The organism is Thioalkalivibrio sp. ALE16, from assembly GCF_000381305.1.
In the GTDB taxonomy this organism is placed as follows: Bacteria; Pseudomonadota; Gammaproteobacteria; order Ectothiorhodospirales; family Ectothiorhodospiraceae; genus Thioalkalivibrio.
In genome coordinates this window covers 57,672-170,395 of sequence record NZ_KB906355.1, presented here as the reverse complement: position 1 = coordinate 170,395, position 112,724 = coordinate 57,672, and the positions used below count along the sequence as shown (strand labels likewise).

102 protein-coding genes, 1 other RNA gene and 3 pseudogenes (2 of these 106 cut by a window edge) are annotated in these 112,724 nt (G+C 67.8%); 50 read left to right on the top strand and 56 right to left on the bottom strand.

Going from position 1 to position 112,724, the window contains the following annotated elements; translation table 11 throughout:
• The 4 genes from F627_RS0102730 to F627_RS0102715 form a co-directional block, all read right to left on the bottom strand.
• Positions 1–382, bottom strand: partial view of a DsrE family protein gene (locus F627_RS0102730; RefSeq protein WP_026329802.1) — the 5' portion only. 119 nt of this gene lie to the left of the window's left edge; the window shows 382 of its 501 coding nt (coding positions 1–382); the start codon lies at positions 380–382; the stop codon falls past the left edge of the window.
• 72 nt (positions 383–454) lie between these two features.
• Entirely contained in the window at positions 455–946 is a 492-nt protein-coding gene (locus F627_RS0102725; RefSeq protein WP_019583205.1) for a DsrE family protein, read from the bottom strand.
• Positions 947–975: 29 nt separating this feature from the next.
• Entirely contained in the window at positions 976–1,587 is a 612-nt protein-coding gene (locus F627_RS0102720; protein WP_019583204.1) for a TetR/AcrR family transcriptional regulator, read from the bottom strand.
• A gap of 370 nt (positions 1,588–1,957) precedes the next feature.
• A complete protein-coding gene (locus F627_RS0102715) occupies positions 1,958–3,277 on the bottom strand; it encodes a rhodanese-like domain-containing protein (protein ID WP_019583203.1) in 1,320 nt (439 codons plus the stop codon).
• A 138-nt stretch (positions 3,278–3,415) separates the two neighbouring features.
• On the opposite strand from F627_RS0102715, the gene F627_RS0102710 reads away from it, so the two are divergent.
• From F627_RS0102710 to F627_RS0102700, 3 genes are all read left to right on the top strand, one after another.
• On the top strand, positions 3,416–3,649 hold the full coding sequence (locus F627_RS0102710) for a hypothetical protein (RefSeq protein WP_019583202.1): 234 nt from the start codon (positions 3,416–3,418) through the stop codon (positions 3,647–3,649).
• A 358-nt stretch (positions 3,650–4,007) separates the two neighbouring features.
• A complete protein-coding gene (locus F627_RS0102705) occupies positions 4,008–5,543 on the top strand; it encodes a GGDEF domain-containing protein (protein WP_019583201.1) in 1,536 nt (511 codons plus the stop codon).
• The gene (locus tag F627_RS0102700) at positions 5,540–6,841 is read left to right on the top strand and encodes an NRAMP family divalent metal transporter (protein WP_019583200.1); all 1,302 of its coding nucleotides are present in this window, start codon (positions 5,540–5,542) and stop codon (positions 6,839–6,841) included. Before F627_RS0102705 ends, F627_RS0102700 begins: the two co-directional genes overlap by 4 nt.
• A 3-nt stretch (positions 6,842–6,844) precedes the next feature.
• Here the strand turns inward: F627_RS0102700 and F627_RS0102695 are convergent, their stop codons facing one another.
• Positions 6,845–7,753, bottom strand: coding sequence for an NAD(P)-dependent oxidoreductase (locus F627_RS0102695; protein WP_019583199.1), 909 nt, complete (start codon positions 7,751–7,753; stop codon positions 6,845–6,847).
• 76 nt (positions 7,754–7,829) lie between these two features.
• Here F627_RS0102695 and F627_RS15515 point away from each other — a divergent pair.
• The 7 genes and pseudogenes from F627_RS15515 to rlmKL form a co-directional block, all read left to right on the top strand.
• A pseudogene (locus F627_RS15515) lies at positions 7,830–8,360 on the top strand (EamA family transporter); the annotation flags it as partial.
• A gap of 284 nt (positions 8,361–8,644) precedes the next feature.
• Positions 8,645–8,974: pseudogene (locus F627_RS15510) on the top strand (EamA/RhaT family transporter); the annotation flags it as partial.
• 197 nt (positions 8,975–9,171) lie between these two features.
• Positions 9,172–9,618, top strand: a complete 447-nt coding sequence (locus F627_RS0102685; RefSeq protein WP_018876192.1) for a DsrE family protein — start codon at positions 9,172–9,174, stop codon at positions 9,616–9,618.
• Positions 9,619–9,849: 231 nt separating this feature from the next.
• Positions 9,850–10,296 carry a DsrE family protein gene (locus F627_RS0102680; protein ID WP_019583198.1) on the top strand — a complete coding sequence of 149 codons (447 nt, stop codon included), beginning with the start codon at positions 9,850–9,852 and terminating at the stop codon, positions 10,294–10,296.
• Between the two features lie 132 nt (positions 10,297–10,428).
• Positions 10,429–11,334 (top strand): ABC transporter ATP-binding protein, encoded by a 906-nt coding sequence (locus tag F627_RS0102675; RefSeq protein WP_019583197.1) that lies wholly within the window; start codon positions 10,429–10,431, stop codon positions 11,332–11,334.
• On the top strand, positions 11,334–12,122 hold the full coding sequence (locus F627_RS0102670; RefSeq protein ID WP_019583196.1) for an ABC transporter permease: 789 nt from the start codon (positions 11,334–11,336) through the stop codon (positions 12,120–12,122). The genes F627_RS0102675 and F627_RS0102670 overlap by 1 nt, the downstream gene beginning before the upstream one ends.
• A gap of 67 nt (positions 12,123–12,189) precedes the next feature.
• Complete coding sequence (gene rlmKL, locus F627_RS0102665) at positions 12,190–14,412, top strand: bifunctional 23S rRNA (guanine(2069)-N(7))-methyltransferase RlmK/23S rRNA (guanine(2445)-N(2))-methyltransferase RlmL (RefSeq protein ID WP_019583195.1); 2,223 nt, start codon at positions 12,190–12,192, stop codon at positions 14,410–14,412.
• A 112-nt stretch (positions 14,413–14,524) separates the two neighbouring features.
• On the opposite strand, the gene F627_RS0102660 is transcribed toward rlmKL, so the two are convergent.
• Both F627_RS0102660 and F627_RS0102655 read right to left on the bottom strand, forming a co-directional pair.
• Positions 14,525–14,851 (bottom strand): hypothetical protein, encoded by a 327-nt coding sequence (locus F627_RS0102660; RefSeq protein ID WP_019583194.1) that lies wholly within the window; start codon positions 14,849–14,851, stop codon positions 14,525–14,527.
• 9 nt (positions 14,852–14,860) lie between these two features.
• Positions 14,861–16,192: a sulfite oxidase gene (locus F627_RS0102655; protein ID WP_019583193.1), complete on the bottom strand. Its 1,332-nt coding sequence runs from the start codon at positions 16,190–16,192 to the stop codon at positions 14,861–14,863.
• 299 nt (positions 16,193–16,491) lie between these two features.
• On the opposite strand from F627_RS0102655, the gene F627_RS0102650 reads away from it, so the two are divergent.
• Entirely contained in the window at positions 16,492–17,259 is a 768-nt protein-coding gene (locus F627_RS0102650; protein ID WP_019583192.1) for an FKBP-type peptidyl-prolyl cis-trans isomerase, read from the top strand.
• Here the strand turns inward: F627_RS0102650 and scpB are convergent.
• Genes scpB through F627_RS0102625 form a run of 5 tightly spaced genes read right to left on the bottom strand, consistent with a single transcriptional unit; the run spans position 17,256 to position 22,164 of the window.
• The gene (gene scpB, locus F627_RS0102645) at positions 17,256–17,969 is read right to left on the bottom strand and encodes an SMC-Scp complex subunit ScpB (RefSeq protein WP_019592967.1); all 714 of its coding nucleotides are present in this window, start codon (positions 17,967–17,969) and stop codon (positions 17,256–17,258) included. The two genes, F627_RS0102650 and scpB, sit on opposite strands and share 4 nt — an antisense overlap.
• Before the next feature lie 8 nt (positions 17,970–17,977).
• Positions 17,978–18,847 (bottom strand): ScpA family protein, encoded by an 870-nt coding sequence (locus tag F627_RS0102640; protein ID WP_019583191.1) that lies wholly within the window; start codon positions 18,845–18,847, stop codon positions 17,978–17,980.
• Positions 18,848–18,856: 9 nt separating this feature from the next.
• The gene (locus F627_RS0102635; RefSeq protein WP_018879490.1) at positions 18,857–20,077 is read right to left on the bottom strand and encodes a tryptophan--tRNA ligase; all 1,221 of its coding nucleotides are present in this window, start codon (positions 20,075–20,077) and stop codon (positions 18,857–18,859) included.
• 54 nt (positions 20,078–20,131) lie between these two features.
• Positions 20,132–21,499 (bottom strand): DUF945 family protein, encoded by a 1,368-nt coding sequence (locus F627_RS0102630; RefSeq protein ID WP_019583190.1) that lies wholly within the window; start codon positions 21,497–21,499, stop codon positions 20,132–20,134.
• 50 nt (positions 21,500–21,549) lie between these two features.
• The gene (locus F627_RS0102625) at positions 21,550–22,164 is read right to left on the bottom strand and encodes an L-threonylcarbamoyladenylate synthase (protein WP_018876183.1); all 615 of its coding nucleotides are present in this window, start codon (positions 22,162–22,164) and stop codon (positions 21,550–21,552) included.
• A 431-nt stretch (positions 22,165–22,595) separates the two neighbouring features.
• On the opposite strand from F627_RS0102625, the gene F627_RS0102620 reads away from it, so the two are divergent.
• On the top strand, positions 22,596–22,892 hold the full coding sequence (locus tag F627_RS0102620) for a YciI family protein (RefSeq protein ID WP_018866495.1): 297 nt from the start codon (positions 22,596–22,598) through the stop codon (positions 22,890–22,892).
• Positions 22,892–23,749, top strand: a complete 858-nt coding sequence (locus F627_RS0102615) for a peptidylprolyl isomerase (RefSeq protein ID WP_019583189.1) — start codon at positions 22,892–22,894, stop codon at positions 23,747–23,749. Before F627_RS0102620 ends, F627_RS0102615 begins: the two co-directional genes overlap by 1 nt.
• Positions 23,750–23,767: 18 nt before the next feature.
• On the opposite strand, the gene F627_RS0102610 is transcribed toward F627_RS0102615, so the two are convergent.
• Positions 23,768–24,322 carry a copper chaperone PCu(A)C gene (locus F627_RS0102610; RefSeq protein WP_038028427.1) on the bottom strand — a complete coding sequence of 185 codons (555 nt, stop codon included), beginning with the start codon at positions 24,320–24,322 and terminating at the stop codon, positions 23,768–23,770.
• Between the two features lie 456 nt (positions 24,323–24,778).
• On the opposite strand from F627_RS0102610, the gene F627_RS0102605 reads away from it, so the two are divergent.
• Both F627_RS0102605 and F627_RS0102600 read left to right on the top strand, forming a co-directional pair.
• The gene (locus F627_RS0102605; protein WP_019583187.1) at positions 24,779–26,035 is read left to right on the top strand and encodes an efflux RND transporter periplasmic adaptor subunit; all 1,257 of its coding nucleotides are present in this window, start codon (positions 24,779–24,781) and stop codon (positions 26,033–26,035) included.
• Complete coding sequence (locus F627_RS0102600) at positions 26,032–29,220, top strand: efflux RND transporter permease subunit (protein ID WP_019583186.1); 3,189 nt, start codon at positions 26,032–26,034, stop codon at positions 29,218–29,220. The genes F627_RS0102605 and F627_RS0102600 overlap by 4 nt, the downstream gene beginning before the upstream one ends.
• Before the next feature lie 314 nt (positions 29,221–29,534).
• Here F627_RS0102600 and F627_RS0102595 read toward each other — a convergent pair whose 3' ends face one another.
• Together F627_RS0102595 and F627_RS0102590 are read right to left on the bottom strand one after the other, a co-directional pair.
• Positions 29,535–30,866: an MFS transporter gene (locus F627_RS0102595; RefSeq protein ID WP_019583185.1), complete on the bottom strand. Its 1,332-nt coding sequence runs from the start codon at positions 30,864–30,866 to the stop codon at positions 29,535–29,537.
• Between the two features lie 70 nt (positions 30,867–30,936).
• Positions 30,937–31,605, bottom strand: coding sequence for a TIGR02281 family clan AA aspartic protease (locus F627_RS0102590; RefSeq protein WP_019583184.1), 669 nt, complete (start codon positions 31,603–31,605; stop codon positions 30,937–30,939).
• Between the two features lie 201 nt (positions 31,606–31,806).
• Between F627_RS0102590 and F627_RS0102585 the strand changes: the two genes are divergently transcribed.
• The 3 genes from F627_RS0102585 to ispG all read left to right on the top strand — a co-directional run bounded on the left by F627_RS0102585 (position 31,807) and on the right by ispG (position 35,491).
• Positions 31,807–32,604: a hypothetical protein gene (locus F627_RS0102585; protein WP_369771474.1), complete on the top strand. Its 798-nt coding sequence runs from the start codon at positions 31,807–31,809 to the stop codon at positions 32,602–32,604.
• Between the two features lie 22 nt (positions 32,605–32,626).
• Positions 32,627–33,778, top strand: coding sequence for a hypothetical protein (locus F627_RS0102580; RefSeq protein ID WP_019583182.1), 1,152 nt, complete (start codon positions 32,627–32,629; stop codon positions 33,776–33,778).
• 495 nt (positions 33,779–34,273) lie between these two features.
• The gene (gene ispG / locus F627_RS0102570; RefSeq protein ID WP_019583180.1) at positions 34,274–35,491 is read left to right on the top strand and encodes a flavodoxin-dependent (E)-4-hydroxy-3-methylbut-2-enyl-diphosphate synthase; all 1,218 of its coding nucleotides are present in this window, start codon (positions 34,274–34,276) and stop codon (positions 35,489–35,491) included.
• Positions 35,492–35,751: 260 nt separating this feature from the next.
• Here ispG and F627_RS0102565 read toward each other — a convergent pair whose 3' ends face one another.
• From F627_RS0102565 to F627_RS0102550, 4 genes are all read right to left on the bottom strand, one after another.
• A complete protein-coding gene (locus tag F627_RS0102565) occupies positions 35,752–36,408 on the bottom strand; it encodes a TorF family putative porin (RefSeq protein ID WP_018876175.1) in 657 nt (218 codons plus the stop codon).
• An 83-nt stretch (positions 36,409–36,491) separates the two neighbouring features.
• On the bottom strand, positions 36,492–37,877 hold the full coding sequence (gene mgtE / locus F627_RS0102560; RefSeq protein WP_019583179.1) for a magnesium transporter: 1,386 nt from the start codon (positions 37,875–37,877) through the stop codon (positions 36,492–36,494).
• Positions 37,878–38,487: 610 nt separating this feature from the next.
• Entirely contained in the window at positions 38,488–40,059 is a 1,572-nt protein-coding gene (locus F627_RS0102555) for a PAS domain-containing methyl-accepting chemotaxis protein (RefSeq protein WP_019583178.1), read from the bottom strand.
• Between the two features lie 169 nt (positions 40,060–40,228).
• The gene (locus tag F627_RS0102550; protein WP_018876172.1) at positions 40,229–41,620 is read right to left on the bottom strand and encodes an HDOD domain-containing protein; all 1,392 of its coding nucleotides are present in this window, start codon (positions 41,618–41,620) and stop codon (positions 40,229–40,231) included.
• 110 nt (positions 41,621–41,730) lie between these two features.
• Here F627_RS0102550 and motA point away from each other — a divergent pair, with 110 nt between their 5' ends.
• From motA to F627_RS0102535, 3 genes are read left to right on the top strand one after another with little or no spacing between them, the layout of a single operon-like run.
• A complete protein-coding gene (gene motA / locus F627_RS0102545; RefSeq protein WP_018876171.1) occupies positions 41,731–42,582 on the top strand; it encodes a flagellar motor stator protein MotA in 852 nt (283 codons plus the stop codon).
• A 19-nt stretch (positions 42,583–42,601) separates the two neighbouring features.
• A complete protein-coding gene (motB, locus tag F627_RS0102540; RefSeq protein ID WP_019583177.1) occupies positions 42,602–43,552 on the top strand; it encodes a flagellar motor protein MotB in 951 nt (316 codons plus the stop codon).
• Between the two features lies 1 nt (position 43,553).
• Positions 43,554–44,630: a GTP-binding protein gene (locus F627_RS0102535; RefSeq protein WP_019583176.1), complete on the top strand. Its 1,077-nt coding sequence runs from the start codon at positions 43,554–43,556 to the stop codon at positions 44,628–44,630.
• Positions 44,631–44,781: 151 nt separating this feature from the next.
• Here the strand turns inward: F627_RS0102535 and F627_RS0102530 are convergent, their stop codons facing one another.
• The 5 genes from F627_RS0102530 to F627_RS0102510 form a co-directional block, all read right to left on the bottom strand.
• Entirely contained in the window at positions 44,782–45,570 is a 789-nt protein-coding gene (locus tag F627_RS0102530) for a sulfite exporter TauE/SafE family protein (protein ID WP_019583175.1), read from the bottom strand.
• 28 nt (positions 45,571–45,598) lie between these two features.
• Entirely contained in the window at positions 45,599–46,579 is a 981-nt protein-coding gene (locus F627_RS0102525) for a M14 family metallopeptidase (RefSeq protein ID WP_019583174.1), read from the bottom strand.
• 79 nt (positions 46,580–46,658) lie between these two features.
• Positions 46,659–50,564 carry an EAL domain-containing protein gene (locus F627_RS0102520; protein ID WP_019583173.1) on the bottom strand — a complete coding sequence of 1,302 codons (3,906 nt, stop codon included), beginning with the start codon at positions 50,562–50,564 and terminating at the stop codon, positions 46,659–46,661.
• A 28-nt stretch (positions 50,565–50,592) separates the two neighbouring features.
• Positions 50,593–51,027 (bottom strand): response regulator, encoded by a 435-nt coding sequence (locus F627_RS0102515; protein WP_017941524.1) that lies wholly within the window; start codon positions 51,025–51,027, stop codon positions 50,593–50,595.
• On the bottom strand, positions 51,024–53,111 hold the full coding sequence (locus F627_RS0102510) for a PAS domain S-box protein (protein WP_026332004.1): 2,088 nt from the start codon (positions 53,109–53,111) through the stop codon (positions 51,024–51,026). Before F627_RS0102510 ends, F627_RS0102515 begins: the two co-directional genes overlap by 4 nt.
• A gap of 275 nt (positions 53,112–53,386) precedes the next feature.
• Between F627_RS0102510 and hisI the strand changes: the two genes are divergently transcribed.
• The 5 genes from hisI to F627_RS0102485 all read left to right on the top strand — a co-directional run bounded on the left by hisI (position 53,387) and on the right by F627_RS0102485 (position 58,944).
• Complete coding sequence (gene hisI / locus F627_RS0102505) at positions 53,387–53,827, top strand: phosphoribosyl-AMP cyclohydrolase (RefSeq protein ID WP_019583171.1); 441 nt, start codon at positions 53,387–53,389, stop codon at positions 53,825–53,827.
• The gene (cysS, locus tag F627_RS0102500) at positions 53,824–55,233 is read left to right on the top strand and encodes a cysteine--tRNA ligase (protein WP_019583170.1); all 1,410 of its coding nucleotides are present in this window, start codon (positions 53,824–53,826) and stop codon (positions 55,231–55,233) included. Before hisI ends, cysS begins: the two co-directional genes overlap by 4 nt.
• Positions 55,234–55,238: 5 nt before the next feature.
• Positions 55,239–55,877: a DUF1007 family protein gene (locus F627_RS0102495; RefSeq protein WP_017941520.1), complete on the top strand. Its 639-nt coding sequence runs from the start codon at positions 55,239–55,241 to the stop codon at positions 55,875–55,877.
• A gap of 69 nt (positions 55,878–55,946) precedes the next feature.
• Entirely contained in the window at positions 55,947–57,068 is a 1,122-nt protein-coding gene (locus F627_RS0102490) for a nickel/cobalt transporter (RefSeq protein ID WP_042835151.1), read from the top strand.
• A gap of 73 nt (positions 57,069–57,141) precedes the next feature.
• The gene (locus F627_RS0102485) at positions 57,142–58,944 is read left to right on the top strand and encodes a long-chain fatty acid--CoA ligase (RefSeq protein WP_019583168.1); all 1,803 of its coding nucleotides are present in this window, start codon (positions 57,142–57,144) and stop codon (positions 58,942–58,944) included.
• A gap of 397 nt (positions 58,945–59,341) precedes the next feature.
• On the opposite strand, the gene F627_RS0102480 is transcribed toward F627_RS0102485, so the two are convergent.
• The 10 genes from F627_RS0102480 to F627_RS0102435 form a co-directional block, all read right to left on the bottom strand.
• On the bottom strand, positions 59,342–59,812 hold the full coding sequence (locus tag F627_RS0102480; RefSeq protein ID WP_017941517.1) for a DsrE/DsrF/DrsH-like family protein: 471 nt from the start codon (positions 59,810–59,812) through the stop codon (positions 59,342–59,344).
• A 95-nt stretch (positions 59,813–59,907) separates the two neighbouring features.
• Positions 59,908–60,054, bottom strand: a complete 147-nt coding sequence (locus F627_RS17105; RefSeq protein ID WP_018866467.1) for a hypothetical protein — start codon at positions 60,052–60,054, stop codon at positions 59,908–59,910.
• 99 nt (positions 60,055–60,153) lie between these two features.
• On the bottom strand, positions 60,154–61,725 hold the full coding sequence (locus F627_RS0102470) for a dynamin family protein (protein ID WP_019583167.1): 1,572 nt from the start codon (positions 61,723–61,725) through the stop codon (positions 60,154–60,156).
• 27 nt (positions 61,726–61,752) lie between these two features.
• Positions 61,753–62,274 carry a hypothetical protein gene (locus F627_RS0102465; RefSeq protein WP_019558284.1) on the bottom strand — a complete coding sequence of 174 codons (522 nt, stop codon included), beginning with the start codon at positions 62,272–62,274 and terminating at the stop codon, positions 61,753–61,755.
• 42 nt (positions 62,275–62,316) lie between these two features.
• Positions 62,317–62,904, bottom strand: a complete 588-nt coding sequence (locus F627_RS0102460) for a DUF302 domain-containing protein (protein ID WP_018866464.1) — start codon at positions 62,902–62,904, stop codon at positions 62,317–62,319.
• Between the two features lie 54 nt (positions 62,905–62,958).
• The gene (locus F627_RS0102455; RefSeq protein WP_018877915.1) at positions 62,959–63,603 is read right to left on the bottom strand and encodes an AAA family ATPase; all 645 of its coding nucleotides are present in this window, start codon (positions 63,601–63,603) and stop codon (positions 62,959–62,961) included.
• A gap of 109 nt (positions 63,604–63,712) precedes the next feature.
• Positions 63,713–64,165 (bottom strand): sulfur globule family protein, encoded by a 453-nt coding sequence (locus F627_RS0102450; protein WP_018876155.1) that lies wholly within the window; start codon positions 64,163–64,165, stop codon positions 63,713–63,715.
• Positions 64,166–64,767: 602 nt separating this feature from the next.
• Positions 64,768–65,499: a hypothetical protein gene (locus tag F627_RS0102445; protein WP_019583166.1), complete on the bottom strand. Its 732-nt coding sequence runs from the start codon at positions 65,497–65,499 to the stop codon at positions 64,768–64,770.
• A gap of 31 nt (positions 65,500–65,530) precedes the next feature.
• Positions 65,531–69,802, bottom strand: a complete 4,272-nt coding sequence (locus F627_RS0102440) for an efflux RND transporter permease subunit (RefSeq protein WP_019583165.1) — start codon at positions 69,800–69,802, stop codon at positions 65,531–65,533.
• A 128-nt stretch (positions 69,803–69,930) separates the two neighbouring features.
• On the bottom strand, positions 69,931–71,139 hold the full coding sequence (locus F627_RS0102435; protein WP_019583164.1) for an efflux RND transporter periplasmic adaptor subunit: 1,209 nt from the start codon (positions 71,137–71,139) through the stop codon (positions 69,931–69,933).
• A 430-nt stretch (positions 71,140–71,569) separates the two neighbouring features.
• On the opposite strand from F627_RS0102435, the gene F627_RS0102430 reads away from it, so the two are divergent.
• The gene (locus F627_RS0102430; RefSeq protein WP_018876151.1) at positions 71,570–72,961 is read left to right on the top strand and encodes a sigma-54-dependent Fis family transcriptional regulator; all 1,392 of its coding nucleotides are present in this window, start codon (positions 71,570–71,572) and stop codon (positions 72,959–72,961) included.
• Positions 72,962–73,064: 103 nt separating this feature from the next.
• On the opposite strand, the gene F627_RS0102425 is transcribed toward F627_RS0102430, so the two are convergent.
• The 5 genes from F627_RS0102425 to F627_RS0102405 all read right to left on the bottom strand — a co-directional run bounded on the left by F627_RS0102425 (position 73,065) and on the right by F627_RS0102405 (position 77,419).
• Positions 73,065–73,733, bottom strand: coding sequence for a hypothetical protein (locus tag F627_RS0102425; protein WP_018866457.1), 669 nt, complete (start codon positions 73,731–73,733; stop codon positions 73,065–73,067).
• A 96-nt stretch (positions 73,734–73,829) separates the two neighbouring features.
• Positions 73,830–74,651, bottom strand: coding sequence for a hypothetical protein (locus F627_RS0102420; protein WP_018876150.1), 822 nt, complete (start codon positions 74,649–74,651; stop codon positions 73,830–73,832).
• Positions 74,648–75,682: a glycosyltransferase gene (locus F627_RS0102415; RefSeq protein ID WP_018877909.1), complete on the bottom strand. Its 1,035-nt coding sequence runs from the start codon at positions 75,680–75,682 to the stop codon at positions 74,648–74,650. Before F627_RS0102415 ends, F627_RS0102420 begins: the two co-directional genes overlap by 4 nt.
• Positions 75,683–75,989: 307 nt before the next feature.
• Entirely contained in the window at positions 75,990–76,388 is a 399-nt protein-coding gene (locus tag F627_RS0102410; RefSeq protein ID WP_018876148.1) for a 6-carboxytetrahydropterin synthase, read from the bottom strand.
• Positions 76,389–76,417: 29 nt separating this feature from the next.
• A complete protein-coding gene (locus tag F627_RS0102405; RefSeq protein WP_026332003.1) occupies positions 76,418–77,419 on the bottom strand; it encodes a zinc-binding alcohol dehydrogenase in 1,002 nt (333 codons plus the stop codon).
• Positions 77,420–77,583: 164 nt separating this feature from the next.
• Between F627_RS0102405 and F627_RS0102400 the strand changes: the two genes are divergently transcribed.
• The 3 genes from F627_RS0102400 to F627_RS0102390 all read left to right on the top strand — a co-directional run bounded on the left by F627_RS0102400 (position 77,584) and on the right by F627_RS0102390 (position 79,762).
• Positions 77,584–78,360, top strand: coding sequence for a CDP-alcohol phosphatidyltransferase family protein (locus F627_RS0102400; protein ID WP_026332002.1), 777 nt, complete (start codon positions 77,584–77,586; stop codon positions 78,358–78,360).
• The gene (locus F627_RS0102395) at positions 78,353–78,991 is read left to right on the top strand and encodes a YceI family protein (RefSeq protein ID WP_019583161.1); all 639 of its coding nucleotides are present in this window, start codon (positions 78,353–78,355) and stop codon (positions 78,989–78,991) included. The genes F627_RS0102400 and F627_RS0102395 overlap by 8 nt, the downstream gene beginning before the upstream one ends.
• Positions 78,992–79,549: 558 nt before the next feature.
• The gene (locus tag F627_RS0102390) at positions 79,550–79,762 is read left to right on the top strand and encodes a YjfB family protein (protein ID WP_019583160.1); all 213 of its coding nucleotides are present in this window, start codon (positions 79,550–79,552) and stop codon (positions 79,760–79,762) included.
• 192 nt (positions 79,763–79,954) lie between these two features.
• On the opposite strand, the gene F627_RS0102385 is transcribed toward F627_RS0102390, so the two are convergent.
• From F627_RS0102385 to F627_RS0102375, 3 genes are all read right to left on the bottom strand, one after another.
• On the bottom strand, positions 79,955–80,584 hold the full coding sequence (locus F627_RS0102385; RefSeq protein WP_019583159.1) for a class I SAM-dependent methyltransferase: 630 nt from the start codon (positions 80,582–80,584) through the stop codon (positions 79,955–79,957).
• A 248-nt stretch (positions 80,585–80,832) separates the two neighbouring features.
• A complete protein-coding gene (gene folE / locus F627_RS0102380) occupies positions 80,833–81,486 on the bottom strand; it encodes a GTP cyclohydrolase I FolE (protein WP_018866448.1) in 654 nt (217 codons plus the stop codon).
• 28 nt (positions 81,487–81,514) lie between these two features.
• The gene (locus tag F627_RS0102375; RefSeq protein WP_018866447.1) at positions 81,515–82,300 is read right to left on the bottom strand and encodes a DUF3429 domain-containing protein; all 786 of its coding nucleotides are present in this window, start codon (positions 82,298–82,300) and stop codon (positions 81,515–81,517) included.
• A gap of 145 nt (positions 82,301–82,445) precedes the next feature.
• Between F627_RS0102375 and F627_RS0102370 the strand changes: the two genes are divergently transcribed.
• From F627_RS0102370 to F627_RS0102325, 10 genes are all read left to right on the top strand, one after another.
• Positions 82,446–83,819 (top strand): NAD(P)/FAD-dependent oxidoreductase, encoded by a 1,374-nt coding sequence (locus F627_RS0102370; protein ID WP_019583158.1) that lies wholly within the window; start codon positions 82,446–82,448, stop codon positions 83,817–83,819.
• Positions 83,820–84,590 carry a DUF1365 domain-containing protein gene (locus tag F627_RS0102365; RefSeq protein ID WP_019583157.1) on the top strand — a complete coding sequence of 257 codons (771 nt, stop codon included), beginning with the start codon at positions 83,820–83,822 and terminating at the stop codon, positions 84,588–84,590.
• Positions 84,590–85,849, top strand: coding sequence for a cyclopropane-fatty-acyl-phospholipid synthase family protein (locus tag F627_RS0102360; RefSeq protein WP_018877902.1), 1,260 nt, complete (start codon positions 84,590–84,592; stop codon positions 85,847–85,849). The genes F627_RS0102365 and F627_RS0102360 overlap by 1 nt, the downstream gene beginning before the upstream one ends.
• Positions 85,809–87,194: an MFS transporter gene (locus tag F627_RS0102355; protein ID WP_196801063.1), complete on the top strand. Its 1,386-nt coding sequence runs from the start codon at positions 85,809–85,811 to the stop codon at positions 87,192–87,194. Before F627_RS0102360 ends, F627_RS0102355 begins: the two co-directional genes overlap by 41 nt.
• Positions 87,191–87,784, top strand: coding sequence for a chalcone isomerase family protein (locus F627_RS0102350; protein WP_019583156.1), 594 nt, complete (start codon positions 87,191–87,193; stop codon positions 87,782–87,784). The genes F627_RS0102355 and F627_RS0102350 overlap by 4 nt, the downstream gene beginning before the upstream one ends.
• A gap of 368 nt (positions 87,785–88,152) precedes the next feature.
• Entirely contained in the window at positions 88,153–88,650 is a 498-nt protein-coding gene (locus F627_RS0102345) for a GNAT family N-acetyltransferase (protein ID WP_019583155.1), read from the top strand.
• A gap of 272 nt (positions 88,651–88,922) precedes the next feature.
• Positions 88,923–89,405, top strand: a complete 483-nt coding sequence (locus F627_RS0102340; protein WP_018866440.1) for a hypothetical protein — start codon at positions 88,923–88,925, stop codon at positions 89,403–89,405.
• Positions 89,371–90,222: a secretin N-terminal domain-containing protein gene (locus F627_RS0102335; RefSeq protein WP_019583154.1), complete on the top strand. Its 852-nt coding sequence runs from the start codon at positions 89,371–89,373 to the stop codon at positions 90,220–90,222. The genes F627_RS0102340 and F627_RS0102335 overlap by 35 nt, the downstream gene beginning before the upstream one ends.
• Positions 90,223–90,505: 283 nt before the next feature.
• The gene (locus F627_RS0102330) at positions 90,506–90,757 is read left to right on the top strand and encodes an AbrB/MazE/SpoVT family DNA-binding domain-containing protein (protein ID WP_018877875.1); all 252 of its coding nucleotides are present in this window, start codon (positions 90,506–90,508) and stop codon (positions 90,755–90,757) included.
• Positions 90,751–91,137 (top strand): type II toxin-antitoxin system PemK/MazF family toxin, encoded by a 387-nt coding sequence (locus F627_RS0102325; protein ID WP_255349357.1) that lies wholly within the window; start codon positions 90,751–90,753, stop codon positions 91,135–91,137. Before F627_RS0102330 ends, F627_RS0102325 begins: the two co-directional genes overlap by 7 nt.
• 154 nt (positions 91,138–91,291) lie before the next feature.
• Here the strand turns inward: F627_RS0102325 and F627_RS0102320 are convergent, their stop codons facing one another.
• Positions 91,292–92,137, bottom strand: a complete 846-nt coding sequence (locus F627_RS0102320; protein WP_026332001.1) for a transposase — start codon at positions 92,135–92,137, stop codon at positions 91,292–91,294.
• Between the two features lie 441 nt (positions 92,138–92,578).
• Between F627_RS0102320 and F627_RS17100 the strand changes: the two are divergent.
• A pseudogene (locus F627_RS17100) lies at positions 92,579–92,794 on the top strand (hypothetical protein); the annotation flags it as partial.
• Between the two features lie 176 nt (positions 92,795–92,970).
• On the opposite strand, the gene F627_RS0102310 reads toward F627_RS17100, so the two are convergent.
• The 6 genes from F627_RS0102310 to F627_RS0102285 form a co-directional block, all read right to left on the bottom strand.
• Positions 92,971–94,047, bottom strand: a complete 1,077-nt coding sequence (locus F627_RS0102310; RefSeq protein ID WP_019583151.1) for a porin — start codon at positions 94,045–94,047, stop codon at positions 92,971–92,973.
• Positions 94,048–94,942: 895 nt separating this feature from the next.
• Positions 94,943–96,130 carry an FAD-dependent monooxygenase gene (locus F627_RS0102305; RefSeq protein WP_019583150.1) on the bottom strand — a complete coding sequence of 396 codons (1,188 nt, stop codon included), beginning with the start codon at positions 96,128–96,130 and terminating at the stop codon, positions 94,943–94,945.
• On the bottom strand, positions 96,127–97,389 hold the full coding sequence (locus F627_RS0102300) for an FAD-dependent monooxygenase (RefSeq protein ID WP_019583149.1): 1,263 nt from the start codon (positions 97,387–97,389) through the stop codon (positions 96,127–96,129). The genes F627_RS0102305 and F627_RS0102300 overlap by 4 nt, the downstream gene beginning before the upstream one ends.
• Before the next feature lie 556 nt (positions 97,390–97,945).
• Positions 97,946–99,274, bottom strand: a complete 1,329-nt coding sequence (pepP, locus tag F627_RS0102295) for a Xaa-Pro aminopeptidase (RefSeq protein WP_019583148.1) — start codon at positions 99,272–99,274, stop codon at positions 97,946–97,948.
• Positions 99,275–99,306: 32 nt separating this feature from the next.
• A complete protein-coding gene (locus tag F627_RS0102290) occupies positions 99,307–99,912 on the bottom strand; it encodes a UPF0149 family protein (protein ID WP_019583147.1) in 606 nt (201 codons plus the stop codon).
• Positions 99,912–100,199 carry a hypothetical protein gene (locus F627_RS0102285; RefSeq protein ID WP_018877865.1) on the bottom strand — a complete coding sequence of 96 codons (288 nt, stop codon included), beginning with the start codon at positions 100,197–100,199 and terminating at the stop codon, positions 99,912–99,914. Before F627_RS0102285 ends, F627_RS0102290 begins: the two co-directional genes overlap by 1 nt.
• A 216-nt stretch (positions 100,200–100,415) precedes the next feature.
• Between F627_RS0102285 and F627_RS0102280 the strand changes: the two genes are divergently transcribed.
• The 3 genes from F627_RS0102280 to F627_RS17300 all read left to right on the top strand — a co-directional run bounded on the left by F627_RS0102280 (position 100,416) and on the right by F627_RS17300 (position 101,668).
• Positions 100,416–100,643, top strand: coding sequence for a cell division protein ZapB (locus tag F627_RS0102280; RefSeq protein WP_024326430.1), 228 nt, complete (start codon positions 100,416–100,418; stop codon positions 100,641–100,643).
• Complete coding sequence (locus F627_RS0102275) at positions 100,640–100,942, top strand: cell division protein ZapA (protein ID WP_018866426.1); 303 nt, start codon at positions 100,640–100,642, stop codon at positions 100,940–100,942. The genes F627_RS0102280 and F627_RS0102275 overlap by 4 nt, the downstream gene beginning before the upstream one ends.
• Before the next feature lie 519 nt (positions 100,943–101,461).
• Positions 101,462–101,668, top strand: a complete 207-nt coding sequence (locus tag F627_RS17300) for a hypothetical protein (protein ID WP_081602014.1) — start codon at positions 101,462–101,464, stop codon at positions 101,666–101,668.
• A 289-nt stretch (positions 101,669–101,957) separates the two neighbouring features.
• On the opposite strand, the gene dapB is transcribed toward F627_RS17300, so the two are convergent.
• From dapB to aroC, 3 genes are all read right to left on the bottom strand, one after another.
• Positions 101,958–102,752: a 4-hydroxy-tetrahydrodipicolinate reductase gene (gene dapB, locus F627_RS0102270; RefSeq protein WP_019583145.1), complete on the bottom strand. Its 795-nt coding sequence runs from the start codon at positions 102,750–102,752 to the stop codon at positions 101,958–101,960.
• A 95-nt stretch (positions 102,753–102,847) separates the two neighbouring features.
• Positions 102,848–104,011: an MFS transporter gene (locus F627_RS0102265; protein ID WP_019583144.1), complete on the bottom strand. Its 1,164-nt coding sequence runs from the start codon at positions 104,009–104,011 to the stop codon at positions 102,848–102,850.
• Between the two features lie 45 nt (positions 104,012–104,056).
• On the bottom strand, positions 104,057–105,160 hold the full coding sequence (aroC, locus tag F627_RS0102260; protein WP_018866423.1) for a chorismate synthase: 1,104 nt from the start codon (positions 105,158–105,160) through the stop codon (positions 104,057–104,059).
• Between the two features lie 149 nt (positions 105,161–105,309).
• Here aroC and F627_RS0102250 point away from each other — a divergent pair, with 149 nt between their 5' ends.
• The 6 genes from F627_RS0102250 to F627_RS0102230 all read left to right on the top strand — a co-directional run bounded on the left by F627_RS0102250 (position 105,310) and on the right by F627_RS0102230 (position 108,440).
• On the top strand, positions 105,310–105,819 hold the full coding sequence (locus tag F627_RS0102250) for a heme-binding protein (protein WP_018876950.1): 510 nt from the start codon (positions 105,310–105,312) through the stop codon (positions 105,817–105,819).
• A 50-nt stretch (positions 105,820–105,869) separates the two neighbouring features.
• Positions 105,870–106,307: a rhodanese-like domain-containing protein gene (locus tag F627_RS0102245; RefSeq protein WP_019583143.1), complete on the top strand. Its 438-nt coding sequence runs from the start codon at positions 105,870–105,872 to the stop codon at positions 106,305–106,307.
• 81 nt (positions 106,308–106,388) lie between these two features.
• Positions 106,389–106,574: non-coding RNA, 6S RNA (ssrS, locus tag F627_RS16145), on the top strand.
• 41 nt (positions 106,575–106,615) lie between these two features.
• Positions 106,616–107,263 carry a 5-formyltetrahydrofolate cyclo-ligase gene (locus F627_RS0102240; RefSeq protein WP_019583142.1) on the top strand — a complete coding sequence of 216 codons (648 nt, stop codon included), beginning with the start codon at positions 106,616–106,618 and terminating at the stop codon, positions 107,261–107,263.
• Between the two features lie 30 nt (positions 107,264–107,293).
• Positions 107,294–107,758: an EVE domain-containing protein gene (locus F627_RS0102235; RefSeq protein WP_017941841.1), complete on the top strand. Its 465-nt coding sequence runs from the start codon at positions 107,294–107,296 to the stop codon at positions 107,756–107,758.
• Between the two features lie 4 nt (positions 107,759–107,762).
• Positions 107,763–108,440, top strand: coding sequence for a glutathione S-transferase family protein (locus F627_RS0102230; protein ID WP_018877993.1), 678 nt, complete (start codon positions 107,763–107,765; stop codon positions 108,438–108,440).
• Positions 108,441–108,561: 121 nt separating this feature from the next.
• On the opposite strand, the gene F627_RS0102225 is transcribed toward F627_RS0102230, so the two are convergent.
• The 4 genes from F627_RS0102225 to F627_RS0102210 all read right to left on the bottom strand — a co-directional run.
• Positions 108,562–108,876, bottom strand: a complete 315-nt coding sequence (locus F627_RS0102225) for a HigA family addiction module antitoxin (protein ID WP_051081474.1) — start codon at positions 108,874–108,876, stop codon at positions 108,562–108,564.
• Positions 108,877–108,939: 63 nt separating this feature from the next.
• Positions 108,940–110,565, bottom strand: coding sequence for a type I restriction-modification system subunit M (locus F627_RS0102220; RefSeq protein WP_019583140.1), 1,626 nt, complete (start codon positions 110,563–110,565; stop codon positions 108,940–108,942).
• On the bottom strand, positions 110,562–111,701 hold the full coding sequence (locus F627_RS0102215; protein ID WP_019583139.1) for an AAA family ATPase: 1,140 nt from the start codon (positions 111,699–111,701) through the stop codon (positions 110,562–110,564). The genes F627_RS0102220 and F627_RS0102215 overlap by 4 nt, the downstream gene beginning before the upstream one ends.
• On the bottom strand, positions 111,698–112,724 hold the 3' portion of the coding sequence (locus F627_RS0102210; RefSeq protein WP_019583138.1) for a restriction endonuclease subunit S. 263 nt of this gene lie beyond the right edge of the window; the window shows 1,027 of its 1,290 coding nt (coding positions 264–1,290); the start codon falls outside the window, past its right edge; it ends in the stop codon at positions 111,698–111,700. Before F627_RS0102210 ends, F627_RS0102215 begins: the two co-directional genes overlap by 4 nt.

Below are 112,724 nucleotides of genomic sequence, written 5' to 3'. Positions count from 1 at the left end.
TCGCGGCGGCGCAGACCTCCATCTTCACGCCCAGCTCGTCCAGGCGGTCCACCGCCTTCGCGATCGCCTCCAGGGTGTCGGCGTGATCGATCGCGACCTCGGGCTCGGGGTCGGTGTTGATGAACTTGACCGCCTCGGCGATAAAGACCATGCGCAGATCGGGCTCCACGCCCTCCTTGAGCAGGTTCTCGTGGTTGGTGGCGATGCCGCGCAGGTAGGCCAGCATCACGTTGGGGTCGGACTTGCGCATGTCGTAGACCGCGCGCATCGTCTCGATGCCCTGGGTCGCCTCGCGATTGTCCAGGCCCTCGGCGCTCGCCGTGGAGGCCAGGCCAAACGGCAACAGCAGGGCCAGCAACAGGATCAGCATTCGATTTCGCATGGTGGTTCTCCTCCTTTTATGGTGAAGGCCCGGGTGTTGCGTCCCCGGGCTCGATACCCGAACCCTTCAGGCTCAATAGATCGGGATGACCGCGTAGCCCTGGGCCTGGTAACCGGTCAGGGACACGAAGGTGTTGCGCACCGGCTCGATGCCGGGCAGCAGCTCGCCGTGCTCGACGCCGAACAGGCGGGTGGCCACGGCGCAGGATTCCATGCGCACGCCCTTCTCCTTCAGTGCCGCCACGTGCTCCTCGATCGCGTCCAGGTGGTCGAAGTCGGTCAGCTCGAAGCGCTCGCGATCCTCGGAGACCATGGTCACGGCCCGCCCGCGAAAGGCGAGGATCATGTCCGGGTCCACGCCCTGATCGGTCAGGTCTTCAAAGGTCTCGCGGATCACCATCAGATACAGCGCGAGCAGCTCCGGGTCGTTGTTGTTCAGGTCGAACACGACGCGGCCCTGCTCGACGCCGTCCAGGGCGCGGGCGTCGGTGGGGGTTTCGGCCTGGACGCTCAGGGTGGTCAGCGACAGGGTCAGCAGCAGGAACAGGGATGCAATGATCTTCATCGGGGATTCTCCTTCGGTAGAAAAACGGGTTACGGGCAGTTAGCCGAGGGCATCGCGATGGCGCGCCAGGCGGCCTCCTGGGTCTCGGGCAGGTAGTGCGCCAGGGGTTTCTCGAGCACGCCGTCGAGGTACAGGTGCAGCAGGCGGATGGCGCCACCGAACGCGGCGGTGGCCGCCACCGGGATCTCCATGGGCCGGACCTCGCCGGCGGCGATGCCCTGTTCGATGCACTCGCGCATGCGCTGGAACGGCTGCGAGGAGCACACCGGCGGCTCGTCCGGGAGAAACTCGCGGTGCCGCGCCTCGAGCACGAAACGCATCGTCTGCGGGGCCTCGGTGGCGGCCCGGAACATAAACGCGATGATCCCGTCGCAGCGCGCGCGGCAACCGCTCTCGCGCTCCATCACCTCGGCCAGGCCCGCATCCATGCGTTGCAGCAGCTCGTCGTACAGCGCCTTGGCCAGCGCCTCCTTGTTGCCGAAGTGGTGATAGATCGAGCCGATGGAGACACCGGCCTGACGCCGGATGTCATGGATGGAGGTATTGAAATAGCCATCCTGACTGAACCGCTCGAGCGCGGTATCCAGTACCAGTTTGCGCAGCGCGGCGCCGCGCACGGATTGCTTCGGGTTCTCTGTCATCGCGAATACCGAACCGAACGTTCGTTCTAATTTAGCGCGAAGATATGGGAAATGCCACATGCGACCCGGCACTGCCTTCTCGCCAGGACCCATTCTCCGCACAACCGACCTTCACGTACGCGGTGTACTTCCCGCGCTGTACTTCCCAGGGAAATGCTGATCCACGTACACCCTCGCCCTTAAAAGAGCCCGGGTTTCCGGCCGATTGCGGTTTTGCAAGCGCCCCATCGGCCAGGGGGCTGGCCTCCTGCAAATGCTGACTCCAGACCAGTAGGAGCCGAGCCCTCTCGGCGATTGAGGCCTTACCCACGCCCTGCCGGCAGGGGCTGGCTTCCCACAGGCGAGGGACCCGGACGCTCCGCATTGGGATTCAGAAGTCCTCGAACTCCATGGCGCGGAACACGCGGCCGGCGTTCTGGCGATGCAGCTCGCCGTAGGTGTCCAGGTGGCGGTAGGCGGTCTGGTCGATGTTGTAGGCATCGTTCAGCGTGCCGCCCTCGTCGAGGATGCGCTGGACCTCCTCGCGCAGGTACACGAGATAATCGTGGGTGTAGCGGCGGAGCACCTCGAAATCGTTCACCGGGTCGCCGTGGCCGGGGATGATGTACTCGGCCTCCAGGGCCTCCAGTTCGTGCCAGGTCTCGATCCAGCCGGCGGTATCGGTGTATTCGAAGATCGGCAGCATGCGCTGATGGAACGCCAGGTCCCCGGTGATCAGGACCTTGCGCTCCGGCGCCCAGAGGGCGATATCGCCCGGCGCGTGGCCCGGCCCGAGGTAGAGGATCTGAATGGTTTCACCGCCCATCTCCAGGTCCAGGCGGGTGGCGAAGGTGACGTCCGGCGTGCCCAGCTCGGTCATGAACGCCTTGTCGCGGGTGCGGGTGGCGGCCGCTTCCAGGCTCGCCTGACCATTGGCCTCGATCTCGCGCCAGGCATCGTTGTGCGCGATCACCGTGGCGCCCTGCTCCTGCCAGTAGGTCATGCCCAGCATCGCGTGGCCCTGGGCATTCTCCAGCACCACGTATTTCACCGGTTGATCGGTAAGCTTCTTGATCTCCTGATGCAGCGACTTGGCCAGCAGGTAGTTGTCGCCGGCGTTCATCACCACCACGCCGTCGTCGGTGATGATGAACGACAGGTTGTTGTTGTGGCCGGAGTTCTCGTAGGTGGAGGGCTGGGTCGCGCCGATCGCGGACCAAACGCCGTCGGTCACCTCCTGCGGGCGGTCGTAGAGGAACGAGTCGCGGGCCTTGTCCAGCACATACAGCGGCAGCCCGGCGTCTTTCCACTCGAAGAAACCGCCGGGGTAGTTGTACACATTGGTGTAGCCCATCTGCTGCAGGGTCTGCGCGGCGGCCACACTGCGCAGGTTCTGGCCGCAGTAGACGACGATCGGCGTGTCCTTGTCCGGGATCTCGCCCGGCACCTCGAACTCGATCCAGCCGCGCGGGATATTCAGCGTCTCGCTGGAGCGGATCTGCCCGCCGGTGTGATCAATCTCGGTACGCGTGCGCACATCAATCACCACGTGGTCGGGCTCGCTGGCGATCAGGTCCTGCAGGCCCTCCTGGTCGATGTTGGTGATCTCCGCGTTCGCCGCCTCCAGCAGCGTGTCGCCCGTCAACACATCGGCCTGCGCGGCACTGCTGCCCACCGCGACAAGGGCCAGTCCCAGCCAGATCGCTCGCATGGTGATTCTCCGGTTCGTATCCATCCCTTCACCATAGCCCTCCGCGGCGGCGGCAGCCAGGCGCGGTGCTTGAGCCCCCTCCGGCAGCGTCTATATTCATGTTGTAGGCACACGGCCCCGCGGCCGAAGGAGCCCGCAATGAGCAGTCATATGGCGGATGTCACCATCCACATCGACGAGGACACCGACCACGCGGCCCGCGAACGCATCCAGGATGCCCTGCGCGAACTCCCGGGCGTGATGGCCGCGTCCAGCCACGACGAACGCCCGCACCTGATGGTGGTGGAGTACGACCCGCAACGCATCAACAGCCGCAAGCTGCTGGACACGGTCACAGCCTCCGGTGTGCACGCCGAACTGATCGGCCTTTAAGGAGACGCTGATTGAATCGCACGTCCGCGTTGGCGCCCCCTGTTTTCCGAGACAAGGCGCGTCGTGCAGCGGGTAGTGGTTCTACCCGCAAGCGGCGCAACGCAGGATCGGGGAACAGGGGGCACCAACCCCACAAGCCAGTGAAAGCAGGGGCTCGGCCGCTTTTGCGCGCGCACAGCGTTGCGGTTCCCTTGTGCAGAATGACTGCACGGCAGTCACCGCGCCTTGTTCGCGCGCAAAAGCGACTCGAGCGCGGACGTGCGATTCAATCAGCGTCTCCTTAAGGCCCCCCTGCGGAGGGAGCCGCGCGCCGCGCGGAGACGGGACAATCCCGCATCGGTCTGTCACCATACGGCCGATGGGGGAATCGGCCGACATCCAGCGTGGCAGCACGCATGCCGCAAGCAGGGACGCCCGCCGCACCGCGCGACGGCCGCGCCCGGAGGGCTGGGGCGTACTGCTGGGCATCGGCCTGGTGCTGGCCATGGCCTATGTCGCCCTGCCCCATGGCCCGCTGGCCAGCGCCCTCTACGTCATCACGACCGCCGGCGCCGCGGTGGCAGTTGCCCTCGCCACCCTGCGCCCTCAACGCCCGTTCGCCGCCTCGTCCTGGGCCCTGATCGCCGCCGCGCTGGCACTGGCCGCCACGGGGCACGGCATCTGGTACTGGCTGGACCTGCAGGGCCTGGAGCCCTTCCCTTCGGCCGCGGATGTCTTCTACCTCGCCGTGTACCCGCTGTTCGCGGTGGCGTTGTGGCGGCTGGGGGCCCAGGCCGCGCGGGACGACGGCGCCTTCGTGGATGCGCTGATCGTGGGGATCTCGGCCGCGGTCCTCGGCTGGGCCCTGCTGATCGCCCCCTACACCTACGACCCCGGACTCGGCTGGCTGCAACTGCTGGTCTCCACGGGCTACCCCGTTGCCGATCTCATCCTGCTGGTGCTGGTGCTACGCCTGGTGTTCCTGCAGCGTACGGGCATCACTGCCCACAGCTTCCTGCTATTGGGGATGCTGGCCTATCTGGCCGCCGACCTGCTGTATGCCCATGGCAACTCCGCGGGCTGGTACCGGGCAGGCGGGCTGACCGACGCCCTCTGGCTCGTGGCCTATGCGCTGATCGCGGCGGCCGCATGGCACCCGTCCGCGAGGGTGGAGCCGCGAACCCATACCTCGCCTGCCGAGCTTTCCGGGCGGCGGCTGCTGATCCTGGGGGCGGCCTCGGTGCTGGTCCCCATGGTGATCCTGGCCACCGCCGGCGGCGAGACGGAAACCATCCGCGTGGCCGCGATTGCCTCCATCCTGCTGTTCCTGCTGGTGATGTACCGCATGGCGGGCCTGCTCCGCGAAACCCATGTACTGGCGCAGCGACTGGAACACCTCTCCCGCAGCGATGCACTGACCGGGGTCGGCAATCGTCGCCACCTGGAGGAACAACTGGACCGCGAAATCGCGCGGGCCGAGCGTAATGCCGGACCACTGACCCTGGCCTTCCTGGATATCGATCACTTCAAGCGCTACAACGACACCCACGGCCATGCCGCCGGCGACGCCCTGCTCCGCGACATGGTCCGCGCCTGGCGCCCGAGCCTGCGCCCCACGGACCTGCTGGTGCGCTTCGGCGGCGAGGAGTTCGTGATCGTGTTTCCGCATACGGATGCCCGGCAGACGCGCCATATCCTGGAGCGCCTGCGCGCGGCGATGCCCAGCGGCCAGACCTGCTCCGGCGGCCTTGCCAGCTTCCGCCCGGGGGATACGGCGGATTCGCTGCTGGGCCGCGCCGACCAGGCCCTGTACGCCGCCAAGAACAGCGGACGCGACCGCATTATCATCGCCAGCACCGACGCCCTGCCCCAGTCGGACACGGCAGCAACCGATCAAGGAAACATCGATTCATGACCGCATCCACCCGCGCCACGCTGCGCGCTGCGATCGGCCCCGGCCTGCTGATGGCCGGGGCGGCGGTGGGCGTCTCGCATCTGGTCCAGGCCACCCGTGGCGGCGCCGAATACGGGCTGCTGCTGATCCCGATCGTGCTCATGGCCTGCCTGTTCAAGTACCCCTTTCTGGAATTCGGGCCACGCTACGCGGCCGCCACCGGGCACAACCTGCTGACCGGCTATCACCGGCTCGGCAACTGGGCCCTGGGCCTGTATATCGCGGTGACGCTGGGCACGCTGTTCATCATCCAGGCCGTGGTGACGCTGACCACCGCGGGGCTGTTCGCTCTGGTCTTCGGGCTGGACCTATCGATGGTCGTACTCTCCGCACTGATCCTGGCCGCCTGCATCGCCTTCCTGATGGTCGAGGCCTACAAGGGGCTCGACCTGGGCATGAAGATCATCATGGCCGCGCTGAGTGTCTCCACCGTGGTCGCGGTGGCCCTGGCCTTCCAGGAGGCCCCGGACTGGCAGACCCTCTCCGGCGCGCCGGAGTGGTCGAGCCTGTGGACCCTGGCCGGCTTCGCCTTCGTGCTGGCCCTGCTCGGCTGGATGCCGATCCCGCTGGACGTCGCGGCCTGGCACTCGGTCTGGACCCAAGAACGCGCCCGCCTGACCGGCCACCACCCGAGCGTGCGCGAGGCCGTGTTCGATTTCCGCCTGGGCTACCTCGGGGCCACCCTGCTGGCGCTCGCGTTTATGCTGCTGGGGGCGCTCTTGATGTACGGCACGGGTATCGGCTTTGCACCAGGGGCGGCCGCGTTCTCGGCCCAACTGGTGGATCTCTATGCCCAGAGCCTGGGCGAGTGGAGCCGGACGCTCATCGCCATCGCGGCACTGACGACCATGTTCTCCACAACGCTGGCCGTGACCGACGCCTACCCCCGGGTGATCATGGCCATCATCCGCGCCCTGCGGGAGAACGGCCACTCGATGCAGGACATGGAGGCCCCCGCCAGGGCCGAGCGCGGACTGGACTGGTGGGGCTATCGCATCGCCCTGCTGATCGTCGCCACCGGGGCGTTGGCCCTGATCTGGCTCGCCGGCGAGCAGTTCACACGCTTCGTCGATATCGCGACCACCCTTTCCTTCCTCTCGGCCCCGATCCTCGCCTGGATCACCTTTCGCGCGGTGATGTCACCGGATATGCCGGCGGATGCCCGACCCGGGCCCGGCCTGCGCGCGCTGGCCTGGGCCGGCATCATCTTCCTCGCCGGGTTTTCGCTGGCCTGGCTGGTCTGGCGCTTCGGACTCTGACGTTCAGGCCCCCGGCTCGCCGGCGCGCACGCAGAAGCGGGCGAGGATCGACACATCATGCCGGGCCTGCCCGGCCTCAAGCGCTGCATCCACGGCCTCGCGCACCGGCTTGAGCCCATCGGTCGCCAGCCCAAGGTCCCGGCTCAGATCGGCGATGATACCCAGGTCCTTGTGATACAGCCCGACCTGGAACCCCGGCTCGAAATCCCCGTCCAGCAGGCGCTGGCCATGCACCTCCAGGATGCGCGAGCTGGCAAAGCCGCCCATCAGCGCCTCGCGGACCCGGGCCGGATCCACGCCCGACTGCTCCGCCAGCGCGAAGGCCTCGCCCATCGCGACCAGCGTCTCGCCCACCACCAGCTGGTTGCAGGCCTTGGCGATCTGCCCCGCGCCGCTGTCACCCACGTGGGTCAGGGTGGACCCCACGACCTCGAAGATCGGGCGCAGCGACTCGACCACCGCGGCGGGGCCGCCTACCATCAGGCTCAGAGAACCGGCCCGGGCACCGGGTTCGCCCCCCGAGACCGGGGCATCCACGAAGGTCACTTCGCGTTCGGCGGCCGCGCGGGCGATGGCACGCGTCCGCATCGGGTCGATGGTGCTGTGGTCGATCACGATCAGGCCGGGACGGGCGTGCTCCAGGATGCCGTCCGGGCCCAGCATCAGCGCCTCGACATCCGGCGTATCAGACACATTCAGCACCAGCACCCGCACGCCGCGAACCAGCTCCGGGAGGCTCGCGCACGACTGCGCCCCCTCCTGCGCGAGTGCTTCCGCCGTCTCCGGCCGGCGTGCCCAGACACGAACTTCGGCCCCGGCGGCCAGGAGGTTGCGGTTCATGGGCGCGCCCATGATGCCGAGGCCAATGGCCCCGATCGGCTGCAGTTCGGGCGGGATGGGGGATGCGGACATAGGGCACTCCGAAAACGGTACCCACGCACTGTAACAACCCCGCTGGAAAAGCGGCACATGGAGGGTGACCCGAATCATGCGACGTGAACACCTGCACGGCTCGCTGCTCGCCTTCATCGGAGTGATGGCGCTCAGCTTCGACGGGCTGCTGGTGCGCCTGGCCGACACTCAGGGCATGAACATCGTCTTCTGGCGCGGGCTGCTGATGGCGCTTGCCCTGACCCTGTTGCTGCGTGTCCTCGACGGGCGCTGGGCCTGGACCCACCTGCGCCTGAGCGGCACGGATGCCGGCTGGGTCTCGGCGGGCTTTGCCGCCACCACCATCCTCTTCGTGCTAGCCATCCTGCACACCACGGTGGCCAACGTGGTGGTGATCCTGGCCGCCTCGCCGCTGTTCGCCGCCGTGTTTTCCGGGGTACTGCTGCGCGAGTGGGTGCCCCCGCGGACGTGGGTCGCGATGCTGGTCTGCCTCGGCGGGATCATCGGCGTGTTTGCCGGGTCGCTGGAGGCCGGGGGCTGGCTGGGGGACGGGCTTGCGCTGATGGCCGCGCTCGTGGTCGGCATCAACCTGACGTTGCTGCGGCGTTCGCCGCGGGTGGATCGCCTAGGGAAACACTGATCAATGTGCACGCTCGCGCTCGAGTCGCTTTTGCGTGCGAACAAGGCGCGGTGACTGCCGTGCAGTCATTCTGCACAAGGGAGCCGCAACGCTGTGCGCGCACAAAAGCGGCCGAGCCCCTGCATTGAATGATTTGTGGGGTTGGCACCCCAGGTTCCCCGATCCTGCGTTGCGCCACTTGCGGGTAGAACCACTACCCGCTGCGCACCGCGCCTTGTCTCGGAAAACCTGGGGTGCCAACGCGAGCGTGAACATTGATCAGTGTTTCCCTAGCCGTGATCGCGGCGGGAGGGTTGCTGGCGGCCGTCATCGCGTGGCCGCTGGCGGCACCCCTCGCGATCGGCCTCGACAGCTTCGCGGTGCTCGCCGTGATGGGCCTGGTGCAGCTCCCGCTGGCACTCGCGCTGATCGCCCTGTCGACCCGTTTCCTGCCGGCCGGCGAGGTCGCGCTGTTCCTGGTCCTGGAGGCGGTGTTCGGCACCCTCTGGGTCTGGCTGTTCCTGGCCGAGGCCCCGAGCAGCTTCACGCTGCTGGCCGGCGGCCTGGTACTCCTGACCCTGGCCCTGCACGCCGCCTGGGGTATGCGAAGAACCACTCTCTAATGTTCTAATTTTCTACATATGATCAGGCAGTTATCTAAATTCGGATCGGAATAATCCCGGATAGTTCCCGTCCTACCTGTAACCGGAAACGAAAGGCACGGACCTTCGCCACCGGATCCGGTCAGCTGCTTGCAGCGCGACATACGCCCCGGGCGTATCGACAACGAACACACGGGAACACAAGCAGGAGCCTGAACATGAAAAAGAGCATTATTCTTCCGCTGGCAATGGCCGCCGCCTTTGCCCTCCCGGGCGCGGCATCCGCGAGTGATTTCGACTATGGCACCCACAAGGTCGTTTATCACGTGAACTACGACAACGAGAACCGCCAGAGCGGCATGCTGCGCAACATCCAGAACCATATCAACGCGGTCGGTGCAGACAACATGGACGTCAAAGTCGTCATGCACGGCAATGGTCTGTCGCTGCTGGCCCACGCGCTGGAGAACGAGAACCTGAAGGGGTCGATCGACAACCTGAAGATGCAGAACGTCGACTTCCAGGTCTGTGCCAACACGGTTCGTGGCCGCGGCTATGACATCGAGAACGACCTCTACGATGCCACCGAGGCCGACATCATCCCGAGCGGCGTGGCACACATCTCTTACCTGCAGCAGCAGGGCTACACCTACAGCAAGCCGTAAACCACCCCTTCCTCCTTTGGTGGTCTTTTTGGGCCCGGGTTTTCCCGGGCCTTTTTCTTTTTGTTGTTCCGCCCGAACGGGAATAGGCGCATGCCCCGTGCGTCTTATAAACAGCCGCCGACCGCCTTCCCAGTGAAGCCCCCGGTCGCGGCGCGCCAACCCCGGCGCAAGGCCCCGTGGCGTACCCAAGACCCGCCCGGGTTCGTGATTGTTTCAGGAGGAACCTGTGCAATGAACGCAATGAAACTGATCCTTCCCGCCCTGCTCGCGATGGTGCTGAGCCTCCCCGGCCTGGCCGCCGCGGGCGACTTCGACTATGGCTATCACAAGGTCGTCTACCACGTGAACTACGATGACGAACGGCGCTACATGGCGGCGATGGGCAACATCCAGAACCACATCAACGCGGTCGGCGCCGAGAACATGGACATCAAGGTCGTCATGCATGGCGATGGCCTCGGCCTGCTCCAGACCGCGATGACCAACGAGAACCTGCGCGGGCGCATCGAGAACCTGAAGATGCAGGACGTGGAGTTCCAGGTCTGCGCGAACACCCTGCGCGGGCGCAACATCGCACTGGACGAGCTGTTCGATGCCTCCGAGGACGACGTGATCCCCAGCGGCGTGGCCCATATTTCCTGGTTGCAGCACCAGGGTTATACCTACAGCCGTCCGTAACGCCGACAGCGGTATCAGAACGACCGGCCCGGATCGAACGATCCGGGCCTTTTTCATGGCGCGGCCCCGGGCCATTGGGAGCAGGCCCCCGAACCGGTATGGTATGCGCACCCCTTCGCCGCGAGTCCCGCCGTGTCCGCGATCCGTATCGACCAGCTCCGCAAGACCTACGACGGCGTCCACGTGGTCGACGGCGTGGACCTCGAGATCGCTCCGGGCGAATTCTTCGGGCTGCTGGGTCCCAACGGGGCCGGCAAGACCACCACCCTGCGCATGCTGCTCGGCATGACCCCGATCGACGGGGGCCGGGTCGAGGTCCTGGGCCTGCCGATGCCCGAGGGCGAACGCGCCGTGCGCGAACGCCTGGGCATCGTCCCGCAGTTCGACACCCTCGATCCCGACTTCACGGTGATCGAGAACATGCGCACCTACGCCGCCTACTTCGGCCTGGCCGGGCCGAGCGTCGAGGCGCGCATCGACCGTCTGCTGGAACAGGTCAACCTGAACGACAAGCGCGGCGCCCGCATCGACGCCCTGTCCGGCGGCATGAAGCGGCGCCTGACCCTGGCCCGCGCCCTGATCAACGAGCCGGAAGTCGTCGTCCTCGACGAACCCACCACCGGCCTCGACCCGCAGGCCCGCCATCACCTGTGGCGCCAGCTACGGGCGCTGCGCGCCTCCGGGGTCACCCTGGTGCTGACCACGCATTACATGGAGGAGGCCGAGGAGCTGTGCGACCGGATCGCGATCATCGACCACGGCCGCATCATTGCCTGTGACGCCCCCAGCCGCCTGATCGCCGAGCACATCGAACCCTGGGTGCTGACGGTGGGCGGGGCCGGAGCCGGCGATGTACTGCAGCGCGAACTGGGCGGGAAGGACCGCGCCCACCAGGTGGCCGATACCTGGCTGGTCTACACCAGCGAGCCGGACCGCCTGCGCGAACGCCTGCGCGCGCTCGGCCACGAACCCACCCTGCGCGAGGCCGATCTGGAAGACGTCTTCCTGAAACTCACCGGACACGAGCTGCGCGACTGATGGCCCATCCCGCGATGCCCCTGCTGCCCCGTCCCAGCCTGCGCTTCGTCGCCGTCTGGCGGCGCAACGCGCTGGTCTGGCGCAAGCTGATCGTGCCGTCGATGCTCGGCAACTTCGGCGAACCGATCCTGTACCTGCTGGCGTTCGGCTACGGCTTTGGCAGCCTGGTCGGCGACCTCGACGGCATGCGCTACATGGTGTTCATCGCCTCCGGCATCATCTGTTCCTCCGCGATGTTCACCGCCAGCTTCGAGGGCATGTATTCCGCCTACACCCGCATGGCGGAGCAGAACACCTGGCTGGGCATGCTCGCCACGCCGCTCACGCTTGACGACATCGTCTTCGCCGAGGCCGTCTGGGCGGCGACCAAGGGCCTGGTCAGCGCCATCACCATCCTGGTCGTCGCCAGCCTGCTGGGGCTGGTCAGCGATGCCCGCGCGCTGCTGGCGCTGCCGGTGATCTTCCTCGCCGCGTTCACCTTCGGCGCGCTGGCGCTGGTGATCACCGCGCTGGCGCGCAGCTACGACTTCTTCCTCTACTACTTCACTCTGGCGGTAACCCCCATGCTCCTGCTCTCCGGTGTGTTCTTCCCGCTCACCGAGCTGCCCGGCTGGGTGCAGGGCCTGGCGCTGGCCCTGCCGCTGGCGCATGTGCTCGAGATCGTCCGCCCGCTGATGACCGGCGCCTGGCCGGACGCCTGGCTGCCGCATCTGACGGTGATCGCCGCCTACGGCGGCGGCGCCATCGTCCTCGCGACCTTCCTGATCCGCCGCCGCCTGCTGCGCTGAGGGGCCGAACGCGCCGCCGGGTGTGCCAGAATAAGCGGCCTTCCCGCCCTGCCTGTCCGAGCCCGCAATGACCGACACCCCTGCCGACGACACGATCCTGCCCTACGACCCGGCGGCCACCACCCGCGTGTATCTCGCGACCGCCGCCGGCGGGCTCGCCCCGCTGGTCGCACGCGAGCTCGAAGGCTTCGGCGCGACGGATCTGCGCGAGGACCGCGCCGGCATCCACTTCCGGGCGGACCTTGCCACGCTGTACCGCTGCCTGCTCGGCAGCCGGGTGGCCAGCCGCATCCTGCTGCCCCTGGCTCGCTTCGATGAACCGGACGGCGATGCCTGCCACGCCACCAGCCGGGCCCTGGACTGGCCCGCCCTGTTCGGCCTCGGCGCCACCTTCGCGGTGGCCGTCACCGGCAAGAGCTCGCACATCGGGCATACCCACTTCGCCGGGGTGCGGGTCAAAGACGGCATCGTCGACGCCTTCCGCGCCGCCACCGGCGAACGCCCCAATGTCGATGCCGCCGACCCGGACGTACGCGTGCTGCTGCAACTGCAGGGCCGGCAGGCGCAGATCAGCCTGGATATCGGCAACGGCGGCCTGCACCGGCGCGGCTACCGCGGCACCGGCGGCCAGGCCCCGCTGCGCGAAAATCTGGCCGCCGCGCTGCTGATGCGCGCCGGCTGGCCGGAGCACCTGGAGGCCCATCCCGACGCGCCATTCCTCGACCCGTTCTGCGGCGGCGGGACACTGGTGATCGAAGCGGCCCTGATGGCGACCCGTACCGCACCGGGGCTGCTGCGCGCGGGATTCCGGGCCCGGGGCTGGTCCGGCCATGATGCGGAGCTCTGGGACCGCTGCCTGGCCGAGGCCCGCGATACCGTGCGCCCCTGGCAGGGCCCGCCACTGCTGGGCAGCGACCGCGACCGGGGCGCGGTGGCCGCCGCGCGCAAGGCCGCCCGGGCCGCAGGGGTGCAGGAGTGCACACGCTTCGACCAGGCCGATGCCCTGACCCTGGAGCCCCCGGCCGACCACGGCATGCTGGTCAGCAACCCGCCCTACGGCGAGCGCATCGGCAACACCCCGGAACTGATCAAGCTCTACAGCCTGCTGGGCGAGCGCCTGCGTAGCGCGTTTGGCGGCTGGCACGTGGCCCTGCTGGTGGCGGACACCACCGACTCGCAGCGCCTGGGCCTGCGGGCCAGCCACAAGCACCGCTTCTACAACGGCACCCTCGCCTGCCACCTGCTCCAGTTCGAGATCCATCGCCGCGAGGAAGCGCCGGCCGCCCCGGCGCCGGACTTCGCCAACCGCCTGCAGAAGAACCTGCGTCACCTGACCCGCTGGGCGCGGCGCCAGGGCATCACCTGCTACCGCATCTACGATTCCGACCTGGCCGAATATCCCCTGCAGATTGACCGCTACGAGGCGGAAGACGGGACGCTGCATCTGCATGTGCAGGAGTTCGCCGCCCCCGCCAGCGTCGAGCCCGCCCGAGCCGAGGCCCGCCTGCGTGGCGCACTGGCCGCCACCCTGGAGGTCACCGGCGTCGAACCCGCGCACCTGCACTACAAGCAACGCCGGGCCCAGAAGGGACGCTCGCAGTACCAGCGCGCCGAGGCCGCCGAGGCCGCGCCCTTCACGGTGGTCGAACACGGCTGCCGCCTGCGGGTGGACCTGGATGCCTACCTGGATTCCGGACTGTTCCTGGACCACCGCCCGATGCGCCTGCGACTGCAGCAGGAATGCCGCGACCTGCGCCTGCTGAACCTGTTCTGCTACACCGCCGCGGTCAGCGTGCATGCCGCGGTGGGGGGCGCACGCCAGACCGTGTCCGTGGACCTGTCCAATACCTACCTGGAATGGGCCGAGGCGAACTTCCGCGCCAATGGCCTGGAGGCCGAGATCCGCGATGGCCGCAGCCGTCGCCTTCCGGGCACCCACACGCTACTGCGCGAGGACGTGGTGCGCTGGCTGGAGGGCGCCACCGACATGCCCGGCATGGTCTTCGAGCGGATCTTTCTGGACCCGCCCACCTTCTCCAACTCCAAGCGCACCGAGGATGACTTCGAGGTCCAGCGCGATCATGTGCCGCTGATCCTTGCGGCGGCGCGCCTGCTCACCCCGGATGGCGTGCTGTACTTCTCCACCAACCGCCGCCGCTTCGAGCTGGACCACGCGGCGCTGACCGGGCTCCAGGCCCGCGACATCACCCGCGAGACCCTGGACGAGGATTTCCGCCGTCCGCCGCCTCCCCATCGCTGCTGGGCAATCACACCCGCCAACGCCGGATAGCCGGATCGCCGAGGCGCTTACGCCGACCCGCGCGACGCCCTGCCAACATGCAGTGAGCCCCCAAAAAAACGCCCCGGACCAGCCGGGGCGTTTCGTCATCACCGTGTCAGGATCAACGCGGTGGGTAGTAGGTTTCCAGGTAGTCCAGGATCTCTTCCTCCACTTCGGGAGAAAACTCCCAGAGCCCTTGGGTGTCCTGCATCCAGCGGATCTGTTCCAGCCAGATCTTGCGGGTGTACCCGCGGCTCGTGAACAACCGGGCCGAGTGGCAGACCGTGCAATTATTTTTGACGGTATCGAACCCCGGGGCCTTGATGAGGCTGGTTTCCGGATCGGTTTCGTACTCCTGAGCCGCCTCGACGTGGTCGCCCGCGATCGCGGGCGCCACCCAGAAGAGGCCTAGGATGGCCGCCACCGGCAGGACCATCTTCGACTTCATTCGAACTCCTTACGCTTCTACGTGGACATCAATGTGGTGGGCCCGGTTGTTGCCGTAACCACGCGGGTTCCAGCCCGGGACACGCATCGGCTGAGTCTCGCCACGGCTGTTGGTTGCCACCGCCCAGACCTGGTAGAACCCGTCGGACGGGAACTCGATGTCCGCCTCCCAGGTTTGCCAGGCAAACTTGTTACGCGGCGCATTCAGCTTGGCCTTCTGCCAGGTGGCACCGTAGTCGATGGAGACGTGCAATTCCGCGACATCCCCATACCCATCCCAGGCCTTGCCGGAGATGGTCAGGCCGTCGGAGAGTTTCGCACGAGCGCCGGTTTCGTGGGACGTAATGAGCGATTTGACCGGCATCTCTTCCAGGATGCACATGTCCTCCGCCGGCACATCGGCGCCTGCGGCCACCGGCTTGCACGGCACACGGTAGCTGTGCCCGGTCATCTTCTCGCCGTCGTGTTCGCGGTCGCGGATCATGATGCCCTGCAGCCACTTGCCGCTGGCGGAACCCGGGAAGCCCGGCACGATCAGGCGCAGCGGATACCCGTGCTGCTCGGGGATGTCCTCGCCGTTCATCGCGAAGGCGATGATAGTCTCGTCCTCGACCGCCTTGCGCATCGGGCAGCCACGGGAGATCGCGTCCAGATCGGCGCGGCCGCTGAGGTGGGCGTCGCCGGCGTCGTAGCCAATGTAGACGGCCTTGTCCTTGTCGTAGCCGACGTCCTCCAGAACATCACGCAGGCGCACGCCCGTCCAGGTCGGGCAGCCGATCGCGCCCAGATCCCACTGGTTACCGCGCGGCGACGGTTCGAACGCGGCGCGGCCGTTGCCGCCGCACTCGATCCAGATCTGCAGTTCAACGTTCTCGAACTTGTTCTTCAGATCGTCGATCGAGTAGGTCACCTCGCGGTTGGCGGCCTCACCGTTCACGGTCAGCGTCCACTGCGTCGGATCGATGGAATCCTTCGCCGGCGGCACCCCATTGTTGCGGATGAACATGTTGGGGAACGGGGTGACCTCGTCGTGCAGCAGGTGCGGCGGCAGCTCGCCGTTGATCGGACGATCATTGAGATAGATGAAGCCATCCACCTTGCCCGGAACGCTGAAGCCCTCGATGCCGGCGGCGACGGCGCTGGACAGGGTGCTGCGGTTGAACATGGTCTGCATGGCGGTTTCCGCCCCCATGCCGAATACGGCCAGGGCGGCACCGCCCTTGCCCAGTTTGCCCAGGAAGCTACGGCGGGCCGCGCCCGTCTCGGTCAGCTCCCCGGCTTCGTTGATCTCTTCGTCGGACTTGTTTTGCAGTTCGGTGTGGTCATTCTTGTGGTCTGTCATTTGCCAGCCTCCGGCTTGTACTCGGATCGAAATCGCATGTGCTGACCCTCTCTCCCTGGGACAGCCGAGTGCAGTTTTAGTACATCCTCTAAAAACCTGCAACAAAAGATCGGGATTTTTTACCGATTCCAGAATACCGCTTCTAACACCTGTATTCGGGGCCGGGAATACGATGTAGAATGCCGACCACAACGCCACTGCAAGTCACTGACAATAAAGTCCGATCACAAAGTTTTAATATTAGCGAGATCTACATAATGAACAACACAATTCATCAGTTCGCATATACACCTATTGTTATGTTTTCGGCCGCGCTGGTTGCGGCCCTGATGGTCACGGCAACCGCCAGTGCGGAATCCGAGCCCTCCATCGAGATCCACGAGGTGGAACGCGGGGAGGGTCCGGAGATTGTTCGCCACGACACGGCGATCCTGCATTACACCGGCACCCTCGAAGACGACGGCAGCGTGTTCGACTCCAGTCGCGAGTCCGGTACACCGTTCGCGCTGACCCTCGGCCGGGGCCAGGTCATCCCCGGCTTCGAACAGGGGGTGATGGGCATGCGCGAGGGTGGCAAGCGCGAGATCGTGATCCCGCCGGAGCTTGGCTACGGCGAACGCGGCGCGGGCAACATCATCCCGTCCAACGCCACGCTGCGCTTCGAGGTCGAGGTGCTGGAGGTCGAGCGGGCGCCCTTCAGTGGCCTGGACAACGAGGGACTGGCGGAGAAGATCGAGGAAGGCGCGACAATCGTCGACATCCGCCGGCCGGACGAGTGGGCGGAGACCGGCGTGATCGAGGGCAGCCATCGCATTACCGCTTTCGACGAGAACGGCGACCTGCATCCGGAGTTCGGGCAACGCTTCACCGACCTGGTGGACCCAGACGAAGAGGTCGTGCTGATCTGCCGCGTGGGCAACCGGACGAGCGCCCTCGCCCGCGCGCTGGCGGACGGTCTCGGCTACGACAACCTCTACAACGTGACCGACGGCATCATGGAGTGGTTGGCCGAGAACCGTCTGGTGCAGCACGACTGCCCCGAGGCGGCCGAAACGGCCCAGTGCTAACTATGGGCTGAGCCGGACCGGGAGTCCGGTTCCGGCTCGGCGTCTGCGACGTCGAAATCCAGCCGCTGGTTCGTGCCCGGGCCAGTGTCTTCTTCCGCTTCCGGCGGTGCCAGGCTCAGCCCCGCGTCCGACGCCACGTCGGCCAGATCGCGGATCTGGTCCAGCGGCGGCAGCTCCTCCAGGCGCTTGAGCCCCAGGTCGTCCAGAAAGCCGCGCGTGGTCGCATACAGCGCCGGGCGTCCGGGGACCTCCTTGTGACCCACCACGCGCACCCATTCGCGCTCCTGCAGCGTGCGCATGATGCCCGAGCTGACCGCCACCCCGCGCACGGCCTCGATCTCCGCGCGCGTGACCGGCTGGCGGTAGGCGATGATCGCCAGCGTCTCCAGCAGCGCCCGCGACAGGCGCGCCGGGCGTTCGGGCTGAGCCGCCTGTACGGTGGCGGAGAAACGCGAGCGCACGCGGAAGCGATAGCCCCCGGCGGACCGAACCAGTTCAATGGCGCGGTCCCGGTAGCGCTCCTCAAGACGGCCCAGCGCCTGTTCAAGCAACGCCTGATCGATCTCGCCGAGGTCCTCGCAGGCCGCCTTGAGGTCGCGGGGGGCGACGGGCTCGGCGGCCGCGAACAGCACCGCCTCCACCGCCAGCTCGACGGCCCGCAGCTGATCGTCATCCGCGGCCGCCACGGGTGCGTGGATCGTTGAATCCATCGTGTCGCTCACGCCGGCACTCCCCCCTCATCGTCTACGGCCGCCCCGCGCCGGCGCAGCCGGATGGGGCTGTAGGGCTCGCTCTGGCCCCATTCGACCAGGCCCGCCTTGGTCAGCTCCAGCACCGCCAGAAACGATACCACCACGCCCTGGCGCCCCTCGGCAGCCAGCAGCAGGGCCACGAAATCGGTGAAGCGCTCGGGGTGCAGGCTGTCGAGGATGCTGGACATACGCTCGCGCACCGACAACTGTTCGGTGGAGACATGGTGGTGCGCCATCAGACTGGCGCGGTGCATCACCGCGGCCAGGGCCTCCATCAGCTCGTCCATGCTCGGGGCCGGGGGCGGCGGGCCCTCCAGTGCCTCGACGCTGGCGCCCGCGGCGAACACGTCACGGTCCATGCGCGGCAGGGCATCCAGGCGCTCGGCCGCGGTCTTGAACTGTTCGTACTCCTGCAACTGACGGATCAGGGCCATGCGCGGGTCGGCGTCCTCGTCCGCCTCGGCCTCCTTCGGCCGCGGCAGCAGCATGCGCGACTTGATCTCGGCCAGCAGCGCGGCCATCACCAGGTATTCGCCGGCCAGCTCCAGACGCAGCGCCCGCATCACCTCGATGTAGGCCATGTACTGGCGGGTGATCTCGGCGATCGGGATCGCCAGGATGTCGAGGTTCTGCCGCCGGATCAGATACAGCAGCAGATCCAGCGGCCCCTCGAAGGAGTCAAGAAAGACCTCCAGGGCATCGGGCGGGATGTAGAGATCGGCCGGCAGCTCGGCCACCGGCTCGCCATGCACGCGATAAAGCACCTCGCCGTCCGCGCCGGTCTCGACCGTCGCGGGGCGCTCGAGGCCGTCGTTCGCGTCAGCGTGCGGATCCATGCCCCGGGCTCATCGCAGGTAGTCCAGCCCCATGGCCCGGCGCACCTCTTCCAGGGTCTCGCGGGCCTCCTCGCGGGCCGCCTCGGAGCCCTCGACGATGATGGACCGGACCAGCGCCGGGTCCTCGGCGTATTCCTTCGCGCGCTGCTGGATCGGCTCCAGCTCCGCCTGCACCGCCTCGATCAGGGGCCGTTTGCAGTCCAGACAGCCGATGCCGGCCGTGGTGCAGCCGGCGTAGAGTTCCTCGCGCTGGCTCTCGCTGGTGTAGACCTTGTGCAGATCCCATACCGGGCACTTGGCCGGATCGCCGGGGTCCGTGCGCCGCACCCGCGCGGGGTCGGTGGGCATGGTGCGGATCAGGCTCTCCACCTCGGCCGGCTCGGTGCGCAGGCTGATGGTGTTGCCGTAGCTCTTGGACATCTTGCGCCCGTCCAGCCCCGGCATCTTCGAGGCCGGGGTCAGGCGCGCCTGCGGTTCCGGCAGGATGATCTTGCCGCCCCCCTCGAGGTAGCCGAACAGGCGCTCGCGGTCGCCCAGCGAGATGTTCTGCTGCGACTCGAGCATCGCCCGCGCCACCTCCAGGGCCTCGTCCTCGCCCTGCTCCTGGTAGCGCTTGCGCAGGTCGCGGTAACGCTTGGCGGCCTTCTTGCCCATCTTGTCGGCAGCGGCCTCCGCCTTCTCGGCGAAGCCCGGCTCGCGGCCGTAGAGGTGGTTGAAGCGGCGCGCGATCTCGCGCGTGACTTCCAGGTGCGACACCTGGTCCTCGCCCACCGGGACCATGCCGGCGCGATAGGCCAGCACGTCCGCGCTTTGCAGCACCGGGTAGCCGAGGAAGCCGTAGGTCGCCAGATCCTTCTCGCGCAGCTGCTCCTGCTGGTCTTTCCAGGTCGGTACGCGTTCCAGCCAGCCCAGTGGCGTGATCATCGACAGCAGCAGATGCAACTCGGCATGCTCGGGCACGCGCGACTGCACGAACAGCGTCGCGGACCCCGGGCTTACACCCGCCGCCAGCCAGTCGATGACCATCTCGGTCACATGCTGCTGCAGGTCGCCCGGGTCCTCGTAGTGGGTGGTCAGCGCATGCCAGTCGGCGACGAAGAAGAAGCACTCGTAGTTGTGCTGCAACTCGATCCAGTTCTTCAGCACACCGTGATAATGGCCCAGATGCAGGCGCCCGGTGGGGCGCATGCCGGAGAGCACACGCTGGTTGCTACCCTGATTGCTGCTCACGGAATCAATCCCTTCCTGTCAGGAAACGGGCGCATCCACGCCCGGTCAGTCGTCTCAGAACATGCCGCCGGAAAAGGCGAACAGCATCGCCAGCAGCATGGCCGTGCGATCCACGTCGTTGATATGCACCCGGCCGTCCGCCATGGCCAGCGTGCTGTGCCAGTACCCGGCCTCGGCATCGCGGCGGAGCCAGCCGTCAGCCGCCAGGGCGTGCAGCTGTGCATCCAGGTCGATATCGGGATAGGCGGCGTCGAATTCGGCCACCCATTCCAGCCCGAGACGCAGTTCGCTGTCCAGCCGCAGCGTCTCCAGCGGACGGGTGGCAAAGGTCTGTTGCGTGCCGTACAGCCCCAGTTCGGTATCCAGCGCGACCTGGCGCGGCGGCTCCTCGTTCAGCGATGCCTTGAGCTCGATCACCGGGCGGTGCTCGATCATCCCGCCGAGGGCGTCGATCATCGCCGCGCCGATCAGGGCATTGCGCTGCTCGCCCTCGATGCCACGCGCCTCGATCGATTCCAGTTCGCCAAGCAACTGCAGCAGACTGGGACGATCCCAGCGCAGGATGCCCGCCTGCAAGTCCAGGGCGCTCAGCGTCAGCGCATCGCCGGCGCCATCGTCCATGCGCGCCTGCTCGACCTGCAGGCGCAGGCGCGAGTCCATGCGGTCGTTGTTGGTCTGCTGGAAGGCATCCAGACGCGGGCGCTCGATCCGCAGCCGACTCACCTCACCCTCGCGCAGCTCCACCACGGACGCCGCCAGGCCGCCCTCGTAGTCCGGCAGGCGCCCGAAGACCCCGTCGGCGTCGGCCTCGAACACCGTGGCGTAGCGGGCGTCCTGCGCCTCCCAGACGAAGGTGTCGTCCGACAGCCTCAGCTCCGGCAGATCCAGACTCACCAGGATCTGCTCGGCCGACCAGGCGAACCGACCCTGGCCGGCCGCCAGATCCAGCCACAGCGGGCCACCCACCGTGGCGGCATGCTCGGCCACCTCGGGCACGCTCATCAGGTCCATGCGCAGGTCGTCGAACGCAACGCGCGTCGTCACGCCACCGCCGATCCCCGAGCGCGAATGCACCTGCAGATCCAGCGAGCGCAGCAGATGGCCGAGCAGGGAATCGTCCGGCGCCGCCAGGGTGTCGAGATCCACGAACGAATCGCCGCGCGCCCCGAGCAGACCGTGACGGATATCGTGCACCAGCGGGATCTCGAAGCGCCCGTCGGGGTCTTCCAGGATCAGCTGGCTGCGGCCGCTGGCGCCCAGGTAGCCGCGTTCGTATTCAAGCATCTCGTGGCGCAACTGCACCTCGCCCAGCTGGGCCTCATGCGTTCCGGCAACGGTACCCTCCACCTGCTTGCCGACCACGACCGGCCACACAGCGGCCACCGCCAGCACGACCACGGCCAGAACCACCCACTTACGCATTGCGCCTCCCTGCGGCCGTGCCGCGCCGTAGCCTCGGTATGCGGCCGGGGCTATTCATCCAGAAATCCCACATCGCCCATCCCGTGACGGATCACCTCGGGGGCATCACCGGTCAGGTCCAGCACACTGGTCGCCTCCAGGGTCCCGGCCCCGCCATCGACCACCAGGTCCACCACCTTGCCCAGCCGATCCTCGATCTCCCAGGGTTCGCTCAGCGGGTTCTCGTCCCCGGGGAGCTGCAGGGTCGCCGACATCAGCGGTGATCCGAGCTCCGCCAGCAACGCCGACAGGATCGGACTAGCCGGCACACGCAGCCCGATGGTGCGCCGCTTGGGGTGTTGCAGGCGCCGCGGCACCTCGCGGGTGGCAGGCAGGATAAAGGTGTAGGGCCCCGGCGTAAGTGCCTTCATCAGGCGAAACGCGGTGTTGTCCACCTTCGCGTACACGCCCAGCTCGGAGAGATCGCGGCACAGCAGGGTCAGATGATGGGTCTCGTCCACCTGGCGGATACGGCGGATCCGGTCCGCCCCGGTCTTGTCCCCCGGCAGGCAGGCCAGGGCATAGCAGGCATCCGTCGGCAGGGCAATCACGGCCCCGTCCTGGAGCCGGTCCAGGACCTGCCGGATCAGCCGGGGCTGGGGGTTTTCGGGGTGGATCGAGATCATGGATCGATTCGACGCGTGGATCGGCTGCGCAGTGTAGCGCATCCGCCGCCACGCCCATAAGAACGCGCACGGGCCGGCCCTGAGGAAACACTGATTCATGTACACGCCCGCGCTCGAGTCGCTTTTGCGTGCGAACAAGGCGCGGTGACTGCCGTGCAGTCACTCTGCACAAGGGAACCGCAACGCAGTGCGCACGCAAAAGCGGCCGAGCCCCTTCGGGGTTGGCACCCCAGGTTCCCCGATCCTGCGTTGCGCCGCTTGCGGGTAGAACCACTACCCGCTGCACGACGCGCCTTGTCTCGGAAAACCTGGGGTGCCAACGCGGGTGTGTACATGAATCAGTGTTTCCTTAGCGGGAAAACTGCGAACCCGGAGCGCGAGGCGCGGCCAGTGATCGGTTACGATGCACCCAAAATCAAGGAGAACACCCCATGCTGTACATGATCCAGGGCCAGGACGCCCCCGACTCGCTGGATGCCCGTCTCGCCGCGCGGCCCGAACACGTCGCCCGGCTGCAGGCCCTGCGCGACGACGGCCGGCTGGTCCTGGCCGGCCCGTTTCCCGCCATCGACAGCAACGACCCCGGCCCGGCCGGCTTCACCGGCAGCCTGATCGTCGCGGAATTCCCGTCCCTGGAAGCCGCCCGCACGTGGGCCGACGCCGATCCCTACGTCGCGGCCGGCGTGTACACCGCGGTCGACGTACGCCCCTTCAAGCAGGTGTTCTGATGCGACTTCGTCCCCTTGCCACCGCGCTCGCCACCCTGGCCTTCGCCGGTGTGCTGGTCGCCTGCGACGCACAGGAGGCGCCCGCACCGGATGCCGAAACGGACGCGATCACCACCGATACCGACGACGTCGACACCGTCGCCCTCGTCAACGGCGAGCCCATCACCCGGGCCGACCTGTTTACCTACTCCGGCATGGACGAGGACCCGGGCCTGGCCGAGGGTGATGGCACGCTGGAAGAGCTGATCAGCCTGGAGCTGTTGCGCCAGGAGGCGGTCAACCGCGGCCTGGATACCGATGCCGAGACCCGGCGGATCCTGCGCATGGTGGAGACCAACCTGCTGGCCTCGCTTTTGATGGAACGCATCACCGCAGAGCTGGAGATCACCCGCGACGACCTCGAGGCGGAGTACGAACGCCAGGTTGAGCAGATACGCGGCACCGAGTACCGCGCCCGCCATATCCTGGTCGAAGAGGAACAGCAGGCCCGCGAACTCCTCGCGGAGCTGGACGACGGCGCGGACTTCGGCGAACTGGCCGAGGCCCATTCCATCGACCCCGGCTCGGCCGCCCGCGGCGGCGAGCTGGGCTGGTTCTCTCCGGAACAGATGGTCCCCGCGTTCAGCGACGCCACCGTGGCCCTGGAGCCGGGTGAAACCACCGCGGAGCCGGTCGAAAGCCGGTTCGGCTGGCACATCATCCGTCTGGAGGAGACCCGCGAAATCGAGGTGCCGGAACTGAATGCCGTGCGCGCCGAACTGGTCGAGATCCTCGAAAGCCGCGCCATCCAGGAATTCCTGGAGACGCTGCGCGCGGATGCCGACATCCAGATCCCGAACCGGCCCGCCAATCAGTAGTCGGGCAAGCCCCGGGCCTCAGTGCCCGTGGTGTCCGCCTTCGGCACCCATGCCGGGGGCGTCACCCTCCATCATGTGGCCACCCGAATGGCCGCCACTGGCACCCTCGCCACGCTGGACGCGGGCATGGATCTCCATGGTCTCGCCATCCGCGAACTCCAGGGTCACCGGGATCCAGTCGCCGGCCGTCAGCGGCTCGTGCAGCCCGATGAACATCAGGTGCAGGCCACCGGGCTCCAGCACCAGGGTCTCGCCCGCCGGGAGGTCCAGCCCCTCGACCTGGCGCATGCGCATCACCCCGTCCACGTGGGCATGCTCGTGCAGTTCCACCACCTCGGAGATCGGCGCCTGCGCGGCGACGATCCGGAGGTCCTGTTCGCCATGGTTGCGCAGGACGAAGTAGCCGCCGGTCATGTCACCCGGCATCAGCCGAATCCAGGGCGTCCCCTCCATCTCGAGGCCCGCCCGGCACTCGCAGACCTCGGGCGCGTCGGCCAGCGCCGGTGCGACCGCGCCGCCCGCCAGAAGGGTGGTCGTCAGCAACACTGCCGGAAACAGCCTGGATCCTTTCATAACCTTTCACCTCATTTAAGCAAAACGTAATATTGACACACAAGGGAAACACTGATGAATGTGCACGCTCGCGTTGGCACCCCAGGTTTTCCGAGACCAGGCGCGTCGTGCAGCGGGTAGTGGTTCTACCTGCTAGCGGCGCAACGCAGGATCGGGGAACCTGGGGCGCCAACCCCGGAGGGGCTCGGCCTCTTTTGCGTGGGAACGGCGTTGCGGCTCCCTTGTGCAGAATGACTGCACGGCAGTCACCGCGCCTTGTTCGCACGCAAAAGCGACTCGAGCGCGAGCGTGTACATTCATCAGTGTTTCCCTGGGGACCGACCGCAACCGCGGGGGTTCCCCCAAAAACCGCGGTGGTACGATAACGCCCGCGAAGGGAACCTCCGGCCCGCAGGCGCCTCCAAGCGACGGGCCGCACCCGCCCCACCGAACTGCCAAGCCACAAACGAGACGCCCATGCCGCGCGCCCTCCGCCGAGCCCTTCTTCCCGTCCTGATCCTCGCCGTCGCCGTGGTGGGCTTCATGGTCCTGCGCGCGACCGGGCCCGAGGCGCCGCCGCCGGAGGCCAGCGAGCGCACCTGGCCGGTACAGGGCGTGACCGCCGAGCCCGGGACGCACCGGCCGGGGGTGATCCTCAACGGGCGCAGCCGCTCCGCCCGCGATGCCCAGCTGCGCGCCGCGGTGGAGGGCGAGATCGAATCCGTGCCGGCGCGCGCCGGCCAGCGCGTGGCCGCCGGCGACACGCTGGTGCAGATCGACCCGCGCGAGGCCCGCCTGCTGCTGGACCAGCGCGAGGCCGAGCGGCGCGAGCTGGAGGGCGCGGTCGAAAGCGAGGAGCTGCGCGCCCGCTTCGACCGCGAGGCCCTGCAGCGCGAGCGCGAACTCCTGGCGATCGCCGAACGCGGCCTGGAGCGCGCCCGCGACCTGCGCGAGCGCAACCTTGGCTCGGAATCGGATCTCGATGCCGCCCGCGAGCGGCTGCAGCAGGCCAGCATCACCGTGGACAACCGCGAGCAGGCCGTGGCCGACGCCCCGATGCGCAGGGCCCAGGCCGAGGCCCGCCTGGCACGTGCCCGCGCCGCCGAGTCCCAGGCCGAGATCGACCTGGAACGCACGATCATTCGCGCGCCCTTCGACGCACGTATCGTGGAGGTCGACGTCGCCGCGGGCGAGCGCGCCCGACCAGGAGACCCGTTGCTGCGACTGTTCGCGGTGGATGACCTGGAGATCCGCGCCAGCCTCCCGGAACACCTGATCGCCCGGGTCGAACGCCTGCTGCAGGGGGACACACCCCTGCCCGCCCGCGCACAGGTCGCCGGCCACACGGTCGAGACCGAACTGGTACGCCTGGAGGGCGAGACCCGTGCCGGCGACGCCGGGATGCGCGGGGTGTTCGAGGTGCGCTCCGGCGGCGAACAACTCCCGCTGAACCGTTTTGTCGAACTGCGCCTGCAACTGCCGGAGGAACCCGACAGTCTTGCGGTGCCATTCGAGTCCCTGTTCGGGCGTGACCGCGTGTTCCGAGTGGTGGACGGGCGCCTGGAGTCGCTGCAGGTCGAGCGCCTGGGCGATTTCATCGATGCGGACGGCAATACCCTCGCGCTGATCCGCAGTGACGCCATCGCCGCCGGCGACACCCTGATCGCCACGCGCCTGCCGAATGCCGTCGATGGCCTGCGGGTCGAGGTGGAACAGCAGGATTCCGGTCGATGAGCGAAGCGGAACCCGGCAACTCGCCGGCACCCGGGCAGCCGATGCCCGGGGGCGGCGCGCAGGACCCTGACCGGCCCCCGCGCGGGCCGATCCAGCTGTTCCTGGAACACCGCCTCGCGGCCAATCTGCTGATCGCGCTGATGCTGCTGGCCGGGGCCTTTGCCCTGACCAAGCTCAACACCCAGTTCTTCCCCAACTTCGAGCTCGACTTCATCACCGTGGAGGTGCCCTGGACCGGGGCCAGCGCGGAGGATGTCGAGCGCGCCATCGTCGACCCGCTGGAGCAGGACCTGCGCACGGTGGACGGCCTGCGCAACATGACCTCCACTTCGGCATTGGGCGTCGGCGTGGTGACCATGGAGTTCGAGGCCGGAACCGACATGACCCTGGCGCTGGAGCAGGTCAACGACCGCGTGAACCAGCAGCGCAACCTGCCGGAAGCGGCCGAGACCCCGGTGGTCACCCGTGTAATCCGCTACGAGCCGGTGGCACGGCTGCTGCTGACCGGCCCCGAAGACCCCCAGCAGCTACGCATCCTCGCGCGTCAGTTCGAGCGCGAGCTGCTGGATGCGGGCATCGCGCGCATCGAGTTCACCGGCCTGACCGAAGACGAGATGGCCGTCCAGGTGCCCTCGGCGACACTCTATCGCCTGGACATGACGCTGGCGGACATCGCCGAGCAGATCCGCGCGATGGCTCAGGACCTGCCGGCCGGCTCGGTGGGCCGCGACGACACCGCGCGCCAGATCCGCAGCCTGGAACAGGCCCGCGACATCGTCAGCTTCGAGCGGCTGGTCCTGCGCGGCGACGGCGAACTGGGACGCCTGACCCTGGGCGACATCGCCACCCTCGACCTGCGCCACCGCGACGGCCAGGTGCGCGCCCGCGCCAACGGCCAGCGCGCGATCGAGATGCAGCTGCTGCGCTCGGAGACCGGCGACTCACTGGAGGCCGCGCAGGTCCTGGAGGACTGGCTGGAAGAAACACGCCCCGCCCTGCCTCCGGGTGTCGATCTGCAGGTGACCGACGCCTTCTGGGAGCTGCTCTCCGAGCGCATCACCCTGCTGCTGAAGAACGGCCTGGGCGGCCTGCTGCTGGTGCTCGGGATCCTGTTCCTCTTCCTCAACCGGCATATCGCCCTGCGCGTGGCGCTGGGCATCCCAATCGCCTTTACCGCCGCGTTCGTGGTGCTGTGGGTGGTCGGCGGCTCCATCAACATGATCTCGCTGTTCGGCTTCATCATGTCGCTGGGGATCATCGTCGACAACGCGATCGTGGTCTCCGAGCACGCCTACAGCCTGCACCAGCGCGGGCTCTCGGCCAGCCGTGCCGCGCGCGACGGCGCCCGGCGCATGGTCGGGCCGGTGATCGCCGCCTCGCTGACCACGGTGGCGGCCTTCCTGCCGCTGATGCTGATCGGCGGCATCATCGGCAACATCCTGTTCGACATCCCGCTGGTGGTGATCTGCGTGATCGTCGCCACGCTCCTGATCGCCTTCCTGATCCTGCCCGCGCACCTGAAAGGCGTGATGCACCGACTCCAGCCGCCGCGCGCCGGCAGCCTGCGCGAGCGCTTCGACAACGGCTTCGAGACCTTCCGCAACGGCGCCTTCCGCCGCGCGGTCACCGTGTCGGTTAACCACTCGGGCACCACCCTGGCGCTGGCGGTCGGCGCGCTGATCCTCGCCATCGGCCTGGCGGCCAGCGGACGCATCGGCTTCACCTTCTTCCCGTCGCCCGAGGGCACCATCGTCAACGCCGGGGTCAACTTTGTCGCCGGCACACCGCCGGAGCGGGTCGAGGCCTTCCTGATCCACGTCGAGGAGGCCCTGGCCGAGACCGAGGAGGCCCTGGGCGGCGACCTGGTGCGCGCCTCCGTCACCCGGCTCGGCCGCGGCATCGATCCCGGCGACGGCAACGCCCCGCGCGGCGACCAGTTCGGCAACATCCAGGTGGAGCTGGTCTCTCCCGAACAGCGCGAAGTGCGTAACCGCGAGTTCATCCAGGCCTGGGAGGACCGCGTGCGCCAGGCCCCCGGGATCGAGAACTTCAGCATCGACGAACGCCAGACCGGGCCGCCCGGACGCGACCTGGAGGTGCGCCTGACCGGCGATGACCCGCACGTCCTGAAGAACGCCGCCCTGGATCTGGCGGAGATTTTCGATGACTTTGCGGGCACCTTCGCCACCAACGACGACACGCCATTCGGTCGCGAACAACTGGTGTTCCAGGTCAAGCCGGAGGGTCGCGCCCTGGGCCTGACCACCGAATCGGTCGGCGCCCAGCTGCGCGATGCCTATGATGGCCACCTCGCCCAGCTCTACCAGGACGGGCTGGAAGAGGTGGAGGTGCGCGTGCGCCTGCCGGATGCCGAGCGCCATTCCAGCGAGAGCCTGGAGCGCCTGAATCTGCGCCTGCCCAGCGGCGAGTTCGTGCCGTTGGGCAGCGTGGTGGACCTGCGCTCGCGTCAGGGCTTCGAGACCCTGCGCCATGCCGACACCCGTCTGGCGATCCAGGTCTCCACCGAGGTCGACCGCAGCGTGAACAACGCCGCACGCATCCGTGCGGCGCTGGAAGACGGCCCGCTAGACGACCTCGCGGCGCGCTACGGCATCGAATACTCGTTCGAGGGGCGCGCGGCCGACCAGGCCGAGACCTTCGCCGACATGCGCACGGGCCTGGTCCTGGCGCTGGGGCTGATGTACATCACCCTGGCCTGGGTGTTCGGGTCCTGGGGCTGGCCGTTGATCGTGATGGCGATCATCCCGTTCGGCATCCTCGGCGCCCTGCTGGGCCACTGGATCCTTAACGTGGAGCTGACCATCCTTTCGCTGTTCGGCCTGTTCGGCCTGACCGGGATCGTGGTCAACAACTCGATCATCCTGGTCAGCTTCTATCAGGGCCTGCGCGAGGCCGGCCTGGCCCTGCAGGAGGCGATCGTCGAGGCCGCCTGCCAGCGCCTGCGCGCGGTGATCCTGACCTCGGTCACCACCATCGCCGGCCTGACCCCGCTGCTGTTCGAGCGCTCGGTCCAGGCCCAGTTCCTGATCCCGATGGCCATCTCCATCGTGTTCGGCCTGGCCATCGCCACCGTGCTGGTACTGTTCGTAATCCCTGCCCTGCTGCGCCTCTACGAAGGCCGCTTCGACCGCGGCGCCACCCTTACCCACCACGCCACCGACTAACACGCTTCCGGCCCAATATTTTCACCACGAAGCACACGAAGGCACGAAGAAGGGCCAGGTCAAGGTCAAAGGCGGGTTGCACCACAGAGGACACGGAGGACACGGAGAAATGCGAGGGCGATCAAGAGAGGTTGCCAAACGCTGGTGCGAGAAGGACGGTGAGTGATCCAGTCTGGCCAGTGGCAGGGCATTCGTGCGTTTCTCTTGCCAACGGTTTCCTGCCGGGCCGAAGCCTTCTTTGATTTTCTCTGTGCTCTCAGTGTCCTCCGTGGTCCAATCGCCCTTCTTCGTGCCTTCGTGTGCTTCGTGGTGAATCAAACGGGCCTGGCGCGGCGGCGGTCGGCGAGGTGGACGGGGATGGAGGCGAGCAGCGCGGCGAGGAACAGGAACAGGCAGAACAGGATGGCATTGGCGAGCCCCAGCCAGACCTGCAGCAGCCCGATCCCGGCCAGCCCGAAGATCGCGGCGGCGCGCGCCGACAGGGCCCAGAACCCGAACCAGCGCCCGGCCTCGCGCACCGGCACCATCATCCCGACCAGCGCGCGCCCGGCCGACTGCGCCGACCCCAGGCACAGCCCGGCGACAATCCCCACGCCGAGGAACACGATCTGCGCCTCCACCGGCCGGCCCAGCAGTGCGCTCAGCCACTGCGCGATGGTCGTGGTGCCGAAGATCGCCAGCACCGCCAGCGCCCATAGCGCCAGGGTCAGCCGATAGATCCGCACCGGCCCGGCACGGTCCTGCAGGAAGCCGAAACCGATCGCCCCGATGATCGCGGTCACCTGGGTGATCACGAACATCGCGATGCGCACCGGCTCGTCCCACTGGATCACCTGCGAGCCGTAGATGAAGGTGAAGGAGATGATGATGTAGATCCCGGCCATCATGAAGAAGATGGACACATACAGCGCGCGCAGCTCACGGCGCTGCCCCAGCGTGACCAGCGCCTCGCGCACCCGCCGCCAGCCCAGGCCCAGCTGCAGCCGCCGGCGCATCCGCCGACGCGTGCCGCGCTCCTTCAGGAACAGGAAGGTCGGGATCGCCGAGATCAGGAAAAACACCGCGGCGAACGGCCCCACCCAGCGAATACGCTCGAAGTTCTCGGCGCTGACCTCGCCCAGCAGGCCCAGGGCAAAGGCGGTGGCGATCAGCCCGCCGATATAGCCCATGCCCCAGCCCAGCCCCGAGATCCAGCCGAGCTTCTCCGGCGGCCCGAGGCTCGGCAGGAAGCTGGCGATGAAGGATTCGCCGATCGCATAGCCGAAGTTGGACGCAATGATCAGCGCCATGCCGAACAGCACCAGCCCCGGCTCGACGAAATACAAAAGCCCCGTCGTCACCACCGTCAGGATCCACGAGGCCATCAGGAAGCGCTTGCGCGAGGCCGTTGCATCCATCACCGCCCCGGCGAACGGGGCCGCGATCACCACCATGGCGTAGCTGATCGCCAGCGCCAGGCTCCACAGCAGGTTGCCCAGGCGATAGTCCGGGGCATCCCCGACGATGATGCGGGTGAACAGATCGCCGAAGATCACCGTGATGATCAGCAGCGTGTAGGCCTGGTTGGCGAAGTCGAACATCGCCCAGCCGAAGATCTCGCGGCGCGGGGCGGGGGCGTCCTCGGGGTGGCGCCGAATCAGCGGCATGCAGGCATCCTGGTGGGCGTGACGGCCGCCATGCTAACGCAGCTCGGGGAAACACTGATCCATGCTGCCCTCAGCGATCCCGGATCACCAGCGCGTCGCCATCGCGCTCGACCGCGAAGTGTTCGAGGAAGCTGCGCCCCAGACGCGAGCGCGGCAGGTCGCCGTCCGGCAGCACGATCGCGCTGACCCCCGCACGCCGCAGCCCCCCCACCTGGAGCTGGTCGATGCGCACCCGCTGGCCATGCCGTGTGCCGCGCTCGTCACGAAAGCGCACCGAGCGCCCCTGGTCGGGATCAATCCCGACGCGCCCGGCATCCGAAGCGCGCAGCAGCACGGAGTCGGCCTGCGGGTCGACCACCAGGGTCACCGCCGTGCCGTTCAGGCCAGCAGTAACGGCGTGATCCCCCCGCGAATCGCGGTGCACCCGAACCGCTGCAGCCTCCCCCGCCGAGGGATCCGGGCGGGCCGGCGCGGGCCGCGGCTGTACCCGCAGCTCGCGCTGCTCGCCGCGATACTCCACCAGGGCCATCCCGGGGCCGGTGCGCAGGACCCGGACACCGCCCAGCCCGGTCTCGCCGGCGGCCACCACCGCCCGCTCGTCGCCCACGGACACCACGGCACGTTCGCCGAACACCGCGTGCAGCCGAAGCTCCTCCGCGGCAACCCCCAGAGGCAGCCAGAGGGCCAGGAGCCCGACGAGCCAGAACCGGCGCCCCGTCAAAGCCCAGGCCGAAACCATTGCATGCGCTGTACGATCCATGGGCCGGTTATACCGGGTTCGGCTGAACGAAGCCCGAACGTCCGCAATGGCACCACGGACACACCACGGCCCGGGCCCGCGCGCCTGCTACCATCGTGGCATTCCCCTTCGCGTGGAGCTGCCGTGTCCCGCCAACCGTCTGACGATTCCGCCCGCCCCGGCCCGACCACCCATGTCGCGCTGCGGCATGCCTTTACCGTAACCGTACTGGTGATCGGGCTGTGGCTGATGCACATGAACCTGCGGGTCCTGCCGGAGGCCGGCGTGGTGGCGCTGTGGATCGCCGTGACCCTGCTGATCGCCCATGGTGGCTTCCGCCGTCATCGGGTACGGCGCGCGGCGTTCCTGCGCGGCTACCTGGAACCCACCAGCCAGTGGCCCCGACGGTTGCGCGGCGGTCCGCTGATGGCCCTGCGCCACCTGGTCATCGGTGCCCTGCTGGGCGGCCTGCTGCTGATCACCCTCGCGCGCATCCCGACACAGGAGGTCTGGGCCGCCCTCCTCGTCGCCGGCTTCGTGCTGGTATTCGGCGAGGCCCTGTTCGTCCGACTGCTGCGGGGACATGCCCATCCACAGTTCGCCCCGGAGCTGGCCCGCTGCGGGGCCCTGCGCCTCACCGGGCTCCTGCTGATCGTCGCCCTGCTGATCCTGGCCCTGCAGGCGCGCTATCCCGACCTGACCGGCGCCACACTGGAACAGGCGGTGTGGTTCCTGGTGCATCACGAGGCCGCGCGCAGTCACCTGCTGGAGGCCGGGCTGCAGCTCGCCGCGGCGCAGGACGGCCTGCGCCTGTGGCTGGGACAGCAGTGGTTCCCGCAGGGAGTGGAGTCCCTGCCGGCCCTGCTCGGCTGGCTGCTGGTGCTTGCCGAACAGGCCTTCCTCGCGGCCGGGTTCCTGCTGCTGGCCAACGGCCTGCTGCCGCTGCGACCGGCAACCGACACCCTGGGCGATCCGCGCAACGCGCCCGTGATCGAGTAGTCGGGTCCGGAGCCACCGACCCATGACCACGCCGGCAGCGCACACCACCTCCAGCAAGGCCCGCGCCGGCCTGTGGCTCTGCATGACCCTGCTGGCCAGTCTCGCCCTGCTCTGGCTCGCCAGTCAGCACGAGCCGCGCAGCTGGGACGGGGACGGCGCGCTGACCCTGCAACTCGGCGAGCAGCGCTACCAGCTCGACCACCAGCGCCTCACCGCGCTCGAGCGCTACACGCTGGAGTGGCTGGAGGCCGGCGACACCGCCGCCCGCGAGCACTGGCAGACCCGCGTGGACGCGGAACTCGAGGCCCGCTTCGCCGCCCTCCATGACCGTGTCCCCGAGGTCGTGGACGGGTACTACTCCCTCGGCGCGGAATACACCCGGCTGTGGCGGCGCGGCGTACAGTGGCTGGGCGACGCCGACCCGGATGCCGGGGCCCGCATGCTGCGCGAACAGCTGCTACCGGACGCCCTCTGGGACGAACCCCTGGGGGAACTCGCGACCCGCGTCGAGTGGGGACTGGACGAACAGCAGCGCCAGGTCCGCGATGCCTGGCGCCTGGAACTGATCGACCGCCTGGCGGATGCCCGTATCCCCAACCCGCCACCCCGCGCCACGGCCACCTCGGCCGCCGAGATCGAACGCGGCCACGCCCTGCATACGGCCCTGGACATCGACCTGGAGCGCTTCGATCAACGCACCGGCCTGGCCGCGACGGCCGCCGCCGGCAGCGGCCTGGCCACGCCCCTGATCGCCCGCGCCGTGCAGGCCCGTCTGGCCGCCCGCACCACCCAGGCGGGGCTGGCCCGCAGCCTGGGGCGCGCCGGACGCGCCGGGGCCCTGGGCGCCGGGGTCTGCGCCTGGAGCGGACCGTTCTCGCTGGGCTGCGGCATCACGGCGGCCGGGGCCACCATCATCGGTGTCGACTGGCTGCTGCTGCGACTCGACGAGGCCCGCCATCGCGAGGACCTGGAACAGGCCCTGCACGAGGCCCTGGACGCACTGGAGACCGAGACCCGCCAGGCGCTGCAGCAGGCGATCGCCGAGCGCGTGGAGGCCCGCCACGCGGCCAGTCGTGCCTCCGTCGAGAACACCTTCCGACCCTGGCGCCGACCAGAACCAGCGTCGGGGGTTGCGTCCGGAGATGGCCACGGCCCCTCCGGGGCCTCGCCATGACGGGAAAACGAGCACCGTCATCGCGAGGAGCGCAGCGACGTGGCGATCTCCGCGGGTGGCCCCGGCGTCGGCCTGGGCAGACGTCGGGGGTTTCGTCCGGAGGTTACTCGCTGCGCTCGCCCTTCGGGCCGGCCTGCGGCCGTTCAACGCGCTTCGCGCTTTTGTGCCACGGCCCCTGGCGGGGCCTCGCAATGACGGGGGCAAGGAGCACCGTCATCGCGAGGCGCATCGCGCCGTGGCGATCTCCCGGGGCAGGCCCGGCGCCGGCCTGGGCGGACGTCGGGGGTTTCGTCCGGAGATGGCCACGGCCCCTGCGGGGCCTCGCCATGACGCGAAAACGAGCACCGTCATCGCGAGCGCCGCAGGCGCGTGGCGACCTCCGTGGACACCCCGACGCCGTCCAGCGGGGACATTACGGGGCCTGCAGCTTCTCGGCAGTCGCGCACGCCTGCGTTACACTCCGCGCACCGTTTTCCCGCGCCCGCGTAGGTCAACATGAACACGATCCCCACCCGCCACAAGACCGTCCCTGTCCGCGTCGGCAACGTCACCGTCGGTGGCAATTCCCCGGTGATGGTGCAGTCGATGACCAACACCGACACCGCCGATGCCCTGCGCACCGCCGTGCAGGTGGCGGAGCTGGCGCGCGCCGGCTCCGAGGTCGTGCGCATCACCGTCAATTCGGAGGACGCAGCCAGGGCCGTGCCGGAGATCCGCGAACGCCTGGATGCGATGGGACTGGAGGTGCCGCTGGTCGGGGACTTCCACTTCAACGGCCACAAGCTGCTGACCAAATACCCCGAGTGTGCCGAGGCGCTGGCCAAGCTGCGCATCAATCCCGGGAATGTCGGCCGCGGCTCGAAGCGCGACGCCCAGTACGCCGCGATGATCGAGACCGCGATCCGCTTTGAGAAGCCGGTGCGCATTGGCGTGAACTGGGGCAGCCTGGACCAGGCCCTGCTCGCGCGGATGATGGACGAGAACAGCCAGCGCGCCGAGCCGGCCGCGCCCGAGGCGGTGATGCAGGAGGCGCTGATCGCCTCGGCGCTGGAGAGCGCCGCCGAGGCCGAACGCATCGGCCTGCCGCATGACCGCATCATCCTCTCGGCCAAGGTCAGTGGTGTGCAGCCGCTGATCAGCGTCTACCAGGACCTGGCCGCGCGCTGCGACTACCCGCTGCACCTCGGGCTGACCGAGGCCGGCATGGGTGCGAAGGGCATCGTCGCCTCCACCGCCGCCCTGGCCGTGCTGCTGCAGCAGGGCATCGGCGACACCATCCGCATCTCGCTCACGCCGGAGCCCGGCGGCGACCGCACCCAGGAGGTCCTGGTCGCCCAGGAGATCCTGCAGAGCATGGGGCTGCGCAGCTTCCTGCCGTCGGTGGTCGCCTGCCCCGGCTGCGGTCGCACCTCCAGCGAGTACTTCCAGCACCTGGCGCAGGACATCCAGTCCTACATCCGCCAGCAGATGCCCAGCTGGAAGCAGCAGTACCCGGGTGTGGAGAAGATGACCGTCGCGGTGATGGGCTGTGTCGTCAACGGCCCCGGCGAGAGCAAGCACGCCAATATCGGCATCTCCCTGCCCGGCACCGGCGAACAGCCGGTGGCCCCGGTGTACGAGGACGGCGAGAAGACCGTGACGCTCAAGGGCGAGCATATTGCCGAAGAATTCCAGGCCCGCGTCGAGGCCTACATCGAACGCCGCTACGGCTAGAAAAATCCATAATCACCACGAAGCACACGAAGGCACGAAGAAAAGCGATCGCACCACAGAGGGCACGGAGAACACAGAGAAATCCAAAGAAGGTTTGGATGGGGCTCAAACCCGCCGAGCACAGCGAAACGGTTCAACCCCCCTATCGACCTTTCTCCGTGCACTCTGTGGTGCAAAAGCCCTTGACCTTGATCTCCTTCGTGCCTTCGTGTGCTTCGTGGTGAAAAACCAACCCGCGCCGGACCGACGCGGGCGGTGGGTCAGAAGTTGTAGGTGTAGCCGCCGACCAGCAGGTCCTGAGCGCCGCTCTCGTCGCGCGAGCCGTAGGTCAGCGAGAAGGTGCCAAAGTCGGTCGCGTGGGCCGCGCCCAGTTCCCAGAACACGGCATTGTCGTCATCGGCGGGACGATCCTGGCCCACCTCGGCGAAAAGCTCGGTACGCGGGGCCACCTCGAATGCCGTACCCGCGAAGAATTCCCGGCTGCCCCGGGCGTCGCGATCATGGGCATGGGCCAGGTAGTTCACCCCCGTGTACACCGGCCCCCAGTCCACCACCACAAAGGTCTCGCCCTCGTAGCGCTCGTCGAGCTCGGTGTAGTGAAAGTGCTCGTAGCCGAACTCGATACCCACCGAACCGACGTCGAAGCCGTAGCCAACGAACGGCACGATCTCGCTGCCGCGACCACTGCCAAGAGTGGAGGCCTGCACGCCGGTAAACACGCCGGTGGGGAAGCCCAGCTCGAAGCCGCCCTGCACCACCGGGTCGTTGTCGGACTTGGACGCACCGTCATCGATGTAGTCGGTGAACACGCCGATGTTGAATTCGGCCTCGGCGGCCTGGATGGCCGGGATGCCGAAGGCGAAGACCCCTGCCACGGTGGCGGCCAGCACGCCGCGATGGAAGTTGCGATGGTTCATGTCGATTCCTCTTCTATCAAACGTTCTTTGCAGGCGTGTTGCCGGATTCTGTCTCCGGCAACACGGTTCGGGTTCCCCGGCATTCAGGCCGGCATGTGCGCGCTCAGCAGCCAGGCGGCCATGCCGAAGTACACAGCCAGGCCGGTAAAATCCTTGATGGTGGTGATGAACGGGTCCGCCCCCGGCGCATGGTCCACCCCGATCTTCAGCAGCACCCACGGCAGCAGGAAGCCCAGGATCGAGGCGGTGAACACCGAGAAGAACAGCGCCGTGCCAACCACGAAACCCAGCTGCGGGATGTCATTCGGCGCACCCTGCCAGAAGTAGGCGAGCGTCCCGGCGAGCACCGCCATGATTACCCCCATGGCCAGGCCCACGCCCCCCTCGCGCACCAGATGGTTGCGGAAGAAGCGACCCAGGTTGATATGCCCCAGGGCAAGCCCGCGGGCGAAGATCGTGGTCGACTGCGTGCCGACGTTGCCGCCCATGTCCATCACCAGCGGGATGAAGATGGCCAGCGCGACCACCGCCGCCAGGGTGTCCTCGAAGAAGTCGATCACCCCGCCCACGGCCAAGCCGCCGGCCAGCGTCACCATCAGGAAGGCCATGCGCACCTTGACCGCATAGCCGATCCCGCCGGAGGTCAACTTCTCCGAGCGCACGACATCCCTGTGGTGCAGCAGGTCACCAATCCCCGCCTTCTTGTAGAAGTCCTCCGAGGTGTCCTCCTCGAGTACGTCCATCGCGTCGTCGATGCGCAGCACGCCCACCAGGACCCCGTCGGCATCCACCACCGGCAGGTACGGCAGATCCGTGCGCTGCAGCAGGCGAGCGGCCTCCACCTTGTCACCGTCGGGCGTGGTGCAGAAGTCCTCCAGCTCGATCAGCTCGCCGACCGCCTGGCCAGGCTCCGCGCGGAACATGCGGCCCAGGCGCACCAGCCCCTGATAGTGGTGGTCACGATCGGTAATCAGCAGCGCCGCCCCGACATCGTCCGGCATATTGCGATCCCCGCGCAGGCGGGCAGTGACCTCGCCGACGGACTCTTCCGGGGTCACCCAGAACACCGGGCGACGCATCACCCGGGCCACGGTGTCCTCGTCCTGCCGCCACAGCGCACGCACCTTGTCGCGCTTGGCGCCCGGCAGAGCACTCAGCAGATCGGCCGCGAGCGGCTTGCCCACCAGGGTCAGAGCGCGCGCCAGGGTATAGGCCGGCAGGCCCTGAACCAGCTCACGCGCCTCCGGCTCGGGCATGTGCTCGAACAGGATCGCCTGCTCTTCGTCGTCCATCGCCAGGAAGATGGCGCGGCGCTCGTTGGTATCCACGCCCTCCAGAATCACCCAGCGCGAACGCGGGTCCAGCTCGGACAGGCGATTGGCGGTGATAGCCGGCACCGGATGGATCATCTCGTCGCGGGCAGCGCCCACGTCGCCGGCATGAATCATTTCCAGGATCTTGTCGTTCATTGCAATGCTCCTTGTGCTTAAAAAATAAAAAACGCACGCGGGGCATCACAAAAGACAAAAGAATCCCGTGACCGCTGGTGGCGGTCTTTTACAAAACCCCCATCAGCGAGACGAACACACTTTTACTTTTTTCACTGCCCCGCAGTGAATTTCCGGGCTAGACCCGGGGTCGTCGTCTTCAGGCGCTGGCATAGCGGCCTCCTGCTGGGTGTTCATGGGTGTGATCCATATCCGTTACGCGCACAGCAATGCACGCACCGGCCCGGTATCCGGGCAGAGGCAGGACAAATCGAATGGCATGGGAGCCCAACCGCCGCGCACACGGGCGGGCGCAGGGACAGGCTTCGGGGCTGGGGAGGCGCCCGCGAGGGGCGTTAGGGGAAAGGCGTTCTGTCACCCCCCGGAGTCACGCATATCGCTGACACCGGGGAGACACCACCGCATTACCGGGTGGCGGGACCCCGCTGGCAACGATATGCACGCTCGTACCGGCCACCGGCCCGACGTTCATGCATCCATCGACAACAGTCCATTGACAGACCTCTGCTACTCAAGGTGGGCGAGATTGTAATTGCGCATATTCAATGGCGCAACCCGGAAAAGTAAAATTCTAGCCAGTCTTTTGTTCAAACCGCTGGATCAGCGCTTTCAGCTCGGCGGCCTCGGCCTGCATGCGGGCGCTGGCGTCGCGCGCATGTGCCGAAACCGATCCCGTTTCGCTGGCCACATCACGGATGGAGGTGACGTTGCGGTTGATCTCCTCGGAGACCGCGCTTTGTTCCTCGACGGCCGTGGCGATCTGGGTGTTCATCTCGGTGATCTGGGCCACGGCCTCGCGGATCGTGGTCAGCGAGTCGCCCGCCGCCTGCGCCTTTTCCACCCCGTCGGCGGCCTGCTCCTGACTGGCCCGCATCGCGGACATCGCCTCGCGCGCGCCACTTTGCAGGGTCTCGATCATGTTGCGGATGGTCACGGTGGACTCGTCGGTGCGCTGCGACAGCGAGCGCACCTCGTCGGCCACCACCGCGAAACCGCGGCCGTGCTCGCCGGCGCGCGCGGCCTCGATCGCGGCATTCAGCGCCAGCAGGTTGGTCTGCTCGGCGATCTCGCGGATCACGCTCAGGATCTTGTCGATCTCCTCGGTGCTGGCCTCGAGCTTGCCCAGCTTCTCGGCGGTGGATTCCACCTCCGCCGCCATGCGATTGATCACGGACACTGTACCGTTCACGACATCCTGCCCGGCGCCGGTCTCCTTCTCGGCGTTGTTGGCGGCCTCGGCCGCGCGCGCGGAATTGCTCGCCATCTCCTGGATGGTCGAGGTCATCTCGTTCATCGCGGTGGCGACCTGGTCGATCTCGTTTTGCTGGCGCTCCACGCCGGAGGCGGTCTGCTCCACGCTGCTGGCCATGGCATGGGCATCGTCGTTCACCGCGTCGGCCTTGTCCTCGATCCGGCCCAGCACGGTGCGCAGCTTCGCCTCCCCGAACTGCTGCACCAGCTCCAGCGAAGCGCTGTCGTCGCGGCGCCCGGTGTAGATCGCCTCCATTACCGGGTTGTCGAACTGCTCCCGGGCCCGATTGACCGCCTGGCGGATACCGGACGTGAACGCCAGCGACGCGATGCCGCCGGCGGCAAAGATCAATACCAGCAGGCCCGCCTGCACCGCTGGCGAGGACGCCAGAAACACGACCGCCAGCGCCAACAGGAAGCCGACGATCCAGGTCCCGGCGAGGCGGCAGGTGAGGCCGTGGTACCAGCGCCGCGCGAAGCTCCGGCCCCGGTTGATCGCGGCATACACCTTCTCCGCACGGGCGACATGCTCGCGCTCGGGGATCGCCCGCACCGACTCGTAGCCGGTCTTGCGGCCGTGCTCGTAGGCGGGGGTCACAAAGGCGTCCACCCAGTAGTGGTCCCCGTTCTTGCGGCGGTTCTTGACGATGCCCATCCAGGCCCGGTCGGCCTTCAGGGTCTCCCACATGTTCGCGTAGGCGGCCTCGGGCATATCCGGGTGGCGCACGATGTTGTGGGCGCCCCCCTCCAGCTCCTCGCAGTCGAACCCGCTGACCTCGACGAAATCATTGTTGGCATAGCGGATACGCCCCTTCTCGTCGGTGGCGGAAATCAGCTCGCCGTGCTGATCAATCGAATACTCCGTCTGGGTGACGGGGAGGTTCTTGCGCATGTCGTACGTCCTTTTGTTTGTTCCACGGGCTCGGGACCCGTGGGATCAGCCATACGCCGTGGCCAACCCCTCGCAAATGCTGCGGATTATGATCGCCTGTATACGACCCTGTACATGTATCGACCACCCCGCGAAAGACTTGAGCCAGCGACCCGGCCCGGGGAAGCGCTCAGTGTTCCCCTGAGGAGCCGAAAGGACGCTCGGCCGCCGCCAGCACGCGGCGAAACCCCTCGAAGGCCACCGGGGTCAGGTCCAGATCGTGCGCACGCCGGTCGGCATAGACCATGCCCAGTACGCGGTCGCCATCGCACAACCGGGCGACGAGACAGTCCACCCCGCCGGTCAGGCGGCGGACAGCCGCCGGCATCTCGTCATGGATGCGTCGGCGATCCCACCACTGGGCGGCGTCCTCCTCCAGGACCCGACCCAGCGGTCCGAGCGCGGACCGGTTGATCACGAAGTGGCTGAACTCCGGTTCGTGCAGGGTCCCGACCAGGTGCTCGGCGCGGAGGCTCTCCCCATCGCGGGACAGACGGGCGAATACCACCCGGTTCAACCCCACGCCGAACTGCATCACTCGCAGCATCCGGCGTATCCGGGCCTCGCGATTCGTTTCCTGTTCGAGGGCGTGGAGCCCGGTCTCCAGCAGGTCGGCCCGCGGCATCAGGGCCAGGCGCGGACGATAGCGCTCGCCCAGCCAGACGCGACCGGGGGTCTGCGGGTCCAGCGGCGGCCGCTGATAGACGGCGACATCCTCGTTGAAACGCTCGATGACCGCGCCCACGCGGTCCGCGGCCTCCTTGTCCGTCAGCCCCATCAGACCGGCCAGCAGTCCAAGGTCGCGATCGCCGCGCGCGGTGTCCATGCCGCGGAAGACCTGCCAGGCCACGGCGCTCGCGACCATGACCTCATAGGCCCGGTGATGGGCCGCGTTGACCGCGCGCAGCGTGCCCTGTACCAGTTCCGGCAGGGCCATCTGCTCCGCCATGGCGCGCGACAGGTCGTCCGTCGCATACCCCAGCGCGGCGTAACTGGCCTCGTCCGGCAGGGCGCTGAGCTCCAGCATCTCCAGCAGCCGATCCAGGCGCGGCTCGCCCTCGGCCAGCAACGCCAGAAGGCCCAGCTGGTTCAGCAGGGCCGCCAGCGCCACCTCGCCCGGCTCGGTGTCGTGGCGCTTGTGCGCAATCTCGCCTGCGATCATTGCCGCCAGCCGCGACTGCGCCGCCAGCTCGCGATAGGCCTGGGGTCTTGTGACCACATCCGCGACGCGCGGGGCCTCGGCCGCCTCCCGGTGCACGTTCTCCAGGCCCAGCATGGAAATCGCGTCGCCCACCGAGTGCACCTCCTGGCGCAGACCGCGACGCGAGGCGTTGGCCCGCCGCACCAGGCGCAGGCTCAGGCCGGGATCGCGCTCGGCGTAGCGCGCCAGTTCGCGCAGGGAACGATTCACCAGGGCATCCGGGTCCGCAAACACCGCATCGCTGGCTTCGAGAATCGGCCATTCCAGCGCCGCCAGGCGCGCGGCCTCTTCCATGTAGGGCGCGTCCTTGTCCAGGGACATGCTGTACCTCGCGCAGGGGAGTCGTTATCGTAAAGCCCGTCAACTATAGCAACGCATGCGGGCGGATACCCTGTCCGGCATGGCGCTTCAGCAATGTGGGGTCGCGGTCCGTGAAGTATTTTCTGGGTATCGTCATCGTTTTTTCTTCGGTCTTCGGTGGATACTACTTTCATGGCGGCGACCTCCGGGTCATGTGGCAACCCTACGAGTACTGGATCATCGGGGGCGCGGCGCTCGGGGCATTTCTGATCGCCAACCCGCCCCGCGTCGTCTTCACCGTCTTCAAGTCCATCCCCAGCCTGATGAAGGGCAGCAAGTACAAGTCGGACGACTATCTCGACCTGCTGGCCATGATGTACAAGCTGTTCACCAAGGCCCGCAAAGAGGGCCTGATGGCGGTGGAAGCCGACATCGAGGAGCCGGAAGAAAGCGAGGTCTTCAAGGCCCATCCGCGGATCCTGCAGGATCACCACGCGATGGAGTTCATCACCGACTACATGCGCCTGATCATCTCCGGCAGCATGAACCCGCATGAGCTCGATGCCCTGATGGACCTGGACCTCGAGACCCACCACGAGGAATCGCACCAACCGGCCCACGCGGTTCACCGTGTGGCGGAGGCCCTCCCCGGCTTCGGTATCGTGGCGGCGGTCCTGGGCATCGTAATGACAATGGGCAAACTCGACGGGTCCATCGCGGAAATCGGCTCAAGCGTGGCGGCTGCCCTGGTCGGCTCGTTCCTCGGGATTCTGCTGGCCTACGGCTTTGCCGGGCCGACCTCGACCGCCCTCGAGTCCCGTGCCCAGGAGGAGGCCAAGTTCCTGCAGTGCATCAAGGCCTGCATTCTCGCCAATGTCCAGGGCTACAGCCCCCAGGTCGCGGTGGAGTTCGGCCGCAAGACCATGGAAAGCGCGATGCGCCCGAGCTTCTCCGAACTGGAAGAGTACGTGAAGGGGGCCTGAAGGCCACCGGATCACTACCATGGGAGTCGAAGACAAGACCCAGCCGATCATCGTCAAGAAGAAGGTGGTCCAGGGCGGCCACCACGGCGGCGCGTGGAAGATCGCCTTTGCCGACTTCACGCTCGCGATGATGGGCTTCTTCCTGGTGATGTGGCTGCTCGTTGCGCTGGACGACGACCAGCGCGCCGGGATCTCCGAGTACTTCCAGAACCCCTCCGCCTTCGTGGGCGAAGCCGCTGCGCCGGGCCAGGCGCCCGGCGACGGAACCGGCGTGGACCCATCAATCATCGACTTCGAGGGTATGCCGGAGCTCATCCAGGACCCGGAGGCCATGGAGGCCCCGACAGGGATCGATGAAGAAACCCTCGACGAGCTGGCCGAGGCGCGCGACCGCGAGGCCCTGGAGACCCTGCAGGAGGCGCTGGAAGAAGCCCTGGACCGAAGCCAGGCGCTGGAGCCCTTCAAGGACCAGCTCCTGCTGGACATCACGCCCGATGGCCTGCGCATCCAGATCATCGATCGCGAGAACCGACCGATGTTCGACAGCGCCAGCGCGCGTCCGCTGGAGCACGCCGACGCGATCCTGCGCGAGCTGGCCGGCCTGATCAATCAGGTCCCCAACCGCGTCTCGATCACCGGCCACACCGACGCCCGCCCGCTGCTACGCCCGGACTACACCAACTGGGAGCTCTCCGCCGACCGCGCCAATGCCGCCCGCCGCGCCCTGATCGCCGGCGGCACCGAGCCCGACCAGATCGCCCGGGTGGTCGGCCTGGCGGCCAGTGTGCCGTTCAACCGCGAGAACCCCGAGGCCGCGATCAACCGCCGCATCTCCATCATCGTCCTCAACAAGGAGGCCGAGGAGGCGATGCGCGACAGCCTCGAGAGCGAGGGTGTACGCGCCGACACGCTGGGGCCGCCCGAGGAAGACACCGGGGCGCCGGACACACCACCGGGCGAGGAGAGCTGAGTTGGCACAACACCGCGATATCCCGCTCAACCTGATCACTGGCTTTCTCGGCGTCGGCAAGACCACCGCCATCCGCCACCTGCTCGCGCAGCGCCCGGAAGGCGAGCACTGGGCCGTGCTGGTCAACGAGTTCGGCGAGATCGGCGTGGACGGCGGCCTGCTCGCCGATACCGGCGTCGCGCTGGAGGAGATCCCCGGCGGCTGCCTGTGCTGCGTCTCCGCGCAGATGTTCACCGTCGGGCTCAATCGGCTGATCCGCAGCCAGCGCCCCGACCGCATCCTGATCGAACCCACGGGCCTCGGTCACCCGGCCCAGATCATCCGCACCCTGACCGAGCCGCCCTACGCCGGCGTACTGGACCTGCGCGCCACCGTCACCCTGATGGATGCCCGCCACCTGGCCTCGCCGCGCCACCGGGAGCACGCGAACTGGCGCGACCAGATCGCCCTGGCTGACGTGCTGCTGGCCAACAAGGCCGACCTCTACAGCGAGGCGGACCGCGAGGCGTTGCAGGCCTTCGTCGCGGCGATGCCGCCACCACGCCCGCTGGTCGTGGAGACCACCCAGGGCCGCATCGAGCGCGACTGGCTGGACCGCCCGCGACTGGATCGGGGCGGCGCCCTGTTCCCGGAGGCCCGCGACTTTCTCGCGTCCACGAGCGCGGATGCGCACGCCGACCACGACCACGACCACGACCACGACCACGACCACGACCACGACCACGACCACCAGCATGATGACGCGACTCATGCAGCCGACGAGTGGGTCACCATCGACACCCGCGGTGACGGCTACATCGGCCGCAGCTGGCTATTACCCGAGGGTCAGGTCATCGACCATGGCGTCCTCGCGCGTCTGGTCGACGGCTTTGCTGGTGACCGCCTGAAGGGCCTGGTCGAAACCGAACAGGGCTGGCACCGCCTCAACCGGGTGGACGGACACGGCGGGCTGGAGCCGATGGATGCCCCGGACACCCCGCTGCGCCCGCGCATCGAAGCCATCCTGCCGGAATCCGAAACCGCCACCCTGGATGATCTCGCCCGCACCCTCGAGGCCGCCCACGCGCCGAACCGCTGATCGGTCGTCGTTAGGCACCCACACCTCGCCACCTCGAAAGACTCGCGGGAAAGACTCGTAGGATGTGATGAGCGAAGCGAATCACATCGGTCGAAAGGCGGCAACCTTCCGGGTATTCGATGGTGATGCGTTTCGCGGCGCTCAACGCACCCTACGAAGTGGGCGATGCAAGCCAGGCGGGGTCGAGGAAAAACAGGACGGTGATCGCCGCACCGATCCCGGTGACGACGTGGCGATACCCCGCCTCTGGCAGGCGGCGCACGATCGCCATCCCGACACGCGCCCCGAGGATCGCCCCGGCCCCGACCGCCAGCAGGCCGGTGGCCACCACCTGGCCACCCGCGATATAGACCACGACGGCCATTAGTGTCAGCACCGAGGACAGCAGGTTCTTGAGCGCGTTGGCCCGGGGCAGGTCCGTCACACCCTGGCCGCGCAGGATCGCCATCAGCAGGATCCCGACGCCGCCGTTGAAATAGCCGCCGTAGGCGCAGCCCAGCCCCGCGCCCAGGGCGCGCAACGGCCCCGGATGCGGCCGCGCCGCCTGGCGCTGCAGCCAGGGCCCCAGCGCGAACAGCACCGTGGCGACCAGCAGCAGCCAGGGGATCAGGACACGGAAAGCGGCGTCTCCGGTCAGCAGCAAGGCGACCGCGCCAACGGCCCCGCCAAGCACGCCCGCCAGCAGGAGCCCCCAGGCCAGCCGCGGCCCCAGCTCCTGCCAGGCCCCGCGCAGCCGCCTCCCGTCCGCGAGGACGCTGGCGAGGTATCCGGGCAACAGCGCCGCGGTCCCGGTGGCATTTGCGGCCACCGGGGGGACGCCCACACTCATCAGGGCCGGCAGGGTCAGGAAGCTGCCGCCCCCGGCCACCGCATTCAGCAGCCCGGCCAGAAAGCCGGCCACCACCAACAGGATGGCGACCCCGGAAAAATCGAAGTCCATCACCGGTCAGCCGACCGGGGAGCGCCGCTCAGGTGACCTTCCGGTCGCTGAACTCGGCCCGGTAGAACCACTCGTTGCCGGGCAGCGAATTGGGGTTGGGGAAGACGATGAACCCGGGCTCCGGCGCGCGCACCTCGGTCCCGTCCGCGCGGATGCCGATCAGGTCGCCCGCCTGCAGCGGGTCGAAACTCTTCCATTCCTGCGCGAAACGGTCGTCGGGATGATCCCGGTCGATCACCTCCACCAGACGCAGCACCTCCGGGTCGTCCTGTCCCGCAGCGGCTGGCTCCGGCAGCATGCCGAGGTGAGCCAGCGTGTTGATGATGGCGTTGTAGGCCACCACCGGGGCCTGCGGGTCATCGTGCTGCCCGCATTCCAGGGTCACGCCATAGCCGCCCTGGCTGCGCATGTACTCGGTGGTTCCGATCCCGTAGCTGGGGTCGGTGCTGAGGATCTGCGCGCGGTGGCTGGCGTTCGGGTTCTTCATCCGCGCCGCAACACCCCGGGCATAGGTATCCAGCCAGCCCTCGACCATGCGCCGCGGGCCCAGGCAGGCCGCCAGCGCCTCTTCCTCGCGCGCCTGCGCGAAGCCTTCCAGCTCGCCGTCATTGTTGCGCGGGCCGAGCATGATGAACGGCTGGCCCCCGGTGTGGAACGAGTGCAGGTCCAGCAGCACGTCGTGCGCCGCCAGCAGCGGGCACAGCACGTTGGCAATGCGGTCCTCGAAATCCTGCGGGTCTTCGGTCACGCGCAGATTGCGGTTCAGGTTGCGCTCGCCCATGCGCTGCCCGAGGTCATAGGCCAGCGGGTTGGTCCGCGGCACCAGGGTCAGGCTGCCCCGCAGCAGGTCGCGCTCGCGGGCCTCGAGTTCGGCATGGACCCGCTCGGCGGCCTGGGTCCCGCAGGTCTCGTTGCCATGCACGGCCCCCAGCACGATCAGCCGCGGGCCCGGCTCCAGGCCGTGAAAGGTGATCGTACGCAATGCAGTGGGACGGGACGAATCGGACATCGGGGCAGCTCCAGGCTGGGGATTCAAAAACGGGGATCAAAGGCTACCGGAGCCTCCCGGGCAACGCCACGGGAAACACTCAGACCGCTGTCAGTGCCCCGGTCTCCACCATCCAGTCCTGTAGCGCTGCGAGCTCCAGCGGTCGGCTGTAGAAGTATCCCTGCCCCAGGGCGCAACCGCGTTCGCGCAGGAAGGCCGCCTGCTCGGCGGTCTCCACGCCCTCGGCGATCACCTGCATGTTGAGGTTGCGCCCCATGGCGATGATGGTGGCGGCGATCTCGCGATCGGCGCTTTCACTGGCCACTCCATCGACAAAGCTGCGGTCGATCTTCAGCACGTCCAGCGGATAGGTCCGCAGGGCCGCCAGCGAGGAATACCCGGTGCCGAAGTCGTCGATCGCCAATTGCACACCCAGTTCTTTCAGGGCGGCCAGGCGCGCGATGGCCTGTTCGCCCTGCTGCATGATCGCCGTCTCGGTGATCTCCAGTTCGAGCTGTGCAGCGGGGAAGCCGGTCAGCGCCAGGATCTCCGCCACCCGATTCACGAAGTCGCCGCGCTGTAGCTGCACCGGCGACAGATTCACCGCCATGCTGAAGTCCTCGGCACCACGATCCAGCAACCGCCGGCCGGCGTCACAGGCCTCGCGCAGGACCCACTCGCCCAGAGCGACGATCAGCCCGGTATCCTCGGCAATCGGGATAAAGCGATCCGGAGGAATCATCTCGCCGTCTTCGGTCTGCCAGCGCAGCAACGCCTCCATGCCGAAGGGTTGTCCGTCCTCCAGTCGCACCTGCGGCTGGAAGTGCAGGCGCAGTTCGCCACTCTCCGTCTCCACCGCATGGCGCAGGCGGTTCTCGAGTTCCAGGCGCTCGTCGGCCGCGCGCGTCAGGGCCTGGGTATAGACACTCCAGGTCTGGCGCCCGGAGGCCTTCGCCTGATACATCGCCGCGTCCGCGTGCTGAATCAGCTCGGTGACCGAATCGCCATGCTCCGGATACAGGCTGATGCCGATACTGCCGTTCAGGTACACCGAGCGTCCGTCGCCCAGGATCAGCGGGTGCTCCAGGCTCGCCAGAAGGTCACTGGCGCAGTGCACCACGGCCTCGTCACTGGCCGGGTTCTCCGCCACCACCAGGAACTCGTCCCCGCCCAGCCGCCCGAGCGTGTGGGCCGGGCCGACCGCCCCGCGCAAGCGCCGGGCCACCTCCACCAGCACCTGATCCCCCACCGGATGGCCCATGGAGTCATTCACGTTCTTGAACCGGTCGAGGTCCAGATTCAGCACCGCGATGCGGTAGCCGTTCGTCCGGGCGCGTTCCAGCGCCTGTCCCAGCATCACCTGCAGCTGACTGCGGTTGGGCAGATCGGTCAGCGCATCATGCTGGGCCAGATACCGCAGCTCGTCCTCCGAACGCCGCAACTCCGACATGTCGGTCAGAACGGCGGCGTAGTGCAGGGCCTGGCCCTGCTCGTCGTAGACGGTATTGAGGCTCAGCCACTGCGGAGCGATCTCGCCGTTGCGACGACGGTTCCAGATCTCGCCCTGCCAGTGTCCCTCGTGCTGCAGGCTGTCCCACATGCGTCTGAAGAACTCCGCATCGTGGCGCCCCGACTGCAGAAAACTCGGGTTGCGCCCCATCGCCTCGCCCTCGGAAAAGCCGGTAATGTCGACGAAGGCCGGATTGACCGCGACGATCCGGGGCGTCAGGTCGGTAATCATGATCCCGTCGCGGGTGCTCTCGAACACCGCCGCCATGCGCCGCAGGCCCAGCAGCGCCTGGCGCCGCTCCAGGGCTGCCCCCAGACTGGAGGCGACAATACGCGCCAGGCTCTGGTCCGCCTCGGTCCAGCGCTGCGCACGCTGCACCCGGTCCAGGGCCAGGAAGCCGCGGTACTCGCCTTCCACATACAGGGGTACCACAAGAACCGCCTGACTTTGTCCAGCCTCCATCACCTCGCGTTCATCGTCCGGCAGCTCGCGGGTCAGCACCTCCACCGCGCCGCCGCCCTCCAGGATGGCGTGCCAGCGTGGCAGGACCGATTCCAGGCTCAGGTTGCTCAGCGGGGGCGGGCGAATCGCTTGATCCGTGTCCGTGCGCACCCAGTAGTAGCGGTGCACATCCAGGGCTTCGCGTACCGCGTGATCGAGCTCGGCCACCAGTACATAGGCGCGATCCGCATGCGCCTCCTGTCCCAGCTCGGCCAGCAGGCGGTGGATCACGCTCGCGGGGTTGTCCTCGCGCAACAGCTCCACGGTCAGCTCCGCCGCGGTACGCAACGCGCGCTCGCGTGCTCCCAGGGCCTGCGACACGCGCAGCTTCTGCGCCGCCAGCCCCGCGATCTGGGTGAACTCGTCGATGAGCACACGCTCGCCGGGGAGCGGCCCGCGCGGCTCCCCCAGATAAATGCCCAGGGTTCCCAGAACCCCGCCGTCGGCATCGCGGAAAGGGAACGACCAGCAGGCTCGGAAACCCGCCCCGCGCGCAAGGTCGCAGAACCCGCTCCAGTTGGGGTGCGTTCCACAATCCTCGACAATCACGGGCTCGCCGCTCCAGGCAGCCTCGCCGCAGGAGCCCATGCCCTGATCCGCACGCGTGCGACGCATGGCGCTGCGCAACGGGTCCGGCACGCGAGGCGCGGTCGCCGCCTGCAGCTCCTGACTGTCGGCATCCAGCAGCATGATGTAGGCGTGCAGGTCGGGGGCCAGCGATTCCAGCCCCTTGACGACGTCCTCCAGCAGACGCGGATCGCGCTCGCCGGTCGCCAGGCGGGCGAGCACGTTCGCGCGCACCTCCTGGACCCGCTGGTCCAGCACGCGCCGGGTCACGTCCACGAGGCTGCCGGACAGCCCCGCCGGCTCCCCTGCGTCATCCAGCTTCACCTGGCCACGCAGTTCCAGCCAGCAAAGTGAACCATCCGCCGCGCGCAGGCGGATCTCGGTCTCCAGTCGCCCGTCGTCGGCGTCCGCGGCCCGGGCCAGCAGTTTCGCCGCCGCACCCCGATCCTCCAGCGACATAAAGGCGATCATCTCCTCGCCGATCGCGGCTTCGACCGCATGTCCGGTAATGGCCGTCCAGGCGGGATTGAGAAAGCGCCAGCAACCGGCGGCGTCGGTCTCGAACACGATATCGCCAGCGCGCTCGATCACCTCGCGGTAGCGCCGCTCGGAGGCCGCCAGCGCCGCCCGCTCGTGGCGCAACCGGGCCCGGGCATGGACCTGATCCAGCAGCACCGGGAGCGTCTTCAGGTAGCCGTCGCGCTTGACCGCGTAATCCTCCACACCCATGCGCAGGGCGCGTGCGGCCAGGTCTTCCGTGCCCTGCCCGGTCACCAGGATGGTGGGCAGGTCCAGACCCCGCTCCTCGCGCACCAGCCGCGCCAGCTCGAGGCCGTCGATACCGGGCAGCCGGTAATCCACCAGCAGCAGGTCAAAGCCGGGCTCGGCGGAGGCCTGCTGCGGCAGTGCCGCCAGGGCCTCCTCGGCGGTGTGAACGGTCTCCAGCCGGATATGCGGCGCGGTATGCGCCAGTTCGCGGCGGGTCAGGCCGACATCGAATTCGTTGTGCTCGGCATACAGCACCCGCAACGGTCCATGGGTGCCGGCCGCGCGCAGTTCGCGGCGGGCGCGGGCATCCACCACCCGCGCCGGCAGCCGCTCGAGGTAATCATCCGCCTTGGTCAGGTAGTCGTCAGCCCCCGCCCGGAAGGCCGCGACCACCGTCTCCTGTTCGCCGTGACCGGTCAGCACCAGCACCGCCTCGCCGCGCCCGGCGGCGTGCAGCTCTCCGATCAAGTCGAGACCGCTGCCATCCGGCAGGCGCAGATCCTCTACCACGCAGTCAAAGGCCTCGCCCTCGGCCAGTGCAGTCCGCGCCTCGGCCAGCGATGCCGCCAGATAGACCTCGGCACCGGGCACCTCGCGCTCGAGTATTCGGCGCTGCAGGTCGGCATCCGCCGGGTTGTCTTCTACGAGCAGGATTCGCATCAGGTCGCTTGCAGGGGGCGCCGCATATTCAGGTCGGCGGGTGGTTGAGCAGGCACCAGTACAATTCCACCTGTTCGGCGACTTCGACAAACTTGGCAAAGTCCACTGGCTTGACGATGTAGGAGTTGGCCCCGCAGTCATAGGCGGTCGTGATGTCTCGATCCTCGCTGGAAGAGGTCAGCATCACCACCGGGATGCGCCGGAAGCGCTCATGCTCGCGGATACGCCGCAGCACCTCCAGCCCGTCCACCTTGGGCAGCTTGATGTCCAGCAGGATCACCGCAGGCGGCGCCAGTTCGCCCCGCTCCCAGCGTTCGAGAAAATCCAGGGCCTCCACCCCGTCACGCGCGACCTCCAGCGGGTTGGTGAGATTGCGCCGTTCGAAGGCGCGGCGCATCAGGTCGATATCCACCGGGTTGTCCTCGACCACCAGGATGGAAGGCTGGCGCGCGGCGTTGCTCATCGGGGGAATTCCACGTGGAAGCTGGCACCCTCGCCCGGCGTGCCCTCGGCGCGGATCTCGCCGCCCAGGCGATTGACCGCACGCCGCACCAGGGCCAGGCCGACGCCGGTCCCCGGGTAGGCCTCGGCGCGATTCAGGCGCTGGAAGATATCGAAGATGCGATCCTGAAACGCCATGTCGAAGCCGATTCCATTGTCCCGTATCGAGATCCCGAGCGTAGCACTGCGGGATTGTGCCTGCACCGTCACCTGCGGTGTCTCGCGTTCGGCACTGAACTTGAAGGCATTCTCCAGCAGATTGCGCAGGATCAGGGCGACCCCGTCGGGGTCGCTCTGGAACACCAGGCCGGGATCGACCTCCAGCGTGACCTCGGCACGTTCGCGCAGGGCCGGGTCCACCGACTCCAGCACCTCCTCCACCAGCGCCCGCACCCGGACCTCCCGCTCCTCCAGCGGCCGGCGCTCCATGCGCGAGTAGGCGAGCAGATCGGAGATCAGCTCGTTCATCTGCGCCACACCCTGACGAATATTGCGCACAAAGGTGCGCCCCTCGCCCTCCAGCTGCTCGCCGTAGTCCGCCTCCAGCAGCTGGCTGTAGCCCTCGATTCCGCGCAGCGGTGCCTTCAGATCGTGGGACACGGCGTAGGAAAACGATTCCAGTTCCTGGTTCAGCGCCTGCAGCGCCGCCGTACGCTCGGCGACCCGCTGCTCCAGTGTGGCGTTCAGGTCGCGCAGCTCCAGCTCGTTGCGCTTGAGCTCGGTCACCTCGAGCACCGTGCCCTGTACGTAATGCATGCCATCGGGGCGTTCGATCGGCGCCTCCATGGTGATGCTGAACCAGGCCTCGCCACGGACCTCCGGACGCGCCTTCAGCAACAGCCGGCGCGGCCCGGGCCGTCCGCCCTTAAGCAGGGCCTCCATCGCATCGGCGAAACTCGCCCCGTCCTCGGAGTCGAGGTCGAAGAAGTCCCGGGCGAAGGATTCCAGTGTCGGCGTGCCAGACCGGGCATCACAGCCCAGCAGGCCATACAGCCGGTCCGACCACCACATCTCGCGAGTCTCCAGCAGGTACTCCCAGCTTCCCAGCCCCGCGTGGCGTTCCGCCTGGCTCAGACGGTCCACCTGGCGCGCCAGTGCGGCCTCGGCCTGCTTGCGCGCCTCGATGTTGCGCAGGGTCACCAGCAGCAGCCGCTCGCCGGCGATCTCGGTGGCCTGCAGATTGGCCTCGACCCAGAACCCATGCCCGTCGCGGTGGCGCGCCCGCCACTCGAAGACCAGCTGTTCGCCGCGTCGCGCCCGTTCCATCAGCGCCTTCTGACGCTGCACATCAAAGCCGCTCTCGTCCGCGCTCAGCTCGTCCACGCTACAGGCCAGCAGTTCAGCCCGGCTGTACCCGTACATCTGCTCGGCGGCGGCGTTTACTCCAATCAGGGCCTCGGTATCCAGGTCCTGCAGCAGGATCGCCTCCTGCACGTTGTCGAAGATCGCGCGGAAACGCGTTTCCGAGTCGCGCAGGTCCTGCTCGGCCCGCAGGCGTTCGGTCACGTCCAGCAGCAGGCCGTGGATGCGGGTCACCCGACCGGCCTCGTTACGGGTAAGCCAGGTCCGGTCCTCCAGCCAGATCCAGCGGCCCTCGCGGCTTCGCAGCCGATAAAGCTGCGTGTATCGATCCGGGCCGCGGTCGATATGCGCGGCGACATCGGTCACGATCCGGTCGATGTCCTCGGGATGGATCAGGTCGGCGTAGTTGGTCTCGCCACTCAGGAGGGCATGGCGGTCGATCCCCCAGCGCGCGATATTCGGGGAGACAAAGGTGACGGGCCAGCCGGGCGTGGTCGCCCATTCGATCGCGACCACCGGCGAGCGCTCGACGATCCCGGTGAGCCGGCGCGCCTCGCGCGAGGCGCGATCCCGCGCCCGCAGGGGGTAGTAGATCAGCAGGAACAGGACGATGGCGGTGAGAATCACGTAGCCCCAGCCTTTGAGGGTCTGCAACTGACCCAGCAAGGTCACATCGTCGACCATCAGCAGAAGGGCACGGTCGGACAGGGCGATCCATGCCAGTCCGAAGACCAGATACACCACGGCGATGATCGCCGCGGTGCGTCCGGCGCTGGGCTTCCCGACCCTCTTCCCGTCTTTCTCCATCAACCCTCCAGGCTGCCGTGGAGACGCGCCCGGCCTTCCCTGCGAGCACCCGTCCTGACTCGAGCATCGACCACCCGGCGTCAGGGCGCAAGGGGGCAACGGACGCCCGCCCGCATACATACGGCCGCGCCCGGCTGCCCGGGGTCCGGCGAGGGCTTCGGGGCACCCTCCGAAAATGCTATTCTTCGCCGCTCCCGCAAGCGGACGCAGCGATGTTCAAGCAACTCGAAAGCGAGCCCCGTGGCGAGCGCCACCCGACCCCGGAAGTCCTGGAACGCCTGAAGCTGAACGCCGACGGCCTGATCCCCGCGATTGCCCAGCAGCACGACACCGGCGAGATCCTGATGCTGGCGTGGATGAACCGCGAGGCGCTGGACGAGACCCTGGCCACGGGGCGCGTGTGCTACTACTCGCGCTCGCGCCAGGCGCTGTGGCGCAAGGGCGAGCAGTCGGGCCAGGTCCAGCAACTGCACTCCCTGCACCTGGACTGCGACGGCGACACGCTCCTGCTGAAGGTCGACCAGACCGGGCCGGCCTGCCATACCGGGCGGCGCAGCTGCTTCTACCTGCAGGTCGAGAACGACAGCGTCGTCGTCACCAGCGACCCCGAGATCGCGCCCGAAACGCTGTACGGCAAGGATCGCGGCCAATGAGCGAGCCCCGGACCCTCACCCTGCACAACACCCTGGGCGGGCGCGACGAACCCTTCGTGCCGCAGGACCCGGAACGGGTGACCCTCTACGTCTGCGGCCCCACCGTGTACAACCGCGTGCACATCGGCAACGGCCGGCCCGTGGTGGTCTTCGACGTGCTGTTCCGCGTGCTGCGCGAGCTCTACGGCCCGGACCACGTGATCTACGCCCGCAACATCACCGACGTCGACGACAAGATCAACAAGGCCGCCGCCGACAATGGCGAACCCATCGCAGCGCTGACCAAGCGCTTCACCCGCGCCTTCCACGAGGACATCGCCGAACTGGGCACGCTGGAGCCCACCCTGGAGCCGCGCGCGACCGAGCACATCCGGCCGATGATCGAGCTGATCGAGCGCCTGATCGACCGCGGCCATGCCTACGTCGCCGATGATCACGTACTGTTCGACGTGACCTCCTACCCGGAGTACGGGGCGCTGTCCGGACGCTCGCTGGACGACATGCAGGCCGGCGCCCGGGTCGAGGTGGCCGACTACAAGCGCCACCCCGGCGACTTCGTGCTGTGGAAGCCGGCCGCCGCGGGCGAGCCCGGCTGGGACAGCCCCTGGGGCAACGGCCGGCCCGGCTGGCACCTGGAGTGCACGGCGATGATCCGCAGCCACCTGGGACCGATGATCGACATCCACGGCGGCGGCCACGACCTGGTGTTCCCGCACCACGAAAACGAGATCGCCCAGGGCTGCGCGGCCGAGGGCTGCCACGAACACGGCACACACTACGCCCGCTACTGGGTGCACAACGGCCACCTGACCATCGACGGCGAGAAGATGTCGAAGTCGCTGGGCAACTTCCAGCTGCTGCATGACCTGCTGCAGCACTACCCCGGCGAGGTCCTGCGCCTGGCGCTGCTGTCGCGCCACTACCGCGCCCCGCTGAACTTCTCGGAAGAGACCCTGACCCAGTCGCGCAACAGCCTGAACGGCCTGTACCGCGTGCTGCGCGACGCCGCCGGCATCGAACCCGCCCCGGTCGCCGCCGCCGACACCCCGGTGTTCGCGGCGCTGCTGGACGACCTGAACACCCCCGCCGCGATCACCGCGCTGCACCGCATGAGCGATGCCCTCGCCGCGGCCGGCGACGACGCCGAACGCGCCCGGCGCAAGGGCGAGCTGCTGGCCGGTGCCGGCCTGCTGGGCCTGCTGCAGCAGGACCCGGGCGTCTGGTTCCAGGGCGCTGCCGGCGATGACGACCTGGGCGCCTGGGTGGAGGAACGTATCGCCGCACGCCAGGCCGCGCGCAAGAACCGCGACTTCGCGACCGCCGATGCCATCCGCGACGAACTGACGTCCAACGGCATCGAACTCGAGGACACTCCGGACGGCACGCGCTGGCAGCGCACGACCTGAAGCCGATGCGCATCCGCACCTGGCTCATGCTGACCCTGGGCCTGCTCCTGCCGGCCACGGCACTCGCCCATCCGCACGCCTGGATCGACCTGCGCGTGGGCCTCGTCTTCAACGACGCCGGCGAGCTGGTGCGCATGGAACAGTCCTGGCGGATCGACCCGACCTACAGCCACATGCTGCTGCAGGACCTGACCGGCGAACTGGACGGCGGCACCGACATCGACGCCGCACTGGAACACGCCGCCGAGCGCATGCGCGAGAACCTGGCCGGGCACGACTACTTCACCGAGCTGAGCCTGGGCGACCAGCGCCTGGACGTCCCGCCCGCTCGGGAGGCCCGCCTGACCCTGGAAGACCGCCGCCTGCACCTGCGCTTCGAGCTGCCGCTGGCCGATCTCGACATCGTGGCCGGAGACGCCTTCACCTACCGCGTGTTCGATCCCGAGTACTGGATCGAGATCCTGCACGACCCGGACGACATCGTCTTCGTCCAGAACCAGTCCGGCTGCGAAGTGGCCATCGCCAAGCCCCGGCCGGACCCGCAGCTGATCCGCTACGCCGCGACCCTGGAACGCCAGGACCGCAGCCCGGTCGACAATCTCGGGCGCCACTTCGCGGAGACCGCCGCGCTGGAATGCGACTGAGCCCGGCGCCGCTTCGCAACCGGACGTCGCACACACCACCCGACCCGCCGCGTGTTATACAGTAACGCCATGCACCACGTGATTCCCCGAGTCCGGCCACCGCTACACCTCGCCCCTCCGGGGCTGCTGGTGCTGCTCGCGTTGCTGGTGCTGTGGGGCGGTCCGGGCCTTGCGCAGGCCGAGACCGGTCATCCGCTTGGCGCCCCGACCGAGGCGCCCGCCGAGCGCGGGAGCCCCGCTGCCCCGGACCACCTCGATACCCCGGCCCCACTGGCCGACCCGCCCGGCCCCCTGGAACGCCTGACCGGCTGGATGCTCCAGACCCAGCGCCAGCTCCACCGCAGCCTGACCGAGGGCCTGCACGCCCTGCGCGACGGCCCCACCGCACACACCGCCGGCGCCCTGATCCTGGTCAGCCTGCTCTACGGGATCTTCCATGCCGCCGGCCCTGGCCACGGCAAGGCGGTCATCAGTGCCTACCTGCTGACCCAGCCGCAGAACCTCCGCCGCGGCATCCTGCTGTCCACCGTCTCGGCACTGGCGCAGGGTGTGACCGCCATTGTCCTGGTCGGTGTACTGATCGGCCTGTTCGGCTGGCTGGCGCGGGACACCCTGGGGCAGGTGCGCACCCTGGAGATCGCCAGCTTCGCCCTGGTCGCGCTGCTCGGGCTGTGGCTGATGGCCCGCGCCCTGCGCCACGCCTGGCGGCTGCATCGCGCGCATCGGGCCGCGTCCGTCCATGGACACGACCACGACCACGACCACGACCATGGCGACACACATGGACATGAACACGACGCCGACTGCGGCTGCGGCACCCCGCACCACGTGGACCCCAACCACCGCGGGACCTGGTGGGGCACCGTACTGGCCGTCGGCATCCGTCCCTGTTCCGGGGCCGTGCTGATCATGGCGGTCTCCGCCGCGCTGGGACTGGCCTGGGCCGGCGTGGCGGCCGTGCTCGCGATGTCCCTGGGGACCGCCGCCACCGTCTCCGTGCTGGCGACCCTCGCCGTTTCGGCACGCGACTGGACCCGGCGCTGGCTGGGCCCGACCCGCATGGGCCGGCTGACCTACATCGGCCCGGCCCTGGGCCTGGCCGGTGGCGGCGTGATCGCCCTGATCGGTCTCAGCCTGGTACTGGGCGCCGTCGCCTACCAGCCCGTGGCCCATCCCTTAGGGATTCGCTGAAGTCACCGGGCTTGCCCCGCCCGCGTGCGTCCTCTAACGTCCGGGACAACCGAACCCCGCTTGCGAGGACGCCATGCCGTCGACCACCATCACCCCGGAACAGGCCCCGACCCTGCCCGCGCTGTTCCGCACCCGCGTGTCCATGAGCCCGGATGCGCCGGCCTATCGTCACTTCAGCGCCGCCGACGAGACCTGGAAGCAGACGACCTGGAGCGAGATGGCCGCGATGGTCGATCGCTGGCAGGCAGCGCTGGCGCGCGAGGGCTTCAAGCCCGGCGAACGCGTCGCGCTGATGCTCGGCAACTCGCGCGAGTGGGTCGCCTTCGACCAGGCCGCCACCGAACTGGGGCTGATCACCGTCCCGCTGTACACCGATGACCGCCCGGACAACGTCGCCTACATCATCGGCCAGACCCAGGCACGCCTGCTCCTGCTGGGCGAGAGCGCGCACAGTCGCCGCCTGTCCGAACACTTCGCGAACATGCCCTCGCTCAAGCGCATCGTCTGCCTGGGCCACACCGACGGCCAACCCGAAGACGAGCGGGTGATGGACCTCGAGAGCTGGCTGGAGCGCGGCGACCCCGAGCGTGTACACCGCCCGGACCTCGACCCGCTGGCCCTGGCCACCATTGTGTTCACCTCCGGCACCACCGGCCGGCCCAAGGGCGTGATGCTGTCGCACCGCAACATCCTCGACAACGCCTGCGCCTCCGCCACTGCCGGCCCGCTGTCGGATGCCGACCGCTTCCTGTCCTTCCTGCCGCTGTCGCACATGCTGGAGCGCACCGGCGGCTACTACATGCCGATGCTGATCGGTGCCGAGGTCGCGTTCGCCCGCTCCATCCAGGGGCTGGGCGAAGACCTGATGTCGGTCCAGCCGACCGTGCTGATCTCGGTTCCGCGCATCTACGAACGCGTACATGGCCGCATCCAGGCCGGCCTGAAACAGAAATCCGCGCTGGGTCGCGGGCTGTTCAAGGCCACCGTGGCCATCGGCTGGCGCCGCTTCGAATATCAGCAAGGGCGCGCGTCCTGGTCACCCGGCTTCCTGATGTGGCCGCTGCTGGAGCGCCTCGTCGCGCACAAGGTCCTGGACCGCCTGGGCGGCAAACTGCGCTTCGCGGTCTGCGGCGGCGCGCCCCTGCCGCCGCCGATCGCCCGGTTCTTCATCGGTCTCGGCCTGCCGGTGCTGCACGGCTATGGCATGACCGAATCCAGCCCGGTGGTCAGCGTGAATACCCCGGACGACAACCTGCCCGCCTCCATCGGCAAGCCGCTGCCCGGCATTGAGGTCAAGATCGGCGAGATGGACGAACTGCTCACCCGTTCCAGCTGCGTGATGCTCGGCTACTGGAAGAACGAGGAGGCTACCGCCAGCACGATCGACGAGGATCGCTGGCTGCACAGCGGCGACCAAGCCCGGATCGACGACGATGGGCACATTTTTATAACCGGGCGACTGAAGGACATCCTCGTGCTCACCAACGGCGAGAAGGTCCCGCCGGCGGACATGGAAATGGCCATCGCCCTGGACGCCCTGTTCGACCAGGTCATGGTCGTGGGGGACAGCCACGCCTTCCTGACCGCCCTGGTTGTCCCCGAGCCCGAGGCCTGGGCCACCTTCGCCGAGGACCACGACCTCGACCCCGGCACCGCCGGCCGCCTGCCGCGCTCCGCCGAGCGCGCCCTGCTCCAGCGGATTCAATACCAGCTGCGCGACTTCCCCGGCTACGCCAAGATCCGCCACGTGCACGTAGTGCATGAACCCTGGTCGGTGGACAACGGCATGCTCACCCCGACCATGAAGCTCAAGCGCCCGGTCATCTCCCAGCACTACGCCGACGCCATCGAGGCCATGTACGCCGGCCACGACTAGGATCCCTTTCTATATTCACCACGAAGCGCACGAAGGCACGAAGAAGGTCACGGTCAAGGTCGAAAGCGTTTCTACCACGGAGGACACAGAGGGCACGGAGAAATCCCTTCCTGGGTGGGCAGGACGCCGATGACCAGCATCCCAGCGCGTCCATCCTATGGAGCGAACCGGCCGCGATGCGGTTCGCTGTGATCAACGCACCCTGAGCACCCGAACAACTACAGTGTTCTCAGTGCACTCCGTGCTCTCCGTGGTTCAATCGCCCTGGCCCTTCTTCGTGCCTTCGTGCGCTTCGTGGTGAAAATGTCCTTTCAGCTGCGGCATGAAGCCCGAAAACGAAAAAGGCCCCGCAGCCGGGGCCGCGGGGCCTTGAGGGCGCGCCGGGCGCGCCGCCGGTTCAGATGAACAGGCAGATGTCGGACTCGCCGGCGAACTCGAAGAACGCCGCGGCCCCGGCGTATTCCACGCCGTCGATGAATTCGCTGGTGTCCATGTCGAACAGGTCCACCGTCATCTGGCAGGCAATCATGCGCACCTCGGCCTCCAGGCACAGCTCGCGCAGGTCGCCCAGATCGGAGACGCCCTTGGCCGCCATCTTCTTCTTCATCATCACGGTCATCATCTTCTGCATGCCCGGCAGGGCCTGCAGCATCACCGGCATGGGCATCGGCATGGGCATGCCCGGGTTGCCCAGCGAAGTCACCTGCAGATCCAGCTTCTTGCGCAGCAGTTGCAGACCATAGAAGGTGAAAAACACCTCGCAGTCATAGCCCAGTGCAGCCGCGGTGGAGGCCAGGATGAACGGGGGATAGCCCCAGTCCAGGCTGCCCTTGGTGGCAATAATGGCCATTTTCTTCTGATCACTCATCTTTACTCTCTCCTCCATTGGTAACAGGAACCGGACCCGCCACAGCCCCCTGCGCGATCCGTCCCCAGTTGGTTAAAGCCCTTGGTCTATCCGGCTCACTGCCCCGACGCCTGACGCCCCCTGCGCCAGTCGCGAATCAGTGCACATCCGGCACAAACCCCCAGCGCCGCCATGCTGGCCCATACCGAGATGGGCACCAGAATCATGGCCAGCGCAAACATGAGCCACGCCAGTATGGTCATCGTTCTCCTCCTGCACAACGTTTGCGGCCAGAAGCCGCATCGGTTGGTCGCCTTGCTTGTGGTTGCGAGCCATCACGCGAGGAGGAGGCACTCGACCTCCTACCCCTGGCGCTTCTCCGGCACCTCCGGCTCGGCGTAATCGCGGGGCGCATCCGTGCCCGGCGTCGGTTCCGGGGCCGGGGCTTCCGGCTCCCTGGGATGGTAAACATCGGTGGCCGAGGCACGCCCGCCCTGCCGCGAGACCGGGCTGGCATCCACGAACTGATTGTTCAGGCGCTGGATATAGGCCTCGGCGCGGTCGCGCAGCTGATGCAGGCGGCTGATCATGCGGCGCCCCAGGCCCAGTGGCGCCCGTCCCATCATCGGCTGCCAGGGGCGCGTGTTCTTCTCGAACGCCGCGCGCCAGTTCCCGGCGGCGGTCTCGGTCGGCAGGGTCCGCGCGATGCGCCGTGCCAGCCAGCGGCGGTTGAAGAAGTGGATGCCGCCCAGCACGATCGCCAGCACGACGAGCCCGAAGCCCGTCATCATCGGACGCTCGCCCATGGCCTGCCAGACGCTCCCGTCGGTCCAGGGCGCGATGCCCCCTGCCGACTGGTACCCGATCAGGCCCAAAAGCACCGCGACCACGGCGAACATCCCGGCATCAAACTGCACCACCCGGCGGCGCCACTTCTCCAGCGCCTTCTTCAGGGCCGGCAGGGCGTCCATCTCGATGGATTCGGCGATGGCCTGCAGCGAGCCCAGGATGCGGTAGGAGCGCGAGGAGCTGATCTCCTGGATCTTGGCGTGGATCTCCTCGCGATCGCGGCGGGACTTCTCCTCGTAGCGCTCGCGCACCTGCGGATCGCCGATCTCCACCGCCGCGCTCTCGTTGTACAGGCAGTAGAAGCGCCCGGTCGCGTTGCCCTGGCGTACCACGGCCCGCTGCCAGGCGGAGACGACCTCCTCCAGGTTGTCCTCGCGCCAGGTGGTGTCGATCTGGTTGAGGATGAACACCAGCTTGGTGAAGTCGTTGCGCTCGGCGACGCGGTTGACCAGGTGCTCCAGGGTGTCGCGCATCGCGCCCGGTTCCGGGTGGCGGGCGTCGAAGAACACCAGCACCAGATCGGACAGATCGATGATGTGATCGGTCAGCTGCAGGATGGTCGCGCGCTGCTCGTCGGCATCGAAGCCGGGGGAGTCGATGATGATGCGGCCCCGCAGACGCTCCGAGCGCGCGGTCTTCATCGCCAGGAAGTGGTCTACCGTGCGCCCGCCGCCGTCGGTAATCCGCTCGATCTCGTCAGACACCCGATAGAACGGGAAGCGCGGATCGCCGTCCAGAGCCAGCCCCGGGAGTTCCTGCACATGCTCGCTACCGCCGTAGCTGATCACGGTGAACTTGTCGTCGACTGCCTGCGAACCGCTGCGCTGTACGGTCGTGCCCACGTACTCGTTGATGAACGTGGACTTGCCGGCGGAGAAGGTGCCCAGCGTGGCGATCATCGGCCACCAGGAGATGCCAAAGGCGTAGGAATCCTCCGTGGGATCCAGGAGGCCGGCCGCATAGCCGACCCGGTCCAGATCCCGGAACGGATCGACCACGCCTTTCAGGACCGGATTCTCTTCGGCAAGGCGGTCGCTCAGCAGCTTGAGCTGCTTGCGCACGCGAGGGCCAGGACGATTGAACATGCGGACTCCGTCAGTCAAAACGCGCGATCAGCGCGGGTAATACGGCCCTGGGGAACCCCGGACCGGACCGCCCTGATCGGTGAATGGGTTGAACATGTTCATCATACCCATGGGGCCGCCCACATTGCGATTCAGGCTCCACATATCCTGCTGCATGCCCGTGATCGAGCCCGCCATCACGCGAGTATCGCTTGTCATGGAGCCGATGTTGGCATCCATCGACTGCGTATTGCCGGCGATCACCGCGACCTCGTCGTTCATCACCCGCATGGTGTTGTTGATGTCGGTCATCTGCCGGTCCATCGACGCCATATGCCCCGCGATGGTGGACATGTCGCGGTCCATCACCTGAGTCATCTGGGTGATCTCCTGGGTAAGCTGGCCCACATCCCGGGTCAGGCTGGTGATCAGCCAGAAGCCGTAGATGGCCAGCACGATGAAGGCCACCAGTGCGGTATAGACGATCAGTTCCAGACGCCGGGAACGGGCATCCGCCTTGTCGGCCTCGTCACGGACCTCTGCAAACTCGCTGCTACTTTCTTCACTCATTGAACGCCCTTTGCTGTTTCATGGAAACGGGAGCCATCCCCGTCAGAAGGCGCCAACGGCAGCGCGATCGATAATTTCCTCCAGGGATTCCTTCACAAACACCGCCTGCTCGTGCAGATCTTCGGGCAACGGCCGCCCCCCGTGGATCATCGGGTTCAGGTCCAGGGTCATCAGCCACAGATTGCCCTCGGCATCCTCCTGCAGCACGATCCGGCAGGGCATATAGGCCGCCATCGCCGGGCTGTGTCGGACCATCTGCGCGGCGATGGCCACATCGCAGAACATGTAGATCTTCAGGAACGGGAAGTCCTCGCCGGTCACGCTGCGGACCTCCTCGCCCATCGGCAACTCGCCGACGTTCCGAATATTCAGCTCGTTGGCCACCAGGCGCAGCACATCCTCCACGTCCTCGACTTCAAGCCCCTCGTCCACCTGGCGCTTGTAGACCATGGCCTCCGCGGCATCGCCCGTCTCCAGTACCGTCCGGGCCATCTGCGAATAGACCTTGGGCGCCTGGGCGTCCAGGGAGCGTGCCTGGCTCAGGTAGGGCTCGAAGGCGAAGATGGCATACCCCACGCCGATCAGCGCCAGGAGCCCGATCACGACCAGTGCATTGCGGATGAAACGCATGAAGCTCTCCTCCTTCCATCGCGTACGCAGCCCGGCAGCCCCGGCTGCGAATCGTTATTGTTTTTTCCGGCGGCGCCGTCCGAACAGCGCCACCGCCAGGGCATCCAGCTCGGCGGCGGCCTTGCCGCGCGGCTCCAGTTCGCGCACCGACAGCCCCTCGCTGAACGAGCGCCGGAACGCCATGCGCTGTTTCAGTCGCGGCTTCAGCAGGCGCACGCCCTCGATCTGCTGCAGCGCCTCGAAGGTCTCGTCGGTCTCGCGCACAGCCTGATGCGTGTCCGCGCGGTTGATGAACGCCAGGATCTCCGGACGTTCGCCGGATCCACGCTGCTCCTGAATCCGCTGTACAAAACGATACGTCGACCAGACATCCGCCTGGCTGGGGGGCACCGGGATCAGCACGCGGTCCGCGCCTTGCACCGCCGCCATCAGCGAGGCCATGTCCGACGCGCCGACATCGATCAGCACCTCGTCGTACTCGCCGGCGCGGGCACGCGCCGCGTCGAGGCCCTCCACCGCGTCCAGCGCCGGTTCATAGCCCTCCTCCCGACGCACCTCCAGCACGTCGCTGAGGGTGCGCTGGGGATCCAGGTCCACGGTCAGGGGCCGGCGGCGTCCTTCCAGCAGCCACAAGGCCAGATTGAAGGCCACGGTACTCTTGCCGGTACCACCCTTGAGATTGGCGACGACGGTCTGCATGGCGTCTCCTTGGAACATTGCGGATTGACGGCTGCGTGCAACCCGTCAATCCGCAACACTCCGGAAAAGGGCCTGCCCGAAACGGGCAGGCCCGAACAGCGGGATGGACTTAGTTGCCCTGACCCTGCTGCTGTTGCTGGGGCATCTGACCCTGCGGACCCCAGCCCTGCGGGCCGTAACCCTGCGGGCCGTAGCCGTAGCCAGGGCCGTAGCCATAGCCCGGACCATACCCGTAACCCGGATGGCCGTAACCATAGCCGCGGCCATAGCCGTCACCATAGCCATGGCCATACCCGTGACCCCGACCGCGACCGCTGGCGGAGAAGTCAAAGGAGCCGTCGCCCATCATGTCGCTCATCATGTCGCCCATGCCCCAGTTACGGCCGGAGCCATACCCCGGGCCACCGAAGAACGGCATGCTGGGACCATAGCCATAGCCGGGTCCATACGGACCGGGGCCATACCCGTAGCCGGGGCCGCCCCACTGGGCGGAGGCCATCATCGGGGCGGCCAGGCCACCCAGGGAAACGGCGAGAACTGCTGCCTTGACGAACTTGTTCATGGTGCTACCTCCTGAAGGAGTCATGCCCTCAATTTGAATGCGCGCACGCGGGGAGGGCTTCCCGAATGCGCGCCTTACCGGTCAGGGGAACGGAAAACCGCCCATCCCCCAGGGGAAGGCCGAAAACGGCCCGCCCATTCCCGGATATCCGGGCGAACCCGGATATCCGTATGGATACCCTCCTGGCATCCCGCCAGGGGGGTGGAACGACGGAGAACCCGGGGTTCCGTACGGCCCTTGTGGCCCGTGGCCATAGCCCGGGTATGCGGGGCCCTGCGGTGGCACGCCGGGCGCGGGCCGCGATTCGGCCCGTCGGGACGGGTCGTAGTCGCGGTCCGGAAAGCGCCCGCGCGGGCGTTCCGGGGCCGAGCGCTGTACCTCCGGCGAACCGGAGGCCCAGGGGTTGTGGCGATCACTCGCCGCCAGGTCGGCGACCGGCAACAGGAACCCCGCAGCCAGCACAACCCCGAGCATCGGGATCGTGCTGACTCGCGTGCGTTTCGATTGACCGGACTGCCTGCCCTGCATGGCGAACCGCCTCCGTCTCGCTTCCACCGCGACAGGCACCCCCGCCCGTCGCCTTGCAATCACTGATCCGCGGATCAGTAGCCGCCACCTTCTTCCATGGCTTCACGACGCTCGCGCATCATCTCCATGCGGCGCTCGCGCTGGCGCTCCATCTCTTCTTCATACGCGGCACGGCCGGCCTCCATCGCCTTCTGGCGTGCCTCGCGCATGGCCTGCATCTCTTCCATGCGCTCCTGGCGCTCGGCGTGCTGCGCCTGAATGCGCTCGCGCATCTCTTCCGGCATGTCCTCCGGCAGGTTGTCCGGATCGAACTCCGGCATCTGGCCGTAGCCCGGGCGCTGCTGCATGCCGTAGCCCGGCTGCATCATCCCCGGATGGCCGAAGCCGCCCTGCTGCGGGCCGGGCCCGTAGCCCTGGTCATGCCCCGGCCCGTACCCGGGACCATAGCCATAGCCCGGACCGTAGCCCGGATAGCCCCGACCATAGCCCTGACCCTGGCCATAGCCGTCGCCATACCCGCGGCCGTAGCCCTGGCCATGGCCTCGCCCGGACATGCCGAAGCTGAAGTCACCGGAGCCTTCGCGCTGCTGCATCATCCCGGCGCCGGGATGCATGCCCATGCCCTGGCCATAGGGGGCGTGACCGTAGGGGCCGGGCACCGGACCCTGCTGGCCCATCGCCGGACCCTGGCCGTAGCCCTGTTCCTGCTGTTCGTCGGCCTGGGCCACGCCCAGGGCCAGCACGGATGCCACAGCGGCGCTGGCCAGCGTGGTACCGATCGTTCGGGTGTTGAATCGCTTCTTCATCGGGAACCTCCTTGAGGTCTTGCTTGCGTGATCATTTGAGTCGAATCCCGCGCCGGGCGCGGCCCTTGCCGGGCGTACCCGACTTGCCACCCCCCTTGGGGGCACTGCCGCTGTCCTTGCGGCCGGTCTTGCTGCTGGTCGAGGCGGATTTGGTGGTTCCGCCGGTCTTCTTGTTGGACGCCGGCGCCGCGCGCTTGTTCGCCGCGCCACCACTTGATTTGGGGCCGCTGGTGGCCTGGCCGGACGTGCTCGCACGCCCTTTGCCCGGGCTACCCGCGCCGCCGCTGGTCGTCCTGGCCTTGGTCTGCGTCTTGGCCTGAGTCTTCGTCGTGCCACTGGACGCCTTCTTCGCGGTCTTCGTACCCGCTGCACCGCCCCCGGTCGTGCCGGTCGCACGGCTGGAGCCGCCCTTCGCGGACCGCGAGCCGGTGGCCCCGGACGCGGACGTCGCCTTCGCCGACGCCGCGCGGGATGCCCCGCCGGCGCGGGAGGTGGATTTCTTCGGGCTCTCGGCGGCGTCGGCCTTCGCATCCGCGTTGCCGGTGGCCGGGGCCGCCGGGCTCCGGGGCTCGGCGGCGGGCTCCGGCTCTTCGGGACGACTCGCCGGTTCGGGCGCCTGCGCAACCGGATCCGAATCCGGGGCACCGGTCGATTGGCGATCCTGCGCCTTGCCGGCGGCCGGGCCGGAGCCCATACCCGACGGCCCGCCACTCGCCGGACCGCTACCGAAGCCCGGGGTGGAGCCGCCGCCCGACGGGCCGCCCGGCCCGCCGCCACCGTCGCGACGGCGCTCCAGCAAGGACCGGATCAGGCGCCACAGGGCGAACGCGAGATCGCGCAGGCCCTCGAGGAAGGCCAGGGCCAGGCACTTGAGGTACAGGCCGGCGTACTGCACCGCCTGGGTGACCGGCCCGCCCTCGCGCGGGCCGAAGAGGTCGTTGCCCGCGGCGGCGCCGGCGGTCGCGCCCGGAGCCGGGGTAGTCCCACCGCCATGGCCATTGCCGTTGCCGTTGCCATTACCGTTCGCGCACACCGCAGCCGCCTCGCCGTTTTCGTCCAGGCTGGTCGGGCAGAAGGCGCGGCGCCCGGAGATGCAGCCCAGCGGGATTACCAGCAGGGTCAGCAGGGTGGCCACCACGGTGCCGAACATCAGCGAGATCGCCATGCCCTGGAAGATCGGATCGAACAGGATCACGCTGGAACCGGCCAGCAGGGCCAGCGCGGTGATAATGATCGGGCGGGTACGCGCCTGACAGGCCAGGATCATCGCGTCGCGCACGTCGTGGCCCTCGTCCACCGCCTGGCGGCCGAAGTCCACCAGCAGTATCGAGTTTCGGACGATGATGCCCGCGAGTGCGATGAAGCCGATCATCGAGGTCGCGGTGAACTCGGCGTTCATCAGCCAGTGGCCGGGGATGATCCCGATCAGGGTCAGCGGGATCGGGGCCATGATGATGCCCGGCAGCACGAAGTTGCCGAACTCCCAGACCACCAGCATGTAGATCAGGATCAGCGCGATCGCGAAGGCGATGCCCATGTCGCGGAAGGTCTCGTAGGTCACCGTCCACTCGCCGGCCCACTCGAACGCGGTGGAATCGTCATTTGGCGGCGGGCCGAGCCAGTGCGGCTGCACCTGGCTGCCATCCGGAAGCCGGTAGTCCTCCAGCTGTTCCTGGACCTCCAGCATCCCGTACACCGGCGCGGCCAGGCGGCCGACCACCTCGCCGGTCACGTACTCCACCGGACGCAGGTTCTTGTGGTAGATCGGCTCGTCCTGCGGGCGCTGGACAAACTCGCCGAGCTCGGCCAGCGGGATGGACCCGCCCTGCCGGGTAAACACGGGCAGCATTTCCAGCTGCCGGATGTCGTTGCGCGTGGCCATCGGCAGGCGCATCTCGATCAGATGCGGCTCAACCAGCGACTGCGCCTTCACGTCGCCCAGGATCTGCCCGCCGATTGCGGTCTCCAGGGTGCGGTTGATGGTCTCCACGGTCACGCCGCGGCGCAGGGCCTTGTCGCGATCCACGTCGAAGTGCCAGACGTCGTGCGGCGCCTGCAGGAAGCTGTCCACGTCCGCTACGTGCTCGGCATTCGCGAACATGCCTTCCAGATCACGGGCGACCGCGCGGCGGGTTGCCGCGTCGGGGCCGTAGACCTCGGCCACTACCGACTGCAGCACCGGCGGGCCCGGCGGCATCTCGACCACCTGGATGCGCGCACCGGCGGCACGGGCCATCGGGGTCAGGCGTTCGCGCGCCTCGGTGGCGATCTCGTGCGAGGTGCGGCCGCGATCGCCCTTGTCCACCAGCTGCACCTGGATATCCCCCTGCCAGGGTTCGTCACGCAGGTAGTAGTGGCGCACCAGGCCGTTGAAATTGAACGGCGACGCGGTGCCAACATACGACTGCAGGCCCACCACCTCGTCCATCTCGCGCAGCACCTGTGCCATGTCGTGGCTCAGGGTGGCGGTCTCGGTCAGGGCGGTGCCCTCGGGGAAGTTCACCACCACCTGAAACTCGGGCTTGTTGTCCAGCGGCAGCATCTTCACGCGCACATCGGTGGTCATGAACAGGCTGACCATCAGGAAGAAGATCACGATCACGCCGATCAGGAAGGTATAGCCACGCACGGGGTTGTCGGCCAGTCCCGGGATCGCCGTGCGATAGAACCGACCCAGCTTCTCGGCCTGGCGGTGTTCCTTGTCGGTGGCCTTTTCGAGGTAGGCCATGCTGGGGCGCAGGCGCTGGGTCAGCCACGGGGTAAAGACAAAGGCCGCGACCAGCGAGAACAGCATGGCCACGGAACCCAGCACCGGGATCGGCTGCATGTACGGGCCCATCATCCCGGAGACGAAGCCCATCGGCAGCAGCGCCGCGATCACGGTGAAGGTGGCCAGGATGGTCGGATTGCCGACCTCGCGCACCGCATCTACCGAGGTCTCGGTATCGATGCCGCGCTTCATCAGCCAGCGTCGGTAGATGTTCTCCACCACCACGATGGCATCGTCCACCAGGATGCCGATGGAGAAGATCAGCGCGAACAGGCTGACGCGATCGATGGTATAGCCCAGGACCCAGGCGCTGAACACGGTGAACAGGATCACCACCGGAATCACGATCAGCACCACCAGCGCGGCGCGGATCCCGAGGAACAGCCCGACCAGGATGGTCACCGCGAAGGTCGCGATGAACAGCTTGAAGATCAGTTCGTTGACCTTCTCGTTGGCGGTCTTGCCGTAGTCGCGCGAGACCGCGACCTCGACGTTGTCCGGGATCACACTGCCCTTCAGGCGTTCGAGACGTTCGAGGACATTGTTGGCCACGGTCACGCCGTTGCTGCCGGGCTTCTTGGCGATCGCCAGGGTCACCGCCGCCGCGCCCTCCGGCGCCGCGTCCGGATCCACGGCGGCCGGCCCGGAGTAGTGCCGCACGAAGCGGTCCACCTCGCCCGGTCCGTAGGTCACCTCCGCCACGTCACGCAGATACACCGGCTGACCGTCACTGACCGCCACCAGCAGCTGCTCCAGATCCGCCGCCCCGGTAAAGAACCGCCCGGTGTACACCGCGGTGCTCAGGCCGTCGCTCTCGATGCGTCCGGCGGCGCCCTCGACATTCGCCGACTGCACGGCCTGTGCGATCTGGTCCAGACTGACATCGAACCCGGCCAGGCGCTCCGGCTGCACCTCGATGCGCAGGCGCTCCTCGCGCCCGCTGACCACGAAGCTCTGACTGGTATCGGGGACCTCGTTCAGCTGCTGCTGCGCATCCAGCGCGATTTGGCGCAGCAGGGCATCATCCACCTCGTGCGACCAGAAAGTCAGGTTCACCACCGGCACATCATCCGCGCCCTTGGCCTTGACCATCGGCTCGCTCACACCCGGCGGCATCAGGTCACGATTGGCAAACAGCTTGTCGTGCACCTTGACGATCGAGGACTCCATGTCCTCGCCGACATCGAACTGCACGGTCACCATCGCCTCGCCGCGATGCGATACGGAGTAGACGTTGTCGACCCCGGAAAGCTCGCTCATCAGCCGCTCCAGCGGCCGCGCCGCCAGGCTCGCCACCTGCTCCGAAGGCACACCCGGGTAGGACACCATGATGTCCACCATCGGCACGGAGATCTGCGGATCCTCCTGGCGCGGCGTCACCATCAGGCCGAGGATGCCGATCGCGATACTGGCCAGCAGCAGCAGCGGCGACAGCGGCGAATGGATAAACGCCGCCGCCATGCGCCCGGCAATGCCGGGGTCGCCGTGCTTCTGCCGGAAACCGGTCTCGGATTGTCTGTCGTCTTCGGCCATCGAGCTTGAACGGTCCTGTTGTCGGTCTGGCGTCCCGGGCACCGCCAGGGGCGGCGCCTTGCCACCGGTGCGCCTGCCAGGGGCGCCTGCCGGTGCTGTGAATCCGGTTTTGGGCCGGAGAGGCGTCCCTACATGCGGCTCCAGGGATCGGCGTCACCCCCGCGGCGCCCGGCGCCCGCATCCGGAGAGCGTCCACCGACCGGCTGGCCGGAACGCACGCCGGCACCCGGCCGCGCGAGGATCTGCATGCCCGGCTCCAGCCCGGAGGTCACCACCACCTGGTCCCCGCGCGAACCCCCAAGACGCACCATGCGCACCCGCACATGGCCCTCGCCGTCCAGCACGGCCACCCGCGGCAAGGCGCCCCCCGGGATCAGGGCGGAACGCGGGATCACCACGCGGTTGCCCGGCGTACCGGCCTGCGGCAGATATACCGCCGCATGCATGCCCGGCCCGCCGCGCACGCCCTGGGGCAGATCGAATTTGACGGTCACGGTATGGCGCTGGGGATCGGCCAGGGGGAAGATCCGGGCGACCCGGGCCTCCACCTCGTCGCCGGTATCCAGCCGCACCTGCACGTAGTCGTCTTCCTGCAGGCTGCTCACCAGCCGCACCGGCACCTGGGCCTCGATGCGCAGGAACTCGACGTGGCCAAAGCTGACCAGAGGCTGCCCGGGCTGCACGGTGTCGCCTTCTTCGACGTGCTTGTGCATCACCAGGCCGTCAAAGGGGGCCTCGGAGCGGGTGTCGCGAATGGCGGCGTCCAGCTCGGCCACGCGGGCCCGGGCCTGTTCCCAGCGCGCCTGGGCCTGGTCCACGCCGATGTAGCGGGAGTAGAGATCGGTGCGTCGGTCCAGCGCGGGGTCGCCCATGCCCATGAACTGGCCCATCGGCTGGGTAAACATCTGGTCGAACATCGATGGCACGCCCATGCCGGGCATCTGCCCGATGTTGCGCGACTGCGGCGAAATCATCTCGCGGCCGTACTGCATCTGGGCCTCGCGGATCGCAGCCTCGGCGGTACGCATCTCGGCCTCGGCCGCCTGGCGCTGGGCGCGCAGCCGGTCATCGCTGATCGCTACCAGCACGGTCCCCTGTTCGAAACGGTCGCCCTCGGCACCGGCTACGTCGACCACGCGCCCCGAGGACTGCGCCGTCAGCGTGACCTCGCGGAAGGGAATCACCGTGCCACTGACCGTCTGGGTGGCCGCCTGATCCGGCTCCACCGTGAGGACGGGGCCGGAGGCATGCACCAGCGACAGGCCCCACAGAGGCAGTGCCAGTGCCGCACCCAGCAGGGTCCGGGCCAGAAGGCGTCGGGAGACTCGAGCAATCATGATCGTCCTACCTCGCGCCGAATGCCGCGATGAGAGAGGGGGTGCCGGGCCTGCGCGCCTGCACGCGCCGGGGCCTGGGCAAACGATGGGCCGCAGCCGACCGACTGCCGGGGGAAACGGCAACGAGCCTGGTCCGGCGACCGGTGTCAGCCGGATGACCACCGAAGCGGGTATCCATATCCCAGTATGTAGAAGAACTCATGCCGAACTACAAGCAACGTATATGCCAGTATTGTGACATTCTTATAAATCAATCACTTGATTCTGATTTGCTGATATTCAGGGCACACCTGTTGCAACACCCCCGTTTCGCGCTATAACCGAGACAGGGATTGGCGAAACGGGGGATTCCCGGGTGTTGCAGGAGGCCCCGGGTGTTGCAACACCGTCCCGCTGCCGCCGGCCCCTCCAACAAGAAAAAGGAGGCGGGATGACCACAACCGAACTGGCCGAGATCTGCATCCGACACAGTCGGGATCCACACCTCATCAGCGATACCCGGGGCCGGGTCCTGTTCGCCAACCCGGCCTTTCACCAGACCCTGCAAATCCCCCCGGATACCCCCCTGACCCTGGACCAGCTCGGGTCGCTGAATCTCGAGGCACATCTGAAAGAGGCCGCCGTCGCCGCCGGCGACGACGACGCCGACGCCAACCGCACCCCGCACGCCCTGCACTTCTCGCTGATGGCCGAACTGGAGGACGAGACCCTGCCACTGGAGGTCATCAGCCAGCCCCTGCGCCTGAACGACGACGCCCGCGCGCTGCGCCTGATCACCCTGCAGCCGCAGCGCCGGCGCACCACCTCGGTGGAGACCGTTAGCGAGGATGGTCGGGACGGACTCGATGACAGCCACTTCCATTCCCATGACGCCCATTGCCGCCCCACCCTCCAGTTCGCGCGGCGCGTCGCCGCCAGCGATGTGCGCGTGATGCTGCTGGGCGAATCCGGCACCGGCAAGACCCGCCTGGCGCGTGCGATCCACCAGGCCAGCCGCCGCGCCGAGGCGCCGTTTGTCGAGATCAACTGCGCGGCGATCCCCGAGGAACTGCTCGAATCCGAGCTCTTCGGTCATACCCGGGGTGCCTTCTCCGGGGCGGTCAGTGACCGCATCGGGCGCTTCGAGTCCGCCGATGGCGGCACGCTGTTTCTCGACGAGATCGGGGAGATGAGTCAGCGGCTGCAGGCCAAGCTGCTGCGCGCCGTGCAGGACGGCGCCTTCGAACGCGTGGGGGAGAACACCACCCGGCAGGTGGACGTGCGCATTCTCGCCGCGTCGAACCAGGATCTGCGCAGCCAGGTGGAGGCCGGCGAATTCCGCACCGACCTCTTCTACCGACTGGCCGTCGCAACAGTGGACATCCCGCCGCTACGCGATCGTCCCCGCGATCTCGCGGCCACGCTGCAGGCCTACGAGGTGCATCACGGCATCCGCATCGCGCCCCATCTGAAGGAAAAGCTGCAGGAACACCCCTGGCCGGGCAACTTCCGCGAACTGGAGAACGTCTTCGAGTGCCTGACCCTGCACGCCCGGGATGGCCAGGTCGACGACTTCCCCCTGCCCCAGCCGATCCGGGTGGATGCAGACATGGGCGACACGATCCATGCCCCGCGTACCAACGGGCATGACCACGGCCGCACCGCCAGTGCCGAGCCGAATAGTCTTGGCGCCAATGGCACCCAGGCCAGCGAACATCCCGAGGCGCGGCGCCTGCGCGAGGCGCTGGTGGCCCATGCCGGCAACCGCTCGCAGACCGCACGCGCCCTCGGCATGGATCGCAGTACCCTGTGGCGCAAGCTGCACCGCTACCAGTTGGTTTGAGGAGCACTAGCCGGACGCGGCGCCTCCACACGACAAAAGGCCCCGGAGATGTGCATCTCCGGGGCCTTTCTGATCGCCCGGGCACGGCGGCCCGGGATCGCTACTACCGGAACTGGCGCAGGTGACGCGCCCCGTCCCGGTGGTGACGGTCATACACCGGCGCCAGGCGCTCGACCATCACGCGTCGCTCGCCGGCGGGCAGCAGGTCCAGGGCGCTGTCCCATGCCCGCATGGCCCCGCGGGCATCCCCCGCAGCATAGAGGGCGTTGCCCAGCTCGCCGTAGAGGTCGGCACGCTGAGCGGCCGTCGCCGGAATGTCCGCCAGCGCGGTCCGCAGGACAGCAGCCGCAGCCTCCGGCCCGTCACTCCAGTACGCGGCGCGACCGTTCTCCAGCGCCTCCTGCACCTGGCGCGCGACCTGCTCCTCGCTCACCGGCTCGCCGTCGGCCGTGGTGCGCGGCTGCTCCCGCGGGTCCGGAATCGGCCGATGCATGCCGGTGTCGTCGTCGCGCTCGTAGGCCTCGCCGGTCATCGGGTCCATATCGCCCTCCGACAGGCGGCCCTCGCGCGGCGGGCTCGCGGGCGTGCGCGACTCGGCCGCCGGATCATCCTCCGCCACGGCCACGGCCTCGACGTCTTCGTCCTCCGGCACCGCCTCCACGCTGGGCGCCAGCACGTCCCGCGCCGACCAGGCGATCAGCCACAGCACGATCACGATCAGGATCCACCAGCGACTCAGGAAACTTCTCTGCTTGTTATCTGCCTGTTCCATGCCTCACCTTTTCCGGTTATCCCCGTCCGATTCTATCCTGCACGGGTTCAACGTCCAGCGAAACGGGTACCGGGATTTCCTGCCGAACCCCGCGATTCACCCGCGCGCCCAAGCCGGCGGCAATCCCAGCACGTCCTGGTGACCGACCACCAGCTCGACCTCGCCCCGGGCAAGGGCGCGTGCCCGCGACTCGCCCCAGGCCTGCAACGCGGCCGCGCGATCTGGCACGACCTCGCAGGCCGCATCCACCCAACCGTCGATCAGGGCCGCCCCCAGCTTCGCCTGCCCGGCATCCAGGCGCCAGTCGCTCGCGCGCGTTTCCACGCGATGCCCGTGCGCCTCGAGCCGGGCCGCGCAGACCGACGCGGCGGTCGGGCCCAGCGCCGGCCCCAGGCCCTTGTCCGAACGCTGATGCCGATTCACCGCATCCTCCAGCTCGGCATCCAGGGGCTGCGGATCCGACCAGCGGATCCGCCCGTCATAGCTCAGCGCGAACAGGACCGCCGTCCCCTGGCGGGCACAGCCCTCCAGCAGCCGGGCAAGCCAGGCTTCGGACACCAGATCCAGCAACGCCGCCGCCGTCACCAGCGGCTCGTCCCCCGCGAGCGCCGCCGCCGGGTCTGCCGCCAGATCGGTCACCCGCCGCTCGAGCGCGACCCCGGGGCCCGGGGCCGCCGCGCGCTGCAGCAACCCCTTATCGTGATCCACCAGCCGCCAGTGTTGCGGGGTCGGCAGCCGGGGCGCGAGATAGCGCAGGTTGGAGCCGGTCCCGCTGCCAAGATCGGTGACCCTCAGGGCATCCCCCGTCACCCGGCCGGCCAGCGCCGCGCCCAGCATCGCAACCAGCGCGTCCGAGCGCGCCGCGTGATCCGCGGGTTCGCGCAGGGCGAGCCAGTCGGCGTCGAAGGTCTCGGTCATCGCAGCCAGTCCTCCAGCGTTCGCTCCAGCGCGGCCACCGCACCGTCCCAGTCCGGTCGTTCCGTCATGGCCGCGCGGGCCGCCCGGCCCATCCGTTCGCGCCCCCGCGGGTCGCGCAACAATCCCTCGATGGCCCCAGCCAGCGCCCCGATATCACCCGGCGGCACCAGACGCCCGGCGGCCTCGGGGACGGTCCCCGGGATCGCACCACCAGTGGTCCCGATCACCGGAAGCCCTCGGGCCATGGCCTCGGTGTAGGCCATGCCAAAACCCTCGTAGACACTGGGCAGGACGAACACCGACGCCTGCGCGTACCAGCCCTCCAGCATCGCATCGTCGCACTCGCCGGCCCATTCGATGCGACCCTCCAGCCCGGCCGCCGCGATCGCCGTCTCCACCCGCCGGGCATACGCCGCATCCCGATCGCGCGCGCCCACCAGCACCGCCCGCCAGTTCTCGGCCTCAAGCCGGGCCAGGGCCTGCACCAGTTCCAGCTGCCCCTTGCGCGGGACCACCGTCCCCACGCAGAGCAACAGCCGCGGCGCGCCGGGCGCCGGACCGGTCGCAGGCGGGCGCGCCTCGACGCCGGGCGGGATCGCCTGCAGTCGCTCCGGGGGCATGCCCCAGGCGGCCACCTGCCCCGCCGTAAAGGCACTGGTCGCGACCACACCCCGCACGTGCCCGAGGGCAGCGCGCTCCCGCGCGAGCAGGTCCTCCGACCGCGCCGGCGCCAGGCCGGTCTCCAGCCCCAGCGGATGATGCAGCAGGTAGATCAGGCGCAAGCGCACAGCATGTCGGGCCAGCACCTCGGGGAAGGCCCCCGCCGCCAGTCCGTCCAGCAGCACACCCCCGGCATCGGGAATGCCCGCAAGCGCGGTATCCAGCGCCGCCGCGGCCTCGGGATCCGGCCCCGGGAAGCAACCGTCCAGTTCGTGGACCGCGACCCGCCAGCCGCGCGCCCGCAGACCCGCGACCATGCGCGCGTCGTAGCGATAGCCCCCGGTACGCTGATCCAGCGCGCCCGGAACCACGAACGCTAGGGAAACACTGATCAATGTGCCCGCTCGCGCTCGAGTCGCTTTTGCGTGCGTTTAATGCGCGGTGACCGCCGTGCAGTCATTCTGCACAAGGGAACCGCAACGCTGTGCGCGCGCCCGTTTTTGATAGCAACGGGCGGCCGAGCCCCTTGGGGTTGGTACCCCAGATTCCCCGATCCTGCGTTGCGACGCTTGCCGGTAGAACCACTACCGGCTGCGCACCGCGCCTTGTCTCGGAAAACCTGGGGTACCAACGCGGGCGTGCACATTAATCAGTGTTTCCCTTGTTCGCGCATTCCGCTCAGGGCGCGGCCTCGTAGCTGGCCCAGGCAATATGCGACTCGTTCAGCGTTACGCACACCGCATCCAGCTCGCGCGCGGACTCGCCCAGCTCGCCGGCATGGATGGCGCTTGCCACGCGCTGGTGCAGCGCGTGGGCCAGAAACTCGGTGGTCGTGTTCTGGCCGCGAAACTCCTCGCGCTCGTCCAGGTTCTGGTAATTGAGATCCGCCAGAAGGGCCTTCACGACCTCGCTGGCGCGGCCGATATCCACCACCAGTCCGTCCGCGTCCAGCGCCCGGCGGCGGAAGGTGACATCGACCACATAGGTCGCGCCGTGCAGCTTCTGCGCCGGGCCAAAGGTCTCGCCGGCGAAGCTGTGAGCAATCATGAAGTGGTCACGCACGTTCAGGCTGTACATCGGGTGGTTCCCCGTCTGGAAGTAAAGGATCAGTAGCGGATGCGGTGGCAAAGGGTGCGGGCGGCCTCGGGCCCCGTGACGCGGGCCATCGCCGCGGGCAGGTCGGCGAAGGCATCCTCGCCGGTAATCAGCGCATCGAGTGCCGGATCGGCCAGCAGGGACAATGCAAGCGCCAGGCGGCGACGGTAATCCCAGCGCGCCGCGCGCTCCGGCGGGATACGCCCCACCTGCGAGCTGCGCAGTGTGAGCCGCCGCGAATGGAACGCCTCGCCCAGTGGTGCCGGCACCGGCTGGTCGCCGTACCAGCTCATCTCCACCACCCGCGCCTCGACCCCGGCCAGCGCCAGGGCCTGCGCCAGCCCGGCCGGGTTGCCGCTGGCATGAACCACCCCGTCCAGCCCCTGCAGCTCCGGGTTCCCCCGCGCCGCCTCCGGCGTGCAGAGCGACAATCCCAGCGCCGCCGCCACGGGTTCACGGGCGGGATTGGGGTCGATCAGCGTGACCTCAGTGCCCGGGATCGCCCGCAGCAGCCCGGCCACCAGCAGGCCCACCACGCCGGCGCCGATCACCGCGAGGCGATCCCCCGGACCCGGTTGCAGATCCCAGACCGCGTTGATGGCCGTTTCCATGTTGGCCGCCAGCACCGCGCGCCCCGAAGGCACGGCATCCGGTATCGGCACCACCGCGGCGGCCGGCACCGTGTAGGCGCTTTGATGCGGATACAGGCAGAACACCCGTTGCCCGCCCAGCCCGTGCGCCGCGCCGCCCGCCTCGACCGTGCCGACACTGATGTAGCCGTACTTCACCGGCCACGGGAATTCGCCCGCCTGGAACGGCGCGCGCATCGCCTGATACTGGCTCTCCGGCACCCGACCGTGGAACACCAGCGACTCGGTCCCGCGGCTGATCGCCGAGAACTGCGTGCGCACCCGCACCACGTCCGGGCCTGGCTCCGCCAGCGCCTCCGGGCGCAACGCGCCCGTGCCCGGACCGGTGACCCAGAACGCCTGTTCGGAGTCGGCCGTGCTCACCGGGAGGGGCCCGGAAACGGGGTGCGCTGCCACGTGATCATCCGTGCAGTTTGGGCGAAGGGCGCAGCGACCGGCAACTCCCGGTGCCCCGCATGGTCGCAAGACCAGGGCGTGCCACCCGCGCGCCCCCAGGACGATCGCCAACGGAGCGCTACAATCCCCGCATGGAGTCTTCCCCCGCCAAGCCTTTCCCGTTGCGCCTGCAGGCCGGCCTGCGGGTCTGGGCGACCGACTGGCTGCTCGCGGGCCTGGCCGGCCTCGCCGTAACCGGTGCACTGGTTTGGCACGCGCCCACGAGCCTGCCAACCGTCGCCGGTTTCGTCACGCTCTGGCTGGTGCTGGGTGCCATCCTCGCCAGCCGCACCCCGGCGACCGGAGTGGCGCCCGCCGGGCGCGGCCCTGGCCCGGCCAACCGGGTCACGCTCCTGCGCGCCGCCCTGACCGCCCCGCTCGGCGGCCTGGTCCTGGCCGCCCCTACCCCGGACGAGCCGGTGCTGGCGCTGTGGGTGATCGCCCTCGCGGGCCTGGCACTGGTGCTGGACGGGGTGGACGGGGCCGTCGCGCGCCGCACGGACAGCGCCACCGCGTTCGGCGCCCGCTTCGACATGGAGCTGGACGCCGCCATGATCCTCGCCCTGTCGATCCTCGCCTGGCAGATGACGGCGGTCGGCCCTTGGGTGATCCTGATCGGCCTGATGCGCTACGCCTTCGTGCTGGCCGCCCGCCCCCTGCCCTGGCTGGCCGCACCGCTGCCGCCCAGCCGGCGCCGCCAGGCCGTCTGCGTGTTGCAGACCGTGGTCCTGCTACTGGTCCTGATCCCCGGCCTGCCCGCACCCGCCGCCATCACCATCGCCCTGGCCGGCCTGCTGGCTCTGGGCCTGTCCTTTGCCGTGGATATCCACTGGCTGTACCGCCACCGACCGGAGGTGTGTCATGACTGACGCCCGCAACAACCGCCGCCCCGCCCGCCTGCGCCGCCTGCTGCTGGGTGGCCTGCTGGCCACGGCCCTCGCGCTGCCCGCGCAGGCCCTGGCCGATGCCGACCGCTGGGTCATCGACCCCGACCACTTCGCGGTCGGCTTCCTGGTCGATCATGCCGGCTATGCCAAGGTCCTGGGCATGTTCCTGGAGGCCGAGGGCGAGTTCGTCTTCGACCCCGACACGGGCGAGCTGGGTGACGGCTACTTCGTCATCCAGACCGACAGCGTGTTCACCAACCACGCCGAGCGCGACGACCACCTGCGCAACGAGGACTTCCTGAACGTCGAGGAATACCCGGAGATGCGCTTTACCGCCACGCGCTACGAGCCGACCGGCGAGAACACCGGGCGCCTCAGCGGCGGGCTCGAGCTGCTGGGCGAGACCCGCACCATCCACCTCGACGTGACGATCAACAAGGTCGGGCGCTACCCGTTCCCGCTCGGCGGCCTGTTCGGCCGACCGTACGTTCTCGGTGCGTCGATGCGCGGCAGCTTCAACCGCTCCGACTTCGGCATGACCTACGGCCTGACCCGCGACATCGTCGGCGACGAAGTCGAACTGATCATCGAGTTCGAGGCCCAGCGCCAGTAACGCCCCGCCGACTGAATGTATTCACCACGAAGCACACGAAGGCACGAAGAAGGGCCAGGGCGGATTGCACCACGGAGGGCACAGAGGACACGGAGAAGGACTGACTACAGGGCGACGCGCTGGAGCCGACGTTGCTGACGGGTGATCGCGGGGCACGGGGCAACACTCCCCCGTCACCCCGGCCGCAGTGAAGCGAAGAGCCGGGATCTCCGGACCCTGGCACCCATGTCACCGCGCACCCCGAAGGCGCAGGTCGCGATCGCCCCGAAATGGGCAGGATGCGGACGAGGCGAGCGAAACGCCCATTGAAGGTCAAGGATGCTGTTCACCACGAAGGGCACGAAGATACGAAGGAAGGGCCAGGGCAGATCGAACCAGCCAGGGTATGGAGAAGGGCGGGGAGCCCGGTCGCACGGCGATGGTGCCGTAGAACAGGAACCTTCTGAAAAAAATCCGGTTCGGGGGCTCAAGTCTGCGGGGATTCAGCCGTCACCGGGGACAGGCCCGTTCCCCCTATCGAGTGCAACGGGCCTGCACATTCAGAACCGGGAGTACGAGATGGACGCAAGCGCGATTGCCGCGATGGCCACGCAGAACAGCCAGCAGCAGGTGGCCATGCAGAAGGATGTGGCCGTGCAGAAGAAGACGATGGAGTCGCAGGAGATGGCGGCTCAGTCGATGCTGCAGGCCATGCCCGACATCGGCGAGATGCAGGCCGCCACTCAGGGTCTGCCGGACAACGTCGGCACCAACATCAACACGACCGCCTGAGACGTTACCAACTGTCCGTCCAGAAAGGCCCCGGCGCACCCATGCCCGGGGCCTTCTCATTACTGGACCATCCCCCGCCCCGTTCCGGCAACGATCGACTTTCTCCGTGTCCTCCGTGACCTCTGTGGTCACACGCCCTTGCCCTTCCTTCGTATCTTCGTGCCCTTCGTGGTGAACAAAGGCCCTTGCCCTTCAGCCCCCATCGCCGGCATTACGCCTGGACGCATCCGCGGGCGCACGGCAGACCCGCGCGGCGAAGCGCCGCATGACGCCCCGCGCCAGACGGTCTTCCGGGTCGATGCAGAAGCCGGCCTGTTCCACCGCGGCCTCGGTATCACGGTTCGGGTGACAGCCGCCGGTGATGCAGGTCCAGGCCGGCTGCACCCGGTCCTGGGCGCGGGCCAGCAGCGGCCGCGTGTGACGTACATGCTCCAGCATGCGCAGCTCGCCCGCCTCCGCCAGCACCCGACGCACCTCGCCGAGGGCCCGTGGCGGGTCCTGCACGCTGCAGAACACCAGGCCGGAGACCACGGTATCGAACGTGCCATCGGCAAACGGCAGGGCCTCGGCCCGCGCCACCACCAGCGGCACGGCAGGCGCCCGCCGGCGGGCCCGGCGCAGGGCCGCCAGGTCCGGGTCGATGCCGATGACCCGCCCCGGGTCCGCGAACAGCGGCAGGTCACGCCCGGTCCCGCAGCCGATCTCCAGCACCCGGCCGTTCGCGCCCGCCACCAGGCGCCGGCGCCAGCGTCGCAGACCCAGCAGCTCGGCACCGGCCATCAGGCCGTCGTACAACCAGGGGATCTGTTCCAGACCGCGCATCGAGACTCCCGGGGACAGGAAAATGTGACGCCCAGCACATTCTTTCGGCGACTGTCAGGAACCTGTTTCCACAGTCCCTGTCCACTTATACAAGTTGCGGAAATGATCGGCTCGTGGCAACGGCAGCCGGTTTTCCGCCGTTCGGACCAGAACCCTCCATCACACGGGTGTCCGGACGATCTTTGGCCCGACCTTCGCGTCGGGCCATTTTTTTGTGGGGTGACCCCGCCCGGCAGCCCCGGGAACGGTCAGCTGCCCGTGCGACCGATCAGGTTGAGGAACTCGCGCCGGGTGCGGCCGTCCTCGCGGAAGGCGCCCAGCATCACCGAGGTCGCCATCGACGAATGCTGCTTCTCCACCCCGCGCATGGTCATGCACATGTGCTTGGCGTCCACCACCACGCCGACTCCCTTGGCGTTCGTCACCTGCATCAGGGCCTCGGCGATCTGGCGCGTCAGGCTCTCCTGGATCTGCAGGCGCGCCGCGAACATGTCGACAATCCGGGCGATCTTGGACAAACCGATCACCTTGCCATTGGGCAGGTAGGCCACATGCACCTTGCCGATGATCGGCAGCAGGTGATGCTCGCACAGGGAGTACAGTTCGATATCGCGCAGCAGCACCATCTCGTCGTTGTCCGACGAGAACAGGGCCCCGTTGACGATACTGTCCAGGTCCTGGTGATAGCCACGGGTGAGATACTGCATCGCCTTCGCGGCGCGCATCGGGGTATCCAGCAGGCCCTCGCGCTGCGGGTTCTCGCCCAGACCGGCGAGGATGTCGCGGTAGCGCTCGGCGAGCTGTTCCGGGGCCGCCAGTGGCTGGCCCGAGGCATTGGTGGCCGTCGGCTCGTCGGCCGTCCGGGCGTCTGCATCCATCATCGAGTCCTTGTGTTCGCTCATTCTTGCGTTTTCCTCTTTCCGGGCCCGGTCAGGCGACCAGGGTGACCGCGAAGCCCGAAGCCAGCGCCAGCATCGCCCCGGCGGTCAGCACCAGGCGCAGGCCCAGGTAGCCCCGCGGCAATGCGCGGCGATACAGGCTCAGCCGATCCACCCACAGCACCCCGAGAAACAGCACCGTCAGGGTCATCAGCGCCTCCGGCAGCGGCTGCAGCACCGCCAGCCAGGCCAGGATGGATGGCACCACCGCCCACACCGGGGCCGCGAGCGGGCCCACCCGGTGCTGCCGATCCACCAGGAAGATCCCCCAGTGGATCGCCCCCAGGAACGACAGGATCACCGCACCATAGAGCGCCAGGGCCTCCAGCGCGAAAGCCTGCCATTCGGGCTGGGCCATCCACGCGCCCAGCCCGAAGAATGCGAAGGGTAGCAGGCCGCCGAACCCCAGGACGTGCAGGGCGGGCGCGGCTGCGTCCGGGCGCGGCCCGTCGCCGCGCGCCTGCAACGCCCGCTGCCCCAGATACTCGCGCAACTCGGGCAGCCCGCCGATCACGCCCTCGCGCGCGATGAACAGCGGCAGCACGGCCGCGCCGGTGGCCTGCTGCAGCGCGTGGAACTGCTCGCGGTTGTGCGCCGACCCCATGCCCCACTCCAGCCGCTGCCAGCGGCCCGGAGCCGTTGCTTCCAGCAGCGCCTCGGCATCGCGAAAGTCCGACAGGCCGGACGTAATGCCCACAATCTCGTGCGTGGCCAGGGCCTCGCGCACCTCCGGCGGCCATTCGGGGGCGCCGGCCTGCGTTTGCTCGTCTGTCTTCACGGTCCATGTCTCCGTTGGTACGCGGGGTCTCGCGAAGCGCCCCCGGCACAGGAAACCCGGGAACTTTCGTCGGCGACCATTTACAAAGATTGTACAGCTATTGTATAAGTTGTCCATCACCTTTCGGGTCCGGAGAACCACCACCATGCAACGCTCGCGCATCGCCGTCATCGGTGGAGGCATCGCCGGCCTGTCCGCCGCCTGGATCCTGCAGACCCGCCACCACGTGCAACTGTTCGAGTCGGAACCGGAACTCGGTGGTCACGCCCACACCGTGGACGTGCCCGACCCGCAGGGGCCCACACCCATCGACACCGGGTTCGTCGTCTACAACGAGCGCAACTACCCGCTGCTGACCCGGCTGTTTACGCATCTGGGCGTCGCCACGCAGGACACCGACATGTCCTTCGGCTACTCGCGCCAGCCCGCCGGGGTCGAATATGCCGGCTCCGATCTGAACACCCTGTTCGCCCAGCGCCGCAATCTGGTGCGCCCGCGTTTTCTGCGCATGGCGGGCGACATCCTGCGGTTCAACCGCCTGGGCAAGGGGCTGTTCGAACGTCACGAGAGCCCGGAAGGCACACTGGGGGCCTTCCTCGACCGGCACCGCCTGGGCCGCGGTTTCACCGAGGACTACCTGCTGCCGATGGCCGCCGCGATCTGGTCCTGCCCGCCGGAGGCGATCCGCGAATTCCCGGCCGCCAGCTTCCTGCAGTTCTTCCACAATCATGGCCTGCTGGACCTGCGCGACCGCCCGCAGTGGCGCACCGTGGTCGGCGGCAGCCGCGAATACGTACAGCGCCTGGCGCAACGCCTGGAACCCGGTTGCATCGTCCACCAGCCGGTGCGCGCGGTGATGCCGGAGTCCGGCCAGTGGCGCGTCCTGACCGAGGCCCAGGGCATGGGGTTCGACGCGGTGGTGTTCGCCTGCCACGCCGACACCGCGCGCTGGCTGTTGAACGGCGCCGCCCCCGCGCGCGACCGGCTCTTGTCCGCCTGCCGCTTCCAGGCCAACCACGCCATCCTGCATACGGACCCGGCCCTGATGCCCCGCTCGCGCCGGGTCTGGTCCTCCTGGAACTACCTGTCCGGGCGGACCACGCAGGCCCGCGACCGCGTCTCGGTGTCGTACTGGATGAACCGTCTGCATCGCCTGGAACGCCGTCAGGACTACATCATCAGCCTGAACCCCTGGCGAGACCCGCACCCCAGCCTGGTCCTCGGCGAGCAGCACTGGGAACACCCGGTCATGGATACCGCGGCGGAGGCGGCCCGCCAGCGTCTGGCGGCGATCCAGGGCGAGGATGGCCTGTATTTCGCCGGGGCCTGGATGGGCTACGGCTTCCACGAAGACGGCCTGCGCTCGGCCGTCCGTGTCGGTCAGACCATGGGCATCGAACCGCCCTGGTCGCACGCGCCGGATGCCCCCGCCCGTCCCGGTCACACGCCGGTGGCCACCGCACACGGCGGCGGGCCGGCCCCGCTCGGGGCGCCGGCGGCGCAATCGCGGAACACCTGAATGGACGCCGCCCTCGTATACGGCACGGTGATGCATCAGCGGTTCTTCCCGCAGCAGTACCGCTTTCGCTACCCGGTCATCAGCGCGCTGTTCGACATCGACCGCCTGGCCGAAACCGCCCGGCGCTGCCGCCTGTTCTCGCGGGACGCATTCAACCTGTTCAGCCTGTGCACCCGCGACCACGGGCCGCGCGACGGCCGCCCCTGGCGGCCCTGGATCGAGGCGCACCTGGCCGATTACGGCATCGACCTGGCCGGCGGTCCGATCTATCTGCTGGCCATGCCGCGCGTCCTCGGGCATGCCTTCAATCCGCTGAGCATCTGGTATGCCTGGCACGCCGACGGTGACCTGCGCGCGATCCTGCTGGAGGTGCGCAACACCTTTGGCGAGCACCACCACTACCTGCTGCACGAGCACGGCGCGCCCATGGCCGGTCCCGTGCGCCAGGAGAAGCAGAAGGCCTTTCACGTATCGCCCTTCATCGACATGCACGCGCGCTACGCCTTCAGCCTGACGCCGCCGCGTGCGCAGGTCGGGGCATCCCTGCGGATCGCGATCAACGAATACCAGGATCAGGACCTGATGCTGACGGCCACACAGCATGGCCGCCTGCGCCCGTTCAGCGACCGCACCCTGCTGGGCGCCTTCCTGAAACAACCCTGGATGACCCTCAAGGTCCTGCCGCTGATTCACTGGCAGGCGCTGAAGATCTGGTGGCGTGGCGGGCGCTACCACCCGCGGCCCGCACCCCCCGCACAGGAGATCGACTAATGGCCCTCGACCACCTCGACACCCCGCAGGACGACACCACCCGGCCGGACTGGGCCCTGCGCCTGATCGCGCGCGCACTCAAGGACATCGACACCGGGCAGATCACCCTGATCGGCCCGTCGGGCGACCGCGTGACCCTGCGCGGACGCAAGGCCGGGGTCGAGGCTGTCTGGCACTTCCGCCGCCCCTGGCGCGCGATCCTGCGCCTGCTGCGCCACGGCGACATCGGCTTTGCCGAGGGCTTCATCAGCGGCGACTGGATCACCCCGGACCTGCCAAGCCTGCTGCGCTTCGCCACCGACAACGAGCCCGCCCTCGCGGCCCTGGCCGATCGTCCGGCCTGGCAGCGCGGCCTCGACCGCCTGCGTCACTGGCGGCACCGCAACAGCCGGCGCGGCAGCCGCGCCAACATCCGCTTCCATTACGATCTCGGCAACGACTTCTACGACCTGTGGCTGGACCGCACGATGAGCTATTCGTCGGCCCTGTTCACCCGCGGCGACGAGGCCCTGGAACAGGCCCAGACGCAGAAATACGCCCGTCTGCTGGATCAACTGGACGCCGAACCGGGCGCGCATATCCTGGAGATCGGCTGCGGCTGGGGTGGCTTCGCCGAGATGGCGGCCCGGCGCGGCTATCGCGTGACCGGCGTCACCCTGTCGCAGGAGCAGCTCGACTACGCCCGCGAGCGGATCGAACGCGCCGGCCTGAGCGATCGCGTGGAACTGCGCCTGCAGGACTACCGCGACCTCGACGGGACCTTCGACCACGTGGTCTCCATCGAGATGTTCGAGGCGGTGGGCGAGCAGTGGTGGGCGACCTACTTCGACAAGGTGCGCGCCTGCCTGCGCCCCGGCGGCCGCGCGGCGCTGCAGGTGATCACCATTGCCGAGCACGCCTTCGAGTACTACCGCCGCAATGCCGACTTCATCCAGCTCTACATCTTCCCCGGCGGCATGCTGCCCTCGGTCCCGCGCTTCAACGCAGAGGCCGAACGGGCCGGACTCGCCGTGACGGACCAGGCCTTCTTTGGCGCGGACTACGCGCGCACCCTGCGCCACTGGCACCAGGAGGTGCGCCAGGCGGAGCCGGTGATCGAGGCGCTCGGCTATTCACAATCCTTCCTGCGCATGTGGCGCTACTACCTCGCGTACTGCGAGGTCGGCTTCGACACCGCCCGCGTGAACCTGATGCAGGCCGTGCTGCAAAGCCCCGTCGATGCCACCCCGCCGGGCAGCAGCGCCCCCGCGACTCGATGAAGTGAACACCCTGCGCTGGCCGCGGCTGTTCGCCTACGGCGGTCTGGGCATGCCCCTTGCCGTCCTCGGCCTGCCGCTGTACGTCTTCCTGCCCGCGCATTACGCCGAGCACACCGGCCTGGGCGTCACCCTGGTCGGTCTGCTCCTGCTGCTGGCGCGGCTGCTGGATGTCGTGACCGACCCGCTGGTCGGCCATCTGTCCGATCGTATCCCCGGGGCCTGGCGCCGGCGGGCGGTGATGCTGGCCGGCGTGCCGCTGCTGTTGCTCGCCGCGCCGTTCCTGTTCCGCCCGCCGGCCGAGGCCGGCGCGGGATACCTGCTGCTGTTCAGCACCCTGGTCTATCTGGGCTGGACGCTGGTCGCCCTGCCCTATGCGGCCTGGGGCGCGGAGCTCTCCGGCGACTACCACGAACGCTCGCGCATCACCGCCGCGCGCGAGGGCTTCGTCGTACTGGGTACGGTCACGGCCGCCGCACTGCCGGCGGTCCTCGGCCTGCAGGACGATGCCGGGGCCGCGCTCGCGGCCCTCGCGGTGCTGCTGTGGGTACTGCTGCCGGTCGCCTTCCTGATCCTGCTGTGGCGCGTGCCGGAACGCCCCGGAAGGCTCGCGCCCGTGCCGTGGCGCGCTGGCTGGGGCCTGCTGCTGGGCAACCACCCCTTCCGCCGACTGATCCTGGCGTGGATCCTGAACGGCACCGCCAACGCGATCCCCGCCACGCTCTTCCTGCTGTTCATCACCCACGTGCTGGAGGCGCCGGGCCATGCCGGGCCGCTGCTGCTGGTTTACTTCGTCACCGGCATCCTCGCCCTTCCGCTGTGGCTGCGCCTGGCGCGGCGCCTGCCCAAGCACCGGGTCTGGACACTCTCGATGCTGCTGGCCTCCAGCTTCTTCATCTGGGTGCCGTTCCTCGGCGCCGGTGACGTGCTGGCGTTCTACGCGATCACCGTACTGACCGGGCTCAGCCTCGGGGTCGATCTCGCCCTGCCGGCCGCGATGCAGGCCGATGTGATCGACCAGGACACCGCCGACGGCGGCGGCGAGCGCGCCGGGCTGTTCTTCGGCCTGTGGGGCATGGCGACCAAGCTGGCCCTCGCGCTGGCCGTCGGCCTCAGCTTCCCGCTACTGGGCGCGGCCGGATTCTCGGCCGATGGCGACAACAGCCCCACCGCCCTGCTCGTCCTGGCCCTGGCCTACGCCGGCCTGCCGGTCCTGTTCAAGCTCGCGGCAATGGCCCTGATCTGGCGCTTCCCCATCGACGCCGACGCCCAACACACCCTGCGCGAACGCATCCACGCGCGCGAACAAGCCACCATCCCCGCCCAGCCCGGAGGCACCCACCCATGATCCACCGTATCCGACCCTCCCGTTTCGTGGCCTCGCTTCTGGCCACCCTGTTGCTGACCCTGTCGCTCGCCGCCCCGGCCGCGGCCGCCACCGAGATCGACGGCGTGCGCTTCGCCGAATCGGTCACCATCGACAACACCACAGTGCCCCTGCGTGCGGGCCGGCTCTATCGCTACACGGTGTTCCGCGTCTACGTCGGGGCGCTCTACGTACCCGAAGAAGTCGCTCCGGAGGATGTCCTGACCGCCGACGTGCCCAAGCGCCTCGAGCTGGAATACCTGCGCGCGATCAGCGCCGACGACTTCCGCCGCAGTGGCAACCGCCTGCTCGAAGACCAGCAGGACTCGGAAACACTAGCGGCGCTGGCCGACCGGCTCGACACCTTCAACGCCGCCTACCGCGACATGGAGGCCGGCGACCGCTACGCACTGGAATACCGCCCGGGCCACGGCACCCGCCTGCTGCAAAACGGTACCCCGCTGGTCGAGGTCCCCGGCCACGACTTCGCCGAGGCCTATTTCGGCATCTGGCTGCACCCGGAAGAACCCCTGTCGCGCCGCTTCCGCGACACCCTGATCGGCGCACGCTGATCGCCGAACAGCAACGACCAGTCATTGCGAGGCGCGGTGCGCCGCGGCAATCCCCCGGCCTCTGGCACCGTGCCCAGGCCCCACCCATCATCGCGAGGCGCGAAGCGCCGTGGCGATCGCCTCGCGGTGCCTCACGACAAAATACCGGTCACCACGCAGGGCCCGCAGTACCCCACCCTCCTGCCGGCCAAGCCCGGCATCGAACACCCACCGTTCCGAGAAACCCTTCACAGGAAGATTCCCGCAACCTGAACTAGACTCTTCCGTCCGGGGCCAGGGTCAGGACGGCCGGGGAGCCAGCCACGCAATCGGATCGCTCGCACACGCGGGCGCGGCTCTCCTTTACGGCATGCCGGAGGAGGATACCCATGCAACATCGCATCACCTTGCGGGAGGCCACCTGGCCTGCCGACGCCGACGCACTGTCCCTGATCCGCCGCGAGGTCTTCGTCGAGGAGCAGGGCGTACCCGAGGCCCTGGAATTCGATGGCCTGGACCCCGCCGCCCTGCACTGGCTGGCCATCGGGGCGAACAACGAACCGGTCGGCACCCTGCGCCTGCTGCCCTCCGGCCAGATCGGCCGCATGGCCGTGCGCGAACCCTGGCGCGGGCACGGCATCGGCTCGCGCCTGCTGGACTGCGCCATCCAGGCCGCCGCCCGCCACGGCTGGCGCGAGGTCTGGCTGAACGCCCAGAACAGCCGTATCGGCTTCTACGCCCGCCACGACTTCTTCGTCATCAGCGACACCTTCGAGGACGCCGGCATCCCCCACCGCCGCATGCTCCACCGCATCCACACCCCAATCCCGCGCCCGGCGGCACCCTATTCCCATGCCACCCACACCCACGCGGCCCAGTCACTGTAACTCCGCTGGCGCCCCGTAGGAGCCGGCTTGCCGGCGAAGCCCCTGCCCGCGCCCGACTTTGGCAGGAGCTTCGCCGGCGAGCCGGCTCCTACAGGGGATATGCACGGATCTCACAGATCTTGCCTATCCGCCTCTGCCACCGTACTCATATCTCTGATTCGCGCCCGAAACGCTCCCCTAACCCCCGGGGGGAACCGACCCCGCGCAATGATGCGAACCCACCCCCACTCCCCTATGCTGAGGGAAAGACCGTCAACCCGAGCGAGACCCCGATGACCGCCCCCGAACGCGACCCGACCCTGATTGACGCCGAGGCCCTGCTGGCCGAACTCCTGGCCGCCACCCGCCGACGCCTCTGGCTGCATGCCCGCGTTGCCCTGCTGGCGGAGATCGCCGGGCCCGACCTGGGCGCGGAACTGGCCGGGATCGCACGCCGCCATCGGCATACCGACATCCGCCTGCTGGTCGACGACGACCTGGCGCTCAAGGAACAGCTTCCGAGTCTGGTGGAAAGCATCAAGCGCCTGCCCAGCGCCGTATCGGTGCGCCGCCTGGAGGCCGCCGAGGAAAGCCCGCTGACCGTCACCGCGATTGCCGACCACAGCGGCTGGATGCAGCTCACCCAGGCCGGCGGGCGGCGCATCCTGCGCGGCGACGTCGAGGACCGCCCCGGAACCCAGCGCGCCGTCCAGGACTTCGAGGCCAACTGGAGCCTCAGCGATGAAGCCGTCGAACTCCGCCGCCTCCTCGTCTGACCCGCATCTCATGACAAACCGCCGCCAGCTCCTGCGGACCGCCCTCGCCCTGGCCACGGGCACCCTGCTCCCCGGCCTCGCCGGTGCACGCGACACCCACGCGGAGGTCGCCGTGCTGCCGCTGCAGAACCGTCCGGCGAACAGCCTGCTGCCCGAACTCCAGGCCCTGTTCGGCGACACCGCCACCCTGCGCGGCGACGGCTTCCGGCTGCTGGTACGCGCCGACGCCCGCACCCTGCAACAGATCCGCGAAGTCGTCACCGAACTCGACACGCCGGCCCAGGACCTCGTCCTCTCCGTGCGCCGCCACCGCGACGCCCCGCGCGCCGAACGCGGCACCAGCCTCGAGTTCGAGAGCGGCCCGGAGGGCACCGAGGGCCGTATCACCACCCAGCGGCTGCGCACCACCCGCCGCGACGACCAGACCCAGCACCTGCGCCTGCGCGAAGGCACCGAGGCCATCATCCTGGTCGGCGAGACCCGTGCCGCCGGCTTCCGCATCCTCCACAGTCGCGCCGGCGTCGGCATCGAACCCCTGCTGCAGGACACCGCCCGTGGCTTCCGCGCGCGCCCCCAGGTCCAGCCCGACGGCCGCATCCGCATCGCCATCTCCCAGCTCCACGAAGGCCCCCTCCCGCGCGGCGCCGTGGACCGCGACGCCATCGACACGCAACTCACGCTGGAGCCGGGCACCTGGCACACCCTCGGCGGCGTCCACACCGAAACCGACGTCACGGAACGCGGCCTCGCCTCCCGCCGCACCACCCGCGACCGCGACACCCTCACCCTCGAAATTCGCGTCGATCCCGCCCGCTAGCCCGCTCCCATGATGCGATTCGCTTCGCTCATCGGCATCCTACGGAATAGCACTGCCCGTAGGGTGCGTTGACCCCGCGAAACGCACCCGCAACGGCGGAAGTCACCCCTTCGACCAAACCCGCCAAATGGCACGCCGACACACCCGATCATCGTCCCGGAAACCGCAACGCGGTTATCCGGGATGTCCCCCGCCCGCCCGAACATACCCCTCTGGCACGCCCCCACACCGTGGTGATACAGTCGTTTAAACAATGTCTATACATCTTGCGGGTGGAGCAGCAATGGCCGAGACACGACTGAACATCAAGCGCTGGGGCAACAATCTGGGCGTCCGGCTTCCTGCGGCCATCGCGCGCGCAGCGCAACTGGAGGCGGACCAATCTGTGATCGTCTCCGTCGAAGGCAACCAGATCGTAATCCGTCCGGAAACCACTCCATCCATGAGCCTGGAGGAACGCCTGAAAGGATTCGACCCGGACAAGCATGGCGGCGAGGCCATGTGCACGGACGTGATTGGAAATGAACGATGGTAAAGCGTGCAGCACCCAAGGACTGGGTACCCCGGCGCCGTGACGTCATCTGGATAGACTGCAACCCTCAGGCCGGGCGGGAAATGCGAGATATTCACCCCTTTCTCGTCCTGTCGCCGACCCAATTCAACGCCCGCACCTCGCTGGTTCTGGGGCTCCCCATGACCACTGCCGATTACAATGCGACCAACCCCTTCGCCGTGGTGGCGGGCACGACGCCGGATGCAAGAACCAGCTACATCCTCTGCCACCAGGTAAAGTCCTTCGACTGGCGCCAACGCAACGCGACACCCCATCCAGCCGGACAAGTGCCGCAGGGGACCTACCGGGAAGCCTGCGCGGTCCTCAACCAGATCCTCGAACTCTGCCCCGATCCCGCCTAGCGGGGAACCGACGGGGTCAAACCTGGAACCGACGGGGTCAAACCTTGCCTTTTGCCCCCGCGGACACAATTCGACTCACTGGAACCGACGGGGTCAAACCTTGCCTTTTGCCCCCGCGGACACAATTCGACTCACTCGGACAGAACCGACGGGGTCAGACCTTGCCTTTTGCCCCCGCGGACACGATTCGACTCACTCGCGAAAAATGCAGACCGAAATAGTCACCGATAGCTTTCAGCGTGTAGCCACCGGACGCATACGCGCGCCGAATGGCTTCATTCCTCGGGAAGCTTGCCTCCAGGGATTCGAGCTTCGGCGGCACAGGCCGCTGCTGGGCCTTGGGGTATTCCGGGTCCAAGTCCAGCCGGCCGGACTGACCTGCCAGCCGCGCCTCGACAAAGGCCTCGGAGCCAAGAAATAGCTGCGCATGCAGATCATTCCAGGGGGAGGTACGTCCGATTCCCTCATGGACAAACCGCCGATAGGCCTGCTGTCGGGAGGCGGCCGGGCCGAATTCGTCCAGCACGCGATCCGTCGATAGCCACGAGACGGCGTCCGAAAGGCCCGCGGTGGGCCGGTAGCTGCTCCACTCCCAGTCCGCAGGATCGTCGATCAGATGCGCACGCACCGGATTGAGGACGATGTAGCGCGCCAATTCCAGAAGATACGTCTCGCGCTCGACTAGGATCGCCTTGTACCGGCCTTGAAGCACATGACCCACACGCCGGTGACGGCGGTTGAACCGCTGCGTGTAAACGCCATTCAGCCACTGCATCCCCCGGCCCAGGTTCGCATCCGGCGTCTCTACCAGAAGGTGATAGTGGTTGCCCATCAGGCAGTACGCAAAGACCACCCAGTTGAAGCGCTCGACTGATCGCGCCAGCGTTTCTTCGAAGCGCCGATGGTCAACGTCATCCAGATAGATCCAGTCCCGCCGATTGCCGCGCGCCGTCACGTGATACAACGCCCACGGATACTCCAATCGCACCGATCGAGCCATCCCTGCTCTCTCCAGCTTGTCCCTGACAATCGCTAGTACAACCTAAATCAGACCGTACCAACAACCCGCTTCCGACCGGCCTACCGCCCGTCCAGACGTCGAATCGGGCGCGCCGAAACCCCGAGGTGCAAAAGGCAAGGTTTGACCCCAAGGTTGCCGCGAGGGGCAAAAGGCAAGGTTTGACCCCGTGGGTTCCCCTCGTGGGTTCCCCTCGTGGGTTCCCCTCGCGTCCCAAAGTCGAATCGGGCGCGCGGAAACCCCGAGGGGCAAACGGCAAGGTTTGACCCCTGGGCTCTCCTGCCCCCCGCTAGTACACCCTAAAGCCGACCGCTCCGACAAGCCGAGCACCGCCCACCAGCCAGCCGGGCAAAACGCAAGGTTTGACCCCTAGGGTTGGCCCAAGCCGGGCAAAACGCAAGGTTTGACCCCTAGGGTTGGCCCATCGCCATCTCCCAGCTCCACGAACGCCCCCTCCCCCGCGGCGCCGTGGACCGCGACGCCATCGACACGCAACTCACGCTGGAGCCGGGCACCTGGCACACCCTCGGCGGCGTCCACAGCGAGAGCGCCACAGAGCAACGTGGCCTCGCCTCCCACCGCACCACCCGCGACCGCGACACCCTCACCCTCGAAATCCGCGTCGATCACGCCCGGTAAACCGTCCGGATCCGCCCCCCCCTGACCTTCGACTGTCCCCGGCGCCGAGCGCCCTACCCCCAAACGCAAAAAAGGCCCCAATGGGGCCCGGTCGCGCATAAAAAACGGGGCCCCTGGGGGCCCCGCAAAACAAGCTACGAACTTGTTGTTATACCGCTTGGAAGCAGTGGCTGCCCTTAGAAGGACACCCGCATGCCGCCACCAACGCCGGTGTAGGAGTTGCCACCGACACCACCATCATCCGACGGACGGGCAAACACGATGTTGTCGTCAAAGCTGGTGTAGGAAACACCCGCAAAGGCCATCACGCGGTTGCTGAAGTTGTGCTTGATACCCAGGGCGGCGAAGTCAACGTTGTTGTTGCTGCCGCTGTTGCGGGTGTGGCCCAGGCTCAGCACAAAGTCGTTGCGCCCCATGGTGTAAACACCGGACACGAAGCCACCCGTCGCATCACGCATGGTCGCTCCAGCAGAAGTTTCCCACTTGTAGTCTTCGATTTCGGCAACCACGCGGAACGGACCAGACTTCCAATCGGCGCCAATCTTGCTGGCGCGGAAATCGGTGTTATTCATGCGATAGTCATCCGCATTGGTATGCGCGACATAGAGGTCGACCGGATCCAAGTCAAAGTTCAGGCGCACGGAATAGGCCTGCTCGCTGCTCACGCCTTGACCCGCATTGCCGTTGTTGTGAGCGATGGCAGCCTGCAGGCCAACCATGCCGAAGCTATTCGCGTACTTGATGACACGGTCTTCATACGACCCATTACCCAAGCCGCCGATACCGCCGCCGGTACCCAGGCGAGCACCGTTACCACGGGCCTGCATGAAGGTGCCGTTCAGCGGATCCTTGCCGGCGGTGGCGTAGGGCAGGTTCTGGCGACCGATGGTCACACGACCGAAGTTGCCATCGAGGCCGACATACATGTCACGGGCACGCTGGTCGGTACCAATGTTGGAGAAGCCTTCAGTCGTACGGGCATCCATTTCCATCTTGGCCAGGGCGGTCATGCCGTTACCCAGATCGTGATTGACCATCACACCCAGACGGTTCGGGCCGTTACCGTCCGAGACCCAACCGGCGCCACCAGCATCTTGCATGCGGAAGCCACTATCAAACACAGACGAACCACCCGAGTGATGGACGATCTGCGTCTGCAGCTGGCCGAACAGGGTGACGTTGGTGTCGGCGGCGGCGAAGGCCGGGACTGCGAAGGCGCCGGCAACGGCGACTGCGAGAATCTGTTTTTTCATGTTGCGTATCTCCCAGGAGAGGTATGTGTTCGTTTCTACGCCTGCATCCACGGTCGATGCCGCGAATGACAGGTGTTTTATATACACCACGGTGTCTCGTTTCAACCCCTCGGAGAGAAAAAATTGCCACAGTGGGGCGGGATCTGTAGCGCCCGGCGCTTTTTGGCAGATCAACCACTTGGGCGCACAGTCTGCAGGAATCTCGGAAATGGATCGCAACGTGCTGAAATGACGGGCTCATCATGTTCGGCTTATGCACTGAATCCCGCTGAAGGCGAGATCTCTATCATGTTTTTCTTATTTTTCTGCGCGTTGTGCCGATTGGGCGGTTTTTCGGGTTGGGGGTACGTCCGCCGAGGGATCGGGGCGCGTTGCATTTTTGCAACGAACGGGGATTCGGGCCGCCTTCGGCGAAGAGTGTTGCAAAAAACCGACAGGTGGCGAAGCGGAGGTAGCGGCCCGGTAGATCGGTTTGTGGCTTGCCCGCTTTGGCGGGGGCTTCGCCGCCGAGGCGGCTCCTACAGGGGGGGGCTGGTGGCCGGTTGAAGCGCGGGGGTTCAACCGGACATCCCGGCTCTTCGCTTCGCGACGGCCGGGATGACGGTGCGGCGGTTGAGCGTGCGGTTGGGACGGAGCGATACAGGCACGATGCGGTTTGTGGCGCGCGGCGTATCCTGCGCGCAGGTGATGCCGCAGGGGCTTCCGGGCTTTGGCAGGGGCTTCGCTGCCGAGGCAGCCCCTACGCGGCCATGGCCGGCGGCATCAGTGGGAGCCTGCTTGCAGGCGAAGCTCCTGCCCGCGCCGACCTTTGGCAGGAGCTTCGCCGCCAAGGCGGCTCCCACGGGGCGAAAACGGACGCAGGAGATACGGCGGTTGGATCGCTGCGTGCTTGCAGCTAGTCGAGGCCGAAGGCGCGCAGGGCAAAGCGGCGCTTGAGGGGGGTGGTCTGGTCGACCAGGCGGATGCCGAGGCCGCGGATTTCGGGGAGGCCTGCAGCGTGAGTGCCGAAGACGAGGCGGAAGCCGTCCATGGCACGTTGCATGAAGGCGTTCTCGGCGCGGCGGTAGCGGGTGTAGGCGCGCAGGACGGTCTCGGCGCCCGGGTCGCGGCGGGCGGGGCCGTGCAGGCGTTCGACCAGGGCGCGGGCGTCGGCCAGCCCGAGATTCAGGCCCTGCCCGGCCAGCGGGTGGATGGTGTGGGCGGCATCCCCGGCCAGGGCGACGCGGCCGGAGTGGTAGTCGCAGGCATGGCGGGCCACCAGCGGGAAGCTGGCGCGCTTCGATGTGGCGGTGATCGCCCCCAGGCGGTGGTCGATCACCGCCTCCAGCGCCCGGCAGAAGCCGGTGTCGTCCAGCGCCAGCGTGTCGTCGGCCTGGTGTTCGGGCTGGGACCAGACGATGGAGCTGCGCCCGTCCGCCAGCGGCAGGAAGGCGATGATCTGGTCGTCGACGAACCGCTGCCAGGCGGTGTCCTCGTGCGGGCGCTCGGTGGTCACGGTCGCGACCACGCCGCGGGCGTGATAATCCTGCTCGCGCACCGGGATGCCCATGCGGGTACGCAGGGGCGATTGCGCGCCATCGGCCGCGACCACCAGACGGGCGGAGGCCAGGGGCACATGTTGCGGGCCGTAGAGATCCACCCGATCCGGCCGAACATCGAGGCTCTTCCATTCCGTTTCCGGCCACAGGGCCACGCCGGCGGCCTCCAGCTCGGTCCACAGCACGGCCTCCAGGGCGGCGTGCTCCACGGTCCAGCCCAGCGCCGGCACGCCCAGCTCGTCGGCGTCGAAGCGGATATGCCCGGGCCCCTGCGCGTCCCACACCGCCATACCAGAGAAGGCATGGGCCCGACGCGCTTGAAGGGCGCCCTGCACACCCAGCGAGGCGAGGAAGTCCATGGAGGCGATGTTGAGCGTGGCGACGCGCGTCACCGGGGTCGCGTCGCTGAAGGTGGGCGCGGCCGCGCGCTCCAGCAGCCCGACGCGCAGGCCCTGGCGGGCCGCACCCAGCGCGATAGCGCCACCAACCGACCCGGCGCCCACCACCAGCAGGTCGAGCACGTCGCGGGAACCCGCCGCGCTCATGCCCCACCTCCAGCATCCGACCGCGCGAGGTGGCGGGCGGTATGGCGCGGCAGCGGGCCCAACCCCATCGCGGCGCGGGCCAGCCGGTCGCGCGCCGGGCGCAGTCGGTCCACGGCCATCATGCCACTGCCCAGCGCATGCCCGCGCAGGCCGGCCGCGTGCAGCATGCCGCGGGCAAGAAAGTCGGTGGTGGCGACCACGCCGCTCACGTCGCGACGGCGGGCCCGCGCATAGGCTTCGAGCGTGGCCGCCGCGCCGGGGTCGGTCACGAAACGCGGGCTGCCATCCGGCTCGCGCCCGTCGCGCAGTGCGCCCAGCAGCGTGGCGACATCGCGCAGAGACAGATTCAGCCCCTGCCCCGCCACGGGATGCACCGCGTGCGCGGCATTGCCCAGTAACAGCGCGCGTTCCGCGACCGGTTCCGGGGCATGCACCCGCTCCAGCGGGAAGCGCACCACCCGGCCCGCCGGCCGCAGGCGGCCCAGGGTCCAGCCGAAGCGGGCCTGCAGCTCGCGCAGGCGCTCGGCCTCGTCCAGCTCCAGGCGGCGTTCGCAGGCTTCCGGCGGGGCCACCCAGACGACGTTCATTCGGCCATCCGCCTGCGGCAGCAGCGCCAGCGGGCCCTCGTCGGTGAAGCGCTCGAAGGCCTGGCCGTTGTGTGGCCGCGCAGGCTGCACGTCAAAGACCAGGGCATCGGCCGCATAGCGCAGGCGGTTGACCGGCAGGCCCAGAGCCTTGCGGGTGGGGGACTGGATGCCATCAGCCGCCAGGATCAGGCGGGCCGCCCAAGCCTCCTCGCCTTCGGCGCCGGCGATGCGCAGTTCACGGTAGCTATCGATTACATCGCCCACACCGGCGAGCGTCGACTGGTAGCGCACATCCACGCCGGCGTCGCGGCAGGCCGCATCCAGCATCGGTTCCAGCGCGACGGCCGGCACCACCTGGCCGAGGGCGTGGCGGCCCTGATCGGCCGCGTTCAGGTGGACGCGCCCCAGGCCCCCGCGACGGCTGACGACGATGGAACGGATTGCGGTCGCCCGTTCGGCCAGCGGCGCCCAGTAGCCGAGATCGTCGAGGAACTGCACGGAGCCGGCCGCCAGGGCATAGCCACGGGTGTCGTGCGCGTGCGCATCCGGTGCGGGCGGCGCACCGCGTTCGAACAAGGTGACCGCGTAGCCCGCCCGCGCCAGGGTGCAGGCAGCGAGACCGCCCACCGGCCCGCCACCGACGATGGCGATATCGCAGGTGTTCGGTGTCATGCCCCATCCCTCGCGGGCAGACCCGACGCCGTTTTCGCCTGCAAGCAGGCTCCTACGGGGGCTCGTGCGCCCCACCCCCTGTAGGAGCCTTCTTGCAGGCGAAGGGTACGGAGGAGCGCAGCGAATCGCGGCACGCGGTGCGCGCCCCGTGTCGCTGGTTGGTTCCGGTGGCAACGGAGGGCAATCGCCGCGGCGCTGCGCGCCTCGCGATGACGGGAGTGGTGGAGTCCCGTCCATTTGTAGCCGTGGCCGTGCCAGCCCAAAAACATGCAGGCGCTTGATAGACGGTTGGGAACATACCGCTGCGCAGGATGCGGATGAGCGGAGCGGATCGCATCACGGGGCGCGTGGCTCCGTTTTGGGCGGGGCGTTTCGCGGGACGCGACGCGCGCTACGGTTGGTTGCGGGCGGAGGGGGATTATCGGGTGCCCGTTCGCCTGCGAGCAGGCTCCTACGGGGGCTCGTGAACCCCTGTAGGAGCCTGCTCGCAGGCGAATCGCGCCGGGGCTGATTCCCGGTCTGCCATTGAAATGGACGGTGCGGCGCGTGGACATGGTCAGTCCCAGCCCGGGAGGTCGCCGGCCATGCAGGCCTCGATGTCGGCGACGGTCTTGGGGCAATGGGCGGTCAGGACCTCGTGGCCGTCGCGGGTGACGGCCACGTCGTCCTCGATGCGGACGCCGATGCCGCGCAGCTCCTTCGGTGCCTCGCTGTAGGGCCCGAAGTAGAGACCGGGCTCCACGGTCATCACCATGCCCGGTTCCAGCTGGCGCCAGGCGTCGCCGACGCGATAGTCGCCGACGTCGTGCACGTCCAGCCCCAGCCAGTGGCCGGTGCGGTGCATATAGAACGGGCGGTAGGCCTGGTCGCGGATCAGCTTGTCCAGCCGGCCCTTGAGCACGCCCAGCTCCTTGAGCCCGCGGGTCAGTTCGCGTACGGCGGTGGCGTGCGGAGTGTCCCAGTCGTTGCCGGGGCGCACCTGCTCGATCGCGGCGAGCTGCGCGGCAAGCACGCACTCGTAGACCTCCCGCTGGCGCTCGCCGAAGCGACCGGACACCGGGAAGGTACGGGTAATGTCGGACGCGTAGCCCTGCACCTCGCAGCCGGCGTCGATCAGGAGCAGGTCGCCGTCATTCAGCTCGCCGCGGTTCTCGATGTAATGCAGGATGCAGCCGTTCTCGCCGCCACCGACGATGGACGGGTACGCGGTCTCGGTGCCATAGCGGTGGAACTCGTGCAGCAGCTCCGCCTCCACCGCGAACTCCGTCAGGCCTGGACGGCAGGCCTGCATCGCGCGCACATGCGCCTGGGTAGAGATGGCCGCGGCGTGGCGCATGAGCTTCAGCTCCGGTGCCTTCTTGAACAGCCGCTGCTCGTGCAGGTGGTGCTCCACGGCAACGAACTCGTGCGGCGCGCGCACGCCGTTGCGGGCCTTGGCCCGGACCTGGTTGACCCAGCCGAACAGACGCTGGTCCAGGGGCTCGTCGCGTCCGAACGGCGCGGCCAGCACCGCGCGGTTCTCCATCAGCCCCGGCAGGATCTCGTCGATATCCTCGATCGGGAAGGCGCACTCGGCCCCATAGGATTCCATCGCGCCGTCCGGCCCGGCCCGGCGTCCCTGCCAGGTCTCCTGGGTCGGATCGCGGTCGCGGCAGAACAGGATGTATTCGCCGGCCGGGCGGCCCGGCACCAGCACCGCCACCGCATCCGCCTCGGGGAAGCCGGTCAGGTAGAGGAAGTCGCTGTCCTGACGGAAGGGATATTCCACGTCCCGGTTGCGCGTACGCTCGTGGGCGGCCGGGACGACGATGATCGAGTCCGGCCCGATCGCCCGCATCAGCCGCTGGCGGCGCCGGGCAAACTCGCCCTGGGGGATCTCGGGCATCCGGCCCGGCCGGGGGGCTTGTCGCGTTCGCGTCATTGCATCGGGATCCGTTTCGGGTCGTCCGGGGCCAGCTCGTCGGCGATCAGCAGCACGCCCACGCGCACGTATTCATTCAGCTCCTCGAAGGCGGCGGCGTTCTCCTCGTCGTCCTCCGGCTCGAGTTCGATGCGCGCGATCTCGGCGAAATCGCGCAGGATCTCGCTGGCCTCGGCCGAGGGCTTGAGCTTGCCAAGGCGCGGTGTCTGCCCGAGCCCGGCGATGAAGCCGTCCACCCATTCCGACAAGGCCTGGGTCTGCGCCTCGATGGCGTCGTCCTCCGGCAGCAGCGGGCCGAAGCCCAGTTCCACGTCATACAGCTGGGCCAGCAGCGCACGCCGGATCGCCTCCACGGTCTTGCCGAAGCCCTCGCCCGCGCCCTCGGTCAGCGGCAGGGCCTCGCCCAGGCTGCGCTCCAGGGCATCGACGTCGGCGCCCGGGTCCGCCACCAGGCAGCCGGTGAACAGCCCGTGGGCGGAGGCCGGCGTCTGCGCGAAGCCCATGCTGCGCAGCCCGTGCTCCAGCTGTTCGCGCAGGGCGACGGGATCGCGCTCCAGCCCGTCCTGCGCCTTCGCGTTGCCGGTGCCTGGGTCGCCGACCATCAGAAGCTCTCCAGCCGCGCTTCGTAAGGGAAGAGCAGAAAGCGATAGAGATCGTCACCCACCTGCAGGTGCGTAAACTGCGGCTCGCCCAGCTTGATCGCGCTGGAACCGGTGGAAGACAGCATATTGAGACCGAAGCGTTTCTCTTCGATCAAGGCGTTCAACAGCTGTTCCAGCTCCGCGTGCGGCACGCTCCCCGTGTTATCGACGATCCGGCACGGCTTTCCGTTATGGGCCGTGCCCTCGATCACGGTGGCTTCGGGGCCGGGTTCGGGGGGCTGGGTCATGGGCAGCAACACTTTCTGGGAACGGGATTCGCCGTATTGTGGCCAGCGCGGGCACCACGCCGCAACAAACCCCGGAACGGCAAGTATGCGACCCGCAAAAAGTGAAGGTGTTCCAGCAAGAAGATGACCCAAGTTGACGCTTCGCGCGAAGCCCTCCTAGACTCCATGGATCACACGCCCTGCGGCGAAGGCCGCCTGCCAACCGGGACCGAGGCCATGCAGCCGAACGACGATTCCGCGATCGACCCGACCGAACGCCTGGAGGCCGCAATCACGCGCCTGCTGGAGGAGCACGCGGCCCTGCGCGAGGAAAACCACCTCCTGCAGGAGCAGGTCCGCCAGCTCAAGGGCGAGCGCGCGGCCTTCAAGGAGCGCAATGAGCAGGCGCGCCACCGGGTCGAGAACATGATCGCGCGCCTGCGCTCGATGGAGCACAGCGAATGAGCCAATCCGAACCCGTCCGCGTCTCCATCATGGGCAAGGAGTACCAGATCGCCTGCCCGCCCGACGAGCGCGCCGATCTGTTTGCCTCCGCGTCGCTGATTGACGAGCGCATGCGGGAACTGCGTGATGGCGGGCGCGTGGTCGGCGCCGAGCGGATCGCGGTGATGGTGGCGCTGAATCTGGCGCACGAGCTGCTGGAATGCCAGCAGCAGAAGGCCGGTGGCGACTCCGCCGGCAGTTCGGCGCGGCTGGTCGCCCTCGCCGACCGCATCGAACAAACCCTGGGCTCGTCGCGCTAGCGCCATCGGCGGCGCCCCGCCGCCCTCCCTTTCTCCCGGGCATGCCCGGCCCAAGGACAGCCCTCCACCCGCTACCCCATATTCGTCATCCGGTGTTTTCGGTGGCTTTGGTCTGCCGCCTGCCTGGTGGTGGCTGGTCCTGGTTCGTCCTCCGGTGTTTAGGGTGCCTTCGGTCCGCAACCTGCCGATTTTTGGCTAGGCCTGGTTCGTCCTCTGGTGTTTACGTGCCTTCGGCCGGCCGCCTGCCATGCGCTGACTCGCCAGCGCGCCCCGAGTGACTTCTTTGCTCGTGCAAAGAAGTCACCAAGAAACACGCCCGACTGCCGCGACCCCGGCCCGCTGCGCGGGCCGGGGTTTCCCTCGCTCCGAGGGTTTTCGCGGGCGGCGCTGAACTCGCTGCGCCTGCGGCTCCGCTCAGACATCCAGCGCCTTGAATCCCGCGAAAACCCTCTCCACTCGGCGCGACGACAACGGGGAGGAAGGTCCAAACAACGGCCGTTCCGACGATATTGCTAATGGATGATGGCTAGGTCTTCGAGGATCTTCGGCACGCTCGGCCTTCGGCCGTTGCGTGCCGCGCCCGCAGAGCGGGCGCCGGGGGCCTGCGGGCGGCGATGCCTATGGTTAGGCAGAAGCGTGGGGATACGGTCGGTTTTGACTTTCACCTCCCGTATGGAGCCCCTCGCGGAGGGCGTGATGGGCCGGGAGAAGGCGCTGGATGTCTGAGCGGAGCCGCAGGCGCAGCGAGTTCAGCGCCGCCGGCCCAGCACGTCCGGAGCGAGGTTCCCGGGCGAAATCCGGGTGCCCTTCTTTGGGTACTTTCTTGGGCAAGCAAGAAAGTACCTCGCGGCGCGCTGGCGAGTCAGCGCCGGGCAGTACGTGGACCGGAGCCCCCGTAAACACCGAATGCCGAACCAGGACCAGCCATCACCCGGCAGGCGGCCGGACGAAGCCCCTGAAACCCGGACGACAAAGAATGCTGCGCCCGTAAAACAGCCAGGCGGCGCCGCGCCGGCTAGAGGTCCCGCAACCCCAACACATCCTGCATATCGAACAGCCCGTTGCCGGCGCCCGCCAGCCAGACCGCCGCCCGCACCGCTCCGGAGGCAAACACGGTCCGGCTGGAGGCCTTGTGGGTGATCTCCACGCGCTCGCCATCGCCCGCGAACAGCGTCGTGTGTTCCCCCACGATGTCGCCACCACGTACCGTGGCGAAGCCAATGGTACGACGGTCACGCGCCCCGGTCTGGCCCTCGCGGCCATACACGGCATCGTGCTCCAGGTCCCGTCCCAGCGTCTCCGCGACCACACGCCCCAGCTTCAGCGCGGTACCGGAGGGCGCATCGACCTTGTGCCGGTGGTGGGCCTCCAGGATCTCCACGTCCACACTGTCACCCAGCGCCCGCGCGGCCAGCTCCACGAGCTTGAAGGTCAGGTTGACCCCGACGCTCATGTTCGGGGCATAGACGATCGGCAGGGATTCCGCTGCACTACGCAGGCGCTGTTCCTGCTCCGCGTCGAGACCGGTGGTTCCGATCACCAACGCCTTGCCGGCGCGCGCGCACAGATCGAGGTGCTGCATGGTCGCCTGCGGCGCGGTGAAGTCGATCAGGACGTCGAAGTCATCGGTAACAGTCGCCAGGTCCTCGACCAGGCGCACCTGCCCCTCCTGACCGACGGTCCCGCCGATCGCCTCGCTGCCGGGGCGTTCACTGGCCGCGCCCAGCCGGGCATCGGGGTGCTCGTCCACCGCCTGCACCAGGTTCTGGCCCATGCGCCCGCCGGCGCCCGCAATCGCAATTCGAATCATCTTTGTTCCATCCAGTGCTATCGATCCATCGGGTTACGCGCACCCTACGAAGCTTCGACCGTGCGCGCCAGTGGGGCCACCCTCACTCGGTCGATTCAGAGGGTGCGCACCGGCGTGCGGAAGCGCCATTCCCCGTACACCGAGGCGATCACGCCAGCGGCGGCCAGGAACGCGGCGAACACGTACACCGAGGCCGGGCTGATGCCGTCCCACAGGTAGCCGGCCACCAGCGAGCCCATCGCCCCGCCGAGCCCGAAGGCCAGCGACGAGTACAGCGCCTGCCCGCGCCCCTGCAGCCGGCCCGGGAAGAAATAGTGGATCAGCGAGATCGCCGCCGCGTGGTACACCCCGTAGCTGGCCGCATGCAGGATCTGAATGAACAGCAGCATCACCAAGGAATCCGGGACCGCCGCCAGCAGCCCCCAGCGCAGGGTGGTCAGCACCAGCGCCGCGGAGACCAGCATCCACGCACCGAAGCGCAGGATCAGGCGCGGCATCAGCAGGAACAGCACCACCTCGGCCGCCACCCCCAGCGCCCACAGCTGCCCGGCCACCGAGCGCGAGAACCCGGCCTCTTCCAGGTACAGGGTGAAGAAGGCGTAGTACGGCCCGTGGCTGGCCTGCATGAAGAAGCAGGCCACGAACAGCGCGATCACCTCCGGACGGCGGAGCACGGTCAGCAGCGGCGGGGCGTTGTTGTCTTCCTCATGGTTGCGCACCGGCTCGCGCACGAACTGCGAAGCCGCCACCACCGCGATCAGCACCGCCAGCACGATCCACGGCAGCCAGGCCACGGCAATCCGGTCGAAGGCCCAGCCCAGCACCGCAACCGCGACGATAAAGCCGACCGAGCCCCACAGCCGGACCAGGGCGTAACGATGCGCATCCTGCCCCAGCGAGCGCATGGTGGTGGCCTCGAACTGCGGCAGGATCGCGTTCCAGAAGAAGCTGTAGGCGGCCATCACCACCGCCAGCCACCAGTAGCCGGTGTACAGCAGCACGCCGGTGAAGGCCACCGCCCCGCCCAGCGCGCCCCAGCGCGCGATCGGCATGTGCGCGCCAGCACGGTCGGCCAGCCAGCCCCAGACGTTCGGGGCGATGATCTTGGTCGCCAGCACGATCGCCATCAGCTCGCCGATCTGGGCGCCGCTGAACCCCTCCTCGGAGAGATACGGCCCCCAGAACGGCATGAACGCACCGAGGCTGGCGAAGTAGAAGAAATAGACCCCGGACAGGCGCGCGTTCTGCGTCACGGCCATTGCAGGGGCCCTAGCGGTTCAGGAGACTACGGCCGGACGGCCGCGTCATTCGCCGGAATGATCGCGCAGTGCGAGGCCCGTATCCGCCACGTCGGCGTTCTGCCCGCGATGGCGCAGAGCGTGATCCATCAGCACCAGGGCCATCATCGCCTCGGCGATCGGGGTCGCGCGGATGCCCACGCAGGGGTCGTGCCGCCCCTTGGTCACCACCTCCACCGGCTCGCCCGCGGTGTTGATGCTGCGCCCGGGCAGACGGATGCTGGAGGTCGGCTTCATCGCGATGCTGGCGCGCACCGCCTGGCCGGTGCTGATCCCGCCCAGCACGCCGCCGGCGTGGTTGGAGAGGAAACCCTCGGGGGTGATCTCGTCACGGTGCTCGGTGCCGCGCTGGGTCACGGACTCAAAGCCCGCGCCGATCTCCACGCCCTTCACCGCATTGATACTCATCAGCGCATGCGCCAGCTCGGCATCCAGGCGGTCGAATACCGGCTCGCCCCAGCCGGCCGGCACGCCGGTGGCCTCGACGGTGACCCGCGCGCCGATGGAGTCGCCCGACTTGCGCAGGGCGTCCATGTACTCCTCCAGCTCCGGCACCTTGTCCGGGTCCGGGGAGAAGAACGGGTTGTCGTTGGCGATCTCCGGCTGCTTCGCCTCCAGCGCGATCGGGCCCAGCTGGGACAGCCAGCCGCGGATGGTGATGCCGTAGCGCTGTTCAAGGTAGCGCCGGGCGATGCCGCCGGCCGCAACCCGCAGCGCCGTCTCGCGCGCGGAGCTGCGCCCGCCACCGCGATAGTCGCGCACGCCGTATTTCTGATGGTAGGTGTAGTCCGCATGCCCGGGACGGAAGCGATCCATGATCTCGCTGTAGTCCTTGGAACGCTGATCGACGTTCTCGATCAGCAGCCCGATCGGCGTGCCGGTGGTGCGGCCCTCGAACACACCCGAGAGGATGCGCACCTGATCCGGCTCGCGCCGCTGGGTAGTGTGGCGCGACTGCCCCGGCCGGCGGCGATCAAGGTCGAACTGCAGATCCGCCTCGCACAGCTCCAGACCGGGCGGACAACCGTCCACCACCGCGCCCAGGGCCGGCCCGTGACTCTCACCAAAGGTACTGACGACGAACAGTCGCCCAAAGCTGTTTCCCGACATGCGCGTAGTGTAGCCGCGGGCGGCGCGGCTGTCGCCTGTTCCCCCACCCGGCGGCCGGTCGGCAGCCTGTGGAATGCAGCCCTCGGCAACCCCGTCCCCTATCTGCCATGATCGGTGTGCAGCATCCAAGACCACAAAAGGAGGACACCATGCCGAAATCCCTGACCCGACTCGCCACCGGCGCCGTTGCCGCCCTCTGCCTGGGCCTGGCCAGCAGCGCCCAGGCCGATGACGTCTACACCCAGCGCTTCATGACCCTGGAGCTGGCCAATGACATCGCCATGGGCGCCGTCGAGGCCTGCCGCGACATGGGGTACCAGACCTCGGTCGTTGTGGTCGACCGGGCCGGCAACGACCAGGTGGTCCTGCGCGATCGCATGGCGGGCGTGCAGACCATCCAGATCGCCGGCGACAAGGCCCGCGCCGTCACCATGTCCGGCACTACCTCCGCCAACTTCCGCGACAACCGCGAAGACATCCGCATGGAGATGAACCACGTGGACGGCATCATCATGCTGGCCGGTGGCTTACCCGTCGAAGCGGCCGGCAGCATGCTGGGTGCGGTGGGCGTCTCCGGGGCGCCGGGCGGCGACCTCGACGAGGAATGCGCGCAAGCCGGGATCGACCGGGTCCAGGAACGTCTCGACTTCGTGATGTAGTCCACTCGGGCGCCAGGGACGGCGCCCACCCCGATAGCCGGATCGAGACCATGCCCCCAGATAACTCGTCCCGAACCCCCATTCGCATCTCGCCGGTGGAGACCTACGAGCGGCTGCAGGCACGCCCACGGGACCTGCTGATCGACATCCGCTCGACCATGGAATACCTGTTCGTCGGCCATCCGACCGGTTCGGTCCACATCCCCTGGATCGACGAACCGGACTGGACGGTGAACCCGCAGTTCGTGCCCCAGGTCCGCAAGCTGCTGCTGGGCGGCGTCAGCGACCACAGCGACGAAGCCCCGGCCCTGTACCTGATCTGCCGCAGCGGCAAGCGCACGCTGGATGCCGGCCAGGCCCTGGTGGATGCCGGCATCGAACATGTCTTTTCGGTAGAGGAAGGCTTCGAGGGCCCGCTGGACGAACATCACCAGCGCTCCACCCGCGGCGGCTGGCGCTACCACGGCCTGCCCTGGGAGCAGTGCTGAAGCACTCATATCCCCGTGGATCCCCCACTGTCACGGGGGTTGCGCGCACCCCGGGGCGATTGGTCCATAATGGAGCCGGACGCGTCGCTGCGGCGTTCGATTGTGGCCCGGTGGTACCCTTGAGCCTTAATTCTTCACCACGGGACCGAGTACTTCCGTTTCGCTGTGCAGGTCCGTCTTCGAGCGGAAAGCCTAAAGATTCGGAGACTTCTCCCACCTGAACCTCAGGTTCAAGGTCAAAGGTCACGCCGGCGCCCGCGGGGCGCGTCCACTTCCTTTTGATCCCGTCTCTCCATACCGATCCCTCTATGCCAGCGGAAACCGACTCCGTTCACGATTCGCTATCGCCCGACGATCTGCGCGCCCTGCGCCTGCGCCTGCGCCGCGCCCGCGCCGCGCTGTCGGACGCCCAGCTTGACCAGCACTCCGCCGCCATCTGCGAACACCTGCTGCGCTGGTTCGAGCGCTGGCAGCCGCGCTGCGTCGGCGCCTACCGGGGCCTGCGCGGCGAGGTCGACCTGACACCGCTGACCGTCGCCCTGGCCGGACGCGGCACCCGCGTTGCCCTGCCGGTGATGGACGACAAACGCCCCGGCCGCATGCACTTCCATGCCTGGGGGCCCGGGGATGCGCTGTGCCACAACGGCTTCGGCATCGCCGAACCCTGCCCCGATGCCCCGCGCATCTGGCGCCGCGAGATGCAGGTGGTACTGATGCCGTTGGTGGCCTTCGACACGGCTGGCAACCGCATGGGCATGGGGGCGGGCTACTACGACCGCTACTTCGCCCGGCGCCGCTTCGGCATCGGCCGGCCGAAGCTGATCGGCGTAGCCCACTCGCTGCAGAGCGTAGCGGCACTGCCCGCCCAGCCCTGGGATGTCCCGCTGGATGGCGTCGTCACCGAGCAGGGCTGGCATGCGCTGCCGGACCGCGCGCGGCACAATACGCACACCTGACCACCCCCTCACTTGGCACGAGGAGCCCGCATGGCCTACTGGCTGATGAAGTCCGAGCCCGACGAGTTCAGCATCGACGACCTGGAGCGCGTCGGCGTGGAGCCCTGGGACGGCATCCGCAACTACCAGGTGCGCAACATGATGCGCGACGAGATGAAGAAGGGGGATCTCGCCTTCTTCTACCACTCCAACGCCAAGCCACCGGGCATCGTCGGTATCCTGCGTATCGAGAAAGAGGCCTACCCGGACTCCTGCGCCTTCGACCCCGAAGACCCGCACTACGACCCCAAGAGCGACCCGGACAACCCGCGCTGGCTGCGCGTCGACGTCGCCTTCGAGGAAAAATTCGGCGATATCATCACCCTCGATTGGCTGAAGCAGCAGCCGCAGCTCGAGGACTGCCCGCTGGTGCGCCGCGGCAACCGCCTGTCGGTCATGCCCATCACCCAGGACCAGTGGGACTTCATCCTGAGCCACGCCCAGCGCGGGAAATAGCCCCGTGGCCACGCTCTACCACTTCCCGCACGACGCCAAGGCCGACCGCCTTCGCCTGGCCTGTGGCTACAAGGGTGTGGAGCTCGAAACCCGCGCGCTGGACTGGTTCGACGACGAGACTTTCTTCGAGCTGGGCGTGGCGCGCCAGTCGCCGATCCTGCAGATGGATGACGGCACCCTGGTCACCGACACGCTCGCCGCGCTGCGCGACATCGACCGCCTGTTCCCGACCGGCGAACCGCTGTCCGACGGCGTGATCGCCGAGGACGCCTGGCAGGCCCTGGTGGACTGGCGCGCCAAGGTGGAGATCGTACTGGACCGCCTCTACGCCCCGCTGGCACCGGGCTTTCACGGCATCGGCGAGAGCGCCGAGGCCCTGGCCGACTTCAAGGCTCAGGTACAGCACCGCTTCGGCATGTCGCTGGAAGAACTGGCCAACGACCGCTACGACGGCTACAACCAGCTCGCCAAGCTCAGCCACCTGCCGGAACTGGCCAAACACCTGGCCGCCAGTCGCTTCTACCTCGGCCACCCGTCCATCGCCGACTGCGTGATCGCCGCCGACCTCTACCCCCTGCAGATGCACGACGGCATCAACCTGCCGGTCGACATGCTCTACTACCTGCGCCGCGTCGAGGAGACCTTCAACACCCCCCTCGACACCCACTGGCTCGCCCGCTAAAGGCCGTGTGGGAGCGGCCTTGGCCGCGAACCGGCGTCAGGCGCCAGCCAAGGCCCCGGATTCGCGCGCAAGCGCGCCCCCACCGGGCTGCTTGCTTACTCGACGAAAGGAACAGCACCCATCAAGCCGCTGCAAAGCGCCGGATATGATTCTCGTCCCGCGACGCGGCTCGGGCCAGGTCATAGTTCGTCTGCATCGTGAGCCAGTGACGCGCCTCGCCGATGCCGCCGCTCTCGAGGCGCACGGCAAAGTCCGGCGAGATCGCGGCATGTTCGTTCAGGACACGCGAGACCGCGTTGCGGGACATCCCCAGATGCTGCGCAAACTCCGTCACCGAAAGCCCCAGCCCGGGCAGCACACGGCGGCGCAGGATCCGCCCTGGGTGGGGCGGGTTCCTCCTCAACGTATTTTCCAGACGCTCAGTAGTCGTCTTCATAATCCATCAGCAAGCCCTCTGGTAATGAAACCTGGCGTCCCGCCAGGGTCGACTTGATCACTGTTAGTGGCCTGGTAGTGGCGGAAGGCCGAGTTCTTTGAGAAACGCGTTGTGTTTTGTCGCTGACACCTGGATGTCATCCTCAATGGATACCAGGTCCCGATGCACCTCTGCCAACTTGATCTCCGGCTCCTGTTCGGCAGTGCTGACGTAGCGGGAAATGTTCAGGTTCCAGTCATTGGCCTCGATCTCCTCCGTCCCAACACACCGCGCATAGCGATCCTCCTCTCGGCGGTGCTGGTAGGTGTCGATGATCTTTTCGATGTACTCGGGCGTGAGATAGTTCTGCCGCTTGCCCTTCTCGAAGTGCTTCTCGGCGTTGATGAACAGCACGTCATCCGGCTGCTTGCACTTCTTCAGGACGAGGATGCAGACCGGAATGCCCGTGGAATAGAACAGATTCGCCGGCAGGCCGATCACCGTGTCGATGTGCCCGTCTTCAAGCAGCTTTTTGCGGATGCGCGCTTCCGCCCCGCCGCGAAACAGCACGCCGTGCGGCAGGATGATCGCCATCACGCCGTCATCCTTGAGGTAGTGGAACCCATGCAGCAGGAAGGCGAAGTCGGCCGCCGACTTCGGCGCGACGCCGTGATTCTTGAAGCGCATGTCCTCGCTGGCTTCGTCGCGCGGAGTCCAGCGGTAGCTGAAGGGCGGATTGGCGACGACGGCATCGAACCTGGGCTTCTTGGCCGGGTTGGTCTCGCGCAGCCAGTCCCATTCGTTCTTGAGGGTGTCGCCGTGGTAGATCTCGAACTCGGTGTCCTTTACCCCGTGCAGCAGCATGTTCATCCGCGCGAGGTTGTAGGTGGTGATGTTGTATTCCTGGCCGTAGATCTTGCCGATCGTGCCGCCGGCTTCGACCATGCGGCGCCGCACGTTCAGCAACAGCGATCCCGAGCCGCAGGCGAAATCATAGACGCTGGCCAGCTTGGGCCGCGGGCCCGTCTCCGGCGACTGGCTATCGAGGGTGACGATGCCGGAGAGAATGTCGGAAATCCTCTGCGGCGTATAGAACTCGCCCGCCTTCTTGCCCGAGCCGGCCGCGAACTGATCCAGCAGGTATTCATAGGCGTCGCCGAGGGTATCGGAATCGGTGGAGAACTCGGCAAGGCCTTCCGCGATCCGCGTGATGATCGTGCAGAGCTTGGCGTTGCGATCGGCGTAGGTCTTGCCGAGCTTGTCGGAGCCGAGGTTGATCTCGGAGAAAAGGCCCGCGAAGGTGCTGGCGAATGACTCATTCTCGATGTGCTTGAAGCCAGCCTGTAGCGTGTCCAGTAGCTCCTTGCTGTGCGTCCGGGCGAGGTAGGCGATGTTCGCCCACAGATACATCGGATCGATGACGTAGTGCGCCTTGCGGCGCATCTGCTTTTCGAAGGCATCAATGTCATCCGGGTTCCCCTCATACCAAACGGACAGGGGCGTGCGCCCGCCGTTCTCGACCGTGTCGGGGTCCGGATAATCCCTACCGAGCTCCCTCTGCGCCGCGGCCTCGTAATTGTCCGAAAGGTAGCGCAGAAACAGGAACGCGAGCATGTAATCGCGGAAGTCGTCGGCATTCATCGACCCGCGCAGGTCGTCCGCGATCTTCCAGAGTATCTTGCCGAGTTTTTGTTGGTCGTTTTTGGTCATGAAGTGCTGCTCGCTTCCGCAGGCGCTTCGCTGGGGAACAGCGCCGGGTTAAAGGGGTAACGCTCGATGAAGTCGTGGAGAATCCTGCGGAAGTAGTCCTTGTTCTCTTCCAGCATCTCCCGTGGCTCATAGAGCGAATAATTGCCGTGGCTGAGGATGTTGACCAACCGCGCGTGCAACACGCCGTCCAGATCATCGTCGCCCTGTCTGATACAAGCGGAAAAGTTATCGTAACCGTGGAAACCGGCCGTCTTTTCCAGGATTGCCCGAAGCATGTTGAAGTGGTGCGTGTATAGCTCGCCGCTTCGTTCCGCCTCGTACAACTCGGTCAGTGCTGCCACATGATAAAAGAACGGCGTGTCGCCGGTATCACGGAGGATGTACCCGGGCGACGAGCGATCACGCGCGAGGAAGAACCGGTCGCGCCGGTTCTTCTTCCGCTTGATCTCGTTGCACAGCACGTTGAAGAACAGGGCGTGGTGCGTGGAGATCATTGTCTTCAGTTGGCTTTCCGGGGCCTTGAGAAGTCTGGCCAGGTGCGTTGCCACGGCCACCGCGTTCTGGTCGTCCAGCGACGAAATCGGATCATCGATGTAGATGTACTTGACCCAGCCATAGGGACCACTGCCGTCGTCATCCAGAACGAGCTGGACAATGGCGAGAAAGAAGCACCAGATGAAGATGTTTTCTTCACCCCGCGACACCTTGATGCCGTCCTCAGTGCGATGGCCATCGTCGTCCGGAACCTCGCGCGAGAAGCTCACCTCCCATTTATCGGTGTCGATGCGAAAGTCGAAATCGGCGTAGCGGTCGAGCAATGGGCGGATGCGGTTGTCCATCTCCATTTGGTCGAGCCCGGAGAAGAAGCGAGATTCGGCGTTGATCTTCAGGACACGCTCGGCGTCATTATCCAGGTCGTTGTCCCACGAAAACAGGTCTTCCGTGAAAGCGTTGAAGTAGAGCGTATCGCGCTTGTCCTCATCGTCAGCGTCCTTACCGAGATTCTTGAACTCCGTTGACAAGCGCGTCTTGCCCACGCCGTTGTAGGCATAGAGCAGGATGAACTTCTTGTTATCCAGCTCATCGCGCAGGTGCTGGGCGAGTGCGGGCAAACCCGTGAAGGGCTGAACAGTCATGCCTCGGCTTCCTCCGGCGAGGGGAAGAGCTGCTGCATCAGGCCGCGCTTGTGGGTGCGCAGGGCATCGAGCTTCTCCACCTGCCCCGCGATCATCGCGTCGAGGGTGGAGAGGCATTCGGCGATGCGGTGTTGTTCGGACGGATTGGGAAGGCCAACGGCATACAGGGTGCGGATGACACTCGGGTGCGCCTTCTGCACGTAGTTGAACGTCTCTGATGCGTGCAGCCGCTGCAACTGATAGGCCAAAAATTGACAAACGATATCGTCACTCAGCACGCGCATGAATCCAGAAACGTTTGTTATCGAGAACTTGTGCTTGGGGCGATAGAAGAAGTGTCCGCCGCCATCGACCGACCACGAAATCAACTCTTCATCGAACAGGTAATCGCCGTATGTACCCATGAGACCGCTGTCGATGACGGAGGAGGAGTACACAGGATGGGGCCCGGGGTTCGCACGCATGTCGTCGTGCGAGATGACCTTGCCCCTTCCTAGTTCGAGGCGCCGTTCATCCTCGAGTCGTGCCAATAGGAAACGATCCCACTCCCCCGCATCCCGAAACTCCGGAAACCGCAGGCGGGGGCGGTTTTCGCCTTCGCGGGGGAAGAGCTGTTGCATCAGCCCTTTCTTGTGATTCCGGAGCGCCGCCAGCTTCCGCCCCTCCGCCGCAATCAGATCATCCAGCGAACCCAGACAGTCGGCGATCTTCCGCTGCTCGGCAGGTGTTGGTGGAAGTGGAACCGGAATCGTCGAAATGCGATTGGCGGATACACCGTAGACCTTCGCACCCTGAGCTTGCTTTTGAATCCCGGCTCGAACTACAGCGGACTGAAACAAATATCCGCCGAAACCGACAACTGGTTCGGCCCCGTGGCGCGTAGCGAGAATGGTGTGGGTTCCAGCTACGACTTGTTGGCCATCCAGAGACACGATCTCAATCGCCTTCCCGACATCATTCAGGTCTTCAGAAGCATCCGCTAATACGATATCGCCCTCTTCGCAAAAAGCATTGTCGTTGAAC

Excerpts from the sequence above, each read along its gene's own strand:
- F627_RS0102625 (WP_018876183.1), bottom strand. The coding sequence starts at position 22,164 with ATGATCTCGATCCACCCCGAAAACCCCCAGCCCCGGCTGATCCGGCAG.
- F627_RS0102445 (WP_019583166.1), bottom strand. The coding sequence starts at position 65,499 with ATGAAGAAGCGATTCAACACCCGAACGATCGGTACCACGCTGGCCAGC.
- F627_RS0102495 (WP_017941520.1), top strand. The coding sequence starts at position 55,239 with ATGCGCATCCGCACCTGGCTCATGCTGACCCTGGGCCTGCTCCTGCCG.
- F627_RS0102365 (WP_019583157.1), top strand. The coding sequence starts at position 83,820 with ATGGACGCCGCCCTCGTATACGGCACGGTGATGCATCAGCGGTTCTTC.
- F627_RS0102600 (WP_019583186.1), top strand. The coding sequence starts at position 26,032 with ATGAGCGAAGCGGAACCCGGCAACTCGCCGGCACCCGGGCAGCCGATG.
- F627_RS0102360 (WP_018877902.1), top strand. The coding sequence starts at position 84,590 with ATGGCCCTCGACCACCTCGACACCCCGCAGGACGACACCACCCGGCCG.
- F627_RS0102455 (WP_018877915.1), bottom strand. The coding sequence starts at position 63,603 with ATGCAGACCGTCGTCGCCAATCTCAAGGGTGGTACCGGCAAGAGTACC.
- F627_RS0102305 (WP_019583150.1), bottom strand. The coding sequence starts at position 96,130 with ATGAGCGCGGCGGGTTCCCGCGACGTGCTCGACCTGCTGGTGGTGGGC.
- F627_RS0102225 (WP_051081474.1), bottom strand. The coding sequence starts at position 108,876 with ATGAAGACGACTACTGAGCGTCTGGAAAATACGTTGAGGAGGAACCCG.
- F627_RS0102370 (WP_019583158.1), top strand. The coding sequence starts at position 82,446 with ATGCAACGCTCGCGCATCGCCGTCATCGGTGGAGGCATCGCCGGCCTG.
- F627_RS0102590 (WP_019583184.1), bottom strand. The coding sequence starts at position 31,605 with ATGGTTTCGGCCTGGGCTTTGACGGGGCGCCGGTTCTGGCTCGTCGGG.
- F627_RS0102640 (WP_019583191.1), bottom strand. The coding sequence starts at position 18,847 with ATGGATCCGCACGCTGACGCGAACGACGGCCTCGAGCGCCCCGCGACG.
- F627_RS0102355 (WP_196801063.1), top strand. The coding sequence starts at position 85,809 with ATGCCACCCCGCCGGGCAGCAGCGCCCCCGCGACTCGATGAAGTGAAC.
- F627_RS0102530 (WP_019583175.1), bottom strand. The coding sequence starts at position 45,570 with ATGGACTTCGATTTTTCCGGGGTCGCCATCCTGTTGGTGGTGGCCGGC.
- F627_RS0102345 (WP_019583155.1), top strand. The coding sequence starts at position 88,153 with ATGCAACATCGCATCACCTTGCGGGAGGCCACCTGGCCTGCCGACGCC.
- folE (WP_018866448.1), bottom strand. The coding sequence starts at position 81,486 with ATGAGCGAACACAAGGACTCGATGATGGATGCAGACGCCCGGACGGCC.
- F627_RS0102660 (WP_019583194.1), bottom strand. The coding sequence starts at position 14,851 with ATGAAGTCGAAGATGGTCCTGCCGGTGGCGGCCATCCTAGGCCTCTTC.
- F627_RS0102235 (WP_017941841.1), top strand. The coding sequence starts at position 107,294 with ATGGCCTACTGGCTGATGAAGTCCGAGCCCGACGAGTTCAGCATCGAC.
- F627_RS0102610 (WP_038028427.1), bottom strand. The coding sequence starts at position 24,322 with ATGAAAGGATCCAGGCTGTTTCCGGCAGTGTTGCTGACGACCACCCTT.
- F627_RS0102520 (WP_019583173.1), bottom strand. The coding sequence starts at position 50,564 with ATGCGAATCCTGCTCGTAGAAGACAACCCGGCGGATGCCGACCTGCAG.
- F627_RS0102550 (WP_018876172.1), bottom strand. The coding sequence starts at position 41,620 with ATGTCCCTGGACAAGGACGCGCCCTACATGGAAGAGGCCGCGCGCCTG.
- F627_RS0102620 (WP_018866495.1), top strand. The coding sequence starts at position 22,596 with ATGCTGTACATGATCCAGGGCCAGGACGCCCCCGACTCGCTGGATGCC.
- F627_RS17105 (WP_018866467.1), bottom strand. The coding sequence starts at position 60,054 with ATGACCATACTGGCGTGGCTCATGTTTGCGCTGGCCATGATTCTGGTG.
- F627_RS0102240 (WP_019583142.1), top strand. The coding sequence starts at position 106,616 with ATGCCAGCGGAAACCGACTCCGTTCACGATTCGCTATCGCCCGACGAT.
- F627_RS0102325 (WP_255349357.1), top strand. The coding sequence starts at position 90,751 with ATGGTAAAGCGTGCAGCACCCAAGGACTGGGTACCCCGGCGCCGTGAC.
- aroC (WP_018866423.1), bottom strand. The coding sequence starts at position 105,160 with ATGTCGGGAAACAGCTTTGGGCGACTGTTCGTCGTCAGTACCTTTGGT.
- hisI (WP_019583171.1), top strand. The coding sequence starts at position 53,387 with ATGTTCAAGCAACTCGAAAGCGAGCCCCGTGGCGAGCGCCACCCGACC.
- F627_RS0102385 (WP_019583159.1), bottom strand. The coding sequence starts at position 80,584 with ATGCGCGGTCTGGAACAGATCCCCTGGTTGTACGACGGCCTGATGGCC.
- F627_RS0102275 (WP_018866426.1), top strand. The coding sequence starts at position 100,640 with ATGAGCCAATCCGAACCCGTCCGCGTCTCCATCATGGGCAAGGAGTAC.
- F627_RS0102435 (WP_019583164.1), bottom strand. The coding sequence starts at position 71,139 with ATGATTGCTCGAGTCTCCCGACGCCTTCTGGCCCGGACCCTGCTGGGT.
- F627_RS0102250 (WP_018876950.1), top strand. The coding sequence starts at position 105,310 with ATGCCGAAATCCCTGACCCGACTCGCCACCGGCGCCGTTGCCGCCCTC.
- F627_RS0102300 (WP_019583149.1), bottom strand. The coding sequence starts at position 97,389 with ATGACACCGAACACCTGCGATATCGCCATCGTCGGTGGCGGGCCGGTG.
- cysS (WP_019583170.1), top strand. The coding sequence starts at position 53,824 with ATGAGCGAGCCCCGGACCCTCACCCTGCACAACACCCTGGGCGGGCGC.
- dapB (WP_019583145.1), bottom strand. The coding sequence starts at position 102,752 with ATGATTCGAATTGCGATTGCGGGCGCCGGCGGGCGCATGGGCCAGAAC.
- F627_RS0102700 (WP_019583200.1), top strand. The coding sequence starts at position 5,540 with ATGACCGCATCCACCCGCGCCACGCTGCGCGCTGCGATCGGCCCCGGC.
- F627_RS0102650 (WP_019583192.1), top strand. The coding sequence starts at position 16,492 with ATGTTTTCGGCCGCGCTGGTTGCGGCCCTGATGGTCACGGCAACCGCC.
- F627_RS0102485 (WP_019583168.1), top strand. The coding sequence starts at position 57,142 with ATGCCGTCGACCACCATCACCCCGGAACAGGCCCCGACCCTGCCCGCG.
- F627_RS0102340 (WP_018866440.1), top strand. The coding sequence starts at position 88,923 with ATGACCGCCCCCGAACGCGACCCGACCCTGATTGACGCCGAGGCCCTG.
- F627_RS0102400 (WP_026332002.1), top strand. The coding sequence starts at position 77,584 with ATGGAGTCTTCCCCCGCCAAGCCTTTCCCGTTGCGCCTGCAGGCCGGC.
- F627_RS0102515 (WP_017941524.1), bottom strand. The coding sequence starts at position 51,027 with ATGAGCAACGCCGCGCGCCAGCCTTCCATCCTGGTGGTCGAGGACAAC.
- F627_RS0102555 (WP_019583178.1), bottom strand. The coding sequence starts at position 40,059 with ATGCGCAAGAACCTCCCCGTCACCCAGACGGAGTATTCGATTGATCAG.
- F627_RS0102320 (WP_026332001.1), bottom strand. The coding sequence starts at position 92,137 with ATGGCTCGATCGGTGCGATTGGAGTATCCGTGGGCGTTGTATCACGTG.
- F627_RS0102280 (WP_024326430.1), top strand. The coding sequence starts at position 100,416 with ATGCAGCCGAACGACGATTCCGCGATCGACCCGACCGAACGCCTGGAG.
- F627_RS0102335 (WP_019583154.1), top strand. The coding sequence starts at position 89,371 with ATGAAGCCGTCGAACTCCGCCGCCTCCTCGTCTGACCCGCATCTCATG.
- F627_RS0102605 (WP_019583187.1), top strand. The coding sequence starts at position 24,779 with ATGCCGCGCGCCCTCCGCCGAGCCCTTCTTCCCGTCCTGATCCTCGCC.
- rlmKL (WP_019583195.1), top strand. The coding sequence starts at position 12,190 with ATGACCGACACCCCTGCCGACGACACGATCCTGCCCTACGACCCGGCG.
- F627_RS0102310 (WP_019583151.1), bottom strand. The coding sequence starts at position 94,047 with ATGAAAAAACAGATTCTCGCAGTCGCCGTTGCCGGCGCCTTCGCAGTC.
- F627_RS0102460 (WP_018866464.1), bottom strand. The coding sequence starts at position 62,904 with ATGCGTTTCATCCGCAATGCACTGGTCGTGATCGGGCTCCTGGCGCTG.
- pepP (WP_019583148.1), bottom strand. The coding sequence starts at position 99,274 with ATGCCCGAGATCCCCCAGGGCGAGTTTGCCCGGCGCCGCCAGCGGCTG.
- F627_RS0102290 (WP_019583147.1), bottom strand. The coding sequence starts at position 99,912 with ATGGTCGGCGACCCAGGCACCGGCAACGCGAAGGCGCAGGACGGGCTG.
- F627_RS0102615 (WP_019583189.1), top strand. The coding sequence starts at position 22,892 with ATGCGACTTCGTCCCCTTGCCACCGCGCTCGCCACCCTGGCCTTCGCC.
- F627_RS0102525 (WP_019583174.1), bottom strand. The coding sequence starts at position 46,579 with ATGTCCGATTCGTCCCGTCCCACTGCATTGCGTACGATCACCTTTCAC.
- F627_RS0102710 (WP_019583202.1), top strand. The coding sequence starts at position 3,416 with ATGAGCAGTCATATGGCGGATGTCACCATCCACATCGACGAGGACACC.
- F627_RS0102220 (WP_019583140.1), bottom strand. The coding sequence starts at position 110,565 with ATGACCAAAAACGACCAACAAAAACTCGGCAAGATACTCTGGAAGATC.
- F627_RS0102390 (WP_019583160.1), top strand. The coding sequence starts at position 79,550 with ATGGACGCAAGCGCGATTGCCGCGATGGCCACGCAGAACAGCCAGCAG.
- F627_RS0102410 (WP_018876148.1), bottom strand. The coding sequence starts at position 76,388 with ATGTACAGCCTGAACGTGCGTGACCACTTCATGATTGCTCACAGCTTC.
- F627_RS0102490 (WP_042835151.1), top strand. The coding sequence starts at position 55,947 with ATGCACCACGTGATTCCCCGAGTCCGGCCACCGCTACACCTCGCCCCT.
- F627_RS0102440 (WP_019583165.1), bottom strand. The coding sequence starts at position 69,802 with ATGGCCGAAGACGACAGACAATCCGAGACCGGTTTCCGGCAGAAGCAC.
- F627_RS0102450 (WP_018876155.1), bottom strand. The coding sequence starts at position 64,165 with ATGAACAAGTTCGTCAAGGCAGCAGTTCTCGCCGTTTCCCTGGGTGGC.
- motB (WP_019583177.1), top strand. The coding sequence starts at position 42,602 with ATGGGAGTCGAAGACAAGACCCAGCCGATCATCGTCAAGAAGAAGGTG.
- mgtE (WP_019583179.1), bottom strand. The coding sequence starts at position 37,877 with ATGAACGACAAGATCCTGGAAATGATTCATGCCGGCGACGTGGGCGCT.
- F627_RS0102470 (WP_019583167.1), bottom strand. The coding sequence starts at position 61,725 with ATGTTCAATCGTCCTGGCCCTCGCGTGCGCAAGCAGCTCAAGCTGCTG.
- F627_RS0102715 (WP_019583203.1), bottom strand. The coding sequence starts at position 3,277 with ATGCGAGCGATCTGGCTGGGACTGGCCCTTGTCGCGGTGGGCAGCAGT.
- F627_RS0102580 (WP_019583182.1), top strand. The coding sequence starts at position 32,627 with ATGACCACGCCGGCAGCGCACACCACCTCCAGCAAGGCCCGCGCCGGC.
- F627_RS0102685 (WP_018876192.1), top strand. The coding sequence starts at position 9,172 with ATGAAAAAGAGCATTATTCTTCCGCTGGCAATGGCCGCCGCCTTTGCC.
- F627_RS0102425 (WP_018866457.1), bottom strand. The coding sequence starts at position 73,733 with ATGGAACAGGCAGATAACAAGCAGAGAAGTTTCCTGAGTCGCTGGTGG.
- F627_RS0102420 (WP_018876150.1), bottom strand. The coding sequence starts at position 74,651 with ATGACCGAGACCTTCGACGCCGACTGGCTCGCCCTGCGCGAACCCGCG.
- F627_RS0102215 (WP_019583139.1), bottom strand. The coding sequence starts at position 111,701 with ATGACTGTTCAGCCCTTCACGGGTTTGCCCGCACTCGCCCAGCACCTG.
- F627_RS0102430 (WP_018876151.1), top strand. The coding sequence starts at position 71,570 with ATGACCACAACCGAACTGGCCGAGATCTGCATCCGACACAGTCGGGAT.
- F627_RS17300 (WP_081602014.1), top strand. The coding sequence starts at position 101,462 with ATGATGGCTAGGTCTTCGAGGATCTTCGGCACGCTCGGCCTTCGGCCG.
- F627_RS0102630 (WP_019583190.1), bottom strand. The coding sequence starts at position 21,499 with ATGCGTAAGTGGGTGGTTCTGGCCGTGGTCGTGCTGGCGGTGGCCGCT.
- F627_RS0102265 (WP_019583144.1), bottom strand. The coding sequence starts at position 104,011 with ATGGCCGTGACGCAGAACGCGCGCCTGTCCGGGGTCTATTTCTTCTAC.
- F627_RS0102395 (WP_019583161.1), top strand. The coding sequence starts at position 78,353 with ATGACTGACGCCCGCAACAACCGCCGCCCCGCCCGCCTGCGCCGCCTG.
- F627_RS0102245 (WP_019583143.1), top strand. The coding sequence starts at position 105,870 with ATGCCCCCAGATAACTCGTCCCGAACCCCCATTCGCATCTCGCCGGTG.
- F627_RS0102285 (WP_018877865.1), bottom strand. The coding sequence starts at position 100,199 with ATGACCCAGCCCCCCGAACCCGGCCCCGAAGCCACCGTGATCGAGGGC.
- ispG (WP_019583180.1), top strand. The coding sequence starts at position 34,274 with ATGAACACGATCCCCACCCGCCACAAGACCGTCCCTGTCCGCGTCGGC.
- F627_RS0102330 (WP_018877875.1), top strand. The coding sequence starts at position 90,506 with ATGGCCGAGACACGACTGAACATCAAGCGCTGGGGCAACAATCTGGGC.
- F627_RS0102595 (WP_019583185.1), bottom strand. The coding sequence starts at position 30,866 with ATGCCGCTGATTCGGCGCCACCCCGAGGACGCCCCCGCCCCGCGCCGC.
- F627_RS0102705 (WP_019583201.1), top strand. The coding sequence starts at position 4,008 with ATGGGGGAATCGGCCGACATCCAGCGTGGCAGCACGCATGCCGCAAGC.
- F627_RS0102725 (WP_019583205.1), bottom strand. The coding sequence starts at position 946 with ATGAAGATCATTGCATCCCTGTTCCTGCTGCTGACCCTGTCGCTGACC.
- F627_RS0102720 (WP_019583204.1), bottom strand. The coding sequence starts at position 1,587 with ATGACAGAGAACCCGAAGCAATCCGTGCGCGGCGCCGCGCTGCGCAAA.
- scpB (WP_019592967.1), bottom strand. The coding sequence starts at position 17,969 with ATGGATTCAACGATCCACGCACCCGTGGCGGCCGCGGATGACGATCAG.
- F627_RS0102465 (WP_019558284.1), bottom strand. The coding sequence starts at position 62,274 with ATGAGTGAAGAAAGTAGCAGCGAGTTTGCAGAGGTCCGTGACGAGGCC.
- F627_RS0102480 (WP_017941517.1), bottom strand. The coding sequence starts at position 59,812 with ATGAGTGATCAGAAGAAAATGGCCATTATTGCCACCAAGGGCAGCCTG.
- F627_RS0102565 (WP_018876175.1), bottom strand. The coding sequence starts at position 36,408 with ATGAACCATCGCAACTTCCATCGCGGCGTGCTGGCCGCCACCGTGGCA.
- F627_RS0102695 (WP_019583199.1), bottom strand. The coding sequence starts at position 7,753 with ATGTCCGCATCCCCCATCCCGCCCGAACTGCAGCCGATCGGGGCCATT.
- F627_RS0102655 (WP_019583193.1), bottom strand. The coding sequence starts at position 16,192 with ATGACAGACCACAAGAATGACCACACCGAACTGCAAAACAAGTCCGAC.
- F627_RS0102670 (WP_019583196.1), top strand. The coding sequence starts at position 11,334 with ATGGCCCATCCCGCGATGCCCCTGCTGCCCCGTCCCAGCCTGCGCTTC.
- F627_RS0102350 (WP_019583156.1), top strand. The coding sequence starts at position 87,191 with ATGATCCACCGTATCCGACCCTCCCGTTTCGTGGCCTCGCTTCTGGCC.
- F627_RS0102680 (WP_019583198.1), top strand. The coding sequence starts at position 9,850 with ATGAACGCAATGAAACTGATCCTTCCCGCCCTGCTCGCGATGGTGCTG.